This is a genomic window from Pseudarthrobacter sp. MDT1-22 (genome assembly GCF_054511035.1).
Map to the genome: position 1 here is coordinate 1 of NZ_JBTNDK010000016.1, position 101,309 is coordinate 101,309.

Annotated in this window: 84 protein-coding genes, 2 tRNA genes, 7 pseudogenes and 4 riboswitches; of the genes and pseudogenes, 60 read left to right on the plus strand and 33 right to left on the minus strand. The window is 65.0% G+C overall.

Annotated features, from left to right (window positions below; all coding sequences use genetic code 11):
• Nucleotides 1-224: 224 nt before the first annotated feature.
• The 4 genes and pseudogenes from ACX80M_RS13340 to ACX80M_RS13355 all read left to right on the plus strand — a co-directional run.
• Nucleotides 225-690 (plus strand): annotated as a pseudogene (locus tag ACX80M_RS13340) (ISL3 family transposase); the annotation flags it as partial.
• 76 nt (nucleotides 691-766) lie between these two features.
• Nucleotides 767-1,102: a class I SAM-dependent methyltransferase gene (locus ACX80M_RS13345; protein ID WP_252603997.1), complete on the plus strand. Its 336-nt coding sequence runs from the start codon at nucleotides 767-769 to the stop codon at nucleotides 1,100-1,102.
• A gap of 616 nt (nucleotides 1,103-1,718) precedes the next feature.
• A pseudogene (locus tag ACX80M_RS13350) lies at nucleotides 1,719-2,299 on the plus strand (dihydrofolate reductase family protein).
• A gap of 211 nt (nucleotides 2,300-2,510) precedes the next feature.
• A complete protein-coding gene (locus ACX80M_RS13355) occupies nucleotides 2,511-3,002 on the plus strand; it encodes an SRPBCC domain-containing protein (protein WP_252603925.1) in 492 nt (163 codons plus the stop codon).
• A 66-nt stretch (nucleotides 3,003-3,068) separates the two neighbouring features.
• Here the strand turns inward: ACX80M_RS13355 and ACX80M_RS13360 are convergent, their stop codons facing one another.
• Entirely contained in the window at nucleotides 3,069-4,115 is a 1,047-nt protein-coding gene (locus tag ACX80M_RS13360; protein WP_252603924.1) for a LacI family DNA-binding transcriptional regulator, read from the minus strand.
• Nucleotides 4,115-5,869, minus strand: a complete 1,755-nt coding sequence (locus ACX80M_RS13365) for a glycoside hydrolase family 13 protein (protein ID WP_252611434.1) — start codon at nucleotides 5,867-5,869, stop codon at nucleotides 4,115-4,117. The genes ACX80M_RS13360 and ACX80M_RS13365 overlap by 1 nt, the downstream gene beginning before the upstream one ends.
• A 197-nt stretch (nucleotides 5,870-6,066) precedes the next feature.
• On the opposite strand from ACX80M_RS13365, the gene ACX80M_RS13370 reads away from it, so the two are divergent.
• Nucleotides 6,067-7,437, plus strand: a complete 1,371-nt coding sequence (locus ACX80M_RS13370; protein WP_459309818.1) for an FAD-binding oxidoreductase — start codon at nucleotides 6,067-6,069, stop codon at nucleotides 7,435-7,437.
• Nucleotides 7,438-7,575: 138 nt separating this feature from the next.
• Here the strand turns inward: ACX80M_RS13370 and ACX80M_RS13375 are convergent, their stop codons facing one another.
• The 4 genes from ACX80M_RS13375 to ACX80M_RS13390 all read right to left on the minus strand — a co-directional run bounded on the left by ACX80M_RS13375 (nucleotide 7,576) and on the right by ACX80M_RS13390 (nucleotide 12,761).
• Nucleotides 7,576-8,997, minus strand: coding sequence for a DUF4032 domain-containing protein (locus ACX80M_RS13375; RefSeq protein ID WP_141139534.1), 1,422 nt, complete (start codon nucleotides 8,995-8,997; stop codon nucleotides 7,576-7,578).
• Nucleotides 8,998-9,121: 124 nt separating this feature from the next.
• Nucleotides 9,122-10,204 carry an ABC transporter ATP-binding protein gene (locus ACX80M_RS13380; protein ID WP_056346563.1) on the minus strand — a complete coding sequence of 361 codons (1,083 nt, stop codon included), beginning with the start codon at nucleotides 10,202-10,204 and terminating at the stop codon, nucleotides 9,122-9,124.
• A gap of 234 nt (nucleotides 10,205-10,438) precedes the next feature.
• Nucleotides 10,439-11,269 carry a trehalose-phosphatase gene (otsB, locus tag ACX80M_RS13385; RefSeq protein ID WP_252603758.1) on the minus strand — a complete coding sequence of 277 codons (831 nt, stop codon included), beginning with the start codon at nucleotides 11,267-11,269 and terminating at the stop codon, nucleotides 10,439-10,441.
• Nucleotides 11,259-12,761 (minus strand): alpha,alpha-trehalose-phosphate synthase (UDP-forming), encoded by a 1,503-nt coding sequence (locus ACX80M_RS13390; RefSeq protein WP_056346567.1) that lies wholly within the window; start codon nucleotides 12,759-12,761, stop codon nucleotides 11,259-11,261. The genes otsB and ACX80M_RS13390 overlap by 11 nt, the downstream gene beginning before the upstream one ends.
• A 179-nt stretch (nucleotides 12,762-12,940) precedes the next feature.
• On the opposite strand from ACX80M_RS13390, the gene ACX80M_RS13395 reads away from it, so the two are divergent.
• Entirely contained in the window at nucleotides 12,941-13,831 is an 891-nt protein-coding gene (locus ACX80M_RS13395; RefSeq protein ID WP_459309819.1) for a DsbA family protein, read from the plus strand.
• A gap of 151 nt (nucleotides 13,832-13,982) precedes the next feature.
• Nucleotides 13,983-14,059: transfer RNA gene (locus ACX80M_RS13400), tRNA-Thr, on the plus strand.
• Between the two features lie 734 nt (nucleotides 14,060-14,793).
• Here ACX80M_RS13400 and ACX80M_RS13405 read toward each other — a convergent pair.
• From ACX80M_RS13405 to ACX80M_RS13415, 3 genes are all read right to left on the minus strand, one after another.
• The gene (locus ACX80M_RS13405; protein ID WP_459309820.1) at nucleotides 14,794-15,432 is read right to left on the minus strand and encodes a hypothetical protein; all 639 of its coding nucleotides are present in this window, start codon (nucleotides 15,430-15,432) and stop codon (nucleotides 14,794-14,796) included.
• Nucleotides 15,433-15,975: 543 nt separating this feature from the next.
• On the minus strand, nucleotides 15,976-16,626 hold the full coding sequence (locus tag ACX80M_RS13410) for a serine hydrolase domain-containing protein (protein WP_459309821.1): 651 nt from the start codon (nucleotides 16,624-16,626) through the stop codon (nucleotides 15,976-15,978).
• 8 nt (nucleotides 16,627-16,634) lie between these two features.
• Nucleotides 16,635-17,036, minus strand: coding sequence for a serine hydrolase domain-containing protein (locus tag ACX80M_RS13415; RefSeq protein ID WP_459309822.1), 402 nt, complete (start codon nucleotides 17,034-17,036; stop codon nucleotides 16,635-16,637).
• 1,332 nt (nucleotides 17,037-18,368) lie between these two features.
• Between ACX80M_RS13415 and ACX80M_RS13420 the strand changes: the two genes are divergently transcribed.
• Genes ACX80M_RS13420 through ACX80M_RS13430 form a run of 3 tightly spaced genes read left to right on the plus strand, consistent with a single transcriptional unit; the run spans nucleotide 18,369 to nucleotide 21,774 of the window.
• Nucleotides 18,369-18,806: a GtrA family protein gene (locus ACX80M_RS13420; protein WP_459309823.1), complete on the plus strand. Its 438-nt coding sequence runs from the start codon at nucleotides 18,369-18,371 to the stop codon at nucleotides 18,804-18,806.
• Entirely contained in the window at nucleotides 18,803-20,098 is a 1,296-nt protein-coding gene (locus ACX80M_RS13425; RefSeq protein ID WP_459309824.1) for a glycosyltransferase, read from the plus strand. Before ACX80M_RS13420 ends, ACX80M_RS13425 begins: the two co-directional genes overlap by 4 nt.
• Complete coding sequence (locus tag ACX80M_RS13430; protein ID WP_459309825.1) at nucleotides 20,095-21,774, plus strand: ArnT family glycosyltransferase; 1,680 nt, start codon at nucleotides 20,095-20,097, stop codon at nucleotides 21,772-21,774. The genes ACX80M_RS13425 and ACX80M_RS13430 overlap by 4 nt, the downstream gene beginning before the upstream one ends.
• A 324-nt stretch (nucleotides 21,775-22,098) precedes the next feature.
• Here the strand turns inward: ACX80M_RS13430 and ACX80M_RS13435 are convergent, their stop codons facing one another.
• Nucleotides 22,099-22,593, minus strand: a complete 495-nt coding sequence (locus tag ACX80M_RS13435; protein ID WP_459309826.1) for an AAA family ATPase — start codon at nucleotides 22,591-22,593, stop codon at nucleotides 22,099-22,101.
• Between the two features lie 57 nt (nucleotides 22,594-22,650).
• Here ACX80M_RS13435 and ACX80M_RS13440 point away from each other — a divergent pair.
• The 8 genes and pseudogenes from ACX80M_RS13440 (at nucleotide 22,651) to ACX80M_RS13475 (ending at nucleotide 30,053) form a co-directional block, all read left to right on the plus strand.
• Nucleotides 22,651-23,168, plus strand: a pseudogene (locus ACX80M_RS13440) (LysR family substrate-binding domain-containing protein).
• Nucleotides 23,158-24,236: pseudogene (locus tag ACX80M_RS13445) on the plus strand (enolase C-terminal domain-like protein). The pseudogenes ACX80M_RS13440 and ACX80M_RS13445 overlap by 11 nt, the downstream one beginning before the upstream one ends.
• A gap of 36 nt (nucleotides 24,237-24,272) precedes the next feature.
• The gene (gene catC, locus ACX80M_RS13450) at nucleotides 24,273-24,551 is read left to right on the plus strand and encodes a muconolactone Delta-isomerase (protein WP_459309827.1); all 279 of its coding nucleotides are present in this window, start codon (nucleotides 24,273-24,275) and stop codon (nucleotides 24,549-24,551) included.
• Between the two features lie 179 nt (nucleotides 24,552-24,730).
• A complete protein-coding gene (catA, locus tag ACX80M_RS13455) occupies nucleotides 24,731-25,579 on the plus strand; it encodes a catechol 1,2-dioxygenase (protein ID WP_459309828.1) in 849 nt (282 codons plus the stop codon).
• A 150-nt stretch (nucleotides 25,580-25,729) separates the two neighbouring features.
• Nucleotides 25,730-26,308: a flavin reductase family protein gene (locus ACX80M_RS13460; protein ID WP_459309829.1), complete on the plus strand. Its 579-nt coding sequence runs from the start codon at nucleotides 25,730-25,732 to the stop codon at nucleotides 26,306-26,308.
• 302 nt (nucleotides 26,309-26,610) lie between these two features.
• On the plus strand, nucleotides 26,611-27,498 hold the full coding sequence (locus ACX80M_RS13465; RefSeq protein WP_459309854.1) for a helix-turn-helix domain-containing protein: 888 nt from the start codon (nucleotides 26,611-26,613) through the stop codon (nucleotides 27,496-27,498).
• Between the two features lie 126 nt (nucleotides 27,499-27,624).
• Nucleotides 27,625-29,505 (plus strand): oxidoreductase, encoded by a 1,881-nt coding sequence (locus ACX80M_RS13470; RefSeq protein ID WP_459309830.1) that lies wholly within the window; start codon nucleotides 27,625-27,627, stop codon nucleotides 29,503-29,505.
• Between the two features lie 11 nt (nucleotides 29,506-29,516).
• Nucleotides 29,517-30,053, plus strand: a complete 537-nt coding sequence (locus ACX80M_RS13475; RefSeq protein WP_459309831.1) for a VOC family protein — start codon at nucleotides 29,517-29,519, stop codon at nucleotides 30,051-30,053.
• Between the two features lie 1,334 nt (nucleotides 30,054-31,387).
• Here the strand turns inward: ACX80M_RS13475 and ACX80M_RS13480 are convergent.
• On the minus strand, nucleotides 31,388-31,585 hold the full coding sequence (locus tag ACX80M_RS13480) for a hypothetical protein (RefSeq protein ID WP_459309832.1): 198 nt from the start codon (nucleotides 31,583-31,585) through the stop codon (nucleotides 31,388-31,390).
• A gap of 153 nt (nucleotides 31,586-31,738) precedes the next feature.
• Nucleotides 31,739-31,927 carry a hypothetical protein gene (locus ACX80M_RS13485; protein ID WP_459309833.1) on the minus strand — a complete coding sequence of 63 codons (189 nt, stop codon included), beginning with the start codon at nucleotides 31,925-31,927 and terminating at the stop codon, nucleotides 31,739-31,741.
• A gap of 35 nt (nucleotides 31,928-31,962) precedes the next feature.
• Here ACX80M_RS13485 and speB point away from each other — a divergent pair.
• The 6 genes and pseudogenes from speB (at nucleotide 31,963) to ACX80M_RS13515 (ending at nucleotide 36,265) form a co-directional block, all read left to right on the plus strand.
• A pseudogene (gene speB, locus ACX80M_RS13490) lies at nucleotides 31,963-32,925 on the plus strand (agmatinase).
• Between the two features lie 267 nt (nucleotides 32,926-33,192).
• Nucleotides 33,193-33,330 (plus strand): hypothetical protein, encoded by a 138-nt coding sequence (locus ACX80M_RS13495; RefSeq protein ID WP_459309834.1) that lies wholly within the window; start codon nucleotides 33,193-33,195, stop codon nucleotides 33,328-33,330.
• 12 nt (nucleotides 33,331-33,342) lie between these two features.
• A pseudogene (locus tag ACX80M_RS13500) lies at nucleotides 33,343-33,513 on the plus strand (GYD domain-containing protein); the annotation flags it as partial.
• Nucleotides 33,514-33,734: 221 nt separating this feature from the next.
• On the plus strand, nucleotides 33,735-34,961 hold the full coding sequence (locus ACX80M_RS13505; RefSeq protein ID WP_459309835.1) for a glycosyl hydrolase: 1,227 nt from the start codon (nucleotides 33,735-33,737) through the stop codon (nucleotides 34,959-34,961).
• Nucleotides 34,962-35,177: 216 nt separating this feature from the next.
• A complete protein-coding gene (locus tag ACX80M_RS13510) occupies nucleotides 35,178-35,480 on the plus strand; it encodes a DUF4193 domain-containing protein (protein WP_104063859.1) in 303 nt (100 codons plus the stop codon).
• 236 nt (nucleotides 35,481-35,716) lie between these two features.
• Nucleotides 35,717-36,265 carry an AMIN-like domain-containing (lipo)protein gene (locus ACX80M_RS13515; protein ID WP_252611421.1) on the plus strand — a complete coding sequence of 183 codons (549 nt, stop codon included), beginning with the start codon at nucleotides 35,717-35,719 and terminating at the stop codon, nucleotides 36,263-36,265.
• 112 nt (nucleotides 36,266-36,377) lie between these two features.
• Here the strand turns inward: ACX80M_RS13515 and ACX80M_RS13520 are convergent, their stop codons facing one another.
• From ACX80M_RS13520 to ACX80M_RS13530, 3 genes are read right to left on the minus strand one after another with little or no spacing between them, the layout of a single operon-like run.
• Nucleotides 36,378-37,940, minus strand: a complete 1,563-nt coding sequence (locus ACX80M_RS13520; RefSeq protein WP_252611419.1) for an APC family permease — start codon at nucleotides 37,938-37,940, stop codon at nucleotides 36,378-36,380.
• 13 nt (nucleotides 37,941-37,953) lie between these two features.
• Entirely contained in the window at nucleotides 37,954-38,979 is a 1,026-nt protein-coding gene (locus tag ACX80M_RS13525; protein ID WP_459309836.1) for an agmatine deiminase family protein, read from the minus strand.
• The gene (locus ACX80M_RS13530) at nucleotides 38,976-40,136 is read right to left on the minus strand and encodes a nitrilase-related carbon-nitrogen hydrolase (protein WP_459309837.1); all 1,161 of its coding nucleotides are present in this window, start codon (nucleotides 40,134-40,136) and stop codon (nucleotides 38,976-38,978) included. Before ACX80M_RS13530 ends, ACX80M_RS13525 begins: the two co-directional genes overlap by 4 nt.
• Nucleotides 40,137-40,348: 212 nt before the next feature.
• Between ACX80M_RS13530 and ACX80M_RS13535 the strand changes: the two genes are divergently transcribed.
• Nucleotides 40,349-40,828, plus strand: coding sequence for a Dps family protein (locus ACX80M_RS13535; protein ID WP_056346612.1), 480 nt, complete (start codon nucleotides 40,349-40,351; stop codon nucleotides 40,826-40,828).
• A gap of 97 nt (nucleotides 40,829-40,925) precedes the next feature.
• Here the strand turns inward: ACX80M_RS13535 and ACX80M_RS13540 are convergent, their stop codons facing one another.
• A complete protein-coding gene (locus ACX80M_RS13540) occupies nucleotides 40,926-42,464 on the minus strand; it encodes an MFS transporter (protein ID WP_459309855.1) in 1,539 nt (512 codons plus the stop codon).
• A 115-nt stretch (nucleotides 42,465-42,579) separates the two neighbouring features.
• On the opposite strand from ACX80M_RS13540, the gene ACX80M_RS13545 reads away from it, so the two are divergent.
• The 5 genes from ACX80M_RS13545 (at nucleotide 42,580) to ACX80M_RS13565 (ending at nucleotide 50,645) form a co-directional block, all read left to right on the plus strand.
• On the plus strand, nucleotides 42,580-43,119 hold the full coding sequence (locus ACX80M_RS13545) for a TetR/AcrR family transcriptional regulator (protein ID WP_252603436.1): 540 nt from the start codon (nucleotides 42,580-42,582) through the stop codon (nucleotides 43,117-43,119).
• Between the two features lie 180 nt (nucleotides 43,120-43,299).
• Nucleotides 43,300-43,397: riboswitch (glycine riboswitch) on the plus strand.
• A 1-nt stretch (nucleotide 43,398) separates the two neighbouring features.
• Nucleotides 43,399-43,544: riboswitch (glycine riboswitch) on the plus strand.
• Nucleotides 43,545-43,583: 39 nt separating this feature from the next.
• Complete coding sequence (gcvP, locus tag ACX80M_RS13550; RefSeq protein WP_459309838.1) at nucleotides 43,584-46,454, plus strand: aminomethyl-transferring glycine dehydrogenase; 2,871 nt, start codon at nucleotides 43,584-43,586, stop codon at nucleotides 46,452-46,454.
• Between the two features lie 187 nt (nucleotides 46,455-46,641).
• Nucleotides 46,642-47,715, plus strand: coding sequence for a lipid II:glycine glycyltransferase FemX (locus ACX80M_RS13555; RefSeq protein ID WP_459309839.1), 1,074 nt, complete (start codon nucleotides 46,642-46,644; stop codon nucleotides 47,713-47,715).
• An 86-nt stretch (nucleotides 47,716-47,801) separates the two neighbouring features.
• Nucleotides 47,802-49,118 (plus strand): peptidoglycan bridge formation glycyltransferase FemA/FemB family protein, encoded by a 1,317-nt coding sequence (locus tag ACX80M_RS13560; RefSeq protein ID WP_459309840.1) that lies wholly within the window; start codon nucleotides 47,802-47,804, stop codon nucleotides 49,116-49,118.
• Nucleotides 49,119-49,157: 39 nt separating this feature from the next.
• A complete protein-coding gene (locus ACX80M_RS13565; RefSeq protein WP_252611401.1) occupies nucleotides 49,158-50,645 on the plus strand; it encodes a threonine/serine exporter family protein in 1,488 nt (495 codons plus the stop codon).
• 22 nt (nucleotides 50,646-50,667) lie between these two features.
• Here ACX80M_RS13565 and ACX80M_RS13570 read toward each other — a convergent pair whose 3' ends face one another.
• Together ACX80M_RS13570 and ACX80M_RS13575 are read right to left on the minus strand one after the other, a co-directional pair.
• Nucleotides 50,668-51,507, minus strand: a complete 840-nt coding sequence (locus ACX80M_RS13570) for a siderophore-interacting protein (RefSeq protein WP_459309841.1) — start codon at nucleotides 51,505-51,507, stop codon at nucleotides 50,668-50,670.
• A gap of 14 nt (nucleotides 51,508-51,521) precedes the next feature.
• Nucleotides 51,522-52,292 carry a uracil-DNA glycosylase gene (locus tag ACX80M_RS13575; protein ID WP_058929988.1) on the minus strand — a complete coding sequence of 257 codons (771 nt, stop codon included), beginning with the start codon at nucleotides 52,290-52,292 and terminating at the stop codon, nucleotides 51,522-51,524.
• A 133-nt stretch (nucleotides 52,293-52,425) separates the two neighbouring features.
• Here ACX80M_RS13575 and ACX80M_RS13580 point away from each other — a divergent pair, with 133 nt between their 5' ends.
• The 5 genes from ACX80M_RS13580 (at nucleotide 52,426) to groL (ending at nucleotide 56,987) form a co-directional block, all read left to right on the plus strand.
• On the plus strand, nucleotides 52,426-52,755 hold the full coding sequence (locus ACX80M_RS13580) for a DUF3263 domain-containing protein (RefSeq protein WP_252611398.1): 330 nt from the start codon (nucleotides 52,426-52,428) through the stop codon (nucleotides 52,753-52,755).
• Between the two features lie 51 nt (nucleotides 52,756-52,806).
• Complete coding sequence (locus ACX80M_RS13585; RefSeq protein WP_252611396.1) at nucleotides 52,807-53,424, plus strand: LytR C-terminal domain-containing protein; 618 nt, start codon at nucleotides 52,807-52,809, stop codon at nucleotides 53,422-53,424.
• A gap of 158 nt (nucleotides 53,425-53,582) precedes the next feature.
• Nucleotides 53,583-53,789, plus strand: a complete 207-nt coding sequence (locus ACX80M_RS13590; RefSeq protein ID WP_252602267.1) for a cold-shock protein — start codon at nucleotides 53,583-53,585, stop codon at nucleotides 53,787-53,789.
• Nucleotides 53,790-53,800: 11 nt separating this feature from the next.
• Nucleotides 53,801-55,066 (plus strand): ABC transporter substrate-binding protein, encoded by a 1,266-nt coding sequence (locus ACX80M_RS13595; RefSeq protein WP_252602270.1) that lies wholly within the window; start codon nucleotides 53,801-53,803, stop codon nucleotides 55,064-55,066.
• A 292-nt stretch (nucleotides 55,067-55,358) separates the two neighbouring features.
• Nucleotides 55,359-56,987 (plus strand): chaperonin GroEL, encoded by a 1,629-nt coding sequence (gene groL / locus ACX80M_RS13600; RefSeq protein ID WP_058929984.1) that lies wholly within the window; start codon nucleotides 55,359-55,361, stop codon nucleotides 56,985-56,987.
• A 77-nt stretch (nucleotides 56,988-57,064) separates the two neighbouring features.
• Here the strand turns inward: groL and ACX80M_RS13605 are convergent.
• A pseudogene (locus ACX80M_RS13605) lies at nucleotides 57,065-58,241 on the minus strand (ABC transporter substrate-binding protein).
• 210 nt (nucleotides 58,242-58,451) lie between these two features.
• Between ACX80M_RS13605 and ACX80M_RS13610 the strand changes: the two are divergent.
• Entirely contained in the window at nucleotides 58,452-59,510 is a 1,059-nt protein-coding gene (locus ACX80M_RS13610) for an RNase H family protein (protein WP_252614778.1), read from the plus strand.
• Between the two features lie 20 nt (nucleotides 59,511-59,530).
• Here the strand turns inward: ACX80M_RS13610 and ACX80M_RS13615 are convergent, their stop codons facing one another.
• The 6 genes from ACX80M_RS13615 to ACX80M_RS13640 all read right to left on the minus strand — a co-directional run bounded on the left by ACX80M_RS13615 (nucleotide 59,531) and on the right by ACX80M_RS13640 (nucleotide 66,695).
• A complete protein-coding gene (locus ACX80M_RS13615) occupies nucleotides 59,531-59,818 on the minus strand; it encodes a WXG100 family type VII secretion target (RefSeq protein ID WP_058932786.1) in 288 nt (95 codons plus the stop codon).
• Between the two features lie 109 nt (nucleotides 59,819-59,927).
• Nucleotides 59,928-61,478, minus strand: coding sequence for a sensor histidine kinase (locus tag ACX80M_RS13620; RefSeq protein WP_252602284.1), 1,551 nt, complete (start codon nucleotides 61,476-61,478; stop codon nucleotides 59,928-59,930).
• 2 nt (nucleotides 61,479-61,480) lie between these two features.
• Nucleotides 61,481-62,191 (minus strand): response regulator transcription factor, encoded by a 711-nt coding sequence (locus tag ACX80M_RS13625; protein WP_058929981.1) that lies wholly within the window; start codon nucleotides 62,189-62,191, stop codon nucleotides 61,481-61,483.
• 113 nt (nucleotides 62,192-62,304) lie between these two features.
• Nucleotides 62,305-63,948 (minus strand): DNA repair helicase XPB, encoded by a 1,644-nt coding sequence (locus ACX80M_RS13630; protein WP_252611387.1) that lies wholly within the window; start codon nucleotides 63,946-63,948, stop codon nucleotides 62,305-62,307.
• A gap of 13 nt (nucleotides 63,949-63,961) precedes the next feature.
• Nucleotides 63,962-66,451 carry a helicase-associated domain-containing protein gene (locus tag ACX80M_RS13635; RefSeq protein ID WP_459309842.1) on the minus strand — a complete coding sequence of 830 codons (2,490 nt, stop codon included), beginning with the start codon at nucleotides 66,449-66,451 and terminating at the stop codon, nucleotides 63,962-63,964.
• Nucleotides 66,452-66,461: 10 nt separating this feature from the next.
• Nucleotides 66,462-66,695 carry a hypothetical protein gene (locus tag ACX80M_RS13640; protein WP_058932785.1) on the minus strand — a complete coding sequence of 78 codons (234 nt, stop codon included), beginning with the start codon at nucleotides 66,693-66,695 and terminating at the stop codon, nucleotides 66,462-66,464.
• A gap of 246 nt (nucleotides 66,696-66,941) precedes the next feature.
• Between ACX80M_RS13640 and ACX80M_RS13645 the strand changes: the two genes are divergently transcribed.
• From ACX80M_RS13645 to ACX80M_RS13655, 3 genes are read left to right on the plus strand one after another with little or no spacing between them, the layout of a single operon-like run.
• On the plus strand, nucleotides 66,942-67,325 hold the full coding sequence (locus ACX80M_RS13645; protein WP_056347308.1) for a cold-shock protein: 384 nt from the start codon (nucleotides 66,942-66,944) through the stop codon (nucleotides 67,323-67,325).
• Nucleotides 67,326-67,334: 9 nt separating this feature from the next.
• The gene (locus ACX80M_RS13650) at nucleotides 67,335-67,889 is read left to right on the plus strand and encodes a DUF3027 domain-containing protein (protein WP_459309843.1); all 555 of its coding nucleotides are present in this window, start codon (nucleotides 67,335-67,337) and stop codon (nucleotides 67,887-67,889) included.
• Nucleotides 67,890-67,934: 45 nt separating this feature from the next.
• Nucleotides 67,935-69,269, plus strand: coding sequence for an MFS transporter (locus ACX80M_RS13655; protein WP_459309844.1), 1,335 nt, complete (start codon nucleotides 67,935-67,937; stop codon nucleotides 69,267-69,269).
• Between the two features lie 83 nt (nucleotides 69,270-69,352).
• Here the strand turns inward: ACX80M_RS13655 and serC are convergent, their stop codons facing one another.
• On the minus strand, nucleotides 69,353-70,483 hold the full coding sequence (serC, locus tag ACX80M_RS13660) for a phosphoserine transaminase (RefSeq protein WP_252602297.1): 1,131 nt from the start codon (nucleotides 70,481-70,483) through the stop codon (nucleotides 69,353-69,355).
• 277 nt (nucleotides 70,484-70,760) lie between these two features.
• On the opposite strand from serC, the gene ACX80M_RS13665 reads away from it, so the two are divergent.
• The 10 genes from ACX80M_RS13665 to ACX80M_RS13710 all read left to right on the plus strand — a co-directional run bounded on the left by ACX80M_RS13665 (nucleotide 70,761) and on the right by ACX80M_RS13710 (nucleotide 82,072).
• Nucleotides 70,761-71,456 (plus strand): metal-dependent transcriptional regulator, encoded by a 696-nt coding sequence (locus ACX80M_RS13665; RefSeq protein WP_252611379.1) that lies wholly within the window; start codon nucleotides 70,761-70,763, stop codon nucleotides 71,454-71,456.
• 153 nt (nucleotides 71,457-71,609) lie between these two features.
• Nucleotides 71,610-71,828: riboswitch (cyclic di-AMP (ydaO/yuaA leader) on the plus strand.
• Between the two features lie 3 nt (nucleotides 71,829-71,831).
• Entirely contained in the window at nucleotides 71,832-72,656 is an 825-nt protein-coding gene (locus ACX80M_RS13670) for a M23 family metallopeptidase (RefSeq protein WP_459309845.1), read from the plus strand.
• A gap of 147 nt (nucleotides 72,657-72,803) precedes the next feature.
• A riboswitch (cyclic di-AMP (ydaO/yuaA leader) is annotated at nucleotides 72,804-72,966 on the plus strand.
• A 70-nt stretch (nucleotides 72,967-73,036) separates the two neighbouring features.
• Complete coding sequence (locus ACX80M_RS13675; protein ID WP_459309846.1) at nucleotides 73,037-73,711, plus strand: C40 family peptidase; 675 nt, start codon at nucleotides 73,037-73,039, stop codon at nucleotides 73,709-73,711.
• 187 nt (nucleotides 73,712-73,898) lie between these two features.
• Nucleotides 73,899-74,651, plus strand: a complete 753-nt coding sequence (locus tag ACX80M_RS13680) for a C40 family peptidase (RefSeq protein WP_459309847.1) — start codon at nucleotides 73,899-73,901, stop codon at nucleotides 74,649-74,651.
• Between the two features lie 236 nt (nucleotides 74,652-74,887).
• The gene (locus ACX80M_RS13685) at nucleotides 74,888-75,388 is read left to right on the plus strand and encodes an HNH endonuclease (protein WP_056346655.1); all 501 of its coding nucleotides are present in this window, start codon (nucleotides 74,888-74,890) and stop codon (nucleotides 75,386-75,388) included.
• Nucleotides 75,389-75,450: 62 nt separating this feature from the next.
• Nucleotides 75,451-76,155: an NTP transferase domain-containing protein gene (locus tag ACX80M_RS13690; protein ID WP_252602307.1), complete on the plus strand. Its 705-nt coding sequence runs from the start codon at nucleotides 75,451-75,453 to the stop codon at nucleotides 76,153-76,155.
• Entirely contained in the window at nucleotides 76,152-76,445 is a 294-nt protein-coding gene (locus ACX80M_RS13695; protein WP_252602308.1) for a DUF6457 domain-containing protein, read from the plus strand. The genes ACX80M_RS13690 and ACX80M_RS13695 overlap by 4 nt, the downstream gene beginning before the upstream one ends.
• A complete protein-coding gene (locus tag ACX80M_RS13700) occupies nucleotides 76,411-77,847 on the plus strand; it encodes a molybdopterin molybdotransferase MoeA (RefSeq protein ID WP_374210050.1) in 1,437 nt (478 codons plus the stop codon). Before ACX80M_RS13695 ends, ACX80M_RS13700 begins: the two co-directional genes overlap by 35 nt.
• Nucleotides 77,848-77,973: 126 nt before the next feature.
• Nucleotides 77,974-78,897 carry a formate dehydrogenase accessory sulfurtransferase FdhD gene (fdhD, locus tag ACX80M_RS13705; RefSeq protein ID WP_252602313.1) on the plus strand — a complete coding sequence of 308 codons (924 nt, stop codon included), beginning with the start codon at nucleotides 77,974-77,976 and terminating at the stop codon, nucleotides 78,895-78,897.
• Between the two features lie 139 nt (nucleotides 78,898-79,036).
• Nucleotides 79,037-82,072, plus strand: a complete 3,036-nt coding sequence (locus ACX80M_RS13710; protein ID WP_459309848.1) for an alpha-mannosidase — start codon at nucleotides 79,037-79,039, stop codon at nucleotides 82,070-82,072.
• A 269-nt stretch (nucleotides 82,073-82,341) separates the two neighbouring features.
• Here the strand turns inward: ACX80M_RS13710 and ACX80M_RS13715 are convergent, their stop codons facing one another.
• Nucleotides 82,342-83,079 carry a hypothetical protein gene (locus ACX80M_RS13715; protein ID WP_459309849.1) on the minus strand — a complete coding sequence of 246 codons (738 nt, stop codon included), beginning with the start codon at nucleotides 83,077-83,079 and terminating at the stop codon, nucleotides 82,342-82,344.
• A complete protein-coding gene (locus tag ACX80M_RS13720) occupies nucleotides 83,076-83,822 on the minus strand; it encodes a hypothetical protein (protein WP_459309850.1) in 747 nt (248 codons plus the stop codon). The genes ACX80M_RS13715 and ACX80M_RS13720 overlap by 4 nt, the downstream gene beginning before the upstream one ends.
• 251 nt (nucleotides 83,823-84,073) lie before the next feature.
• On the opposite strand from ACX80M_RS13720, the gene ACX80M_RS13725 reads away from it, so the two are divergent.
• On the plus strand, nucleotides 84,074-85,738 hold the full coding sequence (locus ACX80M_RS13725) for an ABC-F family ATP-binding cassette domain-containing protein (RefSeq protein WP_252602326.1): 1,665 nt from the start codon (nucleotides 84,074-84,076) through the stop codon (nucleotides 85,736-85,738).
• A complete protein-coding gene (locus ACX80M_RS13730; RefSeq protein WP_104062820.1) occupies nucleotides 85,735-87,648 on the plus strand; it encodes an ABC transporter ATP-binding protein in 1,914 nt (637 codons plus the stop codon). Before ACX80M_RS13725 ends, ACX80M_RS13730 begins: the two co-directional genes overlap by 4 nt.
• Before the next feature lie 27 nt (nucleotides 87,649-87,675).
• Here the strand turns inward: ACX80M_RS13730 and ACX80M_RS13735 are convergent, their stop codons facing one another.
• From ACX80M_RS13735 to ACX80M_RS13745, 3 genes are all read right to left on the minus strand, one after another.
• Nucleotides 87,676-88,146, minus strand: coding sequence for an NUDIX hydrolase (locus ACX80M_RS13735; protein ID WP_459309851.1), 471 nt, complete (start codon nucleotides 88,144-88,146; stop codon nucleotides 87,676-87,678).
• 61 nt (nucleotides 88,147-88,207) lie between these two features.
• Nucleotides 88,208-88,684, minus strand: a complete 477-nt coding sequence (locus ACX80M_RS13740) for a DUF6314 family protein (RefSeq protein ID WP_252602331.1) — start codon at nucleotides 88,682-88,684, stop codon at nucleotides 88,208-88,210.
• A gap of 1 nt (nucleotide 88,685) precedes the next feature.
• Nucleotides 88,686-88,758: transfer RNA gene (locus tag ACX80M_RS13745), tRNA-Arg, on the minus strand.
• An 83-nt stretch (nucleotides 88,759-88,841) separates the two neighbouring features.
• Here ACX80M_RS13745 and ACX80M_RS13750 point away from each other — a divergent pair.
• A complete protein-coding gene (locus ACX80M_RS13750; RefSeq protein WP_252611359.1) occupies nucleotides 88,842-89,609 on the plus strand; it encodes a DUF998 domain-containing protein in 768 nt (255 codons plus the stop codon).
• Here ACX80M_RS13750 and ACX80M_RS13755 read toward each other — a convergent pair.
• On the minus strand, nucleotides 89,606-90,232 hold the full coding sequence (locus tag ACX80M_RS13755; protein WP_252602335.1) for a hypothetical protein: 627 nt from the start codon (nucleotides 90,230-90,232) through the stop codon (nucleotides 89,606-89,608). The two genes, ACX80M_RS13750 and ACX80M_RS13755, sit on opposite strands and share 4 nt — an antisense overlap.
• Before the next feature lie 32 nt (nucleotides 90,233-90,264).
• Between ACX80M_RS13755 and ACX80M_RS13760 the strand changes: the two genes are divergently transcribed.
• The 6 genes from ACX80M_RS13760 to sucD all read left to right on the plus strand — a co-directional run bounded on the left by ACX80M_RS13760 (nucleotide 90,265) and on the right by sucD (nucleotide 98,266).
• Nucleotides 90,265-91,110 (plus strand): inositol monophosphatase family protein, encoded by an 846-nt coding sequence (locus tag ACX80M_RS13760; RefSeq protein ID WP_252602337.1) that lies wholly within the window; start codon nucleotides 90,265-90,267, stop codon nucleotides 91,108-91,110.
• A gap of 97 nt (nucleotides 91,111-91,207) precedes the next feature.
• Complete coding sequence (gene pcrA / locus ACX80M_RS13765) at nucleotides 91,208-93,775, plus strand: DNA helicase PcrA (protein WP_459309852.1); 2,568 nt, start codon at nucleotides 91,208-91,210, stop codon at nucleotides 93,773-93,775.
• Between the two features lie 103 nt (nucleotides 93,776-93,878).
• Nucleotides 93,879-95,234 (plus strand): glycosyltransferase, encoded by a 1,356-nt coding sequence (locus ACX80M_RS13770; RefSeq protein ID WP_252602340.1) that lies wholly within the window; start codon nucleotides 93,879-93,881, stop codon nucleotides 95,232-95,234.
• Nucleotides 95,235-95,252: 18 nt separating this feature from the next.
• Nucleotides 95,253-95,960 carry a hypothetical protein gene (locus tag ACX80M_RS13775; RefSeq protein ID WP_252614793.1) on the plus strand — a complete coding sequence of 236 codons (708 nt, stop codon included), beginning with the start codon at nucleotides 95,253-95,255 and terminating at the stop codon, nucleotides 95,958-95,960.
• Nucleotides 95,961-96,182: 222 nt separating this feature from the next.
• Nucleotides 96,183-97,352 (plus strand): ADP-forming succinate--CoA ligase subunit beta, encoded by a 1,170-nt coding sequence (sucC, locus tag ACX80M_RS13780; RefSeq protein WP_141139579.1) that lies wholly within the window; start codon nucleotides 96,183-96,185, stop codon nucleotides 97,350-97,352.
• 11 nt (nucleotides 97,353-97,363) lie between these two features.
• Nucleotides 97,364-98,266, plus strand: a complete 903-nt coding sequence (sucD, locus tag ACX80M_RS13785) for a succinate--CoA ligase subunit alpha (protein WP_252602344.1) — start codon at nucleotides 97,364-97,366, stop codon at nucleotides 98,264-98,266.
• A 151-nt stretch (nucleotides 98,267-98,417) separates the two neighbouring features.
• Here sucD and ACX80M_RS13790 read toward each other — a convergent pair whose 3' ends face one another.
• Nucleotides 98,418-98,867 (minus strand): MarR family winged helix-turn-helix transcriptional regulator, encoded by a 450-nt coding sequence (locus ACX80M_RS13790; protein ID WP_252602347.1) that lies wholly within the window; start codon nucleotides 98,865-98,867, stop codon nucleotides 98,418-98,420.
• Nucleotides 98,868-99,036: 169 nt separating this feature from the next.
• On the opposite strand from ACX80M_RS13790, the gene ACX80M_RS13795 reads away from it, so the two are divergent.
• Together ACX80M_RS13795 and ACX80M_RS13800 are read left to right on the plus strand one after the other, a co-directional pair.
• Nucleotides 99,037-100,257, plus strand: a complete 1,221-nt coding sequence (locus ACX80M_RS13795) for an MFS transporter (protein WP_459309853.1) — start codon at nucleotides 99,037-99,039, stop codon at nucleotides 100,255-100,257.
• A gap of 40 nt (nucleotides 100,258-100,297) precedes the next feature.
• On the plus strand, nucleotides 100,298-101,143 hold the full coding sequence (locus ACX80M_RS13800) for an aldo/keto reductase (RefSeq protein WP_256471231.1): 846 nt from the start codon (nucleotides 100,298-100,300) through the stop codon (nucleotides 101,141-101,143).
• The last annotated feature ends 166 nt before the right edge of the window (nucleotides 101,144-101,309 follow it).

The window sequence follows — 101,309 nt, forward strand, 5'->3', positions numbered from 1 at the left end:
CGACCCGCAGAACCTGCTCGATCGGTACCGTCCGGGAGCACGCTCTAAAGCGCGCTCGAAGAAGGGTCAGCCATGGATCACTTCGACACGATCGTGATCGGCGCCGGAGCTGGGGGTCGAAGTCTCCACACGATGGAGGTGCCTGCGCCATCCAGCCAGGAGACCTCGACGTGCTTGACGCAACCCCTACGACGGCTTTCGTCTGACCTCATCTGACCACGACTTGTCGGCTCAAGAGCATGGCACGGGACACGGTGACCCGGGAGTTGGCGCACGAGCCGCTGGGCTGTCGTCCCAAGGTCCTCGAGGTTACGATCCGCCGCACCGGTGCATCGACTGCGGGCGCGTGTGGCGACACACCAGGCGTGGTGTCCAGTACGTCACCGTCGTCATCGACCTCACGCGATCCGTGAGGGAACCGGCCCCGCGCGCCCGCTCGACATGGTAGACGGCCGCTCCAAACAGGCGTTCAAGGACTGGCTGGCCGAGCGACCCACGGCTTGGCGCGAAACCGTGGAGGTGGTCGCGATGGACGGGTTCACCGGATTCAAGACTGCCGCCGCCGACGAGCTCCCCGAGGCGGTCGTGGTCATGGATCCCTTCCACGTGGCGCGCCTGGCCGGCAAGGCGCTCGATGAGTGCCGGCGTCGGGGCCAGCAGGCCATCCGTGGCCACCGCGGCCGTACCGGTCTGTAGAGGGCACGTCAAACGAATAGGCAACTCTGCCCGGAAGCATCGATTCCTGTGCCCACCATAAGGTGGCTGCATGACGGATGCAGAGGTCGCGACCGCGTACTCAAAGAGAGCTGCCGAGTACACTGCAAGATTTGGGTCGGTCGAGTCAGCTCATCCAGCTGACCGGAAGCTCGTAGCTGACTGGGTCGCACCTCTGGTGGGGCCAGTGCTGGATGTGGGATGCGGGCCCGGCCATTGGACCAAGTTCCTCGCGGACCAAGGGGCGGCGGTCGAAGGAATCGATTTGGTGCCGGCTTTCATCAAGCAAGCAGAAGCATCCTTTCCCGGCATCCCATTCCGTGTCGCCTCCCTCACGAGTCTCGTCTGTTTGAAGGAGACGAAATCGCGAGATTTCCACATGCGGTGACGCCTGCGTACTCCTGGCCCGTGGGAGACCTCAGCAGGATCCTTAGTGCAGCCGGCTTCGAAACCATGTCCCATCAGCGACGAACTGATCCTGGTCATCGGCCGCACGCCGCTAGCAGTGCACGCCTGAGCCATTAATAAGAGACAGCAACCGGAGGAATGCGGGCAGGCGAAAGGTAAGCCGAAACTACAACAAAGCTTGGGCTGACCTGTAACCGGAAAAGGCGCCGGCCTGGGCCGAATCGGCCGTGGACCAATCCTCGCGTGATGTGATCCAGTCAACAGAAACCCGTTCTGGCCGAATACTGCACCGGGACTCCGGTGAGCCCCTCAGATTCCCCGCCACGACGCGGATCCTGGGGGCATAGGGCCTGTTGTGGGGGTGGATTTGCGGTGGGGGTTGGGTGGGTGTATTGTTTTCTAAGTCGCCGCGAGGGGAACAGCGAAGAGCTGGTTACCGCGGGCGGCCAAACCNCGTCGAAGTCAGGCAGCGGTTCCTGCGCGAACATCCCGGCCACGCGCTGGACGGCTGGCCGCTGCAGGCCGATTGAATTCTTACAAGAGCGACAACTCACGACTTGCTAATGTGGGGCAACCTCAAAGCAAAGGAGAGCCCCGTGGGCAAGGTGGTCATGTACAGCTCGGCGTCGGTGGACGGCTTCATCGCGGACGAGAACGACCAGCCCGGACCCTGTTCGACTGGTTGTCCAGCGGTGACGTCCCGTTAGACGAGAGCGGCGAGTTGAAGGTGTCGCAGAGGTCCTACGACTACACCCGGCCGTACTGGGACCAGATCGGGGCGACAATCGTCGGCCGTCATGTCTTCGACATGACAGACGGCTGGGACGGGAAGCCTCCGGGCGGGGTCGACCACGTGGTCGTCGTGACGCACCGGCCGAAGCCCGAGGGCTGGGACCCCGAGGCGCCGTTGCACTTCGTCGACGGCGTCGAGGCAGCCGTGGCCAAGGCGCAGGAGCTCGCGGGTGACCGCATCGTCGAGGTCGGCGCTGGCGACGTCGGTGGCCAGGTGCTTGCCGCGGGCCTGGTCGACGAGGTGCGCATGGATGTCGTACCCGTCGTGTTCGGGTCCGGCAAGCGCTACTTCGGGTCGGTCCACGCACAGCACCTGTTGGAGGATCCCGACGTGGTGATTCAGGGCAACCGGGTGCTTCACCTGCGCTATCGGGTGCGCCGTTGACCGATCTGAGCGGGTACGCGAAGAAGTCCACTGCGAACGGTGTCACAAGATCGGGCCTCCGGCTGCGGTTGCGCATCGCTGCCCCGGGACCGACGCGCCAGCCAACATCCAGCCAGCGATTACACCCTCAACTGTGAAGAGCCCGGAAACCCGCGGGAAGTGAGAGAGCGTCGACTGTGGCGGATGCTGGAGCCGCGTAGAGTTGGCGTCCATGGAGAACCTTTTCAGCCACGCGGACGACGCCCTCCCCGCTTCAGTTGATCCCGCAGAGAACCTTGAACCTGTCATCTGCACTGTCACTGTGCCGGGGCCGGTGGCGCAGGCGTTCGCCGGCTTCACGGATCACACGCACTTGTGGTGGCCGCTGGATTCACACGGTGTGTACGGCGCAGGATCTTACGTTGAGTTTGAAGAGAACCTCATCGTGGAGACAGCTGACGACGGCAGGACCGCCGTCTGGGGTTCCATAGATGACTGGCAGCCGCCGCTTTCCTTCCACGCGTCCTGGCATCCTGGGACCACCGCTATCTGGTCCACCGAGCTGCGAGTCGCGTTCAGGGCCGTGGAATCCGGGACCGAGCTGCGCCTGGTCCACAACGGCTGGGAAGGTGCGGAGGATCCTGCCGCAGCCCGCGCCGACTATGCTGCCGGCTGGCCGAAGGTGCTGGACCGTTTCGCGAGGTTCATGGGCGGGGAAGCTTAGGCCTGACGGCCGGCCCTGAATAGCAGTTTGGGACGGACCCAGCTCAGAATGGACTGATGGGCACGGTCAGGCCGGCGGGACGGCCGTGCTGTTCCGGACGAGGAACTCCGTAGGGTACTCCCGGTCGGTGGCCGCTGCTGACGGTGGCGTGCCCTTGGCAGGCCGCCTCGCGCCGGCGTCGATCGTTTCCAACAGCATGCGCGCCGCCAGGGCGCCTTGGCCGCGCGCATCCTGGTTGATGGTGGTCAGCCCAAAGACCTCGCCCAGTTCATGCCCGTCCATGCCGATCACGGAGAGATCCTGCGGCACGCGCAGGCCGAAATCGCGGGCGGCGAGGATGGCCCCGATCGCCATCTCATCGGAGGCTGCAAAAACCGCGGTGGGCCGCCCGGCTGCGGAGGCCAGGAGATTACGGGCACACACGTAGGCGCCCTGGATAGTGAAGTCCGCGAACACTACCCATTCGGGGCGGACAGCATGCCCCGCAGCCTCCATGGCTGCCTCAAAGCCGGCGCGGCGTATCCCGGGGAGTTTGAAGTCCTGGTTCAATTCGGCATCGCCGGTGATGTGTGCGATACGCGTGTGGCCCAGCCCGATGAGATGCTCGGTGGCTGTCCTGGCCAGGCGGGCGTCATCAATCCTGATAGTGGATGCACCGGCCAGGGCACCGCCGATGCCGACGATCGGACGGTGGATTGCCAAGAGCTGTTTGATTTCTGACTCGCTCAGGACCAGCGCCACAGCGATGACCGCATCCAGCCGCTTGCGGACCAGGAAGTCGTTCAGGACGCTGTGCCGGCGTTCCGGCCGGTCGCCCACGTTGTACAGGGTGAGGTCGTAGCCGGCGTCGAGCAAGGTGCCGGACACGCCCTCCACCACGGACGAGAAGTACCAGCGGTGGATGGACGGGACCACCAGCCCCACGTTGTGGTTACGGCCTGAGGCCAGGCTGGACGCGTGGTATGACGGGACGAAGCCCAGTTCGTCGGCTGCCGCCTTTGCCAGCTGCCGGCTCTTGGCCGACACGTTCGCCTTGCCGCTGAGCGCCCGCGACACAGTGGCGATCGACAGCCCGGCGCGGTCGGCAACGTCCTTGATGCCCGCAAGTCCCACTATGCCGCGTCGCCTCCGCCAACCCGCAGCCACACCGTTTCCCCGGACGCCAGGAAGTGGGTTGCGTCAGAGCCAGAGCCAGAGCCAGAGTCAGAGCCGGCGCTGCGGACGAGGACGCTGCCTGCCGGCATCTCCAGGGGTTCGTGGTTGAGGTTCATGAGCACCAGCGTATCGCCGTTCAGGTACGCCAGTGACGAACCGCTGCACCAGTCCTCGGCCCAAGCCAGTGACCCGCGGCCCAAACCCAGTTCGCGGCGCACCGCCAGCATTTTCCGGTACAGGGAAAGATGCGACGACGGCGATGCGGCCTGTGCGTCCCGTGCCAGGTCCGCGAAGCTCGCCGGCAAGGGAAGCCAGGGGTCCTGGCCGGAGCCAAAGCCCAGGTGCCGTTCTGTGCTGCGCCACGGGAGGGGAACCCGGCAGCCGTCGCGGCCCAGCCGGGCCCCTCCGGTGCGTGCGAACGTGGGATCCTGCCGCAGGTGCTCCGGAATATCGATGCCGTCCGGCAGCCCAAGCTCCTCACCCTGGTACAGGTAGGCGGCGCCGGGCAGTCCCAGCATAAACAGGGAGGCGGCGGCTGCGCGCCGGCGGCCCAGGGCTGTATCCGGCTGCGGATCGGCCGCACCGATGCCGTCGCCATCGCGCGGACCGGACCCGTTGTAACCAAAGCGGCTGGAATGCCGGACCACGTCGTGGTTGGAGAGCACCCAGGTGCTGGTGGCTCCTACTGCGTCCAGGGCAGTCAGCGAGTCCGTAATAACACTGCGCATCCGGTAAACGTCCAGCCCGGCGTGCAGGTAGGGGAAGTTGAAGGCCTGGTGCATTTCATCGGACCGGACCCAGTCGGCGAGGCGGGGGAGCGGGTCAACGTTGGCTTCTGCACACAGAATGCGGTCCGGCCCGTACCCGTCCAGGATCAGGCGCCAGGCCCGGAAGATGTCGTGCAGGGCCGGCTGGCCGAACATCGGAGCCTCATGACCGGGGAAGCCGTCCGAGCTGCCGCCGTCGGCCCGGCCGCCCCAGGCGGGCAGGCCCGGGGCCTTGACCAAAGCGTGGGCGACGTCCACCCGGAAGCCGGAGACCCCGCGGTCCAGCCAGAAACGGAGCACTCGCTCAAATTCGGCGTGCACGGCCGGGTTGTCCCAGTTGAAGTCCGGCTGGGAGGAATCAAACAGGTGCAGGTACCACTGGTCCGGCTGGCCGTCCGGCCCCGTGACCCGGGTCCAGGCCGGACCGCCGAAATGGGACTGCCAGTTGTTGGGCGGTTCGTGGCCTTCAGGCCCCGTCCCGTCCCGGAAGATGAACATGTCGCGCTCCGGGCTCCCTGCCGGGGAGGCGAGGGCTGCCTGGAAGGCAACGTGCTGGTCCGAGCAGTGGTTGGGAACCAGGTCCACGATGACCCGCAACCCCAGCCGGTTGGCCTCGGCAATCATGACGTCGAAGTCACGCAGGGTGCCGAAGATCGGATCCACGTCGCAGTAATCGCTGACGTCATAGCCGGCGTCGCGCTGCGGGGATTTGTAGAAGGGGGACAGCCAGACGGCGTCCACATCCAGCTCGGCCAGTTGCGGCAGTTCCGCGGTAATCCCGGCGAGATCGCCGATGCCGTCGCCGTTGAGGTCCCGGAAGGACCGCGGGTACACCTGGTAGATGACGGCGGAGCGCCACCAGCCGGGGGCGTTGTCGGCATCGTGGATGAGGGTCAGCGGACCTGCCAGCGGAGCTGCGGTGGTGATCATGGAATCAACAGACATGCTGATCAGCCTAGTTGAGCAGCGTCATGATATGGAAACGCTTCCAGCATGTATTTGCAGATGCAATTCGGTGTTCTAGGAGAAATGGGTCTGATCTGTGGAAACGCTTGCAGCAGCCCGGGATTGTGACGCGTTTGCGACGTCGTGGCCCGCCTAGACTGAGGAAGAACGACAACGACGACGGAACGGGAGGCTGCGTGGGCAGCTTGGTTGAAGAGCTGGTGGGCGCCCTCGGGTCAGGGCAGGTCAGTACCGAAGAGGAGTTGCTCGCGAGGTATGCCGTGGACCAGGCCCCCATCACGGATTTCCAGCTCCCCGAGGCGGTGGTCTTCGCCGGGTCTGTGGCGGACGTGCAGGCCGTGGTCAGGCTGTGTGCGGCCCTCAACGTCGCCGTCGTGGCCCGCGGAGCCGGAACAGGCGTGTCTGGCGGTGCGCACGCGAGCAGGAACTGCGTAGTCCTGTCCTTGGAACGGATGAACCGCATTCTTGACCTCAACCCGGACGACGAGACCGCCGTCGTCGAACCCGGCGTGGTCAACGCTGCCCTCAACGAGGCCGCCGCAGTGCATGGCCTGATGTACGCGCCGGATCCGGCGAGCTTCCGTTCCTCCACGATCGGCGGCAACGTTGCCACGAATGCCGGGGGACTGCGCTGCGCCAAGTACGGCGTAACCCGGGACTCAGTGTTGGCGCTGGATGTGGTGCTGGCTGACGGGTCCCTGATCCACACCGGCCACCAGACATTCAAGGGCGTAGCGGGCTACGACCTGACGGGACTGTTTGTGGGCTCTGAGGGCACTCTGGGGATCGTGGTGGGGGCGACCGTCCGGCTCAAGTACCTGCCCCGTGACGTGCACACCATCGCCGCGTTCTACCCGGACTTCAGGCAGGCCGCTGCCGGCGTCCTGGCGGTGGGCCGGGCCCGCGTGCAGCCGGCCATCATGGAACTGCTCGACGGCGGGACGCTTGCCCAGCTGGACGATCTCCACGGCTCCGACCTGAGCTCCCGCGGTCGTTCGCTGCTCCTGATCCAGACCGACGGGTTCGGGGCAGCGGCGGAGGCCGACGTCGTGCGTTCTGTCCTAGCCGCCGGCGGGGCAACGGTGAGCACGGAATCCACGGCGGAAGCCGAGCAGCTCGTGGAGCTCCGCCGGAACAGCCGGGGCGTGGAAGTGGATGACGAATACCGTGTGGGCGAGGACGTGGCCGTGCCGCGCTCACGCCTGGTGGATTACGTGGCGGCGTTGGAAGACCTCGCGGCAACACATGGTGTGAGCCTCAAGGTGGTGGCGCATGCGGGCGACGGCAACCTGCATCCCACGTTCTGGATCGACCGCCAGGACAGTGCGGTGGACGCTGACGCCATGGCCCGGCTGAACTTTGCCCTGGACGCCTCCATTGAGGCTGCGCTCGAAATGGGCGGGACCATCACCGGCGAGCACGGGATCGGGCAGTACAAACTGCGCTGGCTCGGCCTGGAGCAGGCGGAACCCGTCAGGGAGCTCCAGCGCAGGGTCAAGGAACTCTTTGACCCGGCTGGCATCCTGAACCCGGGCAAGGCTATCTAAAGGCCGCCACCTGCCACGAAACTAGGTAGCAGTAACTGTCGTTTTGAGCGCTCATAACGACAGTTACTGCTACCTAGTTGGGGGTGTGTTAACACAGTTGTGCAGCCACCGCGGCCCGGCACCGGCTCCCGGTCCGCGTCAGTCGTCGACGTCAGGGTACTCTTCGATGGATTCGTCGGCGCCATAGCGGGAGGACTCCTCGGTTTCCACTTCGAGGATCTTCAGCATCGCAGTATCCGGGTTAAGCATGATGGCGGCTTCGTCCCGGCGGTGGCGCAGGACGGACTCGATGTAGGACTGCACTGCCTCGGCGAGCGGAATGTGGCGGGCCTGCTCCTCGGACATGTACCAGCGGTGCTCCAGCACCTCGTGGACTGCCTCCGCCGGCTCAAGCTTGCGGGACAGGTCGCGGGGGATCGAACGCACGATCGGCTCGAAGACCTGGCTGACCCACAGGTGCGCGCTGTATTCCTCGTCCATCCCCGGGTTGTTGTCCGCCCGGAAGGAGTCCATGTCATTGAGCAGGCGCCGGGCCTGGTTCTCCTGGGCGTCCAGTCCGGTCAGCCGCAGCAGCCGGCGCTGGTGGTGTCCGGCGTCGACCACCTTGGGCTGGAGCTGGATGGTGGAACCATTCTGGGTGGTCTTGATGGCGTATTCCTCGACGTCGAACCCGAGCTCGTTGAGCTTCCGGATCCGGGCGGCCACGCGCCAGCGTTCGCCGATCTCGAAGGATTCCTTCTCGGTCAGTTCCGTCCACAGGCGCCGGTAGCTCTCCATGATGAGTTCGCTGGTGGCCACCGGGTCCACCTTTTCCTCGATCAGGCCGCCGTCCAGGAGGTCCATCAGCTCGCCGGCGATGTTGACTCGGGCAATCTCGAGATCGTACTCGCGCTGGCCGGTGGAAAGATCGGGATACAGCTCGCCGGTTTCGGCGTCCACCAGGTAGGCGGCGAACGCGCCCGCGTCACGGCGGAAGAGCGTATTGGAGAGCGAGACGTCGCCCCAGTAGAAGCCGATGAGGTGCAGCCGCACCATCAGCAGGGCCTGAGCATCGATGAGCCTGGTCAGTGTGTCCTTGCGCAGCATCTGCGAGAACAGGGCCCGGTACGGCATGGAGAATTTCAGGTGGCGGGTGACCAGGACGGGGTTCAAGGGCCGCCCATCCAGGGTGGTCCGGCCTGTGATGACTGCTACCGGGACAACGCACGGGACGTCCAGGCGGGCCAGCTTGCGGAGCATGTGGTACTCGTGGCGGGCCACATGCTCGGACGTTTCCTTGATGGCGATGACGGAGCCGCCCAGGTGCGCGAAACGCACAATGTGCCGCGAGATGCCGCGGGGGAGCGCTGCCAGGTTCTCGGCCGGCCAGTCCTCCAGGGCGATGTGCCAGGGTAGGTCCAGGAGTTCGGGATCCGCGGACGCCGCCGTGATGTTCAGCGAGCTGGAAGCGGCAAGGACCTTGTCATCCTTGGCGCTCGCTGCCTCGAAGCGCGGCAGTTTGCCGACCTGCGCGTAGTCCGTGGGCTCGTCGTGCCACTGTGCACTGTTTTCGTCGGTCATGGATCAATTCTTTCGTACAGAGGGGCGGCTGGCCTAAACATCGGGCTCAAACGCCGACGGCGGCCCGTCCAGTCAGGAGGGCCGCCGTCGGTTAGACGTCGAAAGGCTCGATCATCGGTGGGGACTAGTCGCCCAGGCGCAGACCGGTCTTGGTGTCAAACAGGTGCACGTGGCCCGACTGCGGACGGACGTAGATGGTGTCGCCCTTCAGCGGGGGACGGCGGCCGTCGACGCGTGCCACGATGTCGTGGTCCTTGCCGTCCAGCGTCGTGTGGCCGTAGACGTAGGCGTCGGCACCGAGTTCTTCAACAACGTCGACCTCGACCTGGAGACCCTCACCGTGAGAGGCCTGCTCAAGGTCCTCGGGGCGGCTGCCCAGGGTGACGGTGCTGCCGTGGGCCTCTTCGAGAATGTTGCGCGGCACGGGGTAAACCGTTCCGCCGAACTGAACGCCGCCGTCGACCACGGGCAGTTCGAGCAGGTTCATGGCGGGGGAGCCGATGAAGCCGGCAACAAAGACGTTCTTGGGCTTGTCGTAGAGGTTGCGCGGGGTGTCAACCTGCATCAGCAGGCCGTCCTTCAGCACAGCCACGCGGTCACCCATGGTCATGGCCTCGACCTGGTCGTGGGTGACGTAAACGGTGGTGACGCCGAGGCGGCGGGTCAGGGATGCGATCTGCGTACGCGTCTGGACACGGAGCTTGGCGTCCAGGTTGGAAAGCGGCTCATCCATGAGGAACACCTGCGGGTTACGCACGATGGCGCGGCCCATGGCAACACGCTGGCGCTGGCCACCGGAGAGTGCCTTCGGCTTGCGGTCCAGGTACGGCTCGAGGTCAAGAAGCTTGGCGGCCTCACGGACACGCTCGGCGCGCTCTTCCTTGGAGACGCCGGCGATCTTCAGCGCAAAGCCCATGTTGTCTGCAACCGTCATGTGCGGGTACAGCGCGTAGTTCTGGAAAACCATCGCGATGTCGCGGTCCTTCGGCGGAACATCGGTGACATCGCGGTCGCCAATAAGAATCCGGCCGGCGTTGACGTCCTCAAGGCCTGCGAGCATGCGCAAGGAGGTGGACTTACCGCAACCGGAGGGTCCTACGAGGACCAGAAATTCGCCATCGGCGATTTCGATGTTGAGCTTGTCAACAGCGGGCTTCTCTGTGCCCGGGTACAGACGCGTAGCGTTATCAAAAGTAACTGTAGCCACAGTTATCAATCCCTTCACCGGCAGGTACGTGCCGGACGATCCGTTGTGAATGGTTCATGTAATTCAGTTATCCACGGCATTGCAGCCGTGTACTCCCCGGCCGAAGCCGAGGAGTATTACGTGACGCCGCACGGTTCCTGTGCGCCACATCACAACCAAGAGTATGTCAGACGATTGGCGTATTGGTGCAAATGTTACGGAGGTCACATGTGAGGTTGGACATGTCCCCGAGGTTCAGTCACTGCCGGGCTCTTCTTCGGCCACCACCAGGCTCCGTTCCTGCAGGAGCGCTTCGAGCAGTTCGGCCACGTGGGCCGGTGCTTCCACCCGGAACTCGGCCTGGGTGAAGTCCAGGCCCACCTTGACGCCCACATCGCCGGATTCCAGGCGTGCCAGGGCGTCCTCGTCCGTGACGTCGTCGCCGGCGAAGAGGACCGCAGTGGCCCCGGTGATCTGGCGCAGGAACGTCAGGCCCTCGCCCTTGGAGGCGTTGACTACCGATGTTTCCAGGACGCGTTTCCCGTTCTTCAGGAAAACGCCCTTGCGGTCCTGGAGAACGGAACGGGCCGCAGCCACCGCGTCCTCGGCAACATCGTCCGTGGCCAGCCGGGTATGCAGGACGACGCCCGCGGGCTTATCTTCGAGGAGCGTGCCCGGTGCCTGCTCAACGATCTCCTCGAGGACGCCTCGGACTTCGGCCAGCAGCAGGCGCTGGGCCTCGTCCAGCGTCAGCTCCGCGGAGCCGGGGCCCAGCCACGCCTCGGCGCCATGGCTGCCGATCAGCAACGTGTCCACCGGGGGCGAGGCGACCGCGCGCAGGCTGGCGAGGGCCCTGCCTGAGAGGAGTGCCGTCGTCGTGCGTGGAAGGGCGGCGAGCCCGGCGAAAGCGGCGGCCGAGCGCGGAAGCGGGCGGGCGTCGTCGGCGCGGTCAACCAGCGGGGAAATGGTGCCGTCGAAATCCATGGCCACCAGCAGGTGTTCCGTCTGGGCGATGCGCCGGGCGGCCTGCCGGAGTTCAGGGGACAAGGTGAGCGGGCCCTTGGCGGGCCGGGCGTCAGGAGTCATCGCGCACAACTTTCTCGTTCAGGGCGGCCAGGAAGTCAGCTGACCAATGGTCGACGTCGTGTTCCAGGATCTGCTTGCGCATGGACCGCATGCGGCGCGCGGCGTCTTTGGGAGGCAAATCGACGGCCCGCATGATGGTGTCCTTGAGACCGTCGATATCGTGCGGGTTCATCAGGAGCGCCTGCTTGAGCTGGTCCGCGGCGCCGGCGAACTCGCTGAGGACCAGCGCGCCGTCGTTGTCCTTGCGGGCAGTGACGTATTCCTTGGCCACGAGGTTCATGCCGTCCCGCAGTGCAGTCACGAGCATGACGTCGGCGGCGAGGTACAGCGCCACCATCTCCTCCACGGGGTAGCTGTGGTGCAGGTAGCGGACCGCCGTGTTCTGGATGGTGTCGTAGGTGCCGTTGATGTGGCCGACCGTGCCTTCGATCTCCTCGCGCAGGAGGCGGTACTGCTCAACCCGTTCGCGGCTGGGGCTGGCAACCTGGATCAGCGTAGCGTCGCCGACCGTCAGCTTGCCTTCGTTCAGGAGTTCCTCGAACGCCTTGAGCCGGTGCCGGATGCCCTTGGTGTAATCGAGCCGGTCCACGCCCAGGAGGATGGTTTTGGGGTTGCCGAGATCCTGGCGGATCTGGCGTGCACGCTCGATGATCTCGGGGTTGTGGGCCAGCTCGTTGATCTGGGCTACGTCGATGGAAATGGGGAAGGCCTGGGCCCTGGCGATGTGCGTGATTTCGCCGTCCTTCCCTTTCACATGCACCTGCTGCTGCTTGACGCTGGCGCCGAGGAACCGGCGGGCGGAGCGCATGAAGTTGCCGGCGTCGCTGGGGCGCTGGAAGCCCACGAGGTCTGCACCCATCAGGCCGTCAATGATGGCATGCCGCCACGGCAGCTGGGCGAAGATTTCCGGCGGGGGGAAGGGGATGTGGTTGAAGAACCCGATCCGCAGGTCCGGCCGCGCTTGGCGCAGCAGCCGCGGCACCAGCTGCAGCTGGTAGTCCTGGACCCACACCGTGGCGCCCTGGCCGGCATGGCGTACGACGGCGTCGGCGAACCTTTGGTTGACCCTGCGGTAGGCGTCCCACCAGGTTCTGTGGAACTCCGGCGGGGCGATGACGTCGTGGTATAGGGGCCACAGGGTGGCGTTGGAGAAACCCTCGTAGTAGAGCTCAACGTCGTCGTTGCTCAGCTGGACGGGCACGAGGTCCATGCCGCCGTGGCTGAAAGGCTCGACGGTTTCGTCCGGGGCGCCGTGCCAACCCACCCACGCGCCGTCGGTCTTGGTCATCATGGGTGCGAGGGCAGTCACGAGGCCGCCGGGGGAGCGGCGCCAGCCGGAGCCGTCGTCGCCGCTCTCACCTGGCGCGCAGCGGTCAACGGGCAGCCTGTTGGAGACAACCATAAAATCGTACGTGGCGGCCGTGCTGTGGCTGCTCGCGGCGGCGCCGGTTGCAGGTACAGCTGTTGGCTTTTCTTGGACGGGTGTTTGCATTGCGGCCCCCTGGGGTTGCTTGTGCCTTTAAGCCACCTTAATAGGATGGAATCTTCGGGGCTATTCGTCCGTTGGTTATTCGGGCGGAATAGTTGAAAGCGCAAGCTCTCAGGTTTGTCCCCTAAAATGGTGGAGTCGCCACAGAGTGGTCCCCCTATGTCGATCGACCCAAGGAACACATGAGCCCCGCAAATGAAATACGTAAGTCCAAGGCTGAGCGAACCTCGGAGGCGCGCGAGAAGGCACGCCTGATCCGTGAGGCGCAGCTGACGAAGGACAAGCGCAACAAGCTGCTGATCGGCTGGGGCATTGTGGTGGCCGTGGTGGCCATCCTTGTGGTGGTGGGGCTGGTGCTGACCACAACGATGCGGCAGAACGCCCCGATCGCTGACCAGGGGCCGACGCCGGCCAACGGTAACGTCAACGGTGGCATCACCTTGCTGGCCAATACCGACGTCGCGAAGCTGGAAGCAGCCACCGTTGACGCAGCCTCCGTGGGGGAGCCCCCGAAAACCGCGCCGGCTGAAGTGGTTGCCCCCGGTGCCGAAGCTGAGGCCGGAAAGCCGGTCAAGGTGGTCCTGTACGTTGACTTCATCTGCCCGGTTTGCAAGAACTTCGAGGCACAGTACAACCAGCAGCTGACGACGCTGCGCAACGACGGCAAGATCACGGTGGAATACCGGGGGCTCGGGTTCCTGGACAACCGGTCCTCCACGAACTACTCCTCCCGTGCAGCCAACGCCGCCGCGTGTGTTGTGAATGAGTCTCCGGAGAAGTACGCGGAGTTTGTGGACTCGCTGTTCGCCAACCAGCCTGCCGAAGGTACCGCCGGTCTTTCTGACGACAAGCTCAAGACCATGGCCACGGACATCGGCGCCAAGAACATTGACACGTGCATCGACGAGAAGACCTACCGCCCGTACGTGAAGTTCACAACCAAGCAGGCCGCGGCGATCGGCGTCACCGGCACGCCCACGGTGTTTGTGGACGGCCAGCAGTGGGGCAAGGGTGCCAGCGCGCAGACCCCGTTCCCTGAGTTCCTGCAGGCAGCGATCACCGCGAAGGGCTAAGTCCTACCACCCAGAGGATCTGCTTCCGGATCGATTCCGGAAGCAGGTCCTTTGTGTTGGCTCCGGTTCGCCCTTGCCGGCGTTTTTACGAGCGGGCGGACTTGGGCTAACCTTATCTAGCGCCGTTGCGGCGCACGCCCCTCGGGGGCGCGCCTCCTTAGCTCAGTTGGCCAGAGCACCGCTCTTGTAAAGCGGGGGTCGTCGGTTCGAATCCGACAGGAGGCTCCAGTTGTGGCTCTGACCTGCGGTTTTATTCCTGAGCTCGCGGCGGACAGGTGCGGATTTCGCGGAGGATTTGGACGGTTTTCGCCAGTTCTAATCCGACCGCGGGCCTGGTAAACGGCCCTGACCTGCAGTCTTACTCCAGATGTCTCTTACACTGCTTTTCGATCGCGGAGGAAGTAAGGGCCAAATCTTCGGTTCGAGTCCTCCTGCTGACCCAAGAAGGCGCTGACCTGCAGGATTACTAACGATGACGGCCCGGAAGAGGCGAGTTTCGCTCAGTGCTCACCGCTTACTCACCCTAATCAGGTGCCGGCCGGGCCGCTTGAGGATTCGCGGCGTCGCGGGGGAGTAGGTCAGCACAATAGACTCTTAGGCCGAGTACACAAGCCTCTCAGTGCCCCCTTGGAGCGGAGGCGCTAAGCAGCATTGTTCGTACATGCGGGCTTCAAGTAGGCGCTGGGGTTCCGCGACTGTCAGATTGGAATCTCAGACTCTTCACGGGGGGGGGAGTGTAGAAATCGCCTTTTGGACCCATATTCTGGCGACATTCAAGTGTCTGCCGGACTGTGACTGTTAACCCGAAATGGCGGTTAAATCACAGTTTGAATGGCGGCTTGCCGTCCCGTTGAAGGAACGTCCACCGACACGTTCATCGGACTATAGGGGGTCGACGCGAGCGGCAGAAGCTGCCGTTCGAGGACAACTAGTGTGGAGACCCGGTCACCGTCGCTCGACCGTCAGCGATGGGCCTCTGCCGGCTGGGCGGGGGACTTCCAGATCAGCCATCCCCACCACAGTTGAACCGCTCCGAACAGCGCCCCGGAGAGCACCCCGGCGACGGGAATGAAAGGTCCGCCCAGAGCCAGGTACGCAGGGCCGCTGACAGCCAGCAGCACTCCGGCCGTGCGAGGAAATACTGCCGCACGCGCGGCGGCCACTCCAATGACCGCCAGTCCGAGCACCCACCCGAGCACTAGCAGCCCGGCCCCAATAGCCAGCCACGACGTGAACATCGGCCCGTTGAGCTCCAACAACTGTGGGTCTCTGTCCGCCAGCACAGGAAAAACCAACGCTTCGAAGAAGCCAATGGCGGAACCGCCTATTGCGCCGGCGAAGGAGAACACTAATCCCACTTGCCCTAACCGGCGTAGCTGGCCGTTGTGAACCGCGACGAGGCCGGCAGCACCGATGAACGCCAATGCAAACACAAAGATGCTCGCGACATGGATGGGCTGCCACACCTCTGTATCCCGTACAACCTCATCAACGGGACGGTCAAAGATGCTTGGGTGCAAAGGCACGAGAGCAGCGGTGACTGCACCACTCACCGCAAGGGAGATGGCGGAAACGCGGACAGGCACCTGCACTACGGCCACTCCCACAGTCTACTGCGCTACCCCATAGCGGCGGCAGGTGAGCGTGGACCGAGCAGCTCATACGTACCGCCGCCACTCCGGGCACTTGGGAACGAAAAGAAGCATCAACTACCGTGCCGGAAACGACCGTATTCGCTACAAACCCGTCAGCCCCTTCAAAGAATTCTGTGGGTTTGATCGCTCCGTGGCGGCTTCCGTGATCGCTCGGTGTCACCGGCAGCGTCTACAAGAGACTGAGACCGAACCAAGCTCTCATGGGACGGCGACACGGACAGAACTATTTGTTGACCGAGTCATCGGCCCGTTCAAACAGCCCTTCCAAGAAGGCTTGCGCTGCCCTGGTACTGCCGTCTTGGAGTTGCACAGGGTACAGACCATCAAGGTGCGCCCAAATACATCCCGCTCCTGAGCCAAGTATTTGAAGTCCCTGCCTTGCTGGCAGACCTGACACCGTCGATGAGTGTACTTCGCCTTTATGCGCCCACCCTCACTAGTGCCTTAACCATTCATCGTCGCAACGGAATGTGCGCGAGTAGCATCCAGCTAACAGCTGAGGTCTAGTGCCGTCCGCGCGGCCCTGATCAATTCGTCCCCTGCGAAAGGGTTGGCGGCATTGTAGTCCGCGGGGTCCCACGATTCCGGCGGATGCGTTATTGCAATTGCTGCCTGCCGCTTGGCGTCCGCGCTGGTGAGCACCACGGTTCGGTACCCTGCCCAGTCTCCGCCGTGTCCGTAGTAGAAGCCACCGCAGATATCCACCCATCGCAGCAGTCCCATCCCGTATAGGCCGAAAGGGGCCATCTGCATCTGCTTCACCGTGGCCGGTTTCAGGAGGCGCCCCTCCATAAGGGCGGCGTAGAAGGTGTTGAGGTCGCCGAGAGTCGAGACTACGCCGCCCGCGGGGTTGCCTATCATTGCCCCTAAGTAGGCAGAGTCAAGCCGTTCGCCGTCAACCTCGACTTGGCCGTGGAGCATTGTGGGCGGGGGCGTGCCGGCGCCCGTCATTTGCGTGTTTTTCATTCCCAGGGGTTCGAACACATCGTTTCGCACGATTTCGGCCATGGGCCGGGCGCGAAGGCGCTCCACTAGAAGGCCAAGGACCAGATAGTTTGAGTTCGAGTACTCTGCGCCGCTGCCGGGTTTCAGCACCCAGGGCATGGCAGTTGTCAGCGCCAGGCTCTCGCGCAGGGTCATCTGCTGCGTCAGCGCCTGGCGGTGAACAGCTCCTCGCCATAGCTGGGTATTCCACTTTCGTGTCGTAGAAGATGTGCCACTTTGACGGTGCCTTGGGGATTGACCAGGCTGTCGAATTCGGGGAGGTGTTTGGCAACCGGATCCTCCAGCCGCACGAGGCCTTCCTCGACCAGCTTAAGAACCGAGACGGCCACCATGGATTTGGTTATGCTCGCGATGTGCGTGGGATCCGTGGCTTCAGCCGGGGTTGGGCTGCCGAAGCTACGGGCTCCGCCGGCGTGTGACCAGACTTCACCGTTTATTCGCGTCTCGATCAGGACGGCCGAGGCCCCGAGGTCCAGCATCCTCCTGCTGAAATCCTCCAGGCCGGTCTTGTACTTCACGGCGGCCTGGGTGGTCTGCTCGGGCAAAGGCGGGGCCGCGGTGCAGCCACTAAGCACCACGGCTAGGGCCGCAGCTAGAACCAGGAAACGCCGGAAGTGTGGATGGAGTTTCAGTGAAAGGGGTCTCGTGGGCTCCGACATGTCAACACGTCTCTTGTGGTCTAGAGGCGCCGGGAGCGGACGGGAAGCTGCGCCGATACCGTCCATGTTCCTCATGCCTTCCAGTGGCGTCAAGGCCGCCCGGTGCCGCGGCGAACGCACTCCTAAGCCGTTCACGGGCATCCGACCGTCGTGGCGTTGCCCATGCAATCAGTCGGTACGGCCAGGCCCTGCCCTGCCGATCGAAAGATGAAACTCGACAAGAGACTACCGGGTTAGCGATGACGCTCGCTGGAGGGGCGTGCGCCTGCTTCGTCCCATACGGTGTCTCGATAAACAAAAGCTTTTCAAGACAGCACTTTGGGCTTGGGAGGGGTTAGTGTGTGAATCGTAGCGATAAGTGGCGGTATTTTGGCAGCGCTAAATGTCACCCTTTGCAGCCCATAAGCAGCATGACTTCGGGGGGCGTCACGTTTACTTCTAGGCCGATCCCTCAAGTCCCATGCTGTCGACAGACCGTGTCTCTCGCTGCGGCGTGCACGCTCTTGGTTCATGCACGGCACGCGAAGCACGACGTTCCCGGCACGCCCGTAAGACGGTCCGCCAACGCCTCGGCGAATAGGCGCGTGAGCAGGCCACTGCGCCGCGCCACCTTTCATAGAGGTCTTCGGCAATCCTCGCGGGTGGAGTTTTCGTCCTTCACATGGGTGTACGTGGGTGCATGACGAGGTGCCTTGAGGCGGCCAGCAACACCATTGGCCTGCCCCTTTCATCGGTAAGGGCAGTCGCTCGAACGGGGCAGTGCAAGTAGCCCCCTATTTTAAGACAGGTACTTGCCTTTGTGTGGAAGCTGCTGAAATCGGCCTACGCTGAAATTAGCGTCAGCAAAGGGTTTCGAAACCACAACTCCCGGAGCGGCAGTGGTTACGACCGCTGGCTCCTCATGGCAAAAGGTATTCCCCTCTGACGCTGCTGGGAGTGTCTGGATCGATCGCAGCACACGATTGCCCTTAGTGCCGTTAGCAGGCCACCTCGGGTCCCGACGATGATCATTCATGGGAAAGATACCTTGAGTTTCGATATTAAGCGGCTGCGTCTCCGCGGCTCACAAATCCAGTTAGAAGTCCTAGGACGTCAGGGCCTGCGTGTGCGGGAGCTGCCCTTCTCGTCGGCGCTGCGCCTGCCAGGAGTCAACAAGGCGAGCTCACACAACGGACTGTCCCATTGATCTACCGGATGCCGAGCCTTGGGACGAGCCGGATGACCCGGTTCGCCGCGGTAGGAGCGATCGGAACCATCGTCAACCTTCTGGTCATGGCACTGCTCGTCCACGGCATGATCAACATTAGCTACGTGGTCGCCGCGGTCATCGCCGCCGAAATCTCGATCCTGCACAACTTCGTGCTCCAGGAGCGGTTCGTGTTCCGCGATGTGCGGGCCGGCGTCAACTCCTTGGGCAGCCGCCTCACTCAGCATCTGTTGTTCAACAACGCCGAGGCGCTGGTTCGGCTGCCTTTCCTGATCCTCTTGGTTGAGACGATGCACGTCCTGGCGCTGCTTGCCCAGGCGGTCACGCTGGCCATCGCGTTCGTCGCCCGGTTCCTCTTCGTCAGCCTGGTTATCTACCGTCCCAAACCGGTCAAGCGGGCCGCCCGCCACCGCGCACCCCGCGACCGTGTGAAGGAGGTCTCCGCATGAGCTTGCTGATCGCCTTTCTGCTGATCGGCGCCGTCCTGCTGTTCGCAGTTTGCTCAGGAACTCTGTGGTGGATGCTCCACGCGTGGCGGACTCCCGAGAACTACGAGTCAACCAACTTTCCTACAGCTGGCGTACTTAGCCGGCATTCCTTCTCGATCATCATTCCCTGCCGGGACGAACCGTATGATGTCATGGCTGCCACCGTTCAGCGGTTGCTGGACCAGACTCACCGTCGAGTCGAGATTGTGATTTCCGTGGGCGACGATGACGTGGACACGGTTGATCGCGCCCGGATGCTCGCTGCTCTGTATCCGCAGAATATCAAGGTGTCGGTCAACGGCGACCCAATCAAGAACAAGCCCCGTCAGCTCAACTCGGCGCTCCCGCTCTGCACCGGGGACATCGTCGGGATCATCGATGCTGAGTCCCTGACCGCTCCCGGGCTCCTCGCTCACATCGACGCCACCTTCCAGCTCACTGGTGCGGACATCGTCCAGGGAGCGGTTCACCTGGTCAACTACCGCAGCCGCTGGTTCACTCTGCGCAACTGCTTGGAGTACCGCATCTGGTTCCGGTCGCGCCTGCACGGGCATGCTAACTCCGGGTTCATCCCGCTGGGCGGAAACACGGTGTTCGTGTGGCGTCACCTCCTGGAACAGGTCGGCGGCTGGGATGGCGACTGTCTTGCAGAAGACTGCGAGATCGGTGTGCGGCTCTCGGTCATGGGTAAGCACACCGTGTGCGTGTACGACCCTGCGCTCACAACGCTCGAAGAGGCGCCGACCACCATCAAGACGTTCATCAAGCAGCGGACCCGGTGGAGCCTTGGCTTTATGCAGGTCCTCGCCAAGGGCGAATGGAAAAAGCTCCCCACCTGGCAGCGCCGCCTGGGCGGCTGGTGGACACTGGTCCAGCAGTACGCCATGGCACTGGCCGGAGTGCTCCTGCCTGTCGCGTTCGTGACAGCAGTCACGTTGTCACTCCCCGTGGGCATCGTCATCCTCACCTACGTGCCGCTCATCCCGCTGCTGCTGACTGTGGTCTTCGAGATCCTGGTGTTGCGCGAGTTCGGACGCGACATGAACTTCAAAATCGGGCTGCGCGACTACGTGCTCCTGATCGTCTCGACTCCCTTCTACCAGGGCATGCTCCTCTACTCCGCAGTGGCCGCTGTGCTGAAGTTCCGGCACCGGAACTTCACCTGGGACAAGACCCCACACACCGGGACGCACCTGGGCGTCGTCGCCGCCACCAGCATCATCAACGTTCGGAAACTGGGGAGCCCTGCATGACCGCGGTCCAAGGCACTAATCCCCCTACACCCGTGGCGGTAACGCGTCCTTCGGTCAAGCCGCACGCTGCGCTGCAGTGCTTCGGCTACCTGCTGCTGGGCATGCTCCCGCTGACCATGGTCCTCACCCTCGTCGCGATCCTCTACGGCGTCAATCTCCACGGATACCCGGAATTCAGCAACGACGACGAGGGTACCTACTTCGCGCAGGCATGGTCAGTCGCCCAGCACGGAGACATGGCGCACTACACGTACTGGTACGACCACCCACCAGTCGGGTGGATCCAGCTGGCTATGCTTTTCCAGCCGCTCCAATGGGTCTGGGGCGGCGAGGGCATCCCCGTCCAAACGGCAGGACGCGGCATGATGACCCTGATCGCGGTCATCTCAGCTGCGCTGATCTACAAAATCTCCCGCAACCTCGGAATGCCCAAGTCCGTTGCCCTCGTGGCTCCGCTGGTGTGGGCGCTCTCTCCCTTGACGGTCCACTACGGTCGACAGATCTTCCTGGACAACATCTCGATGGTCTGGCTGCTCGCCTGCTTCGCACTGGTCACAGGTAAACCAAAACTTCACTGCCATGTCGCCGCCGGAGCTGCATTCGGGATGGCGGTCCTGAGTAAGGAAACCGCGGCCATAGCGTTGCCCGCGATCCTGGCAACGCTATGGGTCTACGCGTGGGCTCGAACCCGCGCTTTCTCGTTTGTTGGGTTCCTTGCAACCGGAGCGTTCCTGATCAGCGGGTGGCTGCTGTTCGCGATCATCAAGAACGAACTGCTCCCCGGGCCCGGCCACGTCTCGCTCTGGGAAACCATAGTGTGGCAGCTTCACGGCCGAGGCAGCGCAGGTTTCATGTTTACCGATGGCACGGGTGCGAACAACATCCTCCAGGCGTGGCTGGGTCACGATCCGTACCTGGTCATCGCGGGGATGCTGCTGAGCGTGGTAGGGCTGTTCTTCCGACACTCACGTGGCATCGCGCTCGTTCCGCTGGTGCACCTGATCGTTGCGCTGCGCGGCGGCTACATCCCCGCGATGTACATCATCACCCCACTGCCGTTCTTCGCGTTGATCATCGTCTACCTCGCATGGAAACTCTGGCACGCCGCAAGCTTCCGATTTGGAGGAGCGATCAAGTGGCCCGGTCGTGCCGTCGTCGCAGCCTTGGTGGTTGCGTCCGTGTCCGTCATTGCTCCCTCATGGGCAGTTGCGTCTACCCGTGCTGTGACCGAGAACCAGAACGTTCCGTACCAGGAGGCACTCGCCTACGTCGAAGCAAACCTCCCACGGGACACGACAGTCCTCACCGACGACAACGTATGGAACGACCTGGTGAAGATGGGGTGGAGCGAGGACGGCTGGTCCGGCCCGCTCTGGCACTTCAAACTCGACCGGGACCCTGTGGCCCGGCGAGAGAACCTGCCCGGCGAATGGGAGGACATCGACTACATTTTCCTGGGCCGCGCCATGGAGGTGTTCGTCGGAGGCGAGATCCTCAGCAAGGAAGAGGCTCCCCTCGCCCATGCCGCTCTCTCCCACAGCGAACTCGTCAAGGCATGGGGCCCTGTCGGCCAACAGGTTCGTCTACTGAAGGTGAACCCGGACATGGGCCCGGTCGACCCGCAGTGGATGCGTATGCACCCGGACCAGGCACCGACCGCGATCATCACTCCTTGACCTCAATTCAGGCACGGCAGGCTCGCCGGCTGGATCCGCTGCGGAGTGAGAGACTTCGCCAACTGGCTCAACGACGGAGGGCACGCACGTCACTACGGTGCCCGAGATGTCATCGGAGAGTAAGGAGCCTTCGGCCCTGACAAAAGCGCTGGAGACGCGCTCCTCGTCGAGTGACATTCACTCTCAATATGGGCGCCTGCTGTCAGTTGGAAAGGTCGGGGGGTAGCGCTTCAAAAACGACCGTTCGTGAGACATCCAGGATCGTTGCTCCCAGTGTGACTGTTGGTTCGGAATGGCGGTTTCTTCACAGCTCGGTTTGGCGGTTTAGCTGATTCCGATGACGAGAGTTGAGCGTGCGGCCTCAACGACGTCGTCCGTGATCGTGTTGAGCTCGTTGATTTTCATGACCCGTTCGACCTGGGTGAAGATCCGGTCGATGAGGCGGAAGTTGCCGCGGGTGATCCGGGCGACGGCGGCGATGGCTTGGGCGTCGGTGAAGTCTTCCGGGTTCAGGGTCTGGCCGAGTTTGTGCCACCGGCGCTCCAGGACGAAGTGCAGTTCTTCCTGGGCGAGCGGACGGTACTCGTGGGCGAAGCCGACCCTGCTGTAGAGCTGTGCGTAACGGCTGAACCATTTTTCGATCCCGGGCATGCCTATGAGGATCAGGGCTATGTTGTCCCGATCGTAGCGGTCATGCAGCAGCTCCAGGGCCGTGGCGCTGAGCCGCTCGGACTCGTCTACGATGATCAGCTCCACATGCTTGCCGATGCGGGTGTGTGGTCCTGTCTTTTTGCCGATCTTTTCCAGGAGCTGGTCCACGCAGATCGATACTCGGGTGCTGATGTGCTCGATCCGGCCTGGCCGTAACAGATGCCGATGGTGTGCTGGCGGCGCACCGCGTCGGCGAACTCGACGAACCTGCCGATCCGCTCCCAAGCTGTTGCTCACAAATTGCTGGAACAGGATCAATTGGTCGCCGCTCTGCCTGCCGACTCTCCTTTGGCCGAGAAGGGAACCCTTGACATCGCCGATCTCGCGCCGCAAAACTTCATCGGCTATCCCAGATATTCCGTGGTGAGCGGCATTTTCCTGGACGCCTGTCGAAGGGCCGGGTTTCAGCCCAAGCTGGTCAGGAGGCAAACGAAACGTCCACCCTCCTCTCGCTGGTATCTGCGGGAATGGGTAGCCTGGTCCCGATGACCTCCCGGATGTTTTCCTTCGAAGGCGTCGTCTTCAGGCCGCTGCGTAACCCGCCGCTTGTTGACCTCGCTGTGGCGTGGAACCGCAACAACGAATCATCAGTGCTGATTCAAAACTTTCTGACCCTATTCGACTCGCTGCCGGGTTCACCCTCGCAGCCGCCGCCGCAAAGGAACCTAGCCCGTGAAGATTGAACGCATTGAGGCCATACCCTACGCCATCCCGTACACGCGGCCCTTGAAATTTGCCAGTGGAGAGGTGGCCACAGCCGAACACGTCCTAATCCGGGTGTACACGGACACCGGGATCTGTGGAGTAGCCGACACTCGTCCGCGCCCGTACACCTACGGCGAAACGCAGGATTCGATCATTTCGGTGGTCACCCGGATTTTTGCCCCGCAGCTCATCCCAAAGTGCAGCAAATCCTTCGCCGCACAGTGCACAATCCCATTGCAAAGGGCGCCTTGGACATTGCCCTTTGGGACATCATCGGCATTTCAGTGGCTACGCCGGTTTACAAACTCTTGGGTGGGTTCACTGACAGTATGCGAGTCTCCCATATGCTCGGCTTCAAGCCGGCGCAACACTTGCTGGACGAGGCCCTGCGGTTCCGCGAAATGTACGGGATTAACACCTTTAAGTTGAAGACGGGCCGTCGGCCTTTGTCTCTGGACATCGAGGCCTGTCATGTACTGCGGGACGGGCTGGGTGAAGACACAGAAATCTACCTGGACGCTAACCGTGGTTGGTCAGCCAACGAGGCAATGGAAGTGCTGCGCCGTACCGAAGGCCTTGGATTGTCGATGCTGGAAGAGCCTTGTGACGCCGGCGAAGCCATGGGCCGCCGGCGGCTCGTCCAGCAGGCAACCATCCCGATCGTCGGCGACGAAAGTGTCGCAACACCCGGTGACGTTTCGCGAGAGCTGTTGTCCGGCGGCAGCACGGCCATCTGCATCAAGACCGCCCGCAGCGGATTCACGCAGGCCCTGCAAATCCTTGGCCTGTGCGATGGACTGGGAGTGGATGTCACCATGGGCAACCAGATCGACACCCAAGTGGGAAGCCTCGCCACGGTGACCTTCGGTGCGGCGTTCGAAGCCAGTTCCCGGCGCGCCGGCGAGCTGTCTAACTTCCTGGACATGACGGACGACCTTCTGGCCACACCTTTGGAAATAAAGGACGGCATCATCCACGTCCGGGACGTGCCGGGCGTTGGTGCCGACATCGATTACGACAAACTCGAAAAATATCGGCAGGACTGACTTCTCAGTCCTGCCCCGACACCTTGGAGAAAGATCATGCTCTATATGGTTCGAATGGATGTCAACCTTCCGCCGGGCATGCCCGCTGACCAGGCGGACGCCATCAAAGCGAAGGAACGTGGATACGCGCAGGAACTTCAGCGTGACGGGCGCTGGGTGCATCTCTGGCGAGTAGTCGGTGAGTACTCGAACTACTCGGTGTTCGACGTGGCTGACAACGACGAGCTGCACTCCTTGCTCTCTGGGTTGCCGCTCTTCCCGTACATGGACATCAAGGTGACCCCACTGGCGAAGCATCCATCCGCCGTCGGCTAGTCCTTCGTCGCCAACTGATACATAAAATCTCTCAATGAGCCTGAAATCAGTATTTCTGTTCGCTCAATAGGAAGCCTAGCCTTGAATCAACAGCACACTGTGTGATGGCCGGTACTGGACGTTCCCCTGAAGGGGGAATGCTGAAGCCACCGAAAATTATCTACGACAAGGGAGTCACCGTGACAACGGAAACCAAGGCAACTGCAGCCGCCTCAGGTGCGGGTGCAACAGCCCGCTTCAGGGAAGACAAGCACGTCGCTGCCACTACAAGCCAGGAGCGCGTTAGCGCCCTCGCTGGCCGGATCATCAAAGCTATCAACGACACCGTGATCGACGAGAAGGTCACTTATGACGAATACAACGCCCTTAAGTCTTGGCTGATCAGGGTCGGCGAGGACGGGGAATGGCCGCTGTTCCTTGATGTCTGGGTGGAGCACTCCGTCGAAGAAGTTGCCAATGCCAACCGGCACGGCTCCAAGGGGACCATTGAAGGCCCCTACTACATTCCGAACGCGCCATCCCAGAACACGCCGGCCACGCTGCCCATGCGTGATGACGAGCCGGGCACACCGCTGCTGTTCCAGGGGCAGGTGAAGAACGTTGCCGGGCAGCCCCTGGCGGGAGCCGTGATCGAGCTGTGGCACGCAGACGATCTTGGCTTTTACTCCCAGTTCGCGCCGGGCCTGCCGGAATGGAACCTCCGCGGCTCCGTCACCGCCGACGCCGAGGGCAAGTTCCAGGTCAACACCGTTCAGCCGGCCCCGTACCAGATCCCGACCGACGGCGCCTGTGGAGCCCTCATCGCTGCTGCCGGCTGGCACGCCTGGCGGCCAGCACACCTGCACCTGAAGGTCTCCGCGCCCGGGCACCAGCTCATTACTACCCAGTTGTACTTCCAGGGTGATGAGCATGTAGCAGACGATATTGCTTCGGCCGTCAAGCCGGAACTGATCCTCGCACCTACGGGCCGCGGTGACGGCGACGGCCGTGAAGTCACCTACGACTTCATCCTCGATCCGCAGGACTGAAACAAAATTCAACTCTCTGGCTACGCCGGCCAGGCCGGTCAGCCCCCTGCTGTCGGGTGGCGGCCCCTCGCCACCACCCGACTTTGAACCGCACGGGCTGGCCCAGATGCCGTCTTGCGAATCATCAGGTCCCCGACCGAGGAGGCGCCAGTGAGCCAGGAAGCAGTCCTGTCACCTGTAGACACCCGCGAAGTGCGCCACGCATTCGGGACATTCGCCACTGGAGTCGCAGTAGTGACATGCCGGTCCGAGGACGGCGTGCCCCACGGCGCCACAGTCAACTCCTTCACAGCCATCTCACTCGATCCGCCCTTGGCCCAGGTGACACTGACCCGGACCTCGCGGGCCGCCCGCTACCTTAGAGGTGCCCCCTTTGCCCTCAATGTCCTGTCCACTGAACAGCTGGATGTCGCCCTGCATTTCGCCGGGAGTGCCGCGGGCAAGAAGCCCGCATGGGCCCTTGACGGTAACGTTCCGGTGCTGCTGAACAACGCAGCCACCCTGGCATGCCGTCCCTGGAACATCTATGACGGCGGGGACCACCTCATCGTCGTCGGCGAAGTCATCTCCCAGAACATCACCACGCGCGAACGGCTCCTGTTCTTTAATGGAAAGTTCCGCCAGATCGGCAGTCTTGTGGACGGTGCGCCCTGGGGCCACTCATATGACGCTTCCGACTCCGGATGGTTCGCAGGCGCCGTCTCGTTCAAACCTATTGGTGACGCCTAGGCCGCGCTTCACAGGGCAGACAGGTTGAATGTCCTAGCGCCGCTACTGAAAGATGAGGGAGACGGCATGACGACTGAAATGCACCCCCCGCTTGGGGTGCCAACACCACCACCGCGCTTCCCGTATGACGTCATCTCATTGCCCTGCCTCAAATCGCTCAGCCCTCGGAATACCTCCTGCAGACCCCGATCCATTCGTCAGACGTGTGGTCGTAGTCAACCCGTTCCTGCACATTCACGACACGTGGATGATGAACGCAGGAAGAACCTGAGCGCTAGTGAGGGAGGTTCTCCGTGACATCGATGGCTGCGGTCAACAACGAGAAGGTCGCGAGTTTCTCGACGAGCCATCTGCCCTGGTGCCTGGACGTGGTTCGTGGATCCCCGCTGGAATACAACGATGTGAAGCTAGGCGGACCATGGGCAGTCGATTGCCGTCTCGGCGGGATGTCCGGCCGCCGCGGTTCACGTGAGATCAGCCGTACAGACGGTGACTACACTGCGGTCTTGTTAGTACGGCAAGGCCAGGAGGTCTTTTCACAGAGCGGTCGCCAGGCATCGATTGGGCCAGGCAGCGCCCTAATTTGGGATGGCGTCCTGCCGGGGGAGTGCCACAGCGACGGCCCGCTCGTGAAGACGACACTCTTTATGCCCCGTGACCTCTGCCTTGAGGCGCTCCCGCGCCTCGACGCACTCGTCGCCCGCCCCCTGGCCCCGACCCCCAGCCTCCGCCTTCTATTCGACTGGTTACAAATGTCAATGACATCCGAAGATCTGGACAAGGAAGCGGCCAACACGGCAGGACGTGTCGCCATTGACCTGCTGACATCGGCGCTCGGTGCTTCCTCGAACATAGTGCTCAACACTCAGGCGATCCGGCTGATGGAGATCAAGGCCTTCATTGAAAGGCAGATCGCCGATCCCGGCCTCACGGTGGATGACATTGCCCGTGCCAACGCGGTCTCAACCCGGTACCTTCACATATTGTTTCAAGGCACAGGGGAAACCTGCCGCCAATTTTTGATGCGCCGTCGGCGGGAAGCCGCACATCAACTGTTGCTATCGCCGGCGAGACTGTCGATCACAGAGATCGCCCACAGGTACGGCTTCGACAGCCCGTCATCATTCAGCCGCGCTTACCGCACCGCCTACGGTGTTTCACCCCGGGAAGCACGGAATACCAGCCGCTGAATATGATCTACGCGACATTGTGCGCACCCGGAACATTTCTGTGCACACGGCGGCAGGTTTTTCTGCCTCGAGTATCCAATACTTGCTACTGCGAGGAGATACCTCCCGGTGACGAAGGAGTCCCCAATGTCCAATACCCTGAGCGCGCGTGCCGTGAAGCACGCCGCACTGTTCCAGCCCGGACGGATCGGACGGATGTCCCTGAAGAACCGCTTCGTCCAGTCCCCCATCTTCACCCAGTACGCCGAGGTCGATGGATACGCGGGCCCCCGCCTCATCGAATATTTCCGCGAACGGGCGCGCGGGGGAGCAGGCCTGCTCATCACGGAGAACACCTCGGTTGACTGGCAGGTTGGCCGCACGGTCGGACACCCGATCCGGATCGACCACGACCGTTACCGGTCCGGTCTGGCAGACCTGGTCGAGGCGGTACACAACGAGGGCGCGAAGATCGCCGTGCAGTTGCACCACACGGGCCGCCAGAACTCCCAAGGCAACACCGAAGGCAACGTTCCGCCAATCGCACCAACGGCCGGCATCACCAGCGCCTTCGGAACGGCACCGCGCGCCATCGAGCTCGCGGAGATCCCCGGCCTGATCAACATGTACGCCCAGGGGGCCCGCCGGGCCAAGGAAGTGGGCTTCGACGCGGTGGAGCTCCACGGCGCGCACGGGTACCTGCTAGGGCAGTTCCTGTCGCCCAAGACGAACAAGCGCACCGATGGGTACGGAGGCTCGCTGGAAAATCGGGCCCGATTCGCCCTCGAAGTGGTCCGGGCGGTACGCGAACAGGTCGGTCCCGACTTCCCGGTGCTTTACCGGCTCAGCGTCGAGGAGCCGTACGAGGGCGGGCTCTCCCTGGAGGACGGGCTGGCGTTCTGCCAGATGCTGGAGGAGTACGTCGATGCGCTGGACGTGTCGGCCGGCAACTACGACACGGCGGACATTCTCCTGCCCATGGTCCCCCCGGGCAACCTCCTGCACTATGCCAAAGAAGTGAAAAAGCGGGTCTCCGTACCCGTCATCGGCGTGGGGCGTTTGGTCTGGCTGCTGGACGAGCTCAACGACGACGTCGCCGCCGGGGAACTGGACTTCGTCGCCATGGGACGAGCGGGCCTGGCCGATCCCACGATCGTCGAAAAGACCCGACGTGGTGAAACGTCAAACATTCGCCGCTGCCTGGCCGTCAACGAGTGCATCTCACGGTGGATGTTCAACGGTCAGCACACCCAGTGCGTCATTAACCCGGCGCTGTCTCAGGAAAAGCGGGCCGCCGAGGCCCGTCGGCTGGCCGTCCTCACCAAGCGGGTCCTGATTGTTGGAGCCGGCCCGGCCGGATGCGAGGCCGCCATCCTGGCCGCCGAGCGCGGCCATGAAGTGACGCTGGCCGAACGCGAGCAGGAGATCGGCGGCCAGCTGCGGGCGTGGGCAGCAGCGAAGGTGTTGAACAAGGAGATCACCACGTTCCTCGAGTTCTACAGCGCCGAGCTGCAGCGCACCGGCGTTGACGTCCGGCTCAACACCGAGATCACGGAAGCCGACATGAACGGGTACGACACCGTCCTACTCGCCACCGGCACCAAGAGCTCAGGAGCCCCCAAAGGAACCGTCGAAGCCGTGCGGATGCTGGCCGACCGCCGTGCCCCCGAAGCGAAGGAGTTGACTGTGCACGGGGACACTGAGACCGCGATGTTCTCCGCCCTGTGGCTGGCCGAGCAGGGCCGGAAGGTTACGCTCAGCTCTCCCAGCGCCGACATCGGACTCGACACCAACGACATGCAGCGCAACCACCTGAGGGGGCTGCTCGCCGCCCTGAACGTAACCGTTCTCACCGACCAGCCGGCCCCCGCCGGAGAGACAGTCGTGTGGGCGCAGGATCGCGCGGCCAGCGATGCCCTGGCAGGGGCAGCCGGAGACGATCGCGTGCACATCATCGGCACACGTCTTAGGGGCGGCCGCATGTACGAGGCAACCCAGTCTGGTTTCTGGGCAGCAGCCCAGATTTAGGAGGAGTAACGATGACTATTCGCGCAATTGAGCACATCGGCATCACGGTGCCCGACCTTGAGCAGGCAACCCGCTTCTTCGCCGACGCTTTCGGCGCCGAAAAGATCTATGACATGCTCGACGAACCCCTGGCAGGCCCCGCCGTCGAGGCCGGCCTGGGGATCCCCACAGGAGCGAGGATCGAGGCAATACGCATGCTCCGTCTCGGCGAAGGACCCAATCTGGAGCTGTTCACTTACTCCGGGACAACACAGCGCGACCCTGTCGTGCCGAGCGACTACGGTCTCCAGCACTTCTGCGTCTACGTCGACGACATCGAGGAGGCCGCCGCCCGGTTGGAAAAGGCCGGCGGGCAGCTGCTGAGCCAGCCGGGTGATCTTCCGGGAGGCGATGCAGGAGAGGGCAACCGGTATCTCTACGCCCGCACCCCGTGGGGCAGCACAGTGGAGCTCGTAACCTACCCATCTGCCCAGGCCTACGAGTCCAGAACTTCCCTGCGCCGTTGGCGTCCGGCCAAGGAGTCCGGCACTGCCCATCAGGAAAAATGACACCGGTGCGCCGGGCAGGGCCAGCATTCGCTGGCGGGACATGAAGTGGCAGCTTTGCATATGGTAGGAAGGATGACCAAGGGCACGCCCTGAGAACGGCAGCATAGCTCAGCCTTGCATGACGGCGACCATTCGCATAGGCGAGGTAATCGCGTCTCATCCCGATGATTTGCTGGCGCACTTCCATTTGCACTTCCATTAGGGAAGCGCACACATTGGCGGTGAGGTTCAAGCAAGTTTGGCTTGCGGGTACTCTTAGATCCTCTGCCCGGCTGATTTCGAAATCGGGCAAGGACGGCTTTCAGGGCACCGCTGCCGGCGCGAGCCGAACCAGCCCGGCCGCCGTCCCGAGTCAGGGTCTTCTTCCGCTTTGTGTGAGCGCCGCTGCTTGGCCGAGGCGATGACTTTCCTTTAGCGTTCCCCGAGCGAGTGTTCAAATTGGGCAAGTGCACGCATCACGGATGCTATGAGTTGGCCATAGGGGAGTCATCGCCGGTGAGAGCAGGTGTTTCCGGCGATTCCAGCCGCGCGCCTTTTCGGGTCAGGCCGCCTTGGAAAGAGCACGTAAGCAAATGCGCGGGTGTTCACGGCACAGAGAGTTAGGAGTGTTTACTGCCGAAGTCACTCAAAGCCGGACTGGTGGTTCCGGGTCGTCGCGCCGGGCGGAATCACTGTTGGGCACGGCCAGAACCTGGCCTCCGAATTCGCACTGGCAGGACGGGAAATGGGGAGGTATTACGCGTTCTCAACAACAACGTCATTCTTGCCCGTGCCGCCGGCAGGGGTGAGGTCATTCTCAGCGGCCGGGCCTCAACTTTCAGAAAAGGCCCGATCAGCAGGTGGATTATTGAAACATACGAGGAGATTATGGACGCATTGGCAGGTCCACCTCATCTGGCCAAGCCGAACACTCCGCGTGGGTGGCTGACGTGACCGGATCGGATGAACATTTTGACCCTGCCTTCCTGGGCATCCCGCGGTGAACCGGGCTCTGGCTGATCGGTTCTGAGTCCCTGAGCCATTTCGATGATGCAACCCCGCAGCATTGACGGAAGCGGGCCCGCTTCTTACCATGAGTCCCCTAGGAGAGCACGAACGCTGAAGCGGAGTCCGGACATGGGAAAACCGAAAACCGAAAAACCGAAAAACCGGGAAAGCATCTTCCGGCAAAACCGGTCGCTCTCACCCGCCAGAGAGGCCAGTGGAATGGTGGAAGCGACCCTTTGTTTGGGGCGGGACGATTCTTCTGGCCGCGTTAGGCGCCGCCCTCACCGCCTGGCTCCAGCCAAGAATCACCGGCAATCGACACAGTCACCGAGTCAGGGGACCCCATCTCAGTAGTCACATCCACCTTCGCCGCCACGCTGGGAGAAGGGGCAATAGAAGGACAAATCCTGGACGTCCTGATCGCCGGCGACGACGAAGCCGCAACCCAGGCCGTCGCCGACTTTGCCGCCGCTGCCGGACTCAACCCCGTCGTCGTCGGACCACAGCGCCGCGCCCAGCAGCTCGAACAGACCGGCTTCCTCCACATCCTGTCATAGCTGGTCAACCCCAGCCACGATGGACCTTCCGCGTAGCGTACTAAGTACTCAGTGCTGCCGCCCGCTGTTCCCCGCGCCCACGGTGACTCCTGAAGCGTGCTTTGAATGCCTGCAGGGGTGGTCGGGGTGCTGACGCCGATCCTAACGCCTTCCCGCATCACTGGACAGCGAGATCACCAGGAACTCCTGCGCCGGAATTTCAAATTCGGACAGGCGGCTTTCCAGATCCTTGATTCCGTAGCGGCCGTCAAATGCCTGCAGAAGGAATTCGGCGCCGAGACGGAGCCGGTTCTCCAGGCCCAGTGCTGCGCGGGACAGTTCCAGGCCCAAGACTGTCGCCGCATGGGCCAAGCTGCGGCTCGGCAATGAGCTCGGCGACAGTAATCACGACCGGGGCTCCTTCCCGGCTCCCGCAAATCGATCGCCTGCCGGACTACGGTATTGCAATCGTCGGAGTGCCGTTCGACGGCGGCACCTCCTTCCGCCCGGGCGCCCGTTTCGGCCCCGCGGCCGTCCGTGAAGCGTCCCGGCTGCTGCGCCCCGGATATCCACCCGGAACTCGACGTCGAGCCCGTGTATGAAGCCCAGGTGGTGGACGCCGGCGATATCGCCTGCACGCCTACGACATCACCCGGGCTGTACGCGAAATCGAGGAGCAGGCGCGGCCCCTGATCAGCGAGGACAAGAGACTCATCGCCATTGGTGGGGACCACACCATCGCCCTGCCCTTGCTGCGGGCGCTGAATCAAGTCCACGGGCCGGTTGCCCTGCTCCACTTCGATGCTCACCTGGACACCTGGGACACTTACTTCGCCCAGCGGGTCACGCATGGAACCATTTTCCGCAGGGCCTTCGAGGAAGGGCTGCTTATAGAGGACAAGTCCATGCACGTGGGTATCCGCGGGCCGGTCTATGACCGTGACGATTTTCTGCGCGACCACGAGTTCGGGTTCCAGATCATCAGGTGTTCGGACTTGGACGTCACTCGTATCCCCGCTGCAATCCAGAGGGTTAAGGAGCGTCTGGGCGATACGCCCGTCTACGTTTCCATCGACATTGATGTCCTGGACCCGTCCTACGCTCCGGGCACCGGAACACCGGAGATGGGCGGCCTGCACTCCCGTGAGCTGCTTGCCCTCTTGAGGGGCCTCAACGGTATCACCATCGCGGGGGCTGATGTCGTCGAAGTAGCCCCCGCGTACGACCACGCAGACATCACCACTCTTGCGGCCGCAACCCTGGTCTTTGACCTTCTCAGGCTGATGGTGAACCGCTCCAAAGGAGCGATCATCAGAGGCGCCGAAGCGCTGGAAGCCGCAACGGTTTAGGCGCCATGCCCTTGCTGGCCCGCGGACTCCGTGGGCCAGCAGGGGCGCCGGATCGGCCCCTCGAATACAAGCCCGCGACCGGCTTCGTTGCCATTGCCGGATGAAGGCTGGAACGTGGGTACAACCGACCGTTGCGAGTTCCCGGGGGAGAGGCCTAGACTCGGGCCACAACCCCCATCGGGGAGAACTCCAGAACCCTTCACTCATCCCCTGTTCTGGGCGTGCGGATAGGTTCGTGTTCTGGGCACAGCAGAACAGGAATCGGCCATGACTAAGTATCTTTTCCAAGCAAATTATGTGGGCCAGGGCATCAAAGGCCTGATGCAGGAGGGTGCGTCCAAGCGTGGGGACGCGGTTGTAAAGGCCTTGGAGTCGGTTGGGGGATCACTGGAATGCATCTACTAGGCGTTTGGCGCGACGGATGTCCTGGGGGTGTTCGACGTTCCCGATCAGCCGAGTGCTGTTGCCCTTTCCCTGATGATCAATTCCACCGGCGCCGTGGACCTTCACCTCACGCCGCTCATGACACCCGAGGATATTGACGCAGCTGTGGGCAAGACACCTGTCTACCGGGCCCCCGGTCAGTAACGGCTTCGACTGGGCTGCCTCGTGCAGCGCCAGTCGAACCTTCGGTCACCAGAGGGGACGGCCGGCAGCACCCGCCAGAGAGCCGCGAGTTGCTTTCAAAGATATTCGAAAAAATCCGGTCTGGTTTCGGCGTCCAACCCTTAGTATCAGGAAAGTGCCGGTAGGCACCACCTGACCGGCGGATTTCCAACCGCCTTGCCGATTGCGGGGGACCGATCGCCATGCTCCGAACTTTGAAATCCATCGCGGCAGTGGTTGGCCTGGGTCTGGCTTTGGGACTGATGCCGGCCCAGTCCGCCCAGGCAGCGCCTGCCACAGGCCGGATCTCCCTCAGCCCGGCCACTGGACTGGCAGGATCCGCCGTCACAGTCAGCGGAACGGGGTTCAAGGCCTCCACCACGGGGACGGTGATCGCCGGTGCCACGACTTTCCCCTTCAAAACGGCGGCCTCGGGTGCCTTCAGCACCTCGATCACCATCCCTTCCGCAGCCACGGGATCGTTGACAATCACGGCCAAGACCTCGTCCATCCAGGCCTCGTCCGTGTTCACGGTGACCGCGCCGGCCCCGACGCTCCCTCCGGTCAGCACCGCCGCGCTTCGCTTCGGGGTCGCCACGGCCGGCGGCCCCCTGGCCGGCGGCGAACTCGATGAAGTGGCGCAACTGGCCGGGGAAAGCCCGTCCACGATTCTGTTCTACAAGGACTTTCTCCAGGCGCCACCCATCGCCGAGATGGACTCCGTCCGGGCACGCGGCGCCGTCCCGCTCATAACCTGGGAACCTTGGGCCTGGGGCGGCGGAATGGAACAGCCCGCCTACTCCCTAGACCGAATTGCCGCTGGCGACTTTGACGCCCACATCACGCAGTGGGGTCAGGCACTTGCGGCCTGGGGCCAGCCGGTCCAGCTCAGATTCGCCCACGAGATGAACGGCAACTGGTACCCGTGGGCCGAAGGCGTCAACGGCAACCAGCCCGGCGACTATGTAGAAGCCTGGCGCCATGTTCACGACATTGTTGCTGCCACCGGAGCCAGCAACGTGTCCTGGGTTTGGAGCCCGAATGTTCCCTACTACGGTTCCACCGATCTCGCCGGCCTCTTTCCCGGCGCCGGGTATGTGGATGTTGTGGCCCTCGACGGGTACAACTGGGGCACTTCAGCCTCCTGGAGCGGCTGGATATCGCCGCAGGATCTCTTCGCTCCGGGGATAGCCCAGTTGCGTACTCTGGCACCCGGAGTTCCCATCCTGATCAGCGAGACGGCTTCCAGCGAAGCAGGGGGCAACAAGGCTGCCTGGAACACTGAGCTCGTGTCCTATCTGGCGGCCCAGCCCGATGTTGTCGGCTTCGTCTGGTTCCACCTCCAGAAGGAAACCGACTGGCGGATCAACAGCAGCGGCACCTCCGCCTCAGCTTTTAAGTCCGCATTGCAGGCGCGCCGGACTCCCTGACTCGGTAGTCAGGGACGCGCCTTGTTGTCCCGGCGGACCAGCCCCAGCAGGGCAACACCAATGAGCATCACGCCAAGCGTGGTCAGCAGGGCAGCGGGCGAAGCGACGAAATCTGTCTGGTTGGCCACACTGTTGCCCAAGTAGCGGCATAATGACCTAAACTGCTTCACTGAGGCGCCTGAAATGGTGCCGTGCAGCGACGAAAGTGAACACGCCATGGCTACCGATTACGACGCTCCACGCAAGACTGACGACGAGGCTTCCGCCGAGTCGCTGGAGGCCCTGCAGGCATCCCGCAGCGGCAGTGCCCAGACCGCAGTCATCGACGTCGACGAGACCGACACCGCCGAAGGCATCGACCTTCCCGGCGCCGATCTCTCCGGCGAAGAGCTGACGGTCATTGTGGTTCCCGAACAGTCCGATGAGTTCACCTGCTCATCCTGCTTCCTGGTCCGGCACCGGTCCCAGATTGCACGCGAAAAGAACGGCCTGAAGTACTGCATCGAGTGCGAAGGCTGAACGGCCGACGGCGGCACTCCGGTGAGGTGCGCCGGCGTCGTTATTATGCATAACGGCAGGGTGCAGAAACGGTGTTAATAGCGTATCGATGGCCCCGTAAAGTGCTTTAGAATTACGCCCGCGTGACCGGAACCAAGGCCGATTAACGGTTCCGCGCCGAAGCGGCAACAACCCTTTTGAGTGGCCTTGGAGACTCCTACGCTTGAGCTACCTAATCACTCGAAGGGTGGCCCACAATGAAAAAGATTCATACGTGGCTGACAGTCATTTTGATGGCTGTCGGATTGGGTTTCCTGGCTCCGGGGCCCGCCTCGGCAACCACATCGTATTGCGGACTCGTATGGGGATCGCTGGCTGAATCAGACCCGGCCATGAGCACCGCATCCGTCACCAACGTCCGGACAGGGCAGCATTACTGCTTTGACCGGATGGTGGTTGATCTCAACGGCCCTGTTGCCGGCTACACGGTTCAGTACGTTCCGACCGTGGTCCAGGACGGTTCAGGTTTTGAAATCCCGATGCGGGGTGGCGCATTCCTCCAGGTAACTGTGAACGCACCGTCCTATGACAGCAATTACAACGTCACCTACAGCCCGGCGGCAAAGGCCGAACTGTCCGACGTATCGGGATACCAGACCTTCCGGCAGGTGGCCTACGCGGGCAGCTTCGAAGGCTACACCAGCATCGGACTGGGTGTCCGTGCCCGGCTCCCGTTCCGGGTCTTCACCCTGGACGGCCCCGGATCCGGATCGCGCATGGTGGTGGATGTAGCGCACTTCTGGTGACCCGCGGTTCGCTGCTGAACCGCAGTTGAGACAAGATCAGGAAACCAAAACGGCGCCCTGCTCCGGAGACTTTCCGGGCAGGGCGCCGTGCTGTGTGCTGTGGGTGGGGCAACTACTCCGGGACCACAAGTGCAGGAGTGTCCCGGCGGATGGTTTCGCCGCGGAAGAACCCCGGGCGGAGGCGTGCCATGATCACCATCAGCACAGCCCCGAGCGCTAGGATCCCGATGCCCAGGACAAACACCAGCCCAACCCCGAAGACCTCCGAACCGCTGCCGAACTCCGGCGCCCAGCTGTCCATGGCTGTCTGCAGGAAAACCACAAACAATCCGACGCCGCCCGCTACCGGGCAGAGCAGCCGCAGCATGAAGTTGCGGACGCTGCTGAACACGCTGTTCCGGAAGTACCAGGCGCAGGCGATGGCGGTCAGGCCGTAGTAGAAGCAGATCATCAGGCCGAGGGCCAGGATGGTGTCGTTCAGGACGTTTTCGCTGATCACATGCATCACCGCATAGAACCCAGCGGACAGGATGCCCGCCGCCACTGTTGCGAAGCCCGGCGTCGAGAAACGCTTGCTGATGTGGCTGAACGGCGCAGGCAGCGCACCGTAGTGGGCCATGGCCAGCAGGCTGCGCGACGGAGACGTGAACGTGGACTGCAGGGACGCAGCGGAACTGGACAGCACCGCGAGCGACATCAGGATGGCGAACGGCCCCATGATCGGCGAGGCCAGCGCCGTGAAGAGGTTCTCGTGGTTCTCAGCGTTGTTCAGGCCAATCCCGGTATCGCCGACGCCGGCGAACATCATGGTGGAAATGGTCACCAGCAGGTAGATCCCCAGGACAACGACGGCGGTGAGGGTGCCCGCCAGTCCAGCCGTCTTTTTGCCGTTGGCGGTTTCCTCATTCACCGTCAGGCAGACGTCCCAGCCCCAGTAGACAAAGATCGACAGCGAGATGCCGGCAGCGATCTGCCCGAACGTCTCGATCCTGGTGACGTCGAACCACTCCCAGCTGAACGGGATGGCCGTTTCCGACGTGGACCAGTTCGCGAACGCCATGCCCACGAAAAGCCCCAGGACCAGCAGCTGGAATCCGACGAGTCCGTACTGGACCAGCTTGGTGGTGTGCAGGCCGCGGTAGCTCACCCACACGGCGAGGGCCACGAACACGAAGCACGTCAGGACGTTCAACGGCTTATTGGCCGCGAGGTCCGCGAGTTCAGGCGCACCCGTCAGCTGCGACAGGAAGAGATAGAAGAAGTCGACGGCCACGCCCGCCAGGTTGGACAGGACGATGATGTTGGCGGCCAGCAGTCCCCAGCCGCCCATCCAGCCCACCCAGGGGCCAAACGCTTTGGTGACCCAGGTGAACGTGGTGCCGCTGTCCGGGGAATCGGCGTTGAGTTCCCGGTAGGCGAGTGACACCAGGATCATGGGGATGAACCCGATCAGGAAAATGACGGGCAGCTGGAGCCCCGCCTCATTAACCGTGGGGCCCAGGGCGCTGGTCAGCGTGTAGGCCGGTGCGATGGTGGAAATGCCAAGAACGACGACGGCGAGGAGGCCCAGCTGCCCGCCCTTCAGTCCTTTTGCGGTGATGCCGTGCGCCGAGCCGGCCGGGTCGGTCCCGGATGGCTGGCCTGCGGGGGTGTTCGTGCGGGTGGTTTGGGTCATTGTCCAGCGCTTTCTACGAAGCAGCAGGCTGCTGTTGGGTGATGCAGTGGATGCCGCCGCCGCGGGCGAAGAGCTCACGGGCGTCAATGCCGACCACACGCCGGCCGGGGTAGGCCTCCGCCAGGATCTGCAGCGCCTTGTCATCGTTGGGGTCCCCGAACGTACAGGCGATGACGCCGCCGTTGACCACGACGTGGTTGATGTAGCTGTAGTCGACAAAGCCTTCGTCATCCCAGAGCACTTCAGGGGCCGGGACTTCGATGATGGTCCACTCCCGTCCGGCCGCGTCCCTCGTGGTGCGCAGGTGCTCGATGATGTCGCGGCTTACCTGGAAGTCCGGGTGGCGGGGGTCCTGCTGGGAATGCACCAGCAGTGTGCCGGGGGAGGGGATGGCGGCCACGATGTCCACATGACCGCGCGTGCCGAACCGTTCCGAGTCGCGGGCCAGTCCGCGCGGGAGCCAGACCACCTGCGTGGCGCCGATGGTCCGGGCGAGCTCGGCTTCGACGTCGGCCCGGCTGAGTCCCGGGTTGCGGCCCGGATCCAGCTGCACGGTTTCGGTCACCAGCACGGTTCCCTGGCCGTCCACCTGGATGCCGCCGCCTTCGTTGACCAGCGCGGACACGATGTGCGTGGCCCCGGACCGGCCCGAGACTTCGCCGGCGATCAGCGCGTCTTTGTCCCAGCGCGCCCAGTCCTGGGCGCCCCAGCCGTTGAAGACCCAGTCGACGGCGCCGAGGCTCCCGTCCTGGTCCAGCACAAACGTGGGGCCGATGTCTCGCATCCACGCATCGTTGAGCGGGGCGGCAAGTACCTCGACGGCCGGGTGCAGATAGCGGGCGGCGATGCCGACGTCGTCGGGGTCCACCACCACGGTGACCGGCTCAAATTCGACGGCGGCGTTGGCCACCGCTGCCCAGGTGGACCGGGCTGCGTGGGCAGCTTCCTCCGTGTCACCCAGGGTGTAACCGCCGGTGGGAAAGGCCATCCACAGCCGCTCCTGCGGAGCGGTTTCGGCGGGCATGCGCCACGTGCTCATGCGGTCACCTGCTGACGGTTGATTGAGCCTGCGTGACTGGTGATTGAGCCGGCGTGCCCGGTGATTGAGCCTGCGTGCCCGTTGATTGAGCCGGCGTACCCGGTGATTGAGCCTGCGTGCCCGTTGATTGAGCCTGTCGAAATCCCTGGCTCTTCGCCGCCGAGCGGCTGGTCACGGCGTACGGGTTCCGTAAGCCGGCCGTAGGTATCGGGGCGGCGCGTGGACAGGAAGGGGAAGAGCGTCAGCCAGTCCCGCCGCTGGTCCAGGTCGAGGTCTGCCACCAGCACTGCGGAGGCGTCACGCGGGGCCTGCACGAGGACGCGGCCGTAGGGGTCGGAGATGAAGGAGGAGCCGTAGAAGTTCAGCGTTCCTTCACTGCCCCAGCGGTTGGGGGCGATCATAAAGAGCCCGTTGGCGATGCCGTTGCCCACAATGACCTGCTGCCACAGCGGCTGGGTGTCGAATTCCGGGTGGTCCGGCTCTGAGCCGATGGCGGTGGGGTAGACCAGGATCTCTGCGCCACCGAGGGAGTAGAGCCGGGCCACCTCCGGGAACCATTCGTCCCAGCAGGTGGGCATGCCCAGCCGGGCGCCGCCCAGTTGTGCCGGCGCGTGGACCTCGTAGGCATCCGCGGCCGCCGGCCCCTGGCGGAAGAACTTGTCTTCGTAGTAGCCGGCGGTGACCGGGATGTGGAGCTTGTGCGTGCGGGCGAGCAGTTCGCCCTCGGACGACACCAGGACGGCGGTGTTCAGCCCCAGGCCGTCGTCGCTGCCGTCCGGGTTCGGTGCCTGCTGGTACAGCGAGGCATGGACAGCCACGCCGTGGCGGCGGGCCGACTCGGCAGCAAACCGGAAGGTGGGTCCGGTGAGCAGGTCCTCAGCGATGTCCGACGGCCGGGGCCGCACCGCTCCAGGGCGCGTGGTGTCATTCTCCGGGCGCGTGTCCGCGGGGTAACGGGAGAGGGTGAGTTCGGGGAGGAATACCACCGTGGCACCGAGCCTGGCTGCGCGGCCGATTCCTTCATCGAGTTCCGCCTGCAGGACGGCAGCGTCTGCATGCCAGCGGTGCTGCACAACGCCCACCCGAAGGGCAGAGCGGACGGACGGCGTTGTCCGGGCCAGGGACGTGGGTGAGTCGAGGCAGGAAATTTCAATCATGTGCTTACTTCCAGTGAGACGACCGTCACTAAATGAATGACGTTCATTTAGTATGGAGGGTGGACGGCTTTCGCGCAATGGTTTAAATGAATTCCGTTCTTTTATCTCGCTCCGTGAGATTAGTAAGCTCACTGAGAAATTTGCTTCCGGCCTGCCGCGATCGATCCCGCGGCTGATAGCGTCGGGACTACTGGACCAATCGAGGAGGATTCATGAAAGCTTCACCGACGCTGACCAATAACCTGCAGGCCGTACTTGCGGACCTGATTGAGCTGCACATCCAGGGCAAGCAGGCCCACTGGAACATTGTGGGGACCAACTTCCGGGACCTTCACCTGCAGCTGGACGAAATCGTGGATGCCGCCCGGCAGTTCGCGGATGACATGGCCGAGCGGATGCGCGCCCTTCATGCCCTGCCGGACGGCCGCAGTGCCACCGTGGCCAAGTCCACCAGCCTCGCGCAGTTCCCCGAAGGCCTCATCAACACGAAGGACGCCATCGAGCGGATCGTTGCCGCGCTTGAGGCTGCCGTGGGCACCATGCGCAAGGTCCATGACGAAGTGGACGAAGAGGATCCCACCACCGCGGACCTGCTCCATGAATTCATCGCCAAGCTGGAACAGTACGCGTGGATGGTGAACGCCGAGACCATGAAGGCCTCCGCCAGCGTCACCGCCCCTGACGCCAAGTAGTCGCCGGCCCATAGTGAGGCCACAGGCGCCCGGCGCAGGAAGGACTTCCTGCGCCGGGCGTTTATTATGCGCTCGCCGGCTTGCCGGAGACGGGCCCCTAGTCTGCCGTCGGAACTTTCCGGAGTACGACGGCGGCAAGGACTGACGCGCTCGCCATCAGTACCAGCGCAATTGCCGCAGTGGTGTGGACGCCCGAATCAAACGCCAGGCGTGCTGCGCCGCGGAGCGCTTCCGCCAGTGGAGCAGGCAGGCCGGCGGCCAGTTCCACGGCGCCCGCCAGAGTTTCACCCGCGAGGTGTACTGCAGTGCCCGACGCCATTTCCTCCACCCCGGCCGGAAGTCGGAGATTGTGCTGGTAGGAAGCGGTCAGGATGGAGCCCAGCATCGCCGTCCCCAGCAGGGACCCCACCTCATAGCCCGTTTCGGAGATGGCGGCCGCCGCTCCTGACTTCTCCGCTGGAACGGAGCCCAGGATGAGGTCATTGGAAATGGTTTCCGCTGTGCCCACGCCCAGGGCAAGGATCAGCAGCGCGGCCAGCAGGAGGGCCGGGCCGGAGCCGTGGTCACCGAAGATCACGATTCCGTACCCGGTGGCGCTCAGGGCCAGGCCACCCGCCACCACAAAGCCCGGACGCACCTTCCGGACCAGCGGCACCACTGCCAGCCCAGCCAGCACTGTTGCCACCAGGGCCGGGATCATGGCAATTCCGGCGGCCGACGGCGTCATTCCGTCCAGGAGCTGCAGGTGCTGGGCGAGGAACAGGATGAAGCCGTTGAAGGAGAACAGGGCCAGCACGTTTGCCGTGATGGCAGTGCTGAAGACCCGGTTGCCGAACAGTGATATGTCCAGCAGGGGGCTGGCCAGCCGCTGCTGGCGGCGTACAAAGACGACGCCCATGGCCAGGCCAAAGGCAACAAGACCCACAGGAGCGGCCCCGAAACCATCGGTCGCCAGCTCCTTGATGCCATACACAACGGGCACCATTACCAGCAGGGACAGGACGATGCTGGGCACGTCCACCCGCCCGGGGCGCGGATCTTTTGATTCCGGGATGAAGGCAGGGCCGAACGCCAGCAGGGGCAGCATGATGGGCACGGCGACCAGCAGGATCGCGCCCCACCAGAACTGCTCCACCAGCCACCCGCCGAAGATGGGACCCAGGGCGGCGCCGCCGGAGAAGCCGGCAGCCCAAATGGCCACGGCCAGCCGACGCCGGTTTGGGTCCGGAAAAATGTTGCGGATCAGCGACAGGGTGGAGGGCATCAGCATGGCGCCGAAGAACCCCAGCATTGCCCGGCCCGCTATCAGCCACTCTGCGCTGGGGGCAAAGGCTGTTGCTGCTGAGACCGCGGCGAAGCCAACGCTGCCGGTCAGCAGCAGCCGTCGGCGCCCGATCCGGTCACCCAGGCTGCCCATGGCAACCAGCAAGCCGGCAAGCACCAGGGGATAGGCGTCCACAATCCACAGCAGCTGGACTCCGGTGGTTTCCAGGCTGCTCGCGATGGCCGGAAGTGCAAACGTCAACGCAGTGTTGTCCACCGCAACCAGGAGCACCGGAAACATCAGCAGGGCCAGCGCGAGCCAGTCGCGCCAGGGCGCCTTGACGGGCCCTGGCGGCCTGAGGTCGGCTGCCATGGTGGATGTGCTTCGGGTGTTCTGGTTGGACTGTGTGGACAACGTCATATCAATAACTATACCGTCCAGACGGTATAGTTAAGAAACGGGGCCCGGAGCGTGCATGATTGAAGCCATGGCCAGAAATCCCGTCGCACGCGATGCAGTCCTCGACGCTTTTGAAGAACTCCTGATCGATGTGGGGGAGCGGGCTGCCACTTTGGACGCGGTGGCCAGGCGGGCCGGCGTATCCAAGGGCGGGTTGCTCTACCACTTCCCCAACAAGGAAGCGCTGATCGCTGCGGTGCTGGAGCGGCTGGACCGACTGGCCGTCGAGGACCTCGCGCTGATGGCCGCAGCAGCCGAAGGTGCGGCGGCCTACTTCATCCGTTCCTCGCTCTGGTCCGACTCGCCTATGGACCGCTCCTTCGTGGCCGCCACCCGGCTGGCTGAAGTGGCCCATGAAGAGGCCCGGCGCCGCTTTGCCGCCATCCAGCAGCAATGGTTGGACCTGATCGCGGCCGACGTCGGCACGGCCGTGGCGAAAGCCGTGCTGTACATGGGGGACGGGCTGTATTTCAACGCCATGTGGGAAAGCGGTACCACCGGGGACAGCCGGGGCAGGCATGGAGACATTGAGGAGCTCCTCGCTGCCGTGGAGCGGCTTCGCGGCTGATTCTGCTCAATCATTCGGCCAGCCTTCTGGTGCAGCCCGCGTCCATCCGGGCGCGCTGGAGCTCCACACCGGAATGATTGAGCAGAATCCGCCGACCTCATTTGCCCGGTGGCCCGGGGCGTAGGAGAATTGGACCGCGTGGCGACCATCTGCGGCCGCCACAAAATCTGAATATGCCTTTGATCTGCGGCGGGAGAGTTCTGTTAGTAGGTACAACAGGCGCCGTAGGAGCAAATCCTCCCCAGGAATCTCTCAGGCCCACGTACCGCCGCGGCCAGGCAACTCTGGAAAGTGGCAGGCCGTCCGCCTGAAGCGTCCCGGATCACTCCGGAATGTCAGGACCGCTGTGCCCACCGACGGTGCAAGCGCAGCCTAGCGGAAGCAGGCTGCGCGGAAACTCTCAGGTCCCAGACAGAGTGGGGAGGAACCCGAGTCGATGTGGCGCACCCTGCGCCGCCTTAGTAATGGAGTTCCTTGTGAGTGTTAATTCGGCCTCGGCCACTTTCGTTGACCGGCATATTGGCGCCCGCCGCCAGGCCGATATCGACTCCATGCTCAAGGCCGTCGGCTACGGCACTGTGGACGCGCTGGTGGATACGGCCGTTCCCAACGGCATCCGGCAGGATGTGGCACTCCGCCTTAAGGACGCCCTCAGTGAGGTTGAGGTCCTTGCGGAGCTGCGGAAGCTCGCGGCGAAGAACAAGACGGCTGTGCAGATGATCGGCCAGGGTTACTACGACACCGTGACGCCCGCTGTCATCCGCCGGAACATCCTGGAGGCCCCGGCCTGGTACACCGCGTACACGCCGTACCAGCCGGAGATTTCGCAGGGCCGGCTTGAGGCTTTGCTGAACTTCCAGACCATGGTCCAGGACCTGGTGGGCCTGCCGATCGCGAACGCGTCGCTGCTGGATGAAGCCACCGCCGTGGCCGAGGCCGTGCTGATGATGCGCCGGGCGAACAAGAACAAGGAGGCCCGGGACGGCAAGACGGTCCTGGATGCCGATTGCCTGCCGCAGACCATCGCGATTGTGAAGGGCCGCGCCGAAGCCCTGGGCTTTGAGGTGGAGGTCGCTGACCTGTCCAAGGGCCTGCCCGACGGCGTTATCAACGGGATTGTGCTGCAGCAGCCGGGCGTCTCGGGCCGGGTCTTCAACCACGCCGCCGTGATCGAGGCTGCCAAGGAGCGCGGCGCGCTCGTCACGGTCGCTGCCGACCTTTTGGCGCTGACGCTGATCACGCCTCCGGGGGAGCAGGGCGCGGACATCGCCGTCGGCTCGACCCAGCGTTTTGGTGTGCCGTTGTTCTTCGGCGGACCGCACGCGGCCTACATGGCGGTGGCGAAGGGCCTGGAGCGGTCCATGCCGGGCCGCCTCGTCGGAGTCTCCAAGGACGACGCCGGGACCCTCGCGTACCGCCTGGCGCTGCAGACCCGGGAGCAGCACATCCGCCGCGAGAAGGCCACGTCCAACATCTGCACCGCGCAGGCACTGCTGGCCATCGTCTCCTCGTTCTACGCCGTGTACCACGGCCCCGACGGCCTGAAGGCAATCGCCGAGACCACCCACAGCCACGCTGCAACCATCGCCGCATCGCTCAAGGCGGCCGGCCTGGACGTTCTGCACACAAGCTTCTTCGATACCGTCACGGTTTCCGTGCCCGGCAAGGCTGCGGCCATTGTTGCCGCAGCGGAAGCCCAGGGCATCAACCTGCGCCACATCGACGGCGACACCATCGGCGTTTCCGCCGATGAAACCACAACCCCGGCCATCGTCGCCGGCGTGCTGGACGTCTTTGGTGCCGCCGCGGTGGACGCGGCCGCCGGCACTGACACGGAGTTCGCGCTGGATGCCGCCGTCGAACGTTCCTCCGGTTACCTGCAGCACCCGGTGTTCAACACGCACCGTTCCGAGACCCAGCTGCTGCGCTACATCCGCAGGCTGAGCGACCGGGACCTGGCGCTGGACCGCACCATGATTCCGCTGGGTTCCTGCACCATGAAGCTGAACGCCACGGCAGAGATGGAAGCCATTTCCTGGCCGGAGTTCGCCTCGATCCACCCGTTCGCCCCGGATTCCCAGACCGTGGGCTGGCGCGAACTCATCACCGATCTCGAAGACCAGCTGACCGAGATCACGGGCTACGACCAGGTGTCCCTGCAGCCGAATGCCGGGTCCCAGGGCGAGCTCGCCGGCCTGCTGGCCATCCGCGGCTACCACCTGTCCCGCGGCGATGACCAGCGCACGGTCTGCCTGATTCCGGCTTCGGCGCACGGCACTAACGCAGCCTCCGCTGTCCTGGCGGGCATGAGGGTCGTTGTGGTTGCCACCGCCGCGGACGGCAGCATCGACCACGCTGACCTGAATGCCAAGATCGAGGCGAACAAGGACGCCCTTTCGGCGATCATGATCACCTACCCGTCCACGCACGGTGTCTACGACGCCGATGTCCGTGAGGTGTGCGATTCGGTGCACGCTGCAGGCGGCCAGGTTTATGTGGACGGCGCCAACCTGAACGCGCTTGTTGGCCTGGCGCAGCCGGGCAAGTTCGGCGGCGACGTCTCGCACCTGAACCTGCACAAGACGTTCTGCATCCCGCATGGCGGCGGCGGACCCGGCGTGGGCCCGGTCGCGGCGAAGGCCCACCTGGCGCCGTTTATGCCGGGTAACGCAGCCACGTGGACCGAAGGCAATGACGTCCCGATCTCTGCCTCACGGTTCGGCTCCGCTGGTGTCCTGCCGATCTCCTGGGCCTACGTCAAGCTCATGGGTGCCGAAGGCCTGACCGAAGCCACCAAGTCGGCGCTGCTCGCGGCCAACTACGTCGCGGCACGGCTGAACGAGTACTTCCCGGTCCTCTACACCGGCGAAGGCGGACTCGTGGCGCACGAGTGCATCCTGGACCTCCGTGACCTGACGGCGAAGACCGGCGTCACCGCCGAGGACGTGGCCAAGCGCCTCATCGACTATGGCTTCCACGCCCCCACCCTCGCGTTCCCGGTTGCGGGCACGCTGATGGTGGAGCCCACCGAGTCCGAGGACCTCGTGGAGATCGACCGGTTCATCGACGCCATGATCACCATCCGCAAGGAAATCGACCAGGTGGCCAACGGCGACTTCAGCGTGGAGAACAGCCCGCTGCGCCACGCACCCCACACCGCGTCCGCCGTCGTATCTTCCGACTGGACCCGTCAGTACCCGCGTGAGCAGGCCGCCTTCCCGGTCCACCACCTCAAGCAGGACAAGTACTTCCCGCCCGTCGGCCGCATCGACGGCGCAGCCGGGGACCGCAACCTGATCTGCTCCTGCCCGCCGCTCTCCGAGTTCGAAGACTAGAGTCCGGGCCCGGCAGACCGGAGTTTTCACGCGTGCTGCGCCCCACCGGCTCCCTAGCCTCGCAAGCTCGGCGAGGGAACCCTGCCGGTGTGGGCCCAGAGCAGGCAGAGGATGCCGGGGACCTGCCGCCCCAACCGGAGGCTTTAGACTTGTGGCTACGCAACCCCTGAGATTGGACACGGCCCCCTTGCGAGAATTCACCGCCCGCTTTGCCACAGCGGAGGAAATTGAGAACTGGGACAAGCACGTCACGGCCAACCCGAACGGCGGCAACATGTTGCAGTCCGCTGCCTACGCGTCCGTGAAGAACGGCAGCGGCTGGACCGCCCGTTTCCTGGTCCTGGAGTCTGCCGGGACTGCCAGCTACAACCTGGTGCTGGAGAAGAAATTCCCGGTGCTGGGCCGCCTGTGGTACCTGATCAAAGGTCCTGACCTGGGTGCCGTCGAGGACCTGAAGCCGGTCTTGGACGCGTGCGCTGCATTCGCCCGGAGCCGGAAGCTCAATGTCTTCGCCATCAAGATTGAACCGGACATCGTGTCCACCCCGGAAGCCCGGGCACAGTTCGCCGCCGCCGGCCTGGTGAAGGCCCCGAACATCCAGTCCAATGACTCCACGGCGCTCCTGGACATCGCGGCACCGGAGAACGAGGTGTTCCGGTCCATCTCCTCCCGCGCCCGCAACGCGATCCGCCGGGCAGAGCGCGAAGGCTGCGCCGTGGTGCAGCAGGAGCCAGGCCCGGAAACGTACCGGGCGCTGTATGACCTGATGGCCGACACGGTGAACGCCAAGGGTTCCATGCCGTTGCGCAGCCTCGAGTACTACACTCAGTTCTGGGACGAATTCTGCACGCGCGGCCAGGGCAGCTTCTTCTTCGTTTACGAAGACGGCAAACCCAGTGTGGGCGCCTTTGTGATCAACTACGGATCCAAGGCAACCTACAAGGACGGCGGCTCCACGCAGAACAGGAAGCAGTACGGCGACTCGCACCTGGTCCAGTGGCAGGCCATGCGGAGAATGCAGGAACTCGGCTGCACCGAGTACGACTTCTGCGGCACGCCGCCCTCCGGCCTGATCAAGGACAAGACCCACCACCTGTACGGCATGGGCATGTTCAAAACGAGCTTCACCAAGACGGTGACGGACTTCGTCGGCTGCTACGACTACGTGCTGTCGCCCGTCAGGCACACCCTGTGGGTCAAGGGCGCGGAACGGGTCTTCCGCCGGCTTGAAACCGCACGCACCGGCCAGCAGTTCTACTGACCGCCCACCAGCCACTCTCACCATCCACACCACGAAGGCCAGCGCCTGCCCCAGTCGGCAGCCCAGCCATAGATGAGGTTATTTCCGTGAATCCAACCAAGGCCGGAGCCGGACTCGAGCTCAGCGTCCTCAGCGATGCCGAGTTTGAGTCCTTCTCCCTCAAGCATCCGCAAAACAACTTCATCCAGTCCGCTGACTTCACCCGTTTCCAGCGTGCCCGCGGTCAGTCAGTGGAACTGTTCGGTGTAAGGCGCGACGGCGACCTGGTCGCTGCCGGGAAACTGAACTTCACCACCAACCGCTGGGGCTACAAGGTGTGCGAGTGCGCCAAGGGCCCCCTCCTGGACTACACAGACTCCGCACTGGTGCGTGACGTCGTCGGACTCCTTAAGGAACGCGCCGCGGAACGCAAGGCTGCCGAACTCCGGATTTCCCCGAACCTGACGTACATCGCCCGCGATGCCGACGGCGCCGAACACCCCGAGATCGTGGACAACAGGCCGCTCGTGGCGGAACTGGCGGGCCTGGGTCTTGAACACCAAGGCTCGGACATGAACTTCACCAACGTGAACTGGATGTTCATCAAGCAGCTCGACGGCATCACGGACGCCGAGGAGCTCATCATGGGCACCAGCTACCGGACACGGAAGGCCATCCGGAAGGCTGAAAAGAACGGCGTGTTCCTGGAGCAGGCCACCCTTGAGACCCTCGACGAGTTCTACTATGCGCTGAGCACGGCGGGGGACGAGAGGGGCTTCTTCTACCGGGAACGCGAATACTACGACCAGCTCCTGCGGACCACCTCGGCCGAGTTCACCAAACTCATGATGGCCAAGATCGACATCCCCGCGTACCGGAAGTCCATCACCGAACGGCTGGAAGCGGAATCCGCGTCCGCAGCCGAACTCCGCCGTGAAGTGGAAGAGACCGGCAGCAAAAAGAAGGCCAACCGCCTCAAAGTGGTCCAGGACCTCGTGGACAGCTACGAGCGCAGCCTCAAGGACATCGAGCGGTTCCCGGACTCGGTGGGAGTGGCAACAGTAGCCGCCATCCACTTCGTCTGCTTCGGCGACGAGGTGGTCTGCGTCATCGGCGGCAGCAAGCAGGACTACATCTACTTCAACGGCGCCACCTCGCTGTACTGGGGGATGCTGCTGCACGCGCTGGACAAGGGCTACTCGCGCTACAACTTCTACGGCACCTTCGGCATCCAGGGACAGGACGAAGAAGGCCACGGCGGCTACGAGTTCAAGAAGGGCTTCGGCGGCGACGTGGTCCAGCTGCTGGGTGACTTCGTGATGCCGGTGCGGCCGGTAGCCTTCCAGGCCAACCGCCTGTTCCGAGCGGCCATCGCGGCGGCGCGCACCCTGCTGGGCAAACTGCCACTGAAGCGCCAGGCCTAACACCAAACCACGAACTGCCAGAAAGGGAGGAGCACCAAGGTGAACGATCGACCTGAAAACCCAAGGCGCAGGCCTCCCACCGACGGTCTGCCCAAAACAGAGCCTCTCACCCCCTCCCAAATCCACCAGGATGCGGCGGCGAAGAGGATGCTGCGGCGCCTGGTGCGGGGGGAGAACCCGCCGACGGCGCCACTGAGCATTGTGGACAGGCTCGCCGGAAGCCCCTACGCCAACCCCATGATCCAGGTGGGAGGCGTGGACACGTCCGCACGCAAGACCCTGGACTTTTCCCTGCACCTGGCCGAGACCATGTTCCGGTACGGGGCAGGAGCCCTGGAAGTGGAGACGAGCATTATTGCCGTCACCGCGGCGCTGGGGCTGAAAAACATCGAAGTGGACATCACCAACCAGTCGGTGGCCATCAACTATGCGCCCAAGGACCAGACGCCCATCTCGCTGCTTCGGGTTGTGCGGTCCTGGACCAACAACTATGCCGGGCTGGCCAAAGTACACCGGCTGGTGACGGACATCGTGGCCGGGGGAGTGGGGCGCGATGAAGCCATCCGCCGGCTGGACGAGGCCATCACCAGCCCCAAACCGTTCCCGCGCTGGATGGTCACCATAGCGTTCGGCGTGTTCGCCGCAGTCTTTGTGGGTGTGCTCGGCGGCGGGCCGGTGTCCTCGGGCATTGCCTTCGTGGCCAACATCGGTGTCAGCCTGCTCGCCCGCCAGCTGGGCCGGTGGCGGGTTCCGGACTTCTTTACGACGGCGGCATGCTCCTTCGGCGTTACACTCACCGCGCTGCTGTTGTGGCGCTTTGAACTCACCAACGCCCCGGCGATTGTGGTGGTAGGCGGCATCCTCCTGCTGCTGCCCACCGGGCGCCTGGTCTCCTCGGTCCAGGATGCCATCAACGGGTTCCCCGTGACCGCAGCGGGCCGGTTTCTGTCCACCTTGCTGACCTTTGGTGCGATTGTGGCCGGGATCGCGGTGGCCTTTGTGGTGGGCGCGATGACCGGAATGCAGCCCATTAGCGTTACCCAGACATTCCCGCCAGCCTACGACCTCTGGGTCCTGGTGATCTTTATTGCCGTCGCCGTGATGGCCATCGGCGTGACGGAGCAGACCTCCTGGGAGCTGCTGCTGCCTACCGCGGGCGTGGGCGTCGTGGGCTACCTTGTGCTGCTGGGTGCCGCGTCCCTCGGCGTCGGTGACCGGTTCTCCCCGGCGCTCGCCGCCGTTGTGATTGGCCTGCTGGCGCGGGTGGTGGCGTTGAAGATGGGCGCACCGCAGCTGGTGGTGGCCGTCCCGGCGGCCCTGATCCTGCTGCCCGGGCTGACCATTTTCCGCTCGATGTATGTGCTGACCATCGAGGAATCCGAAATCCTCCTCGGCGCTGGCGGCATGCTCAACGCCGGCGCGATCGTCCTGGGCACAGCGGCCGGCATTGTCCTCGGCGACACCCTGGCCCGGCCGTTGACGGGCAGCCTGGCCAGCAACGAACGGCGACGCGCCCGGCGCCGCTAGGTACAGCTCAGATCTTCCCTGCTTAGATCTTCCCCACGGGCAGTTTCTTCTCCGCCTGGAAGTCGTCCTCCACCCGGCCCTGGGCCCAGTAGCCGGACAGCGAAACCTGGCTCCGTTCCAGGCCGCGCTGGACGAAAAACACGTCCCGCAGGCTCTTCATGTAGCCGCGCTCGCCATGGGCAAAAACGTCAACGCGGCCAGTGGGCCATTCGGCGTCGGCCACCGCTGAGACGAGGAGGTCCCCGGCGCCTGCCGGCGCGCCGTGGCGGCGCAGCCAGGTCACCTTAACGCCCGCCGGGGACGCGAGGGGCTGGATGTCGGCGTCGCTGTCCACCTCGATATACGCCAGGCCGGTCGCTTCCGCCGGCAGCGATTCGATGGCGGCGGCGATCGCAGGAAGTGCGGCTTCATCGCCGGCAAAGAGGTACCAGTCAGCGTCAGGCGCCGGGTTGTAGGCGCCGCCCGGGCCGGTGAAGGTGAAGGTGTCCCCGGGCTTGGCGGCAGCCGCCCAAGGGCCGGCCAGCCCTTCGTCGCCGTGGATCACAAAGTCGATGGCGAGTTCCTGGGCCTCGGTGTCCACCCAGCGGACCGTGTAGGTGCGGGTGAAGGGCCACTGCTCGCGGGGCATGGTTTCGCGGATGGTCCACAGGTCCAGGGGCTGGGCATAGTCAACGCCGGGCTGCGGGAAGACGATTTTGATGTAGCGGTCCACGAAGGTGTTGTTCACGTAGGCGGCAAAACCTTCGCCGCCGGCCACGATCCTGACCACGTATGGCGAGAGTTCTTCCCGTCGGATGACCGTGAGATCGATCTGCGGACGTGTTTTTTTCGTGGCGTTGGTGGCGGCCGGAAGAGTGCTCATAAGGCAAGCCTAAGCTAAGGGACCGGAGGGAGTTCCCAGGTTACGCCAGGGCATCCCTGGTCCTGCAGCAGTTGGTTGATGGTGCTGAAGGGCCGGGAGCCGAAGAATCCGCGCGACGCCGACAGCGGGCTGGGGTGGGCGCTGGACACGACCGCCGCGCCGGGCAGGAGGGGCCGGACGCTCTCCGCGTCCTTGCCCCACAGCACCGCCACCAGCGGCGACGGCCCGCCGTCGGAAGTGCGCCGGCTGGCCACCGCGGTGACTGCCGCCGTCGTGATGGCCTCCCAGCCTTTGCCCCGGTGGGAGCCGGCTGCCCCGGCGCGGACGCTCATGACCCGGTTAAGCAGCAGGACCCCTTGGCTTGCCCAGGCGGACAGGTCGCCGTGGACGCGCGCCGGAAGGCCGAGGTCAGACTCCAGCTCACGGTAGATATTCGCGAGGCTCCGCGGGATGGGGCGGGTCCGCCCGTCAACGGCAAAGGACAGGCCGATCGCGTGGCCCGGCGTGGGGTAGGGGTCTTGGCCCACTACCAGGACCTTCACGCCAGCCAGCGGCTGCCGGAAGGCGCGCAGAACGTTCGACGGCGCCGGCAGCACGCGGTGGCCCGCGGCAACTTCGGCAGCCAGGAAGCCCAGGACGCCGCGCAGCTCACTCTCTACGGGGCCCAGCGCCTCCGCCCAGTCGGCAGCCATCAGCTCACTGAGCGGCAAGGCGGCCATCTCGGCAAAGCCAACGGCCTCCGCCGGGTCCGCCGTCAGTTCGAACAGCGCGTCAGATTCAAACACGCTCCCATTCTCGCAGGGTTGCCTGATGCTGCGGTCGGGGCGCAAATGACAACCGTGTTATTCACGCCGTAGCATGGGGAGGAGATTTAGTAACTTGACCGGTGATTCAGCGAGACCAGCGAAGGGGTGTGCCGTGGCGGAACCTGCTCGGGAATATATGCCGGAGCCGGAGGAGCGCGGTTCTTTGCTGGCTGACTTTACCCTCCGTGACTCCCCGTTGAGTGAGCGCGACCAGCAAATGCTGGCACTCGAGCGGCAGTGGTGGAAGTACGCCGGGGCCAAGGAACAGGCCATCAGGGAGCTGTTCGATCTGTCCGCAACGCACTACTACCAGCTGCTCAACGCCCTCATCGACACCGAGGCTGCACTGGCCCACGACCCCATGTTGGTCAAGAGATTGCGTAGACTACGTACGTCGCGTCACCGGGCACGCACTGCACGACGCCTGGGTTCCGACGCCTGACCACGCTCGTGCTGAGCAATCAGCAGCAATCAACAAGGACGTCTCCCCACCATGACCAAATACGCTCGGGATGAATTCGACAAGGTTCCGGAGTCCGCCTCGCGGCAAGGCGTCCACCGTGCGGCCTCGGCGCCTGCCCGCCGCAAGCTGTGGCCCATCCTCGCGGTGGGGATTGTGGCATTGGCCATTGGAGTGGTGTCCTTCCTGATCCTTCCCAAGCTCGGGTTCACCCAGGCCGGCAGTGAAGCCTCCACCAGCCTGGAATCAACCGCGGCCCCCGAGGCAAGCGCGGCACCGTCGGCCACCGCTGAAGCCTCCACGGACCCGGAGCCCTCTAATAGCCCTGACGCCGAGCCCAGCGCTTCGCCCAGTAACATTCCCTCCGCGGTTGTGCTGGACAAGACCCAGGGCGTGGCCATCTACAACGCCTCCGGTAAGGCCGGGCTCGCCGGACGCATCAGCTCTATGGTCCAGGCCGATGGCTGGACGCTGGGCCAGGTGGGGAACTGGGGCGGCGCTCCGCAGCAAACATCCGCGATCTTCTACTCGGGCCCGGCGCAGAAAGCCAACGCCGAAGCAGTCTCCGAACTCCTGAACATCCCTACCCTGGTGGAGAGCCAGGACTTCCAGGTGCCGTTGGTTGTTGTCCTGGGGCCGGGCTACCAGTAGCGTCTCGCGGTCACGCCTGAGTAACTTTTGGGCCCCGGAGCGGCCGTGTGGTTCGGCCCGCCGGATGGCTTGTCGCTAGAGTGATTTCAGGCTTCGGTCCGTAACAAGCGGCACACTTCCGACAGGGACCGACGGCACGACGGAAAAGAGTGGACATCATGGCATTGGGAACGGTTAAGTGGTTCAACGCCGAAAAGGGCTACGGCTTTATTACGGTGGACGGCTCCGGGGACGATGTCTTTGTGCACTGGTCGGCCATTGAGGGCGAAGGTTACCGGGCCCTGGATGAGGGCCAGCGCGTGGAGCTTGAAGTCGGTGAAGGCGAGAAGGGCCCGCAGGCAGAAAACGTCCGGCCCACGCAGTGATCTCCCGCAGCTTGCGTTCAACAATCGTCCGCACAGCCACAGGGGCGGCCGTCCTGCTGGCCCTGGCCGGCTGTGCCGGGGCAGGCGGCAACGCCCGCGTTGAATCCGCTGAAGCGTCCGGTGACGGCACGCTGCGGATCGGGCTGATCCAGGACAGCGCAGGGGGGCAGGCCTTCCTCAACGACTCGCAGCTCGCTGCGGCCCAACTGGCCATCAAGGAAATCAATGCGGCCGGCGGTCACAAGGGCAGGCTTGTTGACCTGGTGGTAGGCGCCGGTGAAGGCGCCGATGCCCAGGCCAGGAATCTGGCCTCAGCCAAGGTTGATGCAGTGATCGGTCCCACGGATTCGAGTCACGCCGCTGCCGCCATCGACGTCCTCTCGGCTGCGCGGGTCCCGCTCGTCTCGCCGGCCAACTCCGCTGCCGGCCTGTCCCGCTTCAAGAGCGGCGGCTACTACTTCAGGACGGCGGCCGCGGACGTTGCACAGGCCTCGGTGCTGGTGAAACTGGCCAAGGACGGCGGCGCCAAGGGCCTTGCCGTGGTCTACCAGGACTCTAGCTACGGAAAGGACGTTTCGGTCGCGGTGACCGGCGCCGCCAAGAACGCCGGCCTGGAGACTGTCTCCACCACCGCCTTCAAGCCCGGCGACGCCGGGAACGCGGCAGCTGCTGCCAAGGCTGCCACGCCTGACGCCGTGGTGCTCATCGCCAGGGGCGATGCCCAGGGCGCCATCGCCGAGCTCAATAACGCTGGGATCTCGGGCAAGAGCATCATCCTGAGCGACGGCGCCTTCGCCCAATACGGTTCGGGGGTGGGATCCAAGGCCCTCGACGGCGCCCGTGCAGTGGTGCCAGGCCTGCTGCCGTCCGCGGACTTCCAAGCACGGCTTGTTTCGGTCAACCCTGCATTGAAAGACCTTTCGTTCGCCGCCGAGACCTACGACGCCGTGAACCTCGCGGCCCTGGCGGCAGCGAAGGCTGACGACGATGCCGGCCGCTCCATCGCCGCCAACCTGATCGCCGTGTCCGGCGGGACAGTTGGCGGGCAGCCCGCCGCGAAGGCCTCTGGCCCGGCCACCAAGCCGTGCCTGTCCTACACCGAGTGCCTCGCTGTCCTGAAGACCGGGGCAGGCATTAATTACGACGGCGAATCGGGGCCGGTTGCCTTCGATTCCAACGGTGACATCACCACTGCCAATTACATGGTGTTCACGTACGGCGCGGACAACAAGGCAGTGCTCAGCGGCCGTGAGGCTGCGGGCCGGGCCGCAGGCTGATCGCCAATGGCGAACGGGTCGCCCTGACAGGGCGATTTGCGGGGTCTTTCGCTTGCACTCTCACCTAGGGAGTGCTAATTATTGAGTTAGCACTCTTACGTACCGACTGCTAAAGCAACGTCCGGTTTTTCCGGCAGCGGAGCTTGGCGGCGGGTCGTGGAGCGAGAGAAATACCTAGCTGGAGTGAGATCCCCAGCCGCGGCATACAGAGGCCGCCGGTGAAGGATCGTCCGTCGCGGGCACTGCAGTGAGGTTCATTCTTAACGACTGTCCCGAAAGGACTACTGCCGTTATGGCCAAGATCATTGCATTTGATGAAGAGGCACGCCGCGGTCTTGAGCGGGGCCTGAACATCCTCGCCGACGCCGTCAAGGTCACCCTCGGCCCGCGTGGACGCAACGTCGTCCTCGAAAAGAAGTGGGGCGCCCCCACGATCACCAACGATGGTGTTTCCATCGCCAAGGAGATCGAACTGGACGACCCTTACGAAAAGATCGGCGCTGAGCTGGTCAAGGAAGTTGCCAAGAAGACGGACGACGTCGCTGGCGACGGCACCACCACGGCTACCGTGCTGGCGCAGGCCCTGGTCAAGGAAGGCCTGCGCAACGTCGCGGCCGGCGCTGACCCGCTGTCCCTCAAGCGCGGTATCGAGAAGGCTGTCGCGGCCGTCACGGTTGAACTGCTGGCCTCGGCCAAGGAAATCGAAACCAAGGAAGAGATTGCGGCTACTGCCTCCATCTCCGCCGGTGACGACGAAATCGGCGCCCTGATCGCTGAAGCCCTGGACAAGGTGGGCAAAGAAGGCGTCATCACCGTCGAGGAGTCCAACACCTTCGGCCTGGAGCTCGAGCTCACCGAAGGCATGCGCTTCGACAAGGGTTACATCTCCGCTTACTTCGTTACTGATACTGAGCGCCAGGAAACGGTCCTTGAGGACCCGTACATCCTGATCGTCAACTCCAAGATCTCCAACGTCAAGGAACTGGTTGCTGTCCTGGAAAAGGTCATGCAGTCCAACAAGCCGCTGCTGATCATTGCCGAGGACATCGAGGGCGAGGCCCTGGCCACCCTGATCGTCAACAAGATCCGTGGCACCTTCAAGTCCGTTGCCGTCAAGGCTCCGGGCTTCGGCGACCGCCGCAAGGCCCAGCTGGCCGACATCGCTGTACTCACCGGTGGCCAGGTCATCGCCGAGGAAGTCGGACTCAAGCTGGAGACCGCCGGACTGGAACTCCTGGGACGCGCCCGCAAGGTTGTTGTCACCAAGGACGAGACCACCATCGTTGAAGGTGCCGGCGACGCCGACCAGATCGCTGGCCGCGTTTCCCAGATCCGTGCCGAGATCGAAAACTCCGATTCGGACTACGACCGCGAGAAGCTGCAGGAACGCCTGGCCAAGCTGGCCGGCGGCGTTGCAGTCATCAAGGCCGGTGCCGCAACCGAAGTTGAGCTCAAGGAACGCAAGCACCGCATTGAGGACGCTGTCCGCAACGCGAAGGCTGCTGTTGAAGAAGGCATCGTCGCCGGTGGCGGCGTTGCACTGATCCAGGCCGGCGCCAAGGCGTTCGCGAACCTGAACCTGACAGGTGACGAAGCAACCGGTGCGAACATCGTCCGCGTTGCCATCGACGCCCCGCTGAAGCAGATCGCCTTCAACGCTGGCCTCGAGCCTGGCGTTGTTGTCGACAAGGTCCGCGGCCTGCCTGCAGGCCACGGCCTGAACGCAGCAACCGGCGAATACGTCGACCTGCTGGCTGCCGGCATCAACGACCCGGTCAAGGTAACCCGCTCTGCCCTGCAGAACGCGGCTTCCATTGCCGGTCTGTTCCTCACCACCGAGGCCGTAGTGGCCGACAAGCCGGAGAAGAACGCTCCGGCCATGGGTGGCGGCGACGACATGGGCGGCATGGGCGGCTTCTAGTCCCCAGCGCCCGGACTACGTTCCGCGCAAACCATAATGCGGCCCCCTCCACTGGAGGGGGCCGCATTTGTTTGGCGCTACTTGCGGGCCGTGGCCAGCATCCCTTCGACTTCCTTCTTGAACGCGTCGGCGGCCGCCTGCGGAGTCATCCGGTCGTACAGGACTTCGTCGGTGAACCGCTTGATGACGTTCTGGACGCTGCCGGCACCCACCGGCGGGACGGGAGGCGCGCCGGCGATGTCCGGCGCAATGACCTTCAGGAAGGCCACCACAGTGGTGCCTGCCGGCTTGAGGGCCGGGGTGATGCCCTCGACGATCTCAGAGTTGCTGGGGACTCCGCGGTCTGTCATAAGGATGGCGCCTGCGGGGCGCGGAGCATCTTGATGCTGCTGCCCGTGGTGGTTTCCAGTGATCCCAGCTGGTTGGTCCACCACCAGGCCTTGCCCACCCGGTTCGTGCCGAACAGGCTCTCCTCAAGGCCTGCGCCGGAGTCCTCGGTGGCCACCGTGGCCGGCGGACTTGCCTGGGAATCGCGCTGTTCCTTCAGCGATTCCCAGAACGCAGCGGCCGTAGCGGTGTCGGAGTCCAGTTTCCCGTCCTGGGAGTAGAGGTCCTCGCCGTGCTGCCGAAGCCAGATGATGAGGTCCGCCTCGTTGCTGCCATAGGCCGCGCCGTAGCTCTTCCCGTCACCGGCCGCGCTGAGTTTCGCGGCGGTGTCCAGTCGTCCCAGGTCCAGGTGGTGTCGTCGGGGACAGGCACGTTTGCTGCCTCGAAGACCTTGGTGTTCGCCATGATGACGTAGGCGTTCTTTCCGGTGCTCAACCCGTACTGTGCGTTGTCGTATTGGCCGGACGCCAGTGATTCCTTGTCCAGCTTGGAGGTGTCGATCCCGCCCTGTTTGGCCAGGTCCAGCAGCGCCCCGCGGCCACCGTACTCGGCGATGTATTTCTGGTCCATCTGGATGACATCCGGTGCGTCATTGGCAGCGGTTGTGGTGGCCAGTTTGTCCCAGTAGCTGGCCCATTCGCCCGGCTCGGATTCGATCTTGATGTTGGGATGTTCCGCCTCGAACGCGTCGATGACTCTCTCTGTTTGCGCGTTGAGGTACTCATTGCCCCACCAGGCGAACCGCAGGGTGACTTCGCTGTTTTCGCTGGAGCCGGCGGGTGCACCGCAGCCTGTGGCGAGCAGTGAGACAGCGACGGCGACTGCGCCGAACTGGAATCTCCTGCGGCTAATGGCCCGAATCTTCATTGACGTGCCGTCCTCAAAAGGGTGGAGGTCCACCCCGCGCGTGTCCCGTGGCGGCGTCGGTGCCGGTGGGGAAGCTTCGACTGAGAAAGCGCTTTCCCGGCCAGGATTCGGATTCTGCCGCGCTTCGACTTCGGCGTCAAGGCTTTTCGGTAAGCGGTTTCCCGAGCGCTGGCTGAACCGGTTGTCGGCGCTGTCTGGCAGGATGGTTAGGTGACAATTACTGCAGCGGCCGACGGTTCGGCTTTAGGAAATCCCGGCCCGGCCGGTTGGGCTTGGTATGTGAACGACGACTGCTGGCGCGCCGGGGGATGGCCGCACGGCACCAACAACCAGGGCGAGCTGATGGCCGTCCTGGATCTGTTCCGTGCCACCGCCCACGTCCCGGAGGAGGACCTGAGGGTCCTGTGCGACAGCCAGTACGTGATCAACTCCATCACAAAGTGGATGCCGGGCTGGAAACGCAAGGGCTGGCGGAAGGCCGACGGCAAACCCGTCCTGAACGTTGAGCTGCTCAAGGAACTTGACCGGGAAATCGCCGGCCGGAAATACACGTTCGAATGGGTCAAGGGCCACGCAGGCCACGACCTCAATGAGGCAGCCGATGTCCGCGCGCGTGCAGCCGCCACCGCGTACCAGCAGGGTGTGGCAGCGCGTTCAGGCCCGGGCTTCGCGGGAGCCCCGGCAGCGGTTGGCCCAGCAGCTGATAGCCGGGTTGCCGTCAGCCCTGGGGCAGGCGCCGCACTGACCAGCCCCGGCGCCGCCACTGCAGCCAGCCTTCAGGCCGCCACCACAGCCGGCGGTGCTGGCTTCGACAGTCAGGTCTCGTACGGCCAGGACCTTTTCAACCAAGGCCCCTACGAGGAGCCGGACCTCTTCAGTGAGCTGGAGAGCGACTCCTTCATCCCGTCGGAGTCCGCCGGGGCCGAGATGAGCCCCGAAGCGATCGTCGAGGCCCTCGAACGCGAGTTGTCGGGCCCCGACATCCGTGGGGACATCGGCCGCACCGGCGTCCTCCTGCACCCTGATTTTATGGAGATCGGAACCTCGGGCAGGGTATGGACCCGTGACGCCACGATGATGGCATTGGAAGAGGAACCGGGGCAGCACACTGAACTGGAGATCCTGGGTGCGGACCGCATCGGGACCAGCGCGATCCTGCTGACGTGCCGAAGCTACTCGCGCTTAGGCACGGCTCTCCATAGCTCACTGTGGGTCTTGGACGGCAACAGATGGCGGCTCCGATTCCGCCAGGGGACGCCGGAGGCGTAGGGGCCATTTCGGCTGGGGACTCAGCTGAAGCGCTGGGTGTTGCCCTGCTCGGCCTGGGCGTAGGTGGACGCTGCTGATGCCAGGGCCATGTTGATGGATGCCAGCGATGCCTCCACCTTGCCCTGGGTGAGTGTCCACTCGGTCACCAGGGCCTGGAAGTTGTTGGCAGCCGAGCCCCGCCAGGTGGACTGCAGTTCGTCCAGGCCGCGCTTCATGGTCTGGACGTCCGAGCTGATCCGGTCCACAGTTGCTTTGACGTTGGCCGACTTCAGCTGAAGGAGTTCGGTGTCGACGGAAATGATGCTCATGGCTTGCTGCCTCTCGAAGTAGTGGAACAGCATGTGCTGCCCGCCCGGCTGCTCCGGGCCACTACCGCGAGCCTACGGACGGGCACTGCCCGCACGCCACGCTCCATGGCTATATGTGGATAACCTTGCCATCTCCATGGCCTCCGTCCACAGGATCGCCATCCTGCGTGGCGGGTGGGCCCGGGTGGGCTTCCGCCAGGTGGTCATCGCCGGCGTGAGCCTCATCGGTGGCGTCGTCCCGGACCGGCAGGCTGACCACCAGCGTGGCCCCGCCGCCGTCGGTCTTTTCCACCCTGACGGACCCGCCGTGCGATCCGACGATGGCCGCGACAATCGCGAGCCCCAGGCCGCTGCCGCCGGTCTCGCGCGTCCGGGACGTGTCCGCGCGGTAGAAACGCTCGAACACCTTGGACGCGTCCTCTTCGGAGATGCCAGGGCCGTGGTCACGGACCTCGATCACGGCGAGCGGCTGCCCGCCGTCGGAGGTCCGGACCCCGACGGCTAGTTCGATCGGGCTGCCGTCCGGGGTGTAGCGCAGGGCGTTCCCCACGAGGTTCCCCACCACCTGCCGCAGTTTTGCTTCGTCACCGAGCACCGGGGCGGGGGCGGCCGGATCGTCACCAAGGCCGGTCAGGGAGATGGGGCGCGAGCGGTCGCTCGCCTGCGTGTCCACCACCGCATCGTGGGCAACCAGCTGCAGGTCCACGGGCTTTTGCTGGAGCGGGCGCTGTTCGTCCAGGCGCGCCAGCAGGAGGAGGTCCTCCACCATAGAGCCCATCCGTTTGGCTTCGCTTTCGATCCGCCCCATGGCCGTGGCCACGTCCTCGTCGGTGGCCAGCGCGCCATGGCGGTAGAGCTCGGAGAAACCCCTGATGGTCACGAGCGGGGTACGCAGCTCGTGGGAGGCGTCGGCCGCGAACCGGCGCATTCTGCCTTCGGAGGCTGTCCTGGCGGCGAAGGCCGTCTCGATATGCGCCAGCATGGCGTTCAGCGAGCTGCCGAGCCGCCCCACTTCAGTGCCGGGATTTTCGACGTCCACACGCCTGGAAAGGTCGCCCGCGGCGATGGCGGCTGCGGTCTTTTCCACCTTGGCCAGCGGACGGAATGACCGGGATACGGTCCAGCTGGCGATCAGGGAGGCCAGCAGCAGGGTGAGCAGGCCGACGCCGGTGACCACCAGGGTGGCGTGCTTGAGGACGTCATCCACGCTTTGCAGCGGCAAGCCTATGACAACGACGGCGGGACGGCCGACATAGAGCACGGTCACCGCGACCACCCGCCAGTTCTGGCCGTCGGTGCCCCTGACCTGGTACGGGAGGGTGCCCCGGTTCTGGGCGTCCTCAACGGAGATGGTTGCGATGTCGGGGTGGTCATCCGGATCGCCGCCCAACAGCTGGGGGTTCTCACCGGGGGTGTAAAGGATCAGCGAGTAGTCAGTGGGGACCATCGGGTTGGTGGGTGCCTGCAACTGGGTGAACGAGCGCTGCTTGCTGGCGAGGTCGACGGCGGCGTACAGCTTGTCATCCACCTGCGCCTGGAGGTAGCTGTGCAGCAGCGTGAGGGTGCCGGCGCCGGTTGAGGTCAGCGCAACAATCAGCAGTGCCATAATCATGGCCACCAGCTGGGACCTCAACGAGGCCGATTTCCACCGCTGCAGCAAGGTCAGCGCTTCTCTGCCGTCCGGAGCACGTAGCCGACTCCGCGTTTGGTCTGGATCAGTGCCGGTGCGTCCGGATCAATGTCCACCTTGCGCCGGAGGTAGGAGATGTAGGACTCCACGATCGAGGCGTCGCCGTTGAAGTTGTACTCCCACACGTGGTCCAGGATCTGGGATTTCGACAGCACGCGGTTGGGGTTCAGCATGAGGTACCGGAGGAGCTTGAATTCCGTGGGGGACAGTTCGATCACGGTGCCGCCGCGGCGCACTTCGTGGGCGTCGTCGTCGAGCTCCAGGTCGTCCACACGGATCACGGCGTCGTCGTCGAGCAGGGGCTGCGTGCGGCGCAGGACGGCACGGATGCGGGCTACTACCTCGTCCAGGCTGAACGGCTTGGTGACGTAGTCATCCCCGCCTACGGTGAGGCCGGTGACCTTGTCCTCCGTGTCATCCTTCGCCGTGAGGAACAGGACCGGAAAGTGCTTACCCGAAGCCCGCAGCTTGCGGGTGACGGTGAAGCCATCCATGTCCGGCAGCATCACGTCCAGCACCGCCAGATCGGGCGCGTGGAGCTCGGCGGCGGCCAGCGCGTCACGGCCGTTGGCGGCAGAGACCACCTCGAAGCCTGCGAAGCGGAGCGAGGTGGACAGCAGCTCGCGGATGTTGGGTTCGTCATCAACAACTAGCAGCTTGGCTTCTGGGCCGGTCTTCTTCATGCTCCCATCATGCTCCCAGAAGCTGTGAGTTTTCTGGATGGATGGTGGGTGTTCCATGGGGAGCCCGCCGGGCATGGCCATCCCCCTCGCCGGACAGGAACAGCGGGTGGCCGTTAGGCGGCGCCGACATCCTTGGCGTCCATGATCCGGTAAGCATAGCCCTGCTCTGCCAGGAAGCGCTGCCGCTTGGCCGCGAAATCCTGGTCCAGGGTGTCCCGGGCCACCAGCGAGTAGAAGCGGGCCGCCCGGCCGTCCTTCTTGGGGCGGAGCAACCGGCCCAGCCGCTGGGCTTCCTCCTGCCGCGACCCAAAGGAACCGGAGACCTGGATGGCCACCGAGGCCTCGGGCAGGTCGATGGAAAAGTTGGCCACCTTGGAAACCACCAGCGTGTTCACGTCGCCGGCCCGGAATGCATCGAAGAGCTTCTGCCGTTCCTTGACGGACGTATCGCCCTTGATGACGGGAGCATGCAAGCGCTCGCCGATCTCGTCCAGCTGGTCAATGTATTGCCCGATCACCAGCAGCTGCTCGCCCTGGTGCCGGGCCACCAGCTGTTCCACGATCAGGGTCTTGGACTCGGACGTGGCGCACAGCCGGTACTTGTCCGCGTCCTCGGCCATGGCATAGGCCACGCGTTCGTCCCGGGGCAGGTCAATGCGGACCTCCACACAGTCCGCGGGGGCGATGTAGCCCTGGGCTTCGATGTCCTTCCACGGCGCGTCGTACCGTTTGGGCCCGATGAGGCTGAAGACCTCGCCTTCGCGGCCGTCCTCGCGGACCAGGGTGGCGGTGAGGCCCAGCCGGCGGCGGGCCTGCAGGTCCGCGGTCATCCGGAAGATCGGCGCTGGCAGGAGGTGCACTTCGTCATAGATGATCAGGCCCCAGTCGTGGCCGTCCACCAGCTCCAGGTGCGGGTACAGGCCGCCGCGTTTGGTGGTGAGGACCTGGTACGTGGCGATGGTGACCGGGCGGACCTCTTTGACCGCGCCCGAGTACTCGCCGATTTCGTCCTCCGTCAGGGACGTCCGCTTGAGCAGCTCATCCTTCCACTGCCGGGCCGCCACCGTGTTAGTGACCAGGATGAGGGTTGTGGTGGAGCTCGTGGCCATGGCCGCGGCACCCACCAGCGTCTTCCCGGCCCCGCAGGGCAGCACCACCACGCCGCTGCCGCCGGCCCAGAAATTCTCGGTGGCGAGCTGCTGGTACGGGCGGAGCTTCCAGCCGTTCTCGTTCAGGGCGATCAGGTGGGGTGTGCCGTCCACGTAGCCGGCCAGATCCTCCGCCGGCCACCCGATTTTCAGGAGCAGCTGCTTGAGCTGGCCGCGCTGTGAGGAGTGGACCACAATGGTTTCGCCGTCGATCCGCGGCCCCAGCAGGGGCTGTATTTTTTTGGCCCGGATGACCTCCTCCAACACCGGGTAGTCGTCCGTGCGCATCACCAGGCCGTGCTGGGGGTCCTTCTCCAGCCGCAGCCGCCCGTACCGGGACATGGTCTCTTCGACGTCGATCAGCAGCGAATGCGGCACGGGGAACCGCGAGTATTTGAGCAGGGTGTCCAGGACCTTCTCCGCGTCCAGGCCGGCGGCGCGTGCGTTCCACAGGCCCAGGGGCGTCAGGCGGTAGCTGTGCATGTGCTCGGGGGCGCGTTCCAGCTCGGCGAACGGGGCGATGGCGTGGCGCGCCTCGGTGGCCAGTTCGTGGTCCACTTCGAGCAGGATGGTTTTGTCACTTTGGACGATCAGCGGGCCGTCGTTCACGCGGGGCAGTCCTTCACTGGCGCAGTTCTTCTGCGGCCTCAATGTCGATAATGCGGTGGATGGAGAGCACGCGCTCGGTTTCCTTGGCAGGATCAAAGACCCTGACGCGTCCGCCGTTTACGGAGAGGGGAACAACTGTCTCCAGGCAGGAATTCCCTTGGCTGTCCACCACGTTCATGCTCACCCGCTGCTTGAGCCGGATAGCCCGTTGCAGCGTCTCCAGCCCAAGCTGGGTCGCAGCTTCGCCGGAGCCAGCCACGGGGCCTGCGTGGTTTCCGGAGGCTTCAGCCCGCCTGTTCCGCAGGACGGCCAGCTGCGCGGCGACGTCGTCCTCGGCGGGTGCGGTCCGCGGCGCCGTGTAGACGGGGCGGGCGCTGCCGGGAACATGGTTAGTGCGGCGGAGCCGGACCACTCCGGGCTCGGCCTGGTCCACCGACGGCGAGAGGCCCAGTCCGCGCAGGACCTGGGCTGTCTCCCGCGGCGGAGCGGTAGAGATCAGGACCGTCGGCGCAATGCGGGCCAGCCCCAGGCCGACCGCTTTGGACTCCGCCGCCAGCTCCAGCACCGTTGCCTCATCATCGCTTTGGATAAAGCTGGCGGCCATTCCCACCCGGAGCCGGCCGTGCCTGGACGCGGTGTCCTCCACCAGGTATTCCAAGGGCTGCGGCACGGCCGTGGCCGAATGCTCACGCAGGAACTCAAGCAGGCTCGAGGCGTCATGCCCGGCGTCCAGCGCCCGCCGGACCGAGTTGGGGGAGAACCGGTAGATCGTGGCGGGTCCGTGCCCCTCGGCGTCGGCCATCACCAGTAGCTTTTCGGCCAGCTTCGGAGCCAGGTAGCCCGGGGCAACTGCGGTCAGGTCCGCCTGAAGCAGGACGTGGTTCAGTGCCGCAGGCAGATGCTCGCCCAGGATGCCCAAGGCTTCGTCCGGGTTGTCTTCGGCAATGGCGCTGCCCAGCTGGCTCAACGCACCGGAGCCGATCAGTCCGAGCAGCTCCGCTTCCGCGAGCACACCCCTGATCAGGGAACTGAACCGGCGGGCCATCCGCGGCTGCGTCCATTCAGCCCGCTGGAGGACGGCCGCAGCATCCAGGACCGGTGCCGTGCCGTCCGCAGCGGCAGCCTCCTGGGTGAGTTCCTCCAGGATTTCCAGGATCCGCTTCCTGACCACGGGGGCGTCCGGCCGCTGCGCCTCTGCCGAAAGGGCATTAACGGTGTTCCCGGCCAGGGCACGGTGTGCGGCGGGAACGCCGCCGGGGCCGTTGGCGGGCTGACCCACCAGTGAAGGCACACGCTCGCTCGCGAGCCAGGCATTGACCAGCCACAGCCACTGCTCCTGGCGGGGGAGGGCCAGCCACTCCAGCTGCGGGGGCTGCACCCACGAGGACGAGTCCACATCAAGGCGCAACAGGCCGGCGAGGGCGCTGACCTCCAGCAGCAGGCCCGCCCGGTGCTGGTCGATGCGAAGCGTCTCGGCAAGCCGCTTCATTTCCCGTACACCAACGCCGCCGCTGCGCAGTGTGGCCAGCGGCTGTTCGCGGACGGCGTGGAGGAGGTCACCCACCAGCCGCAGGGTTTCGGCGATGGCGCCCAGCGCCGCGTTCCGGCGAAGCGCAGCGGTGGTGCTGCCCAGCTCCGGAACCGGTGGGGACAGGGAGAAGTCATTGATGATGGCGCCGCCACGCAGCGACAATCCCACGCTATGCGGCAATTCCACGTGCGCGGCGTCCAAGGGGACCAGCAGGCCCCGGGCCAGGAGCCAGTCAACGGGCCCGACGTCGGCGCCCTGGTTCGAGACCGACGCTTTCCGTTGCGCCTGGGGGACGGCACCCATGGCCCAGTTGCGGAATTTGGCGAGCAACGCCGTCGTGCGTTCCGGGGCTCCGGCCAAAGCCTCGCCGAGTGCCTCGGGCGAGGATGTCCAATGCTGCAGCGCGAGGGCTGCCTCCATGGGGGTGGTGGCGTTCTGGATGGAGACGCCGCTGCGGCGCAGCTCGGCAACGAGCTGGACTGCCCGCTGGGCAAACGCGGGCTGGAGCCTGACCAGCTCGGTGTAGCTGCGCCCCAGCCCCGCAGGATAGATTCCCACCACGTCCTTGAGGCTTCCCACCGGCAGGTAGTAGCGCTGGCGGTGGCCCGAAACCGCCGTTCCATGCGGCGGCTCTGCCCGGTGCACCAAAGCCAGTTCCTGGAGCGAGGCCAGGATGCGTTCCAGCGCCGCCACCGTGGACCCTGCAATGAGTTTCCGGACGCCCGCCGCCGAGGCGCTGTGTTCGGTGTCCGTGTTGGTACAGAGATGCAGCGTTTCCAGCACCTGCATCTGTGGCCTGTTAAGCCGCTCGAGCGCGCGCTGGACGCTGACCCGCGCACTTGCCCGCGCGGCCAGGGCGGAAAAGTCAGGAACGGCGGGGGACATAAGGTCCGGCCGCGCTGCAAAGAGCGCCCGCAACGAGTCATCGCTGCGTGCTTCCAGTTCTTTGCTGAGGGCGCGAATAAGGGACATCAGTCCAACGTTACCGCCCGCCGGACTTTCCTGCCCGGCGCCGGCCCGCCACGCTGTCCAGCACCAGGAAAAGCATCAGCAGGAACGCCACAGGCAACCCGTACAGGGCAGTGGCAGTGACCCAGGCCGGAGCAGCGGAGCCTGCGAAGGCCAGTGCCATGACGGCTCCCACCGCCACGAGGGAAAGCATGGCAACAACCGCTGCGCAGATCATCAGTGGGCGCCGGTATCGCGAGGGTGTCATGCAGGCAACGCTAACAGCCGGGCGGCCGGTGGTGGCGCCACAGGCGGCCGTGAGCGGCGGGCACACAGCCGCAGGCAGGCGGCAGGACGAAGGGTGCGTGAAAGCAGGATTCCGGCCCCCGGCAGGATAACCTTGAAGAACAGACCAACACGGTCCGTCGCTGTCATACCCTGAACCCGCACATCAGTGCGGATGCGGTGACTGCCGGCCGTGTCAGAAGACGTCAGAACGAAGAAGGTTGATTACGTGCCTACCGGCAAGGTCAAGTGGTATGACAAGGAAAAAGGTTTCGGATTCCTCGCAGGCGAGGACGGCCAGGAAGTCTTCCTGCCCAAATCATCGCTCCCCGAAGGCATCACGGAACTGAAGGCCGGCACCCGGGTTGAGTTCGGCGTTGCCGACGGCCGCAAGGGTGCACAGGCCCTGGGCCTGCGCGTCCTGGACAAGACGCCGTCCATCGCCAAGGCCAAGCGGCCCAGCGCCCGGGACCTCGCGCCGCTGGTCCAGGACCTGGTCAGCGTGCTGGATAACCTCTCCGGAACCCTGTCCGCGGGCAAGTACCCGGAAGGCAACAAGGGCAAAGCCATCGCGGCTGCCCTGCGTAAGGTTGCCGACGAGCTGGACGTTTAGGTCTTGGCCATGAACGCGGAAGCTGAACAGCGGGACACCACAACAGCGGAGAAAGTAGGCGCCAAAGCCGAGGCCAAGCGCCGCGCCGGCGTGCCCGTGTGGCGTACCGGAAAGCCGGATGCCTTCCTCGCCGCTGCCGTTGGCGAGGCGCGAACCGCCATCGAAGGCATCGCGGCGGCGTCGGACATCGGTGCGCACCTGGCTGCCAAAAGTGAGGGCGACCGCCTGGTCACCCACCTCTTCGAATCAAGAATGGCCGGCTACCACGGCTGGCAGTGGTACGCGGTCCTGACCAGGAACTCCCGCTCCAAGGTGGTCACGGTCAGCGAGCTTGGCCTCCTGCCGTCGGAGGACTCCATCCTCTCCCCGGAATGGGTGCCGTGGGCCGAGCGCGTCCGCCCCGAGGACGCACAGGCCGCAGAGGAAGAGGAACCGCGCGCTGCCGAGGCTTCCGCTGCGGAGCCGGACACTTCGCACGCCGAGGCTGAGACTCCCGGGTCCGAGGACCGGGACGAAGACTCCGAAGTCGACGAAGGCGACGACCCCGCCGGCGAGGCTGACTAAGCAGTTGCCAATGCGCAGGGTTGAGAACCAAGAAGGCCGGCACTGATGTCCACCTTCAAATCCCTGCACATCCTCAACTACCGGATCTGGTTCCTCGGCGCGCTGGTTTCCAACATCGGAACCTGGATGCAGCGGACGGCCCAGGACTGGCTGGTGTTTGACCACCTCACCGATCACGACGCCGGGGCCATGGGCATCACCATGGCGCTGCAGCTGGGGCCGCAGCTCTTCCTGGCGCCGGTCGCCGGCCTCGTGGCGGACCGGTACAGCCGCCGGCAGCTGCTCATCATCACCCAGTCAATGATGGCCCTCCTGAGCACCGGCCTGGGCATCCTCGTGGTGCTCGGCGCCGGCCAGCTGTGGCACGTCTACGGCTTCGCCCTGCTGCTGGGCATGGTCTCCGCCCTCGATGCCCCGGTGCGGCAGACCTTTGTTTCTGAACTGGTGCGGGACGACTACCTGCCCAACGCCGTGGCCCTGAACAGCGCCTCGTTCAATGTCGCCCGGATGATCGGGCCCGCCGTGGCCGGCGTCCTCACCGTAGCGGTAGGTCCCGGCTGGGTGTTCGTGATCAACACCTTCACGTTCCTGGCCATGCTTCTGAGCCTGTGGAAGATCCCCGCCGCGTCACTGCGCCACCTTCCCCGGGCGGCTCCGGGTAAGGGCCGAATCCGGGAGGGGCTGCGCTATGTGCGGTTCCGGCCGGACATCGTGGTGGTCCTGGTGGCCGTGTTCATTGTGGGAACACTCGGCCTTAACTTCGTGCTGTTTATCGCCGCGATGGTGGGCACGGAATTCGGGCTGGACGCCAGCGCGTTCGGGCTCATGAATTCCATTATGGCCATCGGTTCCGTGGCAGGCGCGCTGCTCTCCGCCGGCCGCGGCAAGCCCCGCTTGCGGATGATCTTCGGCGCCGCGGCCGCCTTTGGGGTGACCTCGGGACTGGCCGCGCTTGCCCCGGACTACTTCTGGTTCGGGTTGGCGCTGGTGCCGGTGGGCCTGTTCGCAATCACCATGATGACCAGTGCCAACGGCTACGTCCAGACCACCACCGATCCCGTGATGCGGGGCAGGGTCATGGCCCTGTATATGGCCATCTTTATGGGCGGCACACCCATCGGCGCCCCGTTGGTGGGATGGGTGGCCAACGTCGCCGGCCCCCGGTGGTCGCTTTCCGTCGCGGCCGCCTCCGGGATCATCGCCGCCGTGATCGGAATGATCTGGATCATCCGCGCCCAGCGGCTCCGGCTCACCTTCAACCGGCGGGCCTGCGGCCTCCGGTACTTCGGCGTCGTCTCCCATCTGGGCGTCCAACAACCGGGGGACAACGCAAACGGCGCCGCCCGGGACGAAAACCCGGACGACGCCGTCGGACGCTGACAACCGGCGTCACCACAAGACAGCGCGAACGGACACTTGGGGCCCTGGTTCCTGGGCCCCAAGTGTCCGTTCGCGCGGGTGCGCTACTTGCGCAGCTCGCCCACCACATAGTCGATGCTTGCCAGCAGCGCGGAGACGTCAGCCGGCTCGATGGCAACAAACGTGGCGATCCGGAGCTGGTTGCGGCCCAGCTTGCGGTACGGCTCGGTGTCCACGACCCCGTTGGCGCGGAGCACCTTGGCGATCGCGGCGGCGTCGATCGAGTCGTCGAAGTCGATGGTGGCGATGACGTTGGAACGGTCCTCCGCCTTGGCCACGAACGGCGTGGCGTACTCGGAGGCCTCGGCCCAGGAGTAGATCCGGCCGGCGGAGTCAGCGGTGCGGGCGGACGCGAAGTCCAGGCCGCCGTTGGCGTTCAGCCACTGCACCTGCGCGTCGAGGGTCACCAGGGTGGAGAGCGACGGCGTGTTGTACGTCTGGTTCAGCTTGGAGTTGTCAATGGCGGTCTGGAGGTCCAGGAAATCGGGGATCCAGCGACCACTGGCCTTGACCCGGGCGGCGCGTTCCAGCGCGGCGGGGGAGAAGAGCCCCAGCCACAGGCCGCCGTCGGACGCGAAGTTTTTCTGCGGGGCGAAGTAGTAGACATCGGCCTCGGAGACGTCCACGTCCAGGCCCCCGGCTGCGGAGGTGGCGTCCACCAGGACCAGGGAACCGGCGTCGGCGCCCGCGACGCGCTTGACCGGAGCCGCGACACCCGTGGAGGTTTCGTTCTGCGGCCAGGCATAGACATCCACGCCAGCCTCGGCGGCCGATACCGGGCGCGTGCCGGGCTCGGACTTGATGATGGAGGAGGCGTCCAGGAACGGGGCCTTGTTGGTGGCTGAGGCGAATTTGGAGCCGAACTCGCCGAAGGACAGGTGCTGGGCCTTCTTTTCCGCCAGGCCGAAGCTGGCGACGTCCCAGAAAGCGGTGGAGCCGCCGACGCCGAGGACCACTTCGTAGCCTTCGGGGGCGCGGAAGAACTGGCTGAGGCCTTCACGGACGGAGCCCACGAGGTTCTTGACCGGAGCCTGGCGGTGGGAGGTGCCCAGGATGGTCTTGGACGCCGCTGAGAGCGCTTCGAGCTGCTCCGGCCTGACCTTGGAGGGTCCTGCGCCGAACCGTCCATCCTTTGGCAGGAGGTCGGCGGGAATAGTGATGCTGGTTTCGCTCACGGGGGCTCCAATTTCGGCATGGACGTGGCTCACGTCCGGGCGGTGGGGTGGCCGGTAGTCGGCGGTGACTGCATAAGGACCTCTTTTATTCTGCCTGAACCCTCGATTGGGCGGGGAACCGGGGCCGTCATAGTCCGGCCAATGAGACCGTTTGTCCCCGCCCGGGCATTATCCAGACAAATTCAAAATAGGCTAAGCTTTTTAGCGGACCTCGCCGCTGAGCGGGACGCGATACGGTGGGACAACGCAAGGTACTGCGCTCGAGGAGCTGAGCTGGATGACGGATCTGATCGATACTACGGAGATGTATCTTCGGACCATTTTGGAGCTTGAAGAAGAGAACATCGTTGCTCTTCGCGCACGCATCGCCGAACGGCTGCGGCATTCCGGACCCACGGTGTCCCAAACCATCGGCCGAATGGAACGGGACGGACTGGTCGTGGTCTCCGGAGACCGCCACCTGGAGCTCACGGAAGCCGGGCGGAAACGCGCTACGGAAGTGATGCGCAAGCACAGGCTCGCGGAACGGCTCCTGGCGGATGTGATTGGCCTGGACTGGGCCTATGTCCACGATGAAGCGTGCCGCTGGGAACACGTGATGAGTGAACGCGTTGAGCAGCGCATCTACGAGTTACTTAACCACCCCACCGAGTCTCCATACGGCAACCCCATCCCCGGACTGGCTGCCCTGGGCGGACCCGCGCCTGCGCTGCCCGACGCCGGTGTGATTAATCTCCTTGATGCGATGCAGGGCTACGGGCCGGCGTCGAACGTGACGGTCAGCCGGCTGGCTGAACCCATCCAGGTGGAACCTGAGCTGCTGGTCCAGCTGGACGAAGGCGGGATCAGGCCCGGTGCCTCGGTGTCCTTGGAGCGCGTGGGGGAGTACATTTCCGTGCGGGTTCCGGGAATCGAAGGGGCGCTCGAGCTGCCCCCGGAAGTGGCATCCCACGTCTTCGTTTCCGTCCGCTGACGGGACGGCGGTCCGCCGTGTGGGGCCGCGCCATAGCGCAGTGACCCAGGTTCCGCAAAGATAACGGAATTGTTACTGTCCAAGTTAATCACCTATAGTTGTAACTCAGCGTCGATACAAAAGCGTTACCTGATCCGGAGCCGAGCTCTGCCAGCGGATCAGGTGCATCAGTCACCAACTGGCAGAGGCGGGGGAACCACAACCGGCAGTCGTAAGACTGCCTTGGGGTGAAGTCCGTCAGCAGCAAGCCTCTTCCAGCGAAGGATCCTCACGGGATATCTCTGCGCCAAGTGCTTGTCACGGCGGACCGGGTCTTTGAACTCTCTGACCCGAATCCGACAGCTAACTTCGCAGGCTATCCAGAGAGGAACATTCTTGACCACGCAATACTCCAGGGGCCGCCGTCGCGCGGTGGGTCCCGCCTCGGCGCCCAGAGTGGCCGAGGATTTCACCGCGGAGAGGCCCCGCGACCCACAGCGGGACGCCCGCCGCCGCCGGGGACCCTTCCGGCAGATGACGGATTTCGCCGCCGCCAGTGGCCTCGGCCAGAAGGCCGGCATCGCCTTGGCAGCAACAGGCCTAGCACTTACCGTGACGGTTCCTGTGACCGGCCCCGTGATGGCCACTCCGGCACCCGGCCAGGCCGCATCGGCCGTTTCCGCTGCTCCGCAGCCCGAAGTTACCGCCGAAGCCGCCGCCCAAATTGATTTCAGCCGCTCGTCCGTGGTTACCCAGGGTGATCCCGACGGCAAACTGAAGCAGCTGCTGAGCGCACAGTCCGCGGGATCCATTACCCGTGCGGCCTCTGCCGGAAGCCTCGGCTCGCCGCTAGCCCAGCTGGTTACAGTCTCTCCGTTCGGATTCCGGGTCAGCCCCATTACCGGCGGCTCCGGCGATTTCCACCGTGGCCAGGACTTCGTGGCACAGTGCGGAACCTCTGTCCTGGCTGCCGCCAGCGGCACCGTGACCTTCGCCGGCTGGCACCAGTACGGCGGCGGGAACCGCGTTGTGGTGGATCACGGCAATGGCCTTGAAACCACCTACAACCACCTCTCCTCCGGCAGCGTCAAGGTAGGCCAGACGGTCAGCCGCGGCGATGTGGTTGCCCTGAGCGGCACCACGGGCGCGTCCACGGGCTGCCACCTCCACTTCGAGGTCCAGGTCAATGGCGAAGTCGTTGACCCCACGGGCTGGCTCTGACCAAATGATGGCCAACTCTCGAATCGCAGTGACGTGCCGTGACCTGAATGTGACATTGGCTCGGAACTCCTGTAACGTCTAAAGCGCGTCAACTTTTCCGAAGTTGACGTTCTTGAGTGGATTGCCTAGCTCTGCCACCGCTCAAGGTCCGTTCGCATGACATCGTCTGGCAGGGGCGGGGGAACCAATTTTGGTCTTCGATTCTGAAGGCCTTGGGGTTAAGTCGCAAAGCTTCCACTGTGAAGCAGCGCGGCCGGGTGACTCCCATCCGAATCCGACAGCTCACCTCGCAGGCATTGGGAGAGGCTACCTTCGTGTCTTCACGCCATACTTCTGCGCGTCACCGCGCACAACCGGTTCGCACTAACCCCTTGGGCTCCGTGTCCAAGGCCGTCAGTGCCAATGCCGGGACCGTAGGTCGCCAGGCTGCTGTTATCGCAGCTGCATCAGGTCTGATCCTGAGCATGGGGCTTCCGGCCAACGCCGCGGACACCACCGCCGGCGTTTCCGCCTCCACCGAGTCCGGTTCTGCGCAGACGGCACTTGCCGTAACTGCCGCGCCCACGGCTACCGTTTCCTTCGAACGCCCCGTCATCAAGACGACGCCGGCGCCGAAGGTTGAGACGGTCCGTGCGCAGTCCACGGCCTCCGAAGCCGGGGCTCAGGGTGCTGCCGCAACCGAGGCCGCGGCCTCCAAGCTCGCTGACACTGTCTCCTCCGCTGCCGCTTCGGGTCTGGCAGCACTTGCCTACACCGGTATCGGCAACCCCTACCTCTGGGGCGGCACCACTCCCAATGGCTGGGACTGCTCAGGCTTCACGCAATGGGTCTACGCCCAGGCTGGCATCAGCATTCCCCGCACCAATGCCTGGACGGCCATGCGGCCCACCGCCACACCGGCCACCGGTGACCTGGTCATGCAGAATGGCGGCGCCCACGTTGGCATTTACGTCGGCAACGGCATGATGATCAGCGCACTGAACCCGTCACAGGGCACGCTGCTCCACTCCGTGGCATCAACAGGCTCCTCCGCGTTCTTCACAATGGCCCCGTAGTTCCTGCAGTCCAGTAGTTGCTGCAGCCCAGTAGTTGCTGCAGCTTGGCTGCCGGAACCGTTTCTTCGCGAGAAACTCTTCGCTAAATCCCCGTTCGGGGCGTGCCGGCGTACCCCCAAGATGCCGGCGCGTCCAAAGCCCTTAGGCTGCCTACGCGGTCCTGAGGAAAACGAAAGAGAGAAAATTAATGACTACACGTGCAACTGTTGCACGGCACCGCGCCGAGGTCGCCAAGACCAACTCGCTGGCTGTCATTGCCAAGGCTGTCGGCGACAACGCCGGCGGCATGGGCCGTCAGGCTGCGGTTATCGCTGCTGCTTCCGGCCTTGTCCTGACCAGTGGTATCGCTGCGAACGCGGCTGACACCGGCGTCCAGCGTGAAGCTGCGTCCGCTTCGAACCTTGAGGCTGAGGTTTCCGCCCCGGCCATCATTTCGGCTGCTTCCACCATTGCCATCTCCTACGAGAAGCCCGCAGTGACCACCACGCCGGCTCCCATTGAGGCTCCCGCCCCTGTTGTTGAAGCTCCGGCTCCGGCTCCGGCCAAGGCCGCGGCCACCCTCACGGTAGCGTCGGCAACTCCGGCCGCTCCGAAGGCGCCGGTCTCCGCCAGCGGCAAGGGCCAGGCCATCCTGTCCGCAGCCTATGCACAGCTCGGCGTCAGCCAGGACTGCACCATGCTGGTCACCAACTCGCTGGCTGCCGTGGGGATCAACTTCCGCGACTGGCCTGCAGGCTACCTGTCCCTCGGTCAGACCGTCAGCGCCGCCGAGGCCCAGCCCGGCGATCTGTTGTACTACGCCGACGGCGGCGCGGGCGTTGCCCACATTGCCGTCTACGCTGGCAACGGCCAGGCCGTGCACGGGGGCTACAACGGCAACCAGACCGTTGTGTTCAGCGCCAATGTCGGCTCCGGCCCCGTTTACATCCGCGTGTCCTAGCACCAGAGTCAGCATTCGAAGGACCCTCGCTTCACGGCGGGGGTCCTTCGCTGTCTGCGGGCTGCTGCCCTGATCCGGAGAGATGCACGAATCCGACACGTGACGGCGGCCGCTTCTGCGATTAGCTGATCCCGGGATTCTTTGTTTACTCTTGTGGTGTCGATCCATAGCCCGGATATGCCGGGGGCAGCCGGCCCTCGTGCCCCTGACGGGTGCGGCCACAAAGAGGTACGTGCATGCGCACTCTCGTTCTGAATGCTGGATATGAACCGCTGGCGGTAGTCACCTTCCGCCGGGCGCTGGTGCTTGTGCTCACGGGCAAGGCCAGTGTCATTGCCGAGGGCGATGATCCTGTGGTGGGACCGCAGGAGATCCTGGGCCGCCCGTCCGTGATTCTCCTGAACCGCTACATCCGCCCCAGATACAACCAGAGCACCGCAGTCAGCCGCCGCGGAGTCCTGCGGCGGGACGGCCACCGCTGCGCGTATTGCGGCAAGGGTGCCCACACCATCGACCATGTGCAGCCCAAATCACGTGGCGGCGCCGACTCCTGGGAGAACCTGGTGGCCGCGTGCCTCCGCTGCAACAACACCAAGGGTGACCACACGCCGGCTGAAATGGGCTGGAAGCTCAGGTTTGATCCGGAACCGCCGCATGGCACCATCTGGCAGATCAAGGAACTTGAGAAGCCCACGCCGGCTTGGGATCCGTTCCTGCTGCCTGAACGGGCCGCCTGAATCCAGTCGCTCCGCAAGTCCAGCCCGCGCAGTATTCCAGCCCGCGCGGTTAAGCTGGGAGGGTGGACGCTGACCCCCTCGACTTCGATGCCGTCATCCTCGCCGGCGGCCGTTCGTCGCGGCTCGGTGGCGTGCCCAAGCAGAGTCTGACGTACGACGGCGCCTCCCTCTTGTGCCGCTCCGCCGCCGCTGCGAGGGGAGCCCGGGCCGCCGTCGTGGTTGGTCCGGACACCGGGGAGGTGCCGGCCGGCGAAATCCCTGCCGGATTTCTCCGCTGCCGCGAAGAACCCCCCTTTAGCGGACCGGGGGCGGCCATCGCGGCCGGGCTCGCGGCCCTGGCCGCTGCGGGTGGCAGCCGCCCCGGGCTGACGCTGGTGCTGGCCTGCGACATGCCCAACGTAGGGCAGGCGGTGGCGGTGCTGAAGGCTACTTTGCGTGCGCGAGGACCCACCGCCGGAGCGCCCACGGGACCGGACGGCGTAGTGGCCGTCTCGGAGGATGGCCGCCGTCAGCCGTTGGTCGGTTTTTATAGCACGGCCGCGCTACAACGTTCCGTGGCGGAACTGGAAAGCACAGGACGCTTAATCAACGGGTCGGTGAGGGCACTCCTTGCTAGTCTGGACGTGCAGCTTGTCGCCGTTCCGGCCGGCTCCACGGCAGACGTGGACACCTGGGACGATGCCGCCGCACTTGGAGTGGCCGGCCCGGATCCCCTAACCGGGCTCCGGGGCAACACTGCCGCAGACGATTTGGGAGGCAGAGCGTGAAAAGCCAGGACGAGACGCTGGAAGAATGGTGCAGGTCCTTGCTCCAGGCGTATGAACTGGAGGACGTCCAGATCGACGTCAACACCATCCTGTCGCTGGCCGGCGTGGCAGCCCACTCAGTGGTCCGCCCCGCCGCCCCGCTCACCACCTTTATTGCCGGTTTCGCCGCCGGCCTGGCTGCGGGATCGGGGCAGGCCACCAACGCCGCCGCCATGACCGCTGCCATGGACCGTGCCCGCACCCTGGCTGCTGACTATGACGCCGAATCCGCCGGGACCCCCGTCGAATGAATCCCGTTCAGTGACCGCCGCCCCCGGCGACGCATCCGAAAATCCCGAGCAGCAGACAGCCCCGGCAAAGCACCTTGCCCATACCTGGGATGAGGCGCGCAGGGCCGCTTTTGATATCGCCACGCCGATTCCGCCGGGCCGGGTTCCCCTGGGCCAAGCCCTGGGCAGGGTCCTGGCCGGCGACATCACTGCGTTGCACGACATGCCGCACTACGCGTCGTCTGCGATGGACGGATGGGCCGTCAACGGCAGCGGTCCGTGGATCGTGGCAGAGGCAGGCCAGCGGCTGGCACCCCACCAGGCCAGCCCCATCGTCACCGGCGGACTGATCCCGCCCGGCGCCAAAGCGGTCCTGCGCAGCGAAAGCGCCGTGCTTGGAACGGACGACGACGGCCTGCCGCTCCTGATGACCGGCGGCGGCGCCCGCCCCGGCGAGCCCGGGAACGGCCAGCACATCAGGAAGGCCGGCGAGGAAGCCGCCGCGGGAGATGTGCTGGTCAAGGCCGGCGTAACACTGAACCCGGCCCATCTGGCGGTCGCAGCCCTGGCCGGGCACGATGACCTGCTGGTCCAGGGCAAGCCGGTGGTTAAGCTCCTGCTGACCGGCTCCGAAGTTGTGGCCCACGGGCTGCCGGTCCCCGGACAGGTCCGGGACACCTTCGGTCCGCAGCTCGCGGCCGTAGTGGAAATGCTTGGCGGTATTAACGGCGGCCAGGAGCGGATCGGCGATTCCTACGCTGAGTGGCTGGACGGCCTGGCCGACGTCCCGCCCGAGGTGCCGGACCCCTCCGCGCTGCCTGCCGACGTCGTGATCACCACCGGCGGTACTGGCGTCTCGGACACCGACCACCTCCGCCGGGCTGTGGCGGAACTGGGCGGGCGGCTGGTCATCGACGGCATCGCCATGCGCCCCGGCCATCCGGCTGTCCTGGCCGAGCTCCCCGACGGTCGCTTTGTCCTGGGGCTCCCCGGAAACCCGCTGGCCGCCATGATGGCACTGTCCACGGTGGGCGAACCGCTGCTGGCGGCGCTGGGCCACGGCACCATGCCGCCGGTGCAGGAGGTCCCGTGCGGGACCACCATTGAGCCTGAGCCGGGCCGGACCAGGCTGATGCCCTTCAGGCTGCTGTACGGGATGGCTTCACCGGCCAAGCACACGGGTCCCGGGATGATGCGCGGACTGGCGTCGGCGCACGGTGTGATGGTTGTTCCGCCGCATGGCGTGCAGCTGGGCGAACCAGTCCCGGCGTTCGCTTTGCCGTGGGGGCCGCCGGTGCCCGCGCCCGCGCACCCGGGTACCAAGCCCAAGGGCCGGCCCGCCGCTAAGCCGGCCACCCGGGCAGCTGGCAAGGACGCTGCGAAGCCTGCCGGTCCGGTGGACTGGAGTGCCCTGCTGGGGTAGGCGCCGTGCTGCGGAACCACGTACGCCACAGCCCGGCCAGTGGTGCAATGATGGACCTATGAACAGCGCCAGCCGGCAGGTCCGGAACGTCCACGGGGCCCTTCAAGACAGTCTGGCGGTTCGCTGATGGGGCGCGTGACGCAGCGCCGCAAGGTGCACAAGTATGTTTTGGATGGCTCGCCCAATGCCCTTGAGTTCCCGGTCCGCCACCGCGAGGACGTCCTCGCCGTCGAAGAGCCGCTGGAAATCCGGATCGGTGCACTGTCATTCTCGGTGACCATGCGGACGCCCGGGGACGACTTTGACCTGGTGGCCGGCTTCCTGGTGTCCGAGGGGATCATCTGGGCTCCGGAGCAGCTGGTGTCGTTGCGGTTCTGCGCCGGCGAGGACGAAGACGGCGTCCAGACGTTCAATGTGGTGGAAGCCCAGCTGCGGCCCGACGTCGAACTCCCTGCGAAGGGTCGGAACGTCTTCACGTCCAGCTCCTGCGGTATCTGCGGCACGGACTCGATCGAGGCAGTGCGCAAGTCCTCCCATTTCAGCCCGGCGGCGGATCCATTGACCGTGCCCGCCCATGTGCTGGCATCACTGCCCGGGCGGCTCCGCGAAGCGCAGGACGTTTTTGACGTCACCGGCGGAGTGCACGCCGCGGGCCTCTTCCGCATAACGGACGACGGCGGCGTGCAGCTTTTGTGCCTGCGCGAGGATGTGGGGCGCCACAACGCCGTGGACAAGGTAATTGGCTGGGCCCTGCGGGAGCGGTTGCTTCCACTAACCGGGCTGGTCCTGCAGGTCTCGGGCCGCGCATCGTTTGAACTCGTCCAGAAGGCAGCGTTGGCGGGCATTCCCGTACTGGCGGCGGTGAGTGCGCCGTCGAGCCTTGCTGTGGAGCTGGCGGAGGCCAGCGGCATGACCCTGGCAGGGTTCAGCCGGGGCACCAGCCTGAATATCTACGCCGGACAGGGCAGGATTACGCTGCCCGCCGCGCAGGTTCCGGAGCCGGTTCGCGGGGAGGACGCGGCCGAGTTAAGCGCGAACGCGCCGGGATAAAACGGCCCCAGCACCCTTCGGCGAAGATTTCCGGTGACGCTTGGCTATTGAGCTACTAGCCGGTAGATTTTATCCATCGATTGGACGCGTTTTGGTCCGGATTCGAGTACTCCAGTTCAAGCACCTAAGAGGGTTTACATTGCATGACGACCGCCGGATCACCGAAGTCCGCGTGGACCGGTTTGTCCGCGAGCGGATCATTCCCGCTGTTTACGCCCGCACTGTTCCGCTGAACCTGACCAGCTGGGATGCGCCCGGCGAACCGTTGTCCTTGGTGGATGCACTGCGGAATCACTTCGAGCCGCAGGAACACGGTGCTGCCTGGGGCAAGCCGTGGGGGACCAAGTGGCTGCGCCTGCAGGGCGACGTCCCGGAGGCCTGGGGCACCGGCCCGGACACCGCCGTCGAAATCGTGGTGGACCTTGGCTTCATCAACGAAGCCCCCGGATTCCAGTGCGAGGGAATCGCCTGGCGCCCGGACGGCACCATCATCAAAGCTATTTCGCCCCGGAACCAGTACATTCCCCTGAAACTCCTGGGCAGCGGCATGTCCGTTGACTTCTACGTTGAAGCGGCCGCCAACCCGGACATGGCGCAGGGCTGGACCTTTGCCGCCACACCCTACGGGGACAAGGCAACAGCAGGCACGGCGCCGCAGTACCGGCTGGGCAGGATCGCCATCGCCGAACTCAACCAGACGGTCTGGGAACTCCAGCAGGACATCTGGACCCTCGCCGGGCTGATGCACGAGCTCCCCCCGGAGCAGCCGCGGCGCCATGAGATCCTCCGCGCGCTGGAGCGCATGATGGACCAGATGGATCCCGACGACGTCCCCGGCACCGCCGCAGCCGGGCGGGCAACCCTGGCCGAAGTTTTGTCCAGGCCCGCCTACGCTTCCGCCCATCAATTGGTGGCAACGGGTCACGCGCACATTGATTCGGCATGGCTCTGGCCGGTGCGCGAAACCATCCGCAAATGTGCCCGGACGTTCTCCAACGTGGTGGCGCTGATGGATGAGGATCCGGGCTTTGTGTTCTCCTGTTCCTCGGCTCAGCAGCTGGCCTGGATGAAGGAGTTCTACCCCGAGCTTTTCGGCCGGATCCGGGAAAAGGTCAAGGCCGGGCAGTTCGTCCCGGTGGGCGGCATGTGGGTTGAGTCGGACACCAATATGCCCGGCGGCGAGGCAATGGCCCGGCAATTCATTGAGGGCAAGAACTTCTTCCTCGACGAGTTCGGCGTCGAATGCCGCGAAGCGTGGCTCCCGGATTCCTTCGGCTACTCCGCGGCCCTGCCGCAGATCGTCAAGGCGGCGGGCAGCCGCTGGTTCCTCACGCAGAAGATCTCGTGGAACCAGGTCAACCGCATGCCGCACCATACCTTCAACTGGGAGGGCATCGACGGCACCCGGCTGTTCACGCACTTCCCGCCCGTTGACACCTACAACGCCGAGCTCAGCGGACGCGAACTGGCGCACGCCGAGCGGAACTTCCGCGACCACGGGCGCGGCAACACCTCGCTCGTCCCGTTCGGCTACGGCGACGGAGGAGGCGGGCCTACGCGGGAAATGCTGGCTGCCGCCAGCCGCACCGCCGACCTCGAAGGCTCGCCCAAGATCCGCGTGGGTTCCGCCGAGAGTTTCTTTACCCAGGCGGAGGAAGAGTATTCCTCCCTGCCTGTCTGGGTAGGCGAGATGTACCTGGAACTTCACCGCGGCACGTACACCAGCCAGGCGCAGACCAAACGCGGCAACCGGCGCAGCGAACACCTGCTCCGCGAGGCCGAACTCTGGTGCGCCACGGCTGCTGTCCGCGGCGCCGGCTCCTTCGAGAACCCGGCGGCGGAGCTGAAGCGGCTCTGGCGGCTGGTGCTCCTGCAGCAGTTCCACGACATCCTGCCCGGCAGCTCCATCGCCTGGGTCCACCAGGACGCGGAACGCAACTACGCCGCGATCAGTGCCAGCCTCGAAAACCTCATAGCGCAGGCAGCGGCCGCGCTCCTCGGCGAGGGGTCGCGGACCTTCCTGCTCAACGCCGCACCGCACACGCGCAACGGCGTTCCTGCCTTGGCTGCCGCAGAGCTTTCGCCGACCGGCCAGCCGGTCCAGGCAACCGCTCTGGATGGCGGTTACGTGCTGGACAACGGCATCATCCGGGCTGTCCTGGATGCCGATGGCCTGCTTGCCTCCCTCACCGACTACGCCACGGGACGCGAAGCCATCGCTCCCGGAGCGCGCGGCAACCTGCTGGAACTGCACCGGGACACCCCTAACGAGTGGGACGCCTGGGACATCGATGAGTTCTACCGCCGCAACGTCACCGCCCTCACGGCGGCGCAGGCCATTCGGGTGGAGCACGCCGGAACCAGTGCCGTTGTGGTGGTGGAGCGGGTCGCCGGCTCGTCACCGCTCACCCAGCGGATCACGCTGGATGCCGGCAGCGGCTCCCTCACCATCACCACCACCGTTGAGTGGCAGGAGAGCGAGAAGCTGCTCAAGCTGGGCTTCCCGCTGGACGTCAGGGCGGACCGCTCCGCCTCGGAGACCCAGTTCGGCCATGTCTTCCGTCCCACCCATGTCAACACCTCGTGGGAGGCCGCCAAGTTCGAGATCTGCGCGCACCGCTGGATCCACGTGGCCGAGCCCGGCTACGGCGTCGCGATTTCCAATGCGGCCACCTACGGGCACGATGTCACCAGGAGCGTGCGGGATTCCGACGGCGGGACCACCACCTCGGTGCGTCTCTCCCTGTTGCGTGCACCGAAGTTCCCGGACCCGACGGCGGACCGGGGCCACCAGGAACTGACCGTGACCATCCGCCCCGGAGCCGGAATCGCCGACGCTGTGGAGGAGGGGTACCGCACCAACCTTGCACCCCGGCTGGTGAAGGGCGCCCGCGGCGTGGAGCCGCTGTTCTCCGTGGACAACCCGGCCCTGGTCATCGAGGCGGTCAAGCTTGCCGAAGACGGCTCGGGCGATGTTGTGGTCCGCCTTTATGAGTCCCTGGGGCGGCGGTCCGCCGGCGTGCTCACGGCCAACTTCCCGGTCACGGCTGTCCAGGCCACGGACCTGCTGGAGCGCGCCACCGACGCGCCGGGCGTCAACACTGCCGCAGCAGAGCAGTCGGTGGAGCTTTCGCTGCGCCCGTTCCAGCTGGTCACCCTGAGGTTCGCGCGCTAGGTGCGGCATGGATGCCAGCTGTCCGGTCAGCACGCGGGTGGGTCAGCACTCGGGCGGGGCGGAGCAATCGATGAAGGCCGGCGTGAGCTGGCCGTTAAATGGCTGAGTGGGGGCGGTCCCCAACGGCCCGCCACCACTCATCCCCCCAAAGAATGCAAAGACCCAACGGGCCCGGCGTCCAGGAATCTATCCCCGTTCGCGAACGCCGGCACCCAACTTCACACATTCATGATTGTGCCATGTCTAATGATTTTGTGAAAGTTTGAAGGCTACTTTGCAGTAGAAGTCTTTTGTCTCGGCTCATTCTGCCCGGACCGCAGCTTGGCTACCCAGATCAGCGCCAGCCCGATGACAAAACATAGGACGGCTGTGTAGTTGATGACAAATTCCACTGAACCCAACGCCGGTGGGAGCACCGGGAACAACAGGCTCGCGCCAATGGCAACCGCTCCGAGGGCCAGCAGGAATGCCGCTACCCGGACCAAGAGCGGAAAAGTACTCCGGCAGGCCCGCACCATGGCAGGCAGCAGGACCAGCGAAACGTACGCAGGGTAGGCGCGGCCTGCGGCACCGTAGTACTCAACCAGCAGTCCGTGCCGGGCGTCCTTGACTGACACCGAGCCCATGCCCGCGGAGGACCCCGCCGTGTCCATCATCAGGAACACAACCACCACCATCAGCGAGGTCAGGCCCAGCACAGCCATTCCGATCCGTCCGGTCAGCAGCCGGTAGGCGTCGTCGGCCCCAAAGCCCCGGGTGACGCGGATGCCCACGAAGAAAATAGCGGCGAAGATGACAAAGCGGAGCAGGAGGTTGGCCACATTAACACCGCCGAGCGCCTGGTCGATGGCAAGGTACGGTGCCTGGATGCTGAGCAGGATGGCGAGAGTCATCAGCGCAAAGATGTAGAACAGTGTCCGGTTCCTCCCCCTCACGGCACTGGGAACCCGCGCGACGGCCACCAGGCCGCAGACAGTCAGCGTGGACCACTGTAGGATTTCGATCATCCCAGGTTCTCCCAGATCTTTTCGGTTTTCTCGTGGTCATGTTCCTGCCGGCGGAGGGCCCTGCCGAGCGTCTGCAGCCGGTCACCGGCCAAGGTGGTCAGCTCGCCGTCGGACAGGCTGTCCAGGGCGGCCTGCCGGGCTCCGGGAGGCCAGCCGGCCTCCGCCTCCGTGACCAGCCCGGTGGCCACCAGGCCGCTGGCCGGGGCGACGCCGGCCGCAAGGGACGTGGCAACCGCCAGTTCCGGAGCCAGCCGGTTTGCGGTCAGTTGTGCCGAATAGTTCTGCGGAGCGATTCCGGTGGCGGCGGAGACCCGGTGCCGCAGCTCGCCGTCGTCGATGGCCTCCACCCAGTTCTTGACTGAGGTGGCGTGCGGGGCCGGCTCCAACGCCGGCGAACCGGCCGCCGCTGCCGCCGCCGGCACGCCGCCTGGGTCCGCGGCGGAACGGGCCAGAACTGCCCGCAGGAGGTCCGGGGTGGAGATCTGGCTGACCAGTTCGGACCTGCTGGGCGGGCGCGTGTCCGTGAGCTGGCTGTACGCGTCGAACGCCGCCAACGCTGAAACGGGATTGACGTTGTACGCCCGGCTGATGCTCACCACCGTAGTCTCTGCCACCTTGCCCCGGACGAGCTGCTGGGCCAGGGTGGTCCGCTTGATGCCTGACACGCGGCAGATGTCAGATGCGCTCGTCTCGGGGGCGATGCCGTGCAGCCAGCGCTGGAACGCCTTGGCAGATATAGGCATAAGCAGCTCTCTGCAGAACGGATGGTTAACGGTGATTTTAGCCTGACGTCAGCGGGCAGTTTGGTGCGGCGTGCTGAGTCGACTATGCTTGATGGTCGAGCCCGTTGGTCCGTACACCCCCCAAGTCCGGACCTGCGGGCTCTTTAGTGCCCCGGCACTTTTCGGGGCGGCACATTGCGGATTCACCGCAGTTTCGGGCCGATTCAGGCGGGCTCCTCCGGCCGGGCGGCGGCGAGAGGATGGACCAACCTATGACTGCAACCCTTGTTGCCAAAGATCTTTCCGGCGGCCACGACCACCGGACGCTGTTCGCCAAACTTTCCCTCACGGTGGCCCCCGGCGACGTGGTGGGTGTGGTGGGCGCCAACGGCGCCGGCAAGTCCACCCTGCTGCGCCTGCTGGCCGGCGTGGACCAGCCCCAGGGCGGCAGCGTCAGCCTCGCCCCCGCCGATGCCTTTGTGGGCTTGCTGCCCCAAGAACACGAGCGCGTCGCCGGCGAGACCGTGGCTGGCTACATCGCCCGCAGGACCGGCTGCGCCCAGGCCACCGTGGAGATGGAGTCCACCGCGGAGGCCTTGGGCTCCGGCGCACCGGGAGCCGATGACGCCTACTCGCTGGCCTTTGACCGCTGGATGGCGTCAGGCGCGGCAGACCTCGACGAACGCATCCCGCCCGTCCTGGCCGACCTCGGCCTGGACACCGGAGCGGACGCTCCCATGACCGGGCTCTCCGGCGGCCAGGCCGCCCGCGTGGCCCTCGCTGCGCTCCTGCTCAGCCGGTTCGATGTTGTGCTGCTGGACGAGCCCACCAACGACCTTGACCTCGCCGGCCTGGCCAAACTGGAAGCCTTTGTCCAGGGCCTGCGCGGCGGTGTGGTGCTGGTGTCCCATGACCGCGAGTTCCTGGCCCGCTGTGTCACCACCATCGTGGAACTGGATCTGGCGCAGAATTCCGTGGCCGTGTACGACGGCGGCTACGAGGCCTTCCTCGAGGAGCGCGCCGTGGCGCGGCGCCACGCAAGGGAAAAGTTCGAGGAGTTCGCCTCCACCAAGGCAGACCTGGTCTCCCGCGCCCGGACCCAGCGCGAGTGGAGCTCCCAAGGCGTGCGGAACGCCATGAAAAAGAGCCCGGACAACGACAAAATCCGCCGCGCCGCCAGCACCGAGTCATCGGAAAAGCAGGCGCAGAAGGTCCGGCAGATGGAATCCAGGATTGCCCGGCTGGACGTGGTGGAGGAGCCGCGGAAGGAATGGCAGCTGCAGTTCACCATTGGCCAGGCGCCCCGGTCCAGTGCGGTGGTGGCCACCTTGCGTGACGCCGTCGTGAAGCAGGGAAGCTTCACGCTGGGCCCGGTGAACCTGCAGCTTAACGCGGGGGAGCGGATCGGCATCACCGGACCTAACGGAGCCGGCAAGTCGACGCTGCTGCGCCTGCTCCTGGGCGTGCAGGCGCCCGACGCCGGGAACGCCGCCATGGGCGCCTCGGTGGCCGTCGGCGAAATTGACCAGGCCCGCGGCCTGCTGGCCGGCCACCTCAACCTTGGCGACGCCGTCGAAGCCGTGCTCACGGACCTGAATCCGGCGGAGGTCCGCACGCTGCTGGCCAAGTTCGGGTTGAAGGCGGACCACACCACCCGCCCGGTGGATTCCCTGTCGCCGGGGGAACGCACCCGCGCGGCATTGGCGCTGCTGCAGGCACGCGGGGTGAACCTGCTGGTCCTGGACGAACCCACCAACCACCTGGACCTGCCCGCCATCGAGCAGCTGGAAGAGGCGCTGGGAAGTTATGAGGGCGCTTTGCTGTTAGTAACCCATGACCGGAGGCTGCTCGAGAACGTGCGGCTGGATGTACGGTGGAATGTGGACAACGGAACGGTAACAGAACTGATGGCAGACGCAACGGAGCAACAGCGATGAGCATGGACGGCGTCGCCTGGCACTCCCTGTACAACATCTCCCGGGCCAAGAACGGCTCCCGGCCTTTCTCCAAGGCCACCCTGAAACGGGTCCTGGGCTTCGCCCGCCCGCACCGGACAAAGCTGATCGCGTTTGTGGCGCTGTCCATTGTGATGGCGTTCCTGGCCGTGGCCACGCCGGTGCTGGCCGGCCAGGTGGTTGATGCCATCGTGGCCAAGGCGGGTACAGACGAAGTGATCCGGCTGGCGCTGCTGATCGCCGTGGTGGCCGTTGCCGAAGCCGGCCTGGGGCTCGTGAGCCGCTGGCTTTCGTCCAACATCGGCGAAGGCGTGATCGTGGACCTGCGCACCAGGGTCTTTGACCATGTGCAGAAGATGCCCATCGCATTCTTCACCCGGACCCGCACCGGCGCACTGGTCAGCCGCCTGAACAACGACGTCATCGGAGCGCAGTCCGCCTTCGCCGGCACGCTGTCCGGCGTGGTCAGCAACGTAGTGGCCCTGATCCTGACGCTGATCGTAATGCTCGGGACTTCCTGGCAGGTCACCGTGCTCGCCATGATCCTGCTGCCGATCTTCCTGATCCCTGCCCGCCGGATGGGCTCCAAGCTCGCGGACCTGCGGCGTGAGGCGGCAAACCACAACGCGGCCATGGGCACCCAGATGACGGAGCGCTTCTCCGCCCCGGGCGCCACGCTGGTGAAGCTCTTCGGCCGCCCGGACGAGGAATCCCGCGAGTTCGCGGTCCGCGCCGGCCGGGTCCGGGACATCGGCGTCCGCACGGCCATGCTGCAGTTCACCTTCGTCACCGCGCTGACGCTGGTGTCCGCGCTCGCCCTGGCCCTGGTCTACGGCCTGGGCGGATGGCTGGCCATCGGCGGTCAGCTCGCCGCGGGCGACGTTGTGGTGCTGGCACTGCTGCTCACCCGTCTGTACGCCCCGCTCACCGCCCTGTCCAACGCCCGCGTGGAAATCATGAGCGCGCTGGTCAGCTTCGAGCGGGTTTTCGAGATCCTGGACCTCAAGCCCCTGATCCAGCAGAAGCCCGACGCCGTGGCCATCCCGCCGGGAAACGTTTCGGTGGAGTTTGACGACGTTCGCTTCGCCTACCCCTCGGCGGACAAGGTCTCGCTGGCCTCGCTCGAGGAAGTGTCCACGCTGGACACCCGCGGCGGCGAAGAGGTGCTGCATGGCATCAGTTTCCGGGTGGAACCCGGGCAGACCGTCGCGCTGGTGGGTTCCTCCGGTGCCGGAAAGTCCACTATCGCGCAGCTGCTTTCCCGGCTGTACGACGTCGATTCCGGCGCCGTGCGGCTCGGCGGCACTCTGCCCGGCTCGGGGCTGGACGTCCGGGACGCCACCTTCGATTCCCTGCGGGACACGTTGGGGATGGTCACCCAGGACGGACACCTCTTCCACGAATCCATTGCCTCCAACCTCCGGCTCGCACGGCCGGACGCCACTGAAGAGGACATGTGGGACGCCATCCGGCAGGCCCGCCTTGAGACCATGATCCGGTCCCTGCCCGACGGCCTGGACACGGTGGTGGGGGAGCGCGGTTACCGGCTCTCCGGCGGTGAACGCCAGCGGCTCACCATCGCACGGCTGCTGATTTCCCAGCCCCGGGTGGTCATCCTCGACGAGGCCACCGCCGCACTCGACTCCACCAACGAAGCCGCCGTGCAGGCGGCCCTGGGCGCCGCGCTCGAGGGGCGCACCGCCGTCGTGATTGCCCACCGGCTGTCCACCATCCGTGCCGCCGACGTCATCCTGGTGGTCGAGGACGGGCGGATCGTGGAACGCGGCAACCATACCGATCTGCTCGCGGCCGAGGGCCGGTACGCCGAGCTCTACCAGACGCAGTTCGCCGAAGCCACGGCCGTGGCAGCGGAAGCCGTTCCGGAGTACTAGGGCTCAGCCTTCCCCAACTGGGTAGCGCTAAGTGTCGTTTTGAGCCCTCAAAACGACACTTAGCGCTACCCACTTGGGGCCGGGGCGCAGGGTGGCCAGTTCGGGCAGGATGTGGTCCGTCAGGAGCGGGGCCAGGTCCGCAGGCGGCGGCGCGCCCCGGTCCAGCGCCGCCAGGTCCAGCCAGCGGATCTCGGCGATCTCAGCCGACGGGTGCGCGGTCCAGGTTCCGGGTGCGGTAAACACCGTGGCTTCGATGTCCGTGGCGGCCTCGTTGGCGGCGTCGGCGATCCAGACGCCCATCAGTTCCAGTTCGCGCGGATCCACCACGATCCCCACTTCCTCCTGAAGTTCCCGCGCGGCGGCGTGGACGGCGCTTTCGCCGGCTTCGGGTTTGCCTCCCGGGTGCATAAACATGCTGGTGCCGCGCTTGCGGACGGTCAGGAGCCGGCCGGCGTCATCGAAGACACAGACGGCGGAGACAACAATGCGGGCTTTCACGGTTCCGAGCCTAGCGTGTTCAGTCTCGCCGCCTCAGACCTGCCGCTTCAGACCTGCCGCCTCAGACCTGCCGCTTCAGGGCGGACGTCAGCAGCAGGTCCTTGCGCGGGCCGGTCACATCCCACGTGTAACTGAACGTGTCAGGGCCTTCGTAGGTGTAGGCCACGCGGTACGTATCGGGATCGCACCAGTGTTGGTCCAGATTGGCCTCCGGGCTGAAGCTCATCCGGTGGAAGGGCCGCCCGTCGGCAAAAAACACGTCCAGGGCGTCCGGCCGGTCGGCGGGTTTCAGGACGTATTCACGCGAGGCAGGGCCGGTAAAGGTGGGCCAGCGCATGGTGCCTTCTTCACGGAAGGCCAGGCCGCCGTCGTCCGCGGGGGAAAAATGTACGACGCCGGAAAAGGTTCCGTGGGTGCCGGTGGACCGGTCCAGCAGCTGCCGTTCGACGGCCCAGTTTCCCTGAACGGGCAAGTTCCCGGCCTGCGAGGGGCCGAGCAGGTAGGCGCGGAGGTCGAACTCCGGGGAAGGAAGATTCAAGTGCCCTCGATTGGAATCGAACCAACGACACCGGCTTTAGGAGAGCCGTGCTCTATCCACTGAGCTACGAGGGCGCGTGTCCGCTGGTCCGGCAGGGCCGGTCCGTCCGGACACGGATACAAGCATACAAGGTGGTGGGCCGTACTACGCTCTTGGCATGAGATCAGCCCCGACGTCCGCCCCCGCCGTGGCATTCCTCCCGGACACCGCCTCCACCCGCCAGTACATCGGCGCCTGGTCCGTCCTGAGTGTCCTGCAGTATTTTGTGGCGGAAGCGGCCGTGATCGGTGCCTGGGGCGGGCCGCAGCCCTACGACCGCCGGACCGGATACATCAGCGACCTCGGCGCGCTTCACTGCGGGATCTACGACGGACGCGATGTGTGTTCGCCGCTGCATTGGCTGATGAACGCCTCCTTTGTGGTCCAGGGGCTGGGCATGCTGCTCGGTGCGCTGCTGCTGGGTTCCGGGCTGCTCTGTGTGGCGGCAAGGGCCGGCGCACGGGTCCAGCCGGGGCGCCGGAAACCCTGGCAGGCGGCGGTTGCCGTGCGGGTCCTGACCGGTGCTGCCGGTGCGGGGACCATGATCGTGGGCCTGGTGCCGGAGGACGTCGGCTCCGGCTGGCACTTTGTCGGGGCGTTGATGTACTTCCTGGCCGGCGCGCTGGCGTTGCTGCTGCTGGGGGTGTTATGGCTGCGGCAGACTCCGCTGGGGTGGTTCGTGCTGGTGTGCGGGCTGGTGTCCCTCGCCGCGCTGGTCACAGGCGGACTGACAGGCCTGGATGTTCCGGAGCCCGGCACCCTGGAGCGGCTGATGGGTTATCCGGTCACCGTGGGCGTGGCAGCAGCCGGCCTGGTAATCGCCCAACGTGTGCACCGGCACCGCAAGGAGGAGCGCGCCCGGGTTACTGGGTCGGCGCGGGCCTAGCCGGCTTTCGCAGGCTTCTTGCGCAGGAACACAGCCGCTGCCCCGGCCAGCAGGCTGACGACGAACAGCACCCACCCGGCAATGGTGAGTGCGGACGCCAAGGCGACCTGGCCGGCGTCGGCCGTTTCCGATCCCAGTGCGGCGTCGATGGCGACATTGCCCCAAAGCCGGACCACCACAAACAGCAGCGGGAGGGCCCAGAGTGCCCAGCGGAGGGACTTCCTGGCGACGTTGGTCCCGATCAGGAGCAGCCAGGTGAAGCCGAAGATCAACGGGAAGAGCGTGCCGGCTGTCTTGTGGACGTAGTTGAGCTGGCCGCGGGCGTCGTTGTCCATGACGGCGTTCAGTTGGCCGACGTAGCCGGCGTCAAAACCTCCCACGAGCGAGTCGGGCATGGCCAGGCCGCCGGAGAGCTGGGTGAGCTGCTGGAGCGTGAGCAGGTGGACGTACCAGAACAGGAACAGGCTGACCACGACGCCCGCGATGAGGATCAGGTTGGTGTTGCTCTGGGCCTTCTGCGGCGAACGGCTGGTGGAGGGGTTGATGACCGGCGGGAGGCTGTGCTGCGGAACAGCCGCCTTGGAGCCGTGCTTCTTGATCCGCTGCGCTGGGGTTTTGGCCATGGCACCATTATCCCGCCACCTAAACTGGGTCCATGACCACTGGCCGGCACAGCGCCCTTGAACTTGACCCCGCCCTGGACGACTATCAGCTGGCATCCGCGCTGGTGCGCGAAGCCGGGCAACTGGCGCTCCTGATGCGCATGGCCGGGCTGCAGTCCCAGCAGAAAACCTCCATCTCCGACGTGGTGACCGCCGCGGACCACGCTGCGGAAGCCTACGTGCTGGGGCAGTTGCGGCGCTGCCGGCCGGAGGATGGCATCTTAGGGGAGGAGGGCGCCTCGGTGGCCGGAACCAGCGGCCGTACCTGGGTGGTCGACCCCGTGGATGGCACCTATAACTTCCTGCACGGATCCACATACTGGTGCTCGGCCCTCGCACTGAAGGACCCGTCCGATGTGCTGCTCGGCGCGATTTTCCAGCCGGAGGAGGACAAGCTCTGGCTGGGCGGAACGGCCCACGCGGCCACACTGAATGGCGAGGTACTGACCGCCTACCGTGACTCGGGCGCTGTCCAGGATGGCGGGGCGCGCAACGCAACCGCGCTCGCCGAACTCGGCGCAGCCACCTACATCCACCCCACCTGGCTGATGGATCCGCTCTGCGCCATGCCCTGGCACGCTGCGGCCACCTCCGCCGCGGCGCTGCGGATGTTCGGCTCCGGGTCCTGCGACCTGGGCCGGGTGGCCGATGGCCAGCTGGGATGCTGGTTCCAGCACAGCTGCCCGGAATGGGACTGGTTGCCGGGCAAGGCGATCGTCCGCGCCGCCGGCGGCGCCACGGACACGGTCCGGATCAACGGCCTGGACTGGTTTATGGCGGGAGGCACGACGGCGGTGCGGGAGTTGCGTGCGGCCCTTGAGTCGGGCTCCATCGCCTGAGTCCGGGCCGCCTTTTGCGCGCTTCCCGGGTGGGAGCACGGTGTTATCCACAGGCTGGACCTGACTGTCAGCCCCACCGCCTAGACTTGTAGGCACCATGGATATGTTGTTTGACCCGTACTCTGACGGACCGTTCAAGGTCGCCGCGCCAGCCTCCGCCCGCACCAAGTCGCGCCCGGAAGGCCTTGCCGCGGCCGCCGAATTCGGTGGCGGCGGGCCGGGCGGCGGCTCCGAACACGCAGCAGAACAGGGCGCCCAGCGCACGGGCGGCTGGGCCAACCAGCAGCCCTCTCATGACGGCAACGGCGAGCCGGCCCACCACCGGCCCAACGCCGAGGAACTCCTGGAGGGGCTTAACCCGCAGCAGGAGGAGGCCGTCAAGCACGCCGGCGGCGCCCTGCTAATTGTGGCCGGCGCCGGCTCGGGAAAGACCCGCGTTCTCAGTAACCGGATCGCCTACCTCATTGCCACGCACCGCGCGCACCACGGTGAGGTCCTGGCCATCACGTTCACCAACAAGGCCGCCGCCGAGATGCGGGAGCGCATCGCGGCGCTGGTGGGTGGACGGGCCAAGATCATGTGGATCTCCACGTTCCACTCATCCTGCGTGCGTATCCTGCGCCAGGAGGCCGCGAACGTCGGCCGGAAGTCGAACTTCTCCATCTACGACTCCGCGGACTCGCTGCGGCTGGTCGTCCAGGTCTCCAAGAGCCTGGACCTGGATCCCAAGAAGTTCGCGCCCAAGGCCATCCAGCACAAGATCTCCGCGCTCAAGAACGAGCTCATCGACGCCGATGCCTACGCGTCCTCCGCGAATTACAACGATCCCTTCGAGTCCGCTGTGGCTGACGTCTTCAAGGGCTACACCCAGCGGCTGCGCCAGGCCAACGCCATGGACTTCGATGACCTCATCGCCGAGACCGTCTACATGTTCCGCGCCTTCCCGGCGCTCGCCGCGTCCTACCGACGGCGGTTCCGGCACGTCCTCGTGGACGAGTACCAGGACACCAACCACGCCCAGTACGCCCTGGTCCGCGAGATAGTGGGTGAGGGCCCCGGTGCGTCCGAGCTCACCGTCGTGGGCGACTCCGACCAATCCATCTACGCCTTCCGCGGCGCCGACATCCGCAACATCGTGGAGTTCGAAAAGGACTACCCGGACGCCCGCACCATCAAACTGGAGCAGAACTACCGCTCCACGCAGAACATCCTCAGCGCGGCCAACTCCGTGATCTCACGCAACCCCAACCGCCCCGACAAGCGGCTGTGGACCGCCGAGGGCGAGGGCCACAAGATCATCGGCTATGTGGGCGAGAACGAGCACGCCGAGGCCCAGTTCATTGCCAAGGAGATTGACCGGCTCCAGGACGAGGACAACCTCCGCCCCGGTGATGTTGCCATTTTCTACCGCACCAACGCGCAGTCCCGTTCCATTGAGGATGTGCTGGTCCGGGTGGGCCTGCCGTACAAGGTGGTGGGTGGCACCCGCTTCTACGACCGCAAGGAAATCAAGGACGCCCTCGCGTACCTCCGCGTTCTGGTGAACCCGGACGACGACGTCAACCTGCGCCGGGTGCTCAACGAACCCAAGCGCGGCATTGGTGACCGCGCCGAAGGTGCCGTGGCCGCACTGGCCGAGCGCGAACGGATGTCGTTCATGGCCGCCGCCCGGCGGGCTGAAGAAGCTCCCGGCATGGCCACCCGTTCCGTCAACGCCGTCCTCGGGTTTGTGAAACTGCTGGACGACCTCGCAGAGGTTGCCTCCGGTTCAGGCGCCGCCGCCGCGCTGGAGGCCGTCCTGGAACAGACCGGCTACCTCGCCGGGCTGCGTTCCAGCACTGATCCACAGGACGAGTCCCGCGTGGAGAACCTGGCGGAACTCGTCGCCGTCGTGCGTGAATACGAACAGGAGAACCCGGAAGGGTCCCTGGGTGCGTTCCTGGAACAGGTGTCGCTGGTGGCAGACGCGGACCAGATCCCGGACGCCCCCGGCGCGGACATCGACGCCGCCGTGGCCGAAGCCAAACGCCTGGGCGTGGTCACGCTGATGACCCTCCACACCGCCAAGGGGCTCGAATTCCCGGTGGTGTTCCTGACCGGCATGGAACACGGGCTGTTCCCGCACCAGCGCTCGGCCACGGACCCCAAGGAACTCGCCGAGGAACGCCGGCTGGCCTACGTGGGCCTGACCCGCGCGCGCAAGCGCCTCTACGTCACCCGGTCCGAAGTCCGCAGCATGTGGGGCCAAAGCCAGTACAACCCGGCCAGCCAGTTCCTCGAGGAAATTCCGGCGGAGCTGCTGGAGTGGAAACGCGAAGGCACCAGCCGGCAGCCCGGCGGGTGGGGGAGCAGCAGCGCGGCGATCGGCTCCAGCCGTTACGGCGGATCCTTCTGGGGCGCCGGCACGTCCCGCGGTGCGGCCGCAGATTCCTCGGCGGGCTTCAACGCAGACGTTCCCGCGGCGATCGCCAAGAACCGGGTCCAGCCGCAGAAGGAGATTGTGGCCGTCAGTGTGGGCGACAAGGTCAACCACACCAGCTTCGGCAACGGCACGGTGCTGGCGCTGGAAGGCGCGGGGGACAAGACGGTGGCCAAGGTGAAGTTCAGCGTCGGTGAGAAGCGTCTCCTGCTCCGCTACGCGCCGCTCACGAAGCTCGACGCCTGACCACGCTTGCCCTTGTCCGGGCACCCCGGCTGGCTTACAGTTCAGGAACGCGCGGTACCCGGGAAACAGCGGGTAGCCGGTGAACCGGTGAAGCGCAGGCCATTTGAGCACAGCAGAACTTGAGCACAGCATATTCGGGGGCACCACTGTGAAGATCCTGTTCGCCAGCCAGGCCATTGACGGCCATTTCAACCCCATGACGGGCGTGGCGATGCGGCTCAAGGACCGCGGCCACGAGGTGGCCTGGTACACGGGTCCCGTCTATGCGGACAGGCTCGGCGGAATGGGAATCCAGCACTTCCCCTTCCGCAGGGCCATCGAGCACCGCGCGGACAACCTCAATGAGCTCTATCCGGAGCGGGCCAAGCTCAAGGGCCCACGGGCCATCGGCTTCGACGGCGAGAAGATTTTCGCCAGCAACGTCAGCCACTTCTTCGAGGACATCCGCGAGGTCGCGCAGCAGAATCCCTTCGACGTTCTTGTGGCGGACAGTTCCATGTTCATTCACCGGCTCGTCTCCCACTTGATGGGCAAGCCGGTGGTGAATTTTGTTGCGATCCCCAACATGGAAAGCGACCCGCAGGTGCCGCCGCTTTTCTTCGGGTTCCGGCCGCCCCGCAATCCCGTGGAGAAGGCGGTCCAAGGCCTGGCGGGCCTGCTGTCCGACAAGGTCATTCTTCGGCCTGCCAGTCAAAGCTACCGCCGGCAGCATGCCGCCTACGGCCAGGCTGTTCCGCGGCAAGGCCGGCTGACGGACGAACCCTATCGGTGCTCGGACGCCATTATCCAGACCGGCACGGAATCCCTCGATTTCCCGCGGCGCCGGGTCAACGCCAAAGTGCACTACGTCGGGGCGCTCCTGCCATACCGGTCGCCTGGCCAGGCGCCCGCCGATCCTGGTGGGAACAGTGGGGACGGCGGCTTTCCCCGGTCCTATCCCGCAACACTCGTTGTCACCCAGGGAACAGTGGACAACCTGGACCAGGACAAACTCATCGTTCCGTCGCTTGAGGCAGTCAAGGACATGGATGCGTTGGTTATCGTCGCAACCGGCGGGCACGGCACCGAGCAACTGAAGGCCCGCTACCCGCAGCCCAACGTGGTGGTGCGGGACTACGTGGACTTCGCGGAGGTCTTTGACTTCACGGATGTCTTCATCACCAACGGCGGATTTGGCGGTGTGCAGCTGAGCCTGTCCAAGGGGGTTCCCTTGGTGGTTTCGGGCATCAACGAGGGCAAAAGTGACGTCAACGCCCGGGTGGAACACTCCGGCGTCGGCATTAACCTCAGGACGGAGTCACCCAAGCCCGCAGACATAGCGGCTGCAGTTCGAAAGGTCCTGGCGGATCCCGGCTGGAAATCCCGCGCCCGGACGATGCAGGAGCAATTCGACCGTGAGGATCCCGCCGAAGCTGCTGCCGCCGTCGTAGAGGCCGCCGGGACGCGCCCGACGGACTGAGACCGCTGCCGGGGCATAATGGAGGCCATGCGACGGACTGTATTGGGGATCCTGGCCGCCCTCTTCGTAGTGACCGGCACTGCTTGCAGCATCACCACCGAGGACCCGGGCTATGTGGCTCCGCCGCCGCTGCCGGCCATGGAACAACTGGAACAGGCAGCGCTGGCCGACCCCGCCGCGTTCAGGGCCAGCGGGGATGTCCTGTCCTTCATCACGGAGGACCGGAACATTGTGTGCTCCCTGCCATCGGCCCGTGGGGAACACCTCAACCTCCCGTATGAGTCGAACAGCTTCAGTGATGCGGCCAACAACAAGCTCGCCACCGTCCCGGTGGCGCATTGCGAGCTTGCCGGATACCCCAAGCCTGCCGCGGGCGACATCAAAGACGACTGCGCCGGCACCGGCCTGGGCTATCTGGGCGGAGCGGCGCTGCTCAGCCCGGACAGGGCAACGTATGGGGAGTGCCGTTCCGGCGTCACACAAATGGAGGCAGCCTACGGACCCAAGGGAAACAAGAGCGGCCCGCTGACGGAACTGCGGGTCCTCGCCGAGCGCCAGAACCTGGAAGGGAACGGGCTGCGCTGTTCGGCCCATAACGGCGGTGTGGCGTGCGGAAACGTCTCGGCCGGCGTCGGGTTCTTTGTGGCCCGGGACCGCTACGAACCTATTTCCAAGGACGCGGCAACAGCCTCCACGGCACCCGCGGAGGCCTCAAAAACCCCGTAATCTAGGCGTTTTTCTACGCTCCATAGAATAGTGTCGTTACTCACATAAGCGGTAGTGTGGAACGGGCCGGTCCTCTGAGAGGGCTAGAGTTCCGAATGGAGCATTGCGCTGTGGGGCCCGTTTCCGGACTGGTCGCAGGTGCAGGCAATCCGCAGCCCGGTCATCGTCTTCGGCGATGCCCGACTGTACAGAAACTACTTCGACGTAGAAGGACACTAAACCGTGGACCTGTTTGAATACCAGGCGCGCGATATGTTCGAGGCGCACGGTGTACCCGTGCTTGCCGGCATCGTGGCGTACACCCCAGAAGAAGCAAAGGCAGCTGCCGAGAAAATCGGCGGCGTAACTGTCGTTAAGGCCCAGGTTAAGGCTGGTGGCCGCGGTAAGGCTGGCGGCGTCAAGGTTGCCAAGACCGCCGATGAGGCGTTTGAGCACTCCACCAACATCCTGGGCATGGACATCAAGGGCCACACCGTCAACAAGGTGATGATTGCCCAGGGTGCCGACATTGCCGAGGAGTACTACTTCTCCGTCCTGCTGGACCGGGCCAACCGCAACTACCTGGCCATGTGCTCGGTAGAAGGTGGCATGGAAATCGAACAGCTCGCCGTCGAACGCCCTGAGGCGCTCGCCAAGATCGCCATCGACCCCGCTGTGGGCATCGACCAGGCCAAGGCCGACGAAATCGTCGCAGCTGCAGGCTTCGATGAGGAACTGCGCGGCAAGGTCGCCGCCGTGATCCTCAAGCTCTGGGACGTTTTCAAGAAGGAAGACGCCACCCTCGTTGAGGTAAACCCGCTGGTCAAGACCGGCGCCGGCGACATCGTGGCACTGGACGGCAAGGTCTCCCTCGACGAGAACGCCGGCTTCCGCCACGCCAAGCACGCCCTCCTCGAAGACAAGGACGCTGCAGATCCGCTCGAGGCCAAGGCCAAGGCGCAGGACCTGAACTACGTCAAGCTGGACGGCTCCGTTGGCATCATCGGCAACGGTGCGGGCCTGGTCATGTCCACCCTGGACGTTGTCGCCTACGCCGGTGAAAACCACGGCAACGTCAAGCCCGCCAACTTCCTGGACATCGGCGGTGGAGCTTCCGCCGAGGTCATGGCTGCCGGCCTCGACGTCATCCTGGGCGACCCGCAGGTCAAGTCCGTATTCGTGAACGTCTTCGGTGGCATCACCGCGTGTGACGCCGTCGCCAAGGGCATCGTTGGCGCGCTGGCCGAGCTGGGCCACTCCGCGAACAAGCCGCTGGTAGTCCGCCTCGACGGCAACAACGTTGAAGAAGGCCGCCGCATCCTGGCCGAGGCCAACCACCCGCTGGTTACCCTGGCCGCCACCATGGACGAGGGCGCCGACAAGGCCGCCGAGCTCGCCAACGCAGCTAAGTAAAGGGACGCACCATGTCTATCTATCTGAACAAGGACTCCAAGGTCATCGTCCAGGGCATCACCGGCGGCGAAGGCACCAAGCACACCGCCCTGATGCTGAAGGCCGGCACCAACATTGTTGGTGGCGTCAACGCCCGTAAGGCCGGCACCACGGTCCTGCACGGCGATACCGAAATCACCGTTTTTGGCACCGTCAAGGAAGCCATGGCTGAAACCGGCGCCGACGTCTCCATCGTTTTCGTGCCGCCGGCATTCACCAAGAACGCCGTGGTTGAGGCCATCGAGGCAGGCATCGGCCTGGTCGTAGTCATCACCGAAGGCGTGCCGGTCCAGGATTCCGCCGAGTTCTGGGCACTGGCCCAGTCCACGGTTGACGCCGACGGCAAGCAGGTCACCCGCATCATCGGCCCGAACTGCCCCGGCATCATCACGCCGGGCGAAGCGCTGGTTGGCATCACGCCGGCCAACATCACGGGCAAGGGCCCCATCGGCCTGGTTTCCAAGTCCGGAACCCTGACCTACCAGATGATGTACGAGCTGCGCGACCTGGGCTTCTCCACCGCCATCGGCATCGGCGGCGACCCGGTCATCGGCACCACACACATCGACGCCCTCGAAGCGTTCGAAGCCGACCCGGAGACCAAGGCGATCGTCATGATCGGCGAAATCGGCGGCGACGCCGAGGAGCGTGCCGCCGACTACATCAAGGCACACGTCACCAAGCCGGTTGTTGGCTACGTGGCCGGCTTCACCGCTCCCGAAGGCAAGACCATGGGCCACGCAGGCGCCATCGTCTCCGGTTCCGCCGGTACCGCCCAGGCCAAGAAGGAAGCCCTCGAGGCTGCAGGCGTGAAGGTCGGCAAGACGCCGTCCGAGACCGCCAAGCTGCTGCGCGAAGTTTTCGCAACGCTCTAGGCACTACAGCACTACAACGCGGGGTCACTCCCTGCCCCTTCCAGAGGTTGGATCGGGCACGGGAGTGACCCCGCGTTGTTGTTTAAAGCACGACGACGGACGCTCACCTTCTGCTGGAAGGTGAGCGTCCGTCGTCGTACTCGAGCGGTGACTAGGCGGTCGCGTGGAGCCTGGGGAGTGCGTCCACCAGCGCGGCCAGCTCGGGAATCTCCTGGGCCTCGGCCAGGGCGCGCTCCAGCGTGGCGTCATGGACCGGGCGCGTTTCCTCCAGCAGGGCGATGCCGCTGGGCGTGAGCTCGGTGTAGATGCCGCGGCGATCGTCCGCGCAGAGGATCCGGGTCAGCAGGGCGCGGTCCTCAAGCCTGTTGACCAGCCGAGTGGTGGCGCTGGCGCTGAGGGCTGTGGCGCGGGCGAGCTGCTGCATGCGCATGTGCCAGCCGTCCTGGCGGCTGAGCGCATCCAGCACGGTGTACTCCACCACTGACAGCTTTGATTCGGCCTGCAGGGAGCGTTCCAGCTCACCCTCGATCAGGCCGTGCAGCGCCGCGAGCGTGCGCCAACCCTGTGCCCGGACCTCCACGGCGTCGTCCTTGATGCCCATCTGTCTTTCCTCTCGCGGGTGCTCCGGCCGCCTGGCGGCGTGAGGCGGAACACAATCGATAATCGTTGCTTGCGCGGTGTATCTGCTTGTGCAACAATAAATAACGCGTCTGCAACTACTAGCTTACGCGTCCTATCTCATTCCGTACAGTTTTCAAAGGAGCATCCACATGCCCATTGGCCTGATAGCCCTCGCCCTCGGCGGGTTCGGCATCGGACTCACCGAGTTCGTGATCATGGGCCTGCTGCCCGAGGTTGCCGCCGACTTCCAGGTCAGCGAGGCCACGGCAGGCTGGCTGATCTCCGGATACGCCCTCGCCGTCGTGGTCGGCGCCTTGGTGCTGACCGCGGCGGTGACCCGCTTCGAACGCAAGCCCGTCCTCGCTGTCCTGCTGGTCCTGTTCATCGCCGGCAACCTGCTCTCCGCCATCGCTCCCGATTACGGGATGATGATGGTCGGCCGGATCATCGCCGCCCTGGCGCACGGTGCCTTCTTCGGGATCGGAGCCGTGGTGGCCGCGGACATGGTTGCCCCCACCAAAAAGGCCGGCGCCATCGCCATCATGTTCACCGGGCTCACCGCAGCCAACGTCCTGGGCGTGCCGTTCGGCACGATGCTGGGACAGGCCGCAGGCTGGCGCTCGACGTTCTGGGCCATCACCGTCATCGGGGTCATCGCCCTGGCGGGAATCCTGGCGCTCGTTCCGAAGACCGGCCATGGCGACACCACGCCCGGAACCCTGCGCAGCGAACTACGCGCCTTCCGCTCCGGCCAGGTGTGGCTCTCCATCCTGGTCACCATCCTCGGCTACGGCGGGATGTTCGGCGCCTTCACCTACATCGCCTTCACGCTCACCGCGGTCTCCGGCTTCGCAGCCTCCACCGTTCCGTGGCTGCTGATCGTCTTCGGCGTAGGCCTCTTTATCGGCAACACCATCGGCGGCAAGGCCGCGGACCGCAATGTGGACCGCACGCTCGTGGTGGTGCTCTCCGTGCTGGTGGTGGTGCTCGTCGGTTTTGCCCTGACCGCCGGCAACCAGGTGCTCACCGTTGCCTCCATCGTCCTGATGGGCGGCTTCGGATTCGCCACCGTGCCGGGACTGCAGATGCGCGTGATGAAGTACGCCTCCAGCGCCCCCACCCTCGCGTCCGGCGCCAATATTGGTGCCTTCAACGTGGGCAACGCCCTCGGCGCCTGGCTCGGCGGAGTGACCATCACCGCCGGACTCGGCTACACCTCGCCCATCTGGGCCGGCGCCGGCATCACCCTGCTGGGGCTCGTGGTGATGATCATCGCCGCCGCCGGAGCCAAGCGGGCCGTCCGGCAGGCACCCGCAGACGCCGCTCCCGGCGGACGCGTGGCCGCCGAACCTGTGGCAGTCCTGCACTAATCCTTCAAACGTCAATCCTCAACCCGCAACAGGAGAACCCATGACTTCCACCCCCATCACCACGTCCATCCCCGAGATCACCCTCAACAACGGCGTGCGGATGCCGCAGCTGGGGTTCGGCGTCTTCCAGGTGTCCGACGACGACACCACTGCCGCGGTCAGCCACGCGCTTGCAGCCGGCTACCGGAGCATCGACACCGCCGCCATCTACGGCAATGAGGCGGGTACCGGACGTGCCATCGCCGAGTCCGGCATCGACCGCGAAGAGCTGTTCATTACGTCCAAACTGTGGGTGGCCGACCTCGGCTACGACGCCACGCTGGCCGCGTTCGAGGCCAGCCTGGACAAGCTGGGACTGGACTACCTGGACCTCTACCTCATCCACTGGCCGGCGCCGGCAACCAACCTGTACCTCGAGTCCTGGCGGGCGCTGGAGCACCTGCTGGCCAGCGGCAAGGCCCGGGCCATCGGCGTCTCCAACTTCCTCCCCGAGCACCTGCAGAAGGTCATTGACCTGGGCGGCACGGTCCCGGCCATTAACCAGATTGAGCTCCACCCGGCCCTGCAACAGCGGGACATTGCAGACTTTAATGCCGCACACGGGATCGCCACGGAGGCCTGGAGCCCGCTCGCGCAGGGTGCCGTGCTGGCAGATCCGGCCGTTGTGGACATCGCGGCACGGCATGGTGTGAGCCCGGCGCAGGCCATTCTTCGCTGGCACCTGCAGCAGGGCCGGATCATCATCCCCAAGTCCGTCACTCCGCAGCGAATCAGGGAGAACCTGGACGTCTTCGGCTTCGACCTGACGGGCGACGAACTCTCTGTCATCGACGGCCTGGAGCGCGACGGCCGCACCGGTCCGCACCCGGCGGAGTTCAACGGCTAGGAAAAGCCCACCCTCGGGTCTCGACGGGCTCGACCACCGGTGCAGCGACGGGTCTCGACGGGCTCGGGGCTTGAGGACCAATGCTCGGGAGAGTCGCGCTAAGCCGGTGGGGCCAGGTAGTAGAGGTTCTGGTCGGCACCGCTGTTACGCCGGGTCACGGCGTTGG

Bases quoted from the DNA above. Each gene is read 5' to 3' on its own strand.
- ACX80M_RS13345 (WP_252603997.1), top strand. From the start codon at position 767: ATGACGGATGCAGAGGTCGCGACCGCGTACTCAAAGAGAGCTGCCGAG.
- ACX80M_RS13355 (WP_252603925.1), top strand. From the start codon at position 2,511: ATGGAGAACCTTTTCAGCCACGCGGACGACGCCCTCCCCGCTTCAGTT.
- ACX80M_RS13365 (WP_252611434.1), bottom strand. From the start codon at position 5,869: ATGTCTGTTGATTCCATGATCACCACCGCAGCTCCGCTGGCAGGTCCG.
- ACX80M_RS13375 (WP_141139534.1), bottom strand. From the start codon at position 8,997: ATGACCGACGAAAACAGTGCACAGTGGCACGACGAGCCCACGGACTAC.
- otsB (WP_252603758.1), bottom strand. From the start codon at position 11,269: ATGACTCCTGACGCCCGGCCCGCCAAGGGCCCGCTCACCTTGTCCCCT.
- ACX80M_RS13390 (WP_056346567.1), bottom strand. From the start codon at position 12,761: ATGCAAACACCCGTCCAAGAAAAGCCAACAGCTGTACCTGCAACCGGC.
- ACX80M_RS13395 (WP_459309819.1), top strand. From the start codon at position 12,941: ATGAGCCCCGCAAATGAAATACGTAAGTCCAAGGCTGAGCGAACCTCG.
- ACX80M_RS13410 (WP_459309821.1), bottom strand. From the start codon at position 16,626: ATGACCCTGCGCGAGAGCCTGGCGCTGACAACTGCCATGCCCTGGGTG.
- ACX80M_RS13420 (WP_459309823.1), top strand. From the start codon at position 18,369: ATGACCCGGTTCGCCGCGGTAGGAGCGATCGGAACCATCGTCAACCTT.
- ACX80M_RS13425 (WP_459309824.1), top strand. From the start codon at position 18,803: ATGAGCTTGCTGATCGCCTTTCTGCTGATCGGCGCCGTCCTGCTGTTC.
- ACX80M_RS13430 (WP_459309825.1), top strand. From the start codon at position 20,095: ATGACCGCGGTCCAAGGCACTAATCCCCCTACACCCGTGGCGGTAACG.
- catC (WP_459309827.1), top strand. From the start codon at position 24,273: ATGCTCTATATGGTTCGAATGGATGTCAACCTTCCGCCGGGCATGCCC.
- ACX80M_RS13465 (WP_459309854.1), top strand. From the start codon at position 26,611: ATGGCTGCGGTCAACAACGAGAAGGTCGCGAGTTTCTCGACGAGCCAT.
- ACX80M_RS13470 (WP_459309830.1), top strand. From the start codon at position 27,625: ATGTCCAATACCCTGAGCGCGCGTGCCGTGAAGCACGCCGCACTGTTC.
- ACX80M_RS13475 (WP_459309831.1), top strand. From the start codon at position 29,517: ATGACTATTCGCGCAATTGAGCACATCGGCATCACGGTGCCCGACCTT.
- ACX80M_RS13495 (WP_459309834.1), top strand. From the start codon at position 33,193: ATGACTAAGTATCTTTTCCAAGCAAATTATGTGGGCCAGGGCATCAAA.
- ACX80M_RS13505 (WP_459309835.1), top strand. From the start codon at position 33,735: ATGCTCCGAACTTTGAAATCCATCGCGGCAGTGGTTGGCCTGGGTCTG.
- ACX80M_RS13510 (WP_104063859.1), top strand. From the start codon at position 35,178: ATGGCTACCGATTACGACGCTCCACGCAAGACTGACGACGAGGCTTCC.
- ACX80M_RS13515 (WP_252611421.1), top strand. From the start codon at position 35,717: ATGAAAAAGATTCATACGTGGCTGACAGTCATTTTGATGGCTGTCGGA.
- ACX80M_RS13520 (WP_252611419.1), bottom strand. From the start codon at position 37,940: ATGACCCAAACCACCCGCACGAACACCCCCGCAGGCCAGCCATCCGGG.
- ACX80M_RS13525 (WP_459309836.1), bottom strand. From the start codon at position 38,979: ATGAGCACGTGGCGCATGCCCGCCGAAACCGCTCCGCAGGAGCGGCTG.
- ACX80M_RS13530 (WP_459309837.1), bottom strand. From the start codon at position 40,136: ATGATTGAAATTTCCTGCCTCGACTCACCCACGTCCCTGGCCCGGACA.
- ACX80M_RS13535 (WP_056346612.1), top strand. From the start codon at position 40,349: ATGAAAGCTTCACCGACGCTGACCAATAACCTGCAGGCCGTACTTGCG.
- ACX80M_RS13540 (WP_459309855.1), bottom strand. From the start codon at position 42,464: ATGGCAGCCGACCTCAGGCCGCCAGGGCCCGTCAAGGCGCCCTGGCGC.
- ACX80M_RS13545 (WP_252603436.1), top strand. From the start codon at position 42,580: ATGGCCAGAAATCCCGTCGCACGCGATGCAGTCCTCGACGCTTTTGAA.
- gcvP (WP_459309838.1), top strand. From the start codon at position 43,584: ATGGAGTTCCTTGTGAGTGTTAATTCGGCCTCGGCCACTTTCGTTGAC.
- ACX80M_RS13570 (WP_459309841.1), bottom strand. From the start codon at position 51,507: ATGAGCACTCTTCCGGCCGCCACCAACGCCACGAAAAAAACACGTCCG.
- ACX80M_RS13585 (WP_252611396.1), top strand. From the start codon at position 52,807: ATGACCAAATACGCTCGGGATGAATTCGACAAGGTTCCGGAGTCCGCC.
- ACX80M_RS13590 (WP_252602267.1), top strand. From the start codon at position 53,583: ATGGCATTGGGAACGGTTAAGTGGTTCAACGCCGAAAAGGGCTACGGC.
- groL (WP_058929984.1), top strand. From the start codon at position 55,359: ATGGCCAAGATCATTGCATTTGATGAAGAGGCACGCCGCGGTCTTGAG.
- ACX80M_RS13615 (WP_058932786.1), bottom strand. From the start codon at position 59,818: ATGAGCATCATTTCCGTCGACACCGAACTCCTTCAGCTGAAGTCGGCC.
- ACX80M_RS13625 (WP_058929981.1), bottom strand. From the start codon at position 62,191: ATGAAGAAGACCGGCCCAGAAGCCAAGCTGCTAGTTGTTGATGACGAA.
- ACX80M_RS13635 (WP_459309842.1), bottom strand. From the start codon at position 66,451: ATGTCCCTTATTCGCGCCCTCAGCAAAGAACTGGAAGCACGCAGCGAT.
- ACX80M_RS13640 (WP_058932785.1), bottom strand. From the start codon at position 66,695: ATGACACCCTCGCGATACCGGCGCCCACTGATGATCTGCGCAGCGGTT.
- ACX80M_RS13650 (WP_459309843.1), top strand. From the start codon at position 67,335: ATGAACGCGGAAGCTGAACAGCGGGACACCACAACAGCGGAGAAAGTA.
- ACX80M_RS13655 (WP_459309844.1), top strand. From the start codon at position 67,935: ATGTCCACCTTCAAATCCCTGCACATCCTCAACTACCGGATCTGGTTC.
- ACX80M_RS13665 (WP_252611379.1), top strand. From the start codon at position 70,761: ATGACGGATCTGATCGATACTACGGAGATGTATCTTCGGACCATTTTG.
- ACX80M_RS13680 (WP_459309847.1), top strand. From the start codon at position 73,899: ATGACTACACGTGCAACTGTTGCACGGCACCGCGCCGAGGTCGCCAAG.
- ACX80M_RS13685 (WP_056346655.1), top strand. From the start codon at position 74,888: ATGCGCACTCTCGTTCTGAATGCTGGATATGAACCGCTGGCGGTAGTC.
- ACX80M_RS13700 (WP_374210050.1), top strand. From the start codon at position 76,411: ATGACGCCGAATCCGCCGGGACCCCCGTCGAATGAATCCCGTTCAGTG.
- fdhD (WP_252602313.1), top strand. From the start codon at position 77,974: ATGGGGCGCGTGACGCAGCGCCGCAAGGTGCACAAGTATGTTTTGGAT.
- ACX80M_RS13715 (WP_459309849.1), bottom strand. From the start codon at position 83,079: ATGATCGAAATCCTACAGTGGTCCACGCTGACTGTCTGCGGCCTGGTG.
- ACX80M_RS13720 (WP_459309850.1), bottom strand. From the start codon at position 83,822: ATGCCTATATCTGCCAAGGCGTTCCAGCGCTGGCTGCACGGCATCGCC.
- ACX80M_RS13725 (WP_252602326.1), top strand. From the start codon at position 84,074: ATGACTGCAACCCTTGTTGCCAAAGATCTTTCCGGCGGCCACGACCAC.
- ACX80M_RS13730 (WP_104062820.1), top strand. From the start codon at position 85,735: ATGAGCATGGACGGCGTCGCCTGGCACTCCCTGTACAACATCTCCCGG.
- ACX80M_RS13750 (WP_252611359.1), top strand. From the start codon at position 88,842: ATGAGATCAGCCCCGACGTCCGCCCCCGCCGTGGCATTCCTCCCGGAC.
- ACX80M_RS13755 (WP_252602335.1), bottom strand. From the start codon at position 90,232: ATGGCCAAAACCCCAGCGCAGCGGATCAAGAAGCACGGCTCCAAGGCG.
- ACX80M_RS13760 (WP_252602337.1), top strand. From the start codon at position 90,265: ATGACCACTGGCCGGCACAGCGCCCTTGAACTTGACCCCGCCCTGGAC.
- pcrA (WP_459309852.1), top strand. From the start codon at position 91,208: ATGGATATGTTGTTTGACCCGTACTCTGACGGACCGTTCAAGGTCGCC.
- ACX80M_RS13775 (WP_252614793.1), top strand. From the start codon at position 95,253: ATGGAGGCCATGCGACGGACTGTATTGGGGATCCTGGCCGCCCTCTTC.
- sucD (WP_252602344.1), top strand. From the start codon at position 97,364: ATGTCTATCTATCTGAACAAGGACTCCAAGGTCATCGTCCAGGGCATC.
- ACX80M_RS13790 (WP_252602347.1), bottom strand. From the start codon at position 98,867: ATGGGCATCAAGGACGACGCCGTGGAGGTCCGGGCACAGGGTTGGCGC.
- ACX80M_RS13795 (WP_459309853.1), top strand. From the start codon at position 99,037: ATGCCCATTGGCCTGATAGCCCTCGCCCTCGGCGGGTTCGGCATCGGA.
- ACX80M_RS13800 (WP_256471231.1), top strand. From the start codon at position 100,298: ATGACTTCCACCCCCATCACCACGTCCATCCCCGAGATCACCCTCAAC.